Genomic DNA, 111,061 nt, shown 5'->3' with positions numbered 1-111,061 from the left:
CCGAAGCCGCCACCGAGGTGATCGCCGCCTCGGTCGTCAGCGGCTTGATCTCCGAGATGGCGCCGACCGCGGTCGTCTTGCCGACGCCGAAGCCGCCCGCGATGACGATCTTGACCGGGGCCGGCGGGCGGGCCGCCGGTTCAGTGAATGGCTTCGAGTCCACGAATGACCCTTTCGATCATGCCGAGGTCGTGCTTGTTGTGGTTGCCCGGGCGCCGGACGACGACGTACCCCAGCTCGGCGAGGTCGGCCACCAGCACGCGGGCGACGCCGATGTGGAGGCCGAGCATGGCGGCCACCTCGGCGACCGACATCGTGCTCCGGCAGAGGGAAACGATTTCCTGCCGCTCGAACGTGAGCTTCGGGTGCGAGGCCGCGCCCAGGCGGGACGTCATGACCTGCGCCTCGATCTCGAGGGTCTGGTCCACCGGCTGCGCCCGCCCCGAGGTCATCAGGTACGGCCGCAGCAGCGAGATGTCCGGCTCTTCGGCCATCACGCACCCACGGTGTTCTTGAGCTCCTCGATCAGGCCCGGCGTGAGGACTTCGGTGGCGCGGTTGGCGAACATCGCCATCTCGTAGGCGATCGTGCCGAGGCTGGCCTGCTTGTTGGCGAGGACGCCGAGCGAGCAGCCGATGCTGATGGTGCAGACCAGCAGGTAGCCGTGCTCCAGTTCGATGATCACCTTGTCCGGCGAGCCGAGCGGGTGGCTTTCGGAGACGCCGTGCGCGAGGCCGAGCATGGCGGAGGAGATCGCGGCGAGGCGGTCGGCGTTGGAGCGCTCGAGCTCCGAGGACACCGCGATCAGCAAGCCGTCGGCCGAGACCGCGATGGCGGCGATCGCGCCCGCGGTGTGCTGCGCGAAGCGGCTCACCAGCCAGTTGAAGTTCTGGGCTTCGACACTGACGCCAGGTGCGGGGATGCTCATTTCCTGCTCTCTTCTCCTCGTTCCATCACACGACCGGCGACCACGCCTTGGGGCGGGCTGTCTGCCGTAACCGCGTCCGCCTTGGCGAGGCCGGCGGCGAACGCGTCGAACGCCGCTCGCTCGGCCGCCGGGTCCCGCTTGCTGCGGTTGACGACGGCTCGGGCGATCGGCCGCCCCGCGGGCTGCTGGCGCAGGCCGGGGGCGAGCTGGGCACCGGGGACGCGGCGGACCAGGCCGTCCCGGGACTGCGGGGCCGCGGCGGCCGGCGCCACGGCGGGGACCGCGCCACCGGGCATCGCCGACTCCCCGGGAACGCGCACCGGCAGCGACGCGCCATCGCCCGGCAGCAAAGCTGCACTTTCACGTGAAAGTGCAGCGCCCAGGTCAGCACTTTCACGTGAAAGTGCGGGGGCGACGGGTGCGGTCACCACCGTCGGCGGGGCGGACGGCGGGTCGGTGTCCATCGCGCTGACCTCGGCGGCCCGCGCGAAAGCGCTCTGGAAGCCGTCCATGGCGAGCTTGGTCGCGTCCGGGTCGTGGCGCGGCTTGTCGTCGCCGGCCACCGCCGCCGTCGTGCCCGGGTCGGGCAGCTGAGCTCCGCGGACGCGGCGGCGCAGGCCACCCCGGGTCTCGGGCTCCGGCTCGGCGACGGGCGCCGCGGGCGGGTCGGCGGGTTCGGCGTCCGGCCACACCGGTTCGAGCTGGTTGAACCAGCGGAAGCCGTTGCCGTGGCCGAGCAGCGCCGGGATCGCCGGCGCGGGCAGTTCGGCCGGGCGCGCCACCGGCCGCAGTTCGTCCAAAGTGGACACGGAGGTCACCGCGACGGCTTCCGCCGGACGCGGTTTCGGCGTGGGCGCCACCTGCGCCGGGATCGCCGGCACCGGCTCGGTCTTCGGGAGCAGCCCGGTGCGGTGGCTGAACAGCGACGGCGGGACGGTCAGCCGCGCGGTCACGCCGCCGGTGGTCGGCGTCGCGAGCAGCTCGACGCCCAGGTCGTGGCGCCGGGCCAGGCGGCCGACCACGAACAGGCCGAGCACACTCGTCGGCGCCAGCTCGAGGCGTTCGCGCTCGACGAGCCGCTTGTTCTCTTCGGCCATCTTCTCCGCGGTCATGCCGATGCCGTGGTCGACGACGTTCACCAGGCACGAGCCGTCGTTGAGGATCATCGTGTCCACTTCGACCATCGACCCCGGCGGCGAGAACGACGTCGCGTTCTCCAGCAGCTCGGCGAACACCAGCACCAGGTCGGCACCGAGCGCCGAGGACAGCAGGATGTCGGCGACGACGCCGAGCTTGACCCGCTGGTAGTCCTCGATCTCCGCGAGCGCCGAGCGCAGGGCCGTGGACAGCTCGATCGGGCCGGCGATGCGGGTCTCGTCGCGGGTACCGGACACCACGAGCAGGTTGTCCGCGTTCCGGCGGAGGCGGGTGGAGAGGTGGTCGAGCCGGTAGAGGCTGGCCAGCAGCCGGGTGTCCTGCTCGTTGCGCTCGACCTCGTCGATCAGCGCCAGCTGGCGGCCGACGAGGTTCTGCGTGCGCTTGGCGACGTTCGCGAACATCAGGCCGGTGTTGCGCCGGGTGAGCGCCTGCCGCTCGACCAGCTCGGCCGCGGTGGTCTGGACCCGGTTGAACGCGGCGGCCAGCTTGCCGAGCTCGTCGCTCGAAACGACGTCGATGGTGGCCAGCCGCGGGACCTGCTCCTCGGCCTCCTCGGTGTCGGTCACGCGGACGAGCTCGGTGCCGGCGAGGTCGGCGACCGACGTCGCCGCCGTGGTCAGCCGCCGCAGCGGCTGCGCGATCGAGCGGGCGACCGCGACGGCGAGGAAGGCGACCAGCAGGAACAGCGCGGCCGCGCCGATGCCGACCGTCCAGGCCAGCCGGGTGCCGGCGTCGGCGCGGCCGGTCGCCGCGTCGGCGATTTCGCCGGTGACCTTCTCCTGCACCAGTTTCCGCTGCCCGGCCTGGGATTCCGACGCGCTCAGGACGTCGGCGACGTACTGGGTGGTCCCGGCCTCGCTGCGGGGGTTGTCGATCTGGGCGGCGAGGTCGTTGAGCCGGCGGCCCGCTTCGCTCTGCTCGACGTTGACGACCAGCGCGGACTGCGAGCGGTCGGTCTCGTCGTCGGCCTGCTGGACGAACCGGTCGGTGAAGATCGGCGCCTGCTGGGTCGCGTCGTCCAGGATGGACCGGCCGGCTTCGGGCGAAACCGCCGTCACGATCAACGCCATGCCGCGCAACGAGTTCTCCTCGTTCGCGCGCAGCAGCGCCTCCAGCGCGGTCAGCTCCCGCGTGCCTTCGGCGTCACTGGTCAGCTGCGGGACGAGCCGCAGCGAGTCGATCACCGCGCCGATCACCGCGTGGTAGGTGCGGGCGACGCTGTCGAGCGCGACGCCGCGGCGCTGCGCGTTCTGCCGGAGCTCGTTCAGCGAGCCGACCCGGGTCAGCGCGGCGGCCAGCTCGTCCGGCGCGTCGGAGCCCAGTGACGACCGCACGTTCTCGACGGCCGCGTTCACCGCCTTCTGCTGCTGCAGCATCTGGTCGGCGGGCATCGACGGCGTGGCGACGAAAGCGCCGGTCAGCAGCCGCTCGCGCTGCAGCTGCCAGACCAGGCCGCCGAGCTGCTGGGTGTGCCGCGCCACCGTCGCCGACTGCGTCGCGGCCACGGCGCTGCTCGCCTGCGTCAGCACGAACGGCACCGACACCAGCACCACCGCGACCAGCGGTGGCAGGAGCAGCAGGTTCAGCTTGCCGCGAATGCCGAGCCGGGTGAGAAAACCCCCGCTGCCCGTGCGTTCCGCGGTCGCCCCGCCGTGCTTCATCCCGCCACCTTCCCGTCTTGCGTTCTCACTCGACCGCGGCCACCCGGCTCACGTGGCTCCGGTGCTGCTCCCGGACCAGGTCCTCGATCCGGGCGCGCAGCGCGAGGAACCGCGGTTCGCGCTTCACCGCCAGGTCGCGCTCGGCGGGCAGCTCCACCTCGACGTCGGCGGCGATCCGCCCCGGGTCGGAGGCGAGCACGACCACCCGGCCGCCGAGGAACACCGCTTCCTCGACGTCGTGGGTGACCATCAGCACCGTCGTGCCCGTGTCGGCCCACACCTGGCGGATCAGCACCTGCATGTCCTCCTTGGTCTGGACGTCCAAGGCGCCGAAGGGTTCGTCCAGCAGCAGCACATCCGGCTCGCACGCCAGGGCGCGCGCGATCGCGACGCGCTGCTTCTGGCCGCCGGACAGCTGTTTCGGCAGCGACTTGCGCACGGTGGCCAGGCCGGTTTCGGCGAGGTACCAGTCGACCCGCTCGGCGCGCTCGGCCGCGTCGAGCGCGAGCAGCTCCAGTCCGAACGCGACGTTCTTCTCGACGTTGCGCCACGGGTAGAGCGCGCCGGACTGGAAGACGAGCCCGCGGTCCGGTCCGGGGCCGGTCACGGGGACGCCGTCGAGCACGATCTCGCCGTCGGTCGGCCGGTCGAGCCCGGCCACCAGCGACAGCAGGGTCGATTTGCCGGAGCCGCTCGCGCCGACGACGCAGACGAACTCGCCGCGCAGCACCTCGAGGTCCACGCCGTCGAGCGCGCGGGTCACCCGGCCACCGGCGTGGTAGTCCTTGGCGACGTTCCGCAGTTCCAGCGTCATGCCGCCCACTTCCCCACCTGCGTGCGCAGCAGGCGCAGCAGGACGTCGATGACGAGCCCGGCGACCCCGATGACCACCAGGACCGCGAAGATCTTGTCCGTCTGCAGGAACCGCTGCGCGCGGACGATCCGGTAGCCGAGGCCCGCCGAGGAGTTGATCAGCTCGGCGACGACCACGAAGTTCCACGCCGCGGCGGCGTTGACCCGGATCGCGTCGATCATGCCCGGTAGCGAGTGCGGCACGACGACCTTGCGCAGCACCTCGCCCCGGCGCGCGCCGAGCGTGTAGGAGACGTCGAGCAGCGAGGCCGGCACGCCGCGGACGACGTCGGCGGTCATCAGCGTGTTGAAGAAGACCGTCCCGATGAAGAGGATGGCGATCTTCGACGGCTCGCCGAGGCCGAGCCAGATGATCAGCAGCGGGATGAACGCGCTCGCCGGCAGGTAGCGCAGCAGGCCGATCAGCGGTTCGAAGAACGCCTGCCCCGCGGCGAAGGTGCCCATCAGGGTGCCGAGCGGCACCGAGACCAGCACGGCGAGGCCGAAGCCTTCGAGGACGCGCTGGGTGGTCGCCCAGAGGTCGTCGAAGAGCTCGCCGCTGCCCGCCATGTCGAGCCCGGCCTTGAGCACCGCGGCCGGGGACGGCAGGAACGTCGAGTCGACGGCGCCGCTGACGCTGAGCACGACCCACGCGAGGAACGGGATCGCGAACGACAGCACCGCCAGCGTCCAGCGGGCAGTCGCGGAAATGGGCTTGCGCAAGGAGAACAGCGCCGAGCCGGGCTTCGGCGCCGTCCGGCGGGGCAGCGGCGCCCAGGCGGGACGGCCCCGCCCGGACTCCTGCTGTTCGGCGAGCCGCTGCTCGGCTTCCAGTGCCTCGGCGGCCCGTTCGTCGGCCGGGCTCGCCGAGGTGGTGCGCTGGGTCGGACCGGTCACTGCGGCGCGGCCTTGACGAACTGGTCGTCGAACAACCCGTCGAGCGACGGCCGCTGCTGGGCGAGCCCGGTGTTCACGATGAAGTCGATGATCTTGTTCGCCTGGAAGTCTAGGTGCTGCGCGGTGACGCCGGGGGTGAACGCGTCGAGGTTCTGCTGGCGCGTGAAGATCGTGGTGCCGGCGTCGTAGGACTTGTAGTCGGCGTCGGAGACGCCACCGCGCTTGGCCATGATCCCGACGGCCGCGTCCTTGTTGTTCTTGATCCAGGTCAACGTCTCGAACCAGGTGTTGACCAGCGCCTGGACGTCCTTCGGGTGCTCCTTGACCAGCTTCTGCGACGTGACGAGGTGGTCCGGGATGGCGCCGGGGAACTCCGCCGACGTCGAGATCGCGCGGCTGCCGGGGCGCTCCAGCGCCTTCGAGGTGAACGGCGCGAACGCACCCACCGCGTCGACCTGGCCGGCGACGAACGCGGCCGCGGCGGCGTCGGTCGGCAGGTTGACGAGCTGGATGTCCTTTTCGGACAGCTTCGCCGCCTGCAGCGCGAGCAGCAGCAGGTAGTGGTCCACCGTGCCCTGCTCGACCGCGACCTTCTTGCCCTTCAGGTCGGCGATCGCGTTGATCCCGTCCCGCGCGATGATCTTGTCGTTGCCGGTGGAGTTGTCGTTCACCAGCACGATCGACAGCTTGGCGCCGCCGGACGCCGAGGACAGCGTGTCGTTGAGGGTCTGGCTGTTGGCGTCGATGGCGCCGCTGGAAAGGGCGTTGATGCTGTCGGTGTAGTTGTCGAAGTACTTGAGGTCGACGTTCACGCCGTTCTTGGCGAACAGGCCCTGTTCCTGCGCCACCTGCCAGGGGAACCACCCCGGCCAGGCGCTGAACCCGAGCGTGATCTTGCCGCCGCTGCCCGAAGCGGAACTGTCGCTGCACCCGGAGAGCGCGGTGACGCCCGCGAGGGTGAGCAAGGTGAGGAGCACCGTCAGCAGACGGGGTCGAGGACGGGAAATCACAACGAACTCCAGAGTGCGGGGGAAGTGGAGTGGTGCCGTACCTATCGGGGGAATTGCGGTGCTCGGGGCTACAGGTCGTGACGAAGCGGGGGCGGACAGGGCAGAGCTGCGCCACCGCGCACGGTCATCGCTGCTCTCTTCCAGCCGCACCTGATCGGGTCATAGCGAGAGAACGCGAGACAAGGATTACCCACCACGATGTGAAACGCGGCACTGAGCGTGCCAAGCCTGCCCACCCCTTGTCCCTCTCCCGGCGGACACCCTAGCGAGTGACACAAGATCACCACAACGCCCCAACAGTGCATCCGAACGAGTGACCATCAACCTTGTCAACCAGCAACATCAGCCCGGTTGAAGATCAACTTCGGAGAGATTTCTGTCGGCCGCCCGGCCAAGATCGGGTCGTGGACCGGCGTCGGCCGCGTGCAGTTGCACGGGCAGTAGTCCTCCGGCGTTACACCGCAGGACGTTGATCACCGAGCGCTACTTCGCCTCGTTGAACAATCGTCCAGCGTTTTCCGGCCACCGGAACGGGAGTCGAACAGGTGTACGATCACGCCGATACCGCATCGATCTCGGATCCGCGAATGATTCCCCGGTCGTTAACACGATCGAAACACGGTGGCGCATTTCGATCAATTGATAGATTTTGTCAGGTCGTAAACCGTCGTGCTCCCGGCGGTGACCGGTGCGAAGTTCTGCTCGACCCAGGCCTGGATTTCGCCGGCGGTCCCCCGGCCGCCCCCGAAGCCACCGCGCCCGCCCGCGACGTAGTAGTGGACGTCGCCGCTCGCGACGTACCGCTGGAACTGCTCGAGCGTCGGCGCCGGGTCGCTGCCGCTGAAGCCGCCGATCGCGAGCACCGGCCGTCCACTGGCGAGCGCCAGCCCGGCCGACTCCATCGCGCCGCTCTGCGCCGCGGCCCACTTCGTCGTCGTGCCCTTGAGCAGGTCGATCACCGCGGTGTCGGTCTGCCCGCCGCCGAAACCGCGCGCACCGCCACCGAAGCCGCGTCCACTCGCGACGGCCGGCCCGGACGACGGCGTCCCGCCCGAGTGCGCGGTCGCCGCCGTGGCCAGCGTGAAGGCGGACGTACCGAGCAGCGCGCCGCACAGGCCGAGCACGGCCACGACCGGGCCGAGCCGCCGGAGCCGGTCGGCGCCGAACAGCAGCGCGAGCACGGCGGCCGCGCTCAGCACGAGCAGCGCGTAACGCACCCACGGCTGCCAGTCCGGCGTCCGTGCGAGGAGCAGGAAACCCCACACCGCGGTCACGGCGAGCATGACGGCGAGCACCGCGCGGGCGGCGAAGTTCGCCCGGCCGCGCCACAGCTCCCGCGCGGAAATCCCCAGCGTGGCGGCGATCCCGGGCGCCAGCGCGACCGTGTAGTACGGGTGGATGATCCCGCTCATGTAGCTGAACACCAGCGCGGTGACGACCAGCCAGCCACCCCACAGCAGCAGCGCCGCCCGCGTCCGGTCGGTGCGCGGCGCGCGGCGGGTGAACCACAGGCCGGCGACCAGCCCGATGACCGCGGCGGGCAGCAGCCACGACGCTTCGCCGCCGAACTCGCCGCTGAACAGCCGCGTCAGCCCGGTTTCGCCCCCGAAGCCACCGCCGAAGCCGCGCCCGCCCGCGGGCAGTTCCAGCCCGGCGGGCGGCGTGACCGCCCCGCCACCGCCGCCACCGCGGCCTTCGCCGAAGATCCGGCCGAGGCCGTTGTAGCCGAACGCGAGTTCCAGCACGGTGTTGTCGGTCGAGCCGCTGATGTAGGGCCGGTCGGCGGCCGGCCACACCGCGACGACCGCGATCCACCAGCCCGCGGAGACGAGCACGGCACCGGCCGCGGCAGCCAGCTGCCAGATCCGGCGGCCCAGCGACGTCGGCGTCGCGACGGCGTAGGCGAGCACGAACGCGGGCAGCACGAGGAACGCCTGCAGCATCTTGTCGAGGAAGCCGAACCCGATCGCGACCCCGGCGAGCAGCAGCCACACCGTGCTCCCGCGTTCGAGCGCGCGCACGACGCAGTACGCGCCGGCGACGAGCAGCAGCACGAGGAAGGCATCGGGGTTGTCGTAGCGGAACATCAGCGCGGCGACCGGCGTCAGCGCGAGCCCGGCCCCGGCCAGCAACCCGGCACCCGGCCCGGACAGCCGCCGCACGGCGAGGTAGACCAGGCCCACCGAGGCGACGCCGGCGAGCGCGTTCGGCACGAGCAGGCTCCAGCTGGAGAAGCCGAAGAGCCGCCCGGACAACCCCATGACCCACAGCGAGAACGGCGGCTTGTCGACGGTGACGACGTTGCCGGGGTCGAGCGAGCCGAAGAACAGGGCCTTCCAGCTCCACGTCCCGGCCTGCGCGGCCATCGCGTAGAAGTCGTTGGCCCAGCCCGTTTTCGCCAGGTCCCACAGGTAGAGCAGCCCGGTGCCGAGCAGCAGCACGGCCACGGCCGGCTTGACCCACCGGGCTTCACGCGCGGCTTCGGGAGCGGGCTGGGCGAGCGCGGGCGCCGACAGCGTGGTCGTCATGGGCTTCACCGTGTCGGCGCCGCATGTGGTGAAGATGTGCCGAAGCTGTGCGTGCGCTGTGCATCCGCCCCGACTGGGTCACCACCCCGGCCCGCCCGCCGTGCACGCCGCTCTGAGTTCAGTCTCCCGAGGGGCTTCGATAGTCGATCGGCCGCTCGATGCCGTAGTAGCTGATGGGATCCACGGGAATCTCGTCGACCGTGCCGGTGGCCCGGCGGATCCAATGGACACCATGCCTGTCCGAACCTGAGATCTCTACACCTGCGCGCCCCTGCATGATACCGGTGTCAACGTTCATGACGATTTCCCACCTACCGGGCGGCAAGGCCGCGATCACCGCACAACGCTGATTACCGTACTCCGGCTCATCGTCCGACAACCACTCTTCGCCCGTACGAGGCGCCGCACCTTGGATAAAAACGGGGAAGACCACAACATTGAAGAATGGCTCGTTCGAGGTATTCAGCAGCTTCATGGGAAACTGAAGCTGGTCGTCCGCGCGGTGCGAAACGGGCCAAGCCGACAAGTGTGAGACATGCTCACGCCGCTCTCGCTCTGCGCGAGCACCAGCCTCGGCTCTCCCACGCCGCCCATCCCTGATGGCGATCCCGAGAGCGACAACGACCGCCGCGATGGTTCCGATCGCCCCGGCCCACTGCCCAGCGGCCCCCCACCACTCCGGCGTCCTCGGCCGGAAAAGCCAATTCCAAAATCCGTTGATCACCGCATTGAATACGATGTATACCTCGCCGCCGATCAGAACGACCAGCGCAAAGGTTCTCACACTTCGTAGCACACGCTCGGACACCGGCACGCCCTTCATTGATTTCTCGGCTCGGATGCACGCGCCCCAGAATCATACTGAGCGAAACGCCCTCGTGCCCGCGGCGAGCGGTATAGAGTTCGAGGCGAAACCCGTCACGAGGGCGTCGGCGCCGCCGGGAACGTGATCTCGAACTCCGTGCGGCCCGGCCGGCTCTGCACCGCCACCCGGCCGTCGTGCGCGCTGACCACCGCGGCCACGATCGCCAGCCCGAGGCCCGTGCTCCCCGCCGCGCGCGATCGCGAATTGTCGCCGCGGGCGAAGCGCTCGAAGACGTCCGGGAGGATGTCCGGGGGGATGCCGGGGCCGTCGTCGGCGACGCGGAGGCGGACCGTTCCGTCCGAAGTGGACAAAGTGGTTGTCACCGTCGTGCCCGCCGGGGTGTGAGTGCGCGCGTTGGCCAGCACGTTGATCACCACCTGGTGCAGCTGGCCCGCGTCGCCGCGCACGCCGATCGGCTCGCCGGGGACGTCCATCAGCCACTTGTGGTCCGGGCCCGCGACGTGCGCGTCCGCGACCGCGTCGGCCACCAGCCGGCACAGGTCCACCCACTCGTGCACCACCTGGCGGCCGGAGTCCAGGCGCGCGAGCAGCAGCAGGTCCTCGACCAGCGTCGTCATCCGGCGCGACTCCGACTCGACGCGGCTCATCGCGAACGCGACGTCCGGCGGCACCTGCTCGCCGCTGCGGCGGGTGAGCTCGGCGTACCCGCGGATCGCCGCCAGCGGCGTGCGGAGCTCGTGGCTCGCGTCCGCGACGAACTGGCGGACGCGGTTCTCGCTCGCGTGCCGCGCGGTGAGCGCGTTCGCGACGTGCTGCAGCATCCGGTTCAGCGCCGAGCCGACCTTGCCGACCTCGGTGTTCGGGTCGGTGTCGGGTTCCGGGACCCGTTCCGACAGTGCTACTTCACCGCGGTCCAGCGGCAGCTCGGACACCCGCGTCGCGGTCGCGGCCAGCCGGTCGAGCGGCTTCATCGTGCGCCGGATCGTCGCCGCGCCGACCGCGCCCGCGACCAGGATCCCGGCGAGCGCGACGCCGCCGAGGATGAACCCGAGCCGCCACAGCGTTTCGTTGACGTCCCTCAGCGGCAGGCCGATGACCGTGCGCTCGCCGCCGGGCGACGCGGTCGACAGGACGCGGTATTCGCCGAGGCTGCCGCCGAGGTCGACGGTGTGCGGCTTGCCGTCGGCCGCCAGCGTGAGCAGCGTCGTCACCTGGTCGCGGCTGATCGGCTTGAGCGGTGGCCGTCGCTTGCCCTGCCCGGTGGCGGTGGGGACCGCGCCGGCGGTGAAGTCCAGGACGCTCGCCCGGACCAGCCCGGCGCTCACCGTGACCGCGAGGGTGCCGTCGCCCTGCCCGAGCACCCGCAGCGGGTCGGGCGGTGGCGTGTCGCCGTACACCCAGGGCGGGGGCTCGCCGTTGTGCTTGCCGCGGTCGTTCGTCGCGGCCAGCCGTTTGTCCTGCTGGCCGACGAGGAACTCGCTCAGCGCGAACTCCGTGACCACGCCGACGACCAGGCACACCAGCGCGAGCAGCGCGGCGAGCTGGACGATCAGCCGCCGCCGCAGCGACCACGGCCGCCGCGTCCGGAACCGCCGCCGCTCAGCCCGCTGGCTTGAGGACATACCCGGCGCCCCGCATGGTGTGGATCATCGGCTCGCGGTCGGCGTCGATCTTCTTGCGCAGGTAGGAGATGTAGAGCTCGACGATGTTGGCCTGCCCGCCGAAGTCGTAGCTCCAGACGCGGTCCAGGATCTGGGCCTTCGACAGCACGCGCTTGGGGTTGCGCATGAGGTAGCGCAGCAGCTCGAACTCGGTCGCGGTCAGCGGCACCAGGTCGCCGCCGCGGTGCACCTCGCGGCTGTCCTCGTCGAGGGTGAGGTCGCCGACGACCAGCTGCGACCCGCTCGCGCCGGTGACGCCACCCGCGCGGCGCAGCAACGCGCGCAGCCGCAACGCGACCTCTTCGAGGCTGAAGGGCTTGGTGACGTAGTCGTCGCCGCCCGCGGTGAGCCCGGCGATGCGGTCCTCGACCGCGTCCTTCGCCGTCAGGAACAGCACCGGCAGGTTCGGCGCCTCGGACCGCATGCGCCGCAGCACTTCCAGCCCGCTGAAGTCGGGGAGCATGACGTCGAGGACGACGGCGTCGGGGCGGAAGTCGCGCGCGATCCGGACGGCCTCCGTGCCGTCGCCCGCGCTGCGCACCTCCCAGCCCTCCATCCGCAGGGCCATCGACACGAGCTCGGCCAGCGTCGATTCGTCGTCGACCACGAGCACCCGCACCGGACTGCCGTCGGCCCGGCGCAGGTCGGCCTTGCCAGGGCCGGGTGACGTGGCGTTCATAGCGGTCATGGTGCCACCTTCCCGGCTCGCCGTCAGTGTTCGCTGTGCGGTCGCTGTGCGTTCCCTGTGAGAGTTCGCCCGGTCGAGGCACAGCACCCGCTGACGCCCCGCACAGCTCAAACACAGCCTCGGCGGCGAACCTGATCTCCGACCAGTGTGGGCACCACCGGAGGACACGATGACGACCGAGCCGACGCCGAACACGCCACCCCAGGGCGAACCGGGCCCCGCCAACTGGGGCGACCCAGCACAGGCAGCGCCGAAGAAGGGCTGGTCCGGCAAGAAGACGGCGATCGCGGCCGGCATCGCGGTGGTCATCGCGGCCGGCGGCGGCGCGGCGATCTGGGCGGGCACCAGCAGCGCCGACAACACCGCGCAGGGCCCCGGCGGCTTCGGCGGTCCGGGCGGCAACGGCCAGTTCCGCGGCCAGGGCATGCCGGGCGGCGGTTTCGGCGGTGGGCTGGCCGCGGTGCGCGACGCCCTGCACGGCGACTTCGTCGTGGCCGACCCGAACGGCGGCTACACGACCGAGCGCCTGCAGACCGGCGACGTCACCGAGCTGAGCGCGACTTCGGTGACGCTGACCAGCAAGGACGGCTACAAGCAGACGTACACGATCGGCTCGTCGACGCAGAAGACGGGCGACGTGAAGCAGGGCGCGACGAACGTGACGGTGGTGGCGAAGGTCGAGGGCCAGACGGCGACGGCGACAACGCTGGGCCAGGGCTTCGAAGGCCAGCGCCAGCCAGGCCAGCGCCGCGGCGGCGAGTACTCGGGCCGCCCCACGAACTGACCGACCCAGCTCACCCCGAGCGCCCCGATGTGGCGTTGGGTGCGCTCAATGCACCGAACGCCACATTGGGGCGTTTCGGCGCCGACGGCCCTCCTGCCAGGGTTCGCCCCGATGCCGCGTACCCCTCCCGCCGCATCGGGGCGTTCCCGCCCACTCGCCCGCCGCTTGCGGCAAAGTGGCGGGTGTGCCGGACATCCGGGGGTCGCTGAGGCGCCAGTCGCTGCTGGTCGCGCTCGTCTGCGTGGTCTGCGACGCCGCCCTGTTCACCCTGCGCGGCTCGCTCGGCGAATCGGGCTGGCGGGGCTGGGCGGTGCTGCTCGGCGGCATCGCCGTCAACGCCGCGCTCGCCGGCGCCGCCCGCCACTCAGGCTGGGTCGCGCTCGCGCACGCGCTCCTGTTCGCCGGTGCGCCGCTGCTGCTCTGCACCTGCCAGGGGTACGTCATCGGCAACAACGCCGGGATCCTCATCGCCGGCTACCGCGCCGGGGCCTGGCTCCGGCCGAAACCCGCCGTCCTCGCCCTCCTCGCCCTGCTCCTCGGCGTCACCGCCGGCTGCATCGAAGGCGGCGGCCGGACCGCGGCCGACTGGCGGCTGACCGCCATCAGCGTCAGCGTCAGCGGGCTCCTGCCGTGGCTGGTCGGCCGGTACACGACCGCCCGCCGCGCCTACATCGCCGACCTCGAACGCGAAGCCGACGAACGCCGCCAGCACGAGGAAGAGGCCGTCAAGCGGGCCGTCCTCGAGGAGCGCACCACGATCGCGCGCGACCTCCACGACGTCATCTCCCACCACGTCAGCGCCATCGGCGTGCACGCCGGCGCGGCCCGGCTCGGCCTCCCCGAGGGCGCCGAACCGGTGCGCAAGTCCCTCGGCGCCGTCGAATCCGCCAGCCGTTCGGCGATGGCCGACCTGCGCCGGCTCCTCGACCTCCTGCACGCGGAAACCCACGCCGGACAACCCGGCCTGGACAACCTGGACGAGCTGGTCGAGACCGTCCGCGCGGCCGGCCTCCCCACCCGGCTGACCCTGCGCGGCGAGCCCCGCGAACTGCCGGGCTCGCTCGACGTCGCCCTGTACCGGATCGTCCAGGAGGCCCTGACCAACGCGCTGCGCCACGGCGAAGGCCCGGTCGAGGTGGAGCTGAACCACGGCCGCACCGAAGTCGTGCTCACGGTGACGAACGGCCTGCGCCCGGACCGCGGCACGCACGACGAGCACGCGCACCGCGGCCTGGCGGGGATCCGCCAGCGCGTCACCCTGTTCGGCGGCCAGGTCTCCTACGGCGAAGCCGGCGGGCACTGGCAGCTGCGCACGACCTTCCCGGTGGAGAGCACATGATCCGCGTCCTGCTGGCCGACGACCACGCGATGTTCCGCTCCGGGATGCGCGCGCTGCTCGACACCCAGCCCGACTTCACCTGCGTCGGCGAGGCGTCCGACGGCCGCGAAGCCGTCGCCGAGACCGCGCGCCTGCGCCCGGACGTCGCGGTCCTCGACGTCCGGATGCCCCGCCTCGACGGCCTCGCCGCGACCGAAGCGATCCTCGCCGCGCCGGGCAACGACACGCGTGTCCTGGTGCTCACCACGTACGACGCCGACGAGTACGTCTACCGCGCGCTGCGCGCCGGGGCGAGCGGGTTCCTGCTGAAGAGCCTGGCGCCGGAGGAGCTGGTCGCGGCGATGCGGGTGGCCGCGCGCGGGGACGCGCTGATCGACCCGTCGGTGACGCGGCGGCTGGTCGCGAAGTTCACGTCGGTGCTCGAACCCGCGGCCGCCGAACCACCCGAGCTGGCCCGGCTGACGTCCCGCGAACGCGAAGTGCTGCTCCTGCTCGCCAACGCCTGCAGCAACGCCGAGATCGCGCGGCGGCTGCACGTCGGCGAGGAGACGGTGAAGACCCACGTGTCGCGCGTGCTGAGCAAGCTCGGGCTGCCCGACCGCGTGCACGCCGTGGTCTACGCCTACCGCAACAAACTCGTGCCGGACGGGCGACCGGCCTAAGCTGAGCCGATGAGGCGGTGGATCACCTTCGCGATCGGGGTCGTGCTCGTGCTGGTCGGCGCCGTCTGGGTGCTGCAGGGCATCGGCGTGATCACCGGCAGTTTCATGACCGGCCAGAAGCTGTGGTTCCTGATCGGGCTCGCCGCGTTCCTGGTCGGCGTGGTCCTGGTCGCGGCCAACCTGACGCGGCGGCGCAAACCTACTTCGTGAAGATCTCGAAGATCGGATAGCCCGGCGCGATCTCGCGCAGCTTTTCGTCCGAGGCCTTGGCGTCGACGCCGTCGAAGAACACGCCGACCTCGAACTTCCAGCGCTTGAGGTACGCGCGGAGGATGCCCGGCTTCTCGTCGTCGGCCAGCTCCCGGAACGTGAACGCCTCGACGCGCTTGCCGACGCGCAGCGTGCCTTCGCCGGCGAAGCGCAGGTTCCGCACCCACTGCGTCTCGCCGCGCGGGGCGACGAGGTAGCGGACGCCGTCGACGGTCAGCAGGTTGACCGGCACCGACCGCGGCTCGCCGCTCTTGCGGCCGACGACGGTCAGCACCCGGCTGCCCCAGACGCTCACGCCCATCCTGGTCAGCTTCGCGACCAGCTCGTTGAAGGCGTTGGTGGACTTCTTCGGCTCGATGTAGCGGGCGGCGGTCATGGCGTCCTCCGGAAGTTTGGGAGAGCACTGCTCTCGACTAAGAGCAGTGAACACCCGAGCACTGCTCACTGTCAAGAGCACTGCTCTCGATTTTGTGCGCCGCTCTCGTCGTGGCACACTGATCGCATGACCGCGACCCGGACCGCCCGCGAACGCGCCCGTGCCGAACTGACCCAGGAGATCAAGGACGAAGCCCGCCGCCAGCTCGCCGACGTCGGCGCGCACGGGCTGTCGCTGCGCGCGGTGGCGCGTGAGCTGGGGATGGTGTCGTCCGCGTTGTACCGGTACTTCCCGAGCCGGGACCGGCTGCTGACGGACCTGATCATCGACGCCTACAACGCCATCGGCGAGGCCGCGGAGCAGGCGGACCCCGGCAAGGGCGAGCCCCGGGAGCGCTGGCTGGCGATCTGGCACGCGACCCGCGAGTGGGCCCGCGCGCACCCGCACGAGTACGCGCTGATCTACGGCTCGCCGATCCCCGGTTACCAAGCGCCGCAGGACACCGTCGCCCCGGCGGCCCGCGTCGCGCTCGCGCTGGTCAAGGTGCTCACGCACACGGAACTGCGGGCAGTCGGCGAGGTCCCGCCCGAGCTGCGCGCCCAGGCGGAAGCGCTCACGGAGGTCCTCGGGATCGTCGCCGGCCCGGAGACGGTGGCCCGCCTGCTGATGGCGTGGACCCAGCTGTTCGGCGCGATCAGCTTCGACCTGTTCGGCCAGTACGTCGGCAGCGTCGACCCGGCGGACGCGTTCTTCGCCCACTCGGCGCTGCGCATGGCGGAGTTCGTCGGCCTCTAGCCCGGCGCCGCCACGGCCGGGCGCGTTCCGCACCCACCCCGCGCGGCCGAGGTCACCGGCCCCAGCCCGCCCACCGCGGCCGTCCCCCGCCGGACCCGTCCCGCACCCACCCCCGCGCGGCATAGCCCGGCGCAGCTCACCCACCACCAGCCGACACGATCCGCGCTCCGCGCAGCCGGGTTCGCCGGCCTCCAGGCGGTACCGTCACGCCAGAGGTCAACGGAAAGGCGGGGCGACGTGACGGGGTGGGCCGGGAAGGTCGGCAGGATCCGGGTGATCGGGACCGGGGTGATGGGCCGCGGGATCGGCCAGCTCGCCGCGACCGCGGGGGTGACCGTCGAGCTCGCCGACGTCCGGCCCGAGGCCGTCGCGCAGGCGATCGAGTTCGTCGGCGGGATGATCGACAAGCTGGCCGCCAAGGGCAAGCTGACCGAAGACCCGCGGGCGGTGAAGGACCGGCTCGTCGCGGTCGACGCGCCCGCCGCGCCGGCCGACGGGGTCGACCTCGTCGTCGAAGCCGTGCGGGAGAACCTCGAGACCAAGCGGGCGCTGTTCGCCGACCTCGAGCGCGTCTGTCCACAGGAGACGGTGTTCGCGACCAACACCAGTTCGCTGTCGGTCACCGAGATCGCCGCCGGGTTGGCCGAGCCCGGCCGGCTCGTCGGGCTGCACTTCTTCAACCCGGTGCCGCTGATGCGCCTGGTCGAGGTGGTGCCCGGCGCGCGCACGTTCGACTGGCTGCCCGGCCAGGCGCTCGAGCTGGTGCGCGGCTGGGGCCACGAGCCGGTGCTGGCGAAGGACGCGCCCGGCTTCCTGGTCAACCACGCCGGCCGCGGCCTGAACACCGAGGCGCTGCAGATCCTGGCCGAGGCGCTGGCCGAGCCCGCCGACGTCGACCGCGTCGCCCGTGACGTGCTCGGCCTGAAGCTCGGCCCGTTCGAGCTGCTCGACCTCACCGGCCTCGACGTCTCCCACGCCGTCCTGGAAAGCATCTGGAGCGGCTTCCACGGCGACCCGCGGCTGCGGCCGTCGTGGCTGACCCGGCCGCGCGTCGCCGCCGGGCTGTTCGGGCGGAAGAACGGCGAAGGCTTCTACTCCTACGACGACGGCAAACAGCGGGTCGCCGACGAGCCGGCCGCGCCGCCGAAGCCGACGAGCCCGGTGTTCACCGCGGACGAGCACCTCGCCCGCACGCTTACCACGGCGGGCGTGCACGTGGTGTCCGACGCCTACCCGGACGCCGTCCTGCTCGTGCCGCTCTACGGCGAGTCCACAGTGGACGCCGCCACCCGCGCCGGGCTGCCGCTGGACCGGACCACCGGCGTCGACCCGCTCGGCGGCTACGAACGCCGGCTGACGATGTCGGTCCACCCCGGCCTCGACCCGGCGGCGGGCCGCGCCGCCTGGGGCGCGCTGGCGGCGACCGGCCACCCGGTGACCGTCGTGCGCGACGGGCCCGCCCCGATCGCCCAGCGCCTGCTGGCCTCGATCGTCAACACGGCGTGCTTCATCGCGGGCCAGCACCTCGCGACCCCGGCGGACATCGACACGGCGGTCCGCCTCGGCCTCGGCTACCCCCGCGGCCCCCTGGCCTGGGGCGACCTCGTCGGCGGCGACGTGGTGCTGCGCATCCTGCGCGGCCTGGCCTCGACGACGGGCGACCCGCGCTACCGCCCGAGCCCGTGGCTCACCGAGCGCGTCGCACTCGGCCTTCCCCTCACCTCAACCGGAACCACGCCCGCGGAGCTGCTCGGCTAGCGACACCGAAAAGGCGGGCCGCCCCCGGAGTTCCGGGGACGGCCCGCCTTTCACCGATCAGTTCACCAAGGACGGTCGACCGCTCCGCCCGCGAGCGTGAACGTGATGTAGCCGCCCTGGAAGTCGCTGCGGTACACCCCGTTCGTCACGTACTCGTCCGTCGTCGGGTAGCGCAGGTAGGACCGCTCCCACCCGAGCGCCGCCCACTTCTTCCGGATCTCGCCCTTCACGGCGTGCGCACCGGTCGCCACCGAGTAGTAGATCGAGTGCCCGAGGCTGAAGTGGTTGTACCGCCCGACCCCGTCCGGCGTCGCGCCTTCGTCGGTGATCGGGAACCCGAGCCCGCGCTCGTACCCCAGCTCCGCCCACTTCTTGCGGATCTCGCCGAAGATCGCGTGCGCGCCGTCCGCCGCCGTGTAGTAGATCGAGCCGACGTTGCCGCCCTTGACGAAGTGGTTGTACCGGCCGACGCCGTCCGGCGTACCGGCCTCGTCGGTGGTCGGGTACCCGAGCCCGCGCTCGTAGTCCAGCGCCGCCCACTTCTTGCGGATTTCACCGTAGAGCGCGTGCGCGCCCGTCGCCGCCGTGTAGTAGATCGAACCCACGTTGCCGTTGTTGACGAAGTGGCTGTACTGCGCCACCCCGTCCGGCGTGGTCGCGGTGTCCGACGTCGGCGGGCCGAGGACGCTGTGGCCGCCGAACGCGACGTACTTGTCGAGCACCGGGCCGGTCACGTACTTCGTGCCGCCCACGGCGCTCCAGTACAGCCGCCCGTTCGCGTAGACCCGGTAGTGGACCGGGCCGTCGGTGACCTCGGGCGCGGTCGGCGCGCCGAGCTTCGCCTGCAGCGCCGGGTCGGCGTTGTAGCGCTGGTCGATCGGCGTGGCGTAGTTCGCCGTCAGCGTCATGTCGCTCGTGCCGACGGTGATGATCCACTTGTTGTCGACCGGGCCGCCCTGCCAGCCGGTGAACGTCGAAACGCCGTCGATGGCCAGCGACTCGGCCACGACGTCGAACGACGCCCCTTCGGTGACGAGCGCCGTGTTGGCGTTGTTCGCGACCGAGATCTTCAGCACCGCGGGCTGCGTGCCGACCAGCGTGACGCGGTGCCGGCGCGGCCACGCCGTGTACGTCTTGGACGTCGTGACGCCCGCGCTGTCGGTCACCGTCGCGGTGAACTCCATCCGCGAATCCGGGTGCTCGGTGAACGGCGCCGCGAAGCTCGTCCCGGTGCCGCCGTCGCCCGGGTGCGAGTGGCAGGTCGCCTCACTGGGGCAGTGCCGCACCGCCGTGGTCCAGGTGATCGGCAGCGTGCCGTCTTCGGCGTCGGTCGCGGTGGCGCCCAGCGAAACCTGCTGGTCGACCGCGAAGGTCGCGGAATCACCCGGCGTGGTCAACGTGATCACCGGGGTGTGGTTGCCCGGCGCGACCGCGATGCTGGTCGTGTCGGCGGCACCCAGCGGGTCCCGGACGGTCAGCTTCGCGGTGAACGACTCGGTGCCCGCCGCGTAGGGGTGCGACACCTTCGGACCTGCGTCGGTGAGGGTGGCGCCGTCGCCGAAGTTCCAGTCGTACTTCAGCGTGTCGTTGTCGTAGTCGACCGAAGCGGAACCGTCGAACGTCACCGTGCGGGTGTCCGGGTCGGTCACCGACGTGGCCTTGGCGACCGGCGCGGTGTTGCTGGCCGAGTAGCTCAGGCGACGCAGGTTGCCGGTCAGGATGTCCGCGTAGACGATGTCGCCGTTCGGCGCCGCGGCGAACTTCACCGGGCCGCCGATGTCGGTGAAGACCGGCGGGTTCTCCGGTGCCTGCGTGAGCTGGCCCTGCTTGTCGTAGCGCATCGTCCAGATCTTGTGCGTCACGTAGTCGCCGAAGAAGTACGAACCGCGGTACGCCGCCGGGTAGCTGGATCCGTTGTAGACGACCCCGCCGCTGACGCTGTTGCCCTGCATGATGCCGTTGCCGTGCTGGTACTCGAAGATCGGCGGCTGGTTCGCCACGCCGGCGCAGCCCGCGAGGCCGCTGAAGCCCGGCGTCGGGTGGTTGCCTTCCCAGCACGGCCAGCCCTGGTTGGCGCCGCGCTGGACGACGTCGACCTCTTCCCACGCGTTCCAGCCGACGTCCCCGGCGACCGGCAGCCCGAGGTTCTGGTCGATGCTGAACCGGAACGGGTTGCGGAACCCGCGCGCGAACACCTTGCTCGCGGTGGAGCCCGGGTTGGTGGCGTCGTAGTACGGGTTGGTCGGCACCCCGCTGCCATCGGCGGCGAGGTGGAGGATCTTCCCGTACGGCTGGTTGATGTCCTGGGCTCGCAGCGAACCCGGGTCGGCCTGCCGGAAGTCGCCGTTGTCGCCGATGGACAGCCAGAGCGTCCCGTCGGTGGCGGCGACGACCTCGTCGAGGCCGTGCACGTTGAAGATGCCCGGCACCTCGAACAGCGTCTGCTCGCCGGTCAGCCCGCTCGGCACGCCCGCCGCGTCCACGGTGACCGTGAACCGCGCCATCCGCATCACGAAGCCGCTGGTCTGGTTGATCGACCGCGTCAGGTAGATGGTGTGCGACGTGGCGTAGTCCGGTGCGACGGCCAGCCCGACGAGGCCCAGGTCCTCGTTGGTCCGGACCGGCAGCTTCGCCAGCAACTGGCCGGCCGAGCCATCGGCCGACAGCCAGCGGACCGTGCCGTTCTTGCCGGTGACCAGCATCGAGTTGTCCGGCAGGTACCCGAAGTCGGTGAGTGGTTCTTGCCCCAGTCCGGAGCTGGTGTCCCGCAGCACGAACCCCTGCGGGAGCGCAGTCGCCGCCGTCGCCACCCCCGTGGCCACGACGGGCAGCATCGCCCCGGTCAATACTGCCGCCACCAAGGCGTGACGGAGTGCGCGAAGTTTTCGCAAGGCCATTTGGCCCCCCTTCCCAAACGATCACTTATCGTCTGAACAGGGGGGCCAGTTGCACTCGGCAGAATGAATTTATCGGACTGTGACCTACTGTCCGTATTGGCTGATAACGCGTTACGGGACCACCTGCACGACGTCACCGACGTGCAGGGTGTTGAAGAACTTCAGGGACGCGGCGGCCGACAGGTGGATGCAGCCGTGCGAGTACACCGAGAGGCTGCCGGTGTGGAAGGCGTCGCCCGGGTAGAAGAACACCGAGTTCGGCATCTCCGCGTTGTCGAATTCCTTCGACAGGTGCATCTTTTCCTTCGACAGCACGTGGAACGTGCCGGTCGGGGTCGGGTTGCCCTTGCGGCCCGGCAGCATCTTCACCGGCCCGTAGACGACCTTGCCGCCCTGCAGCAGCCACGCCTGGTGCGCCGAGATGTCGACGCAGGCCGCGGTGCCCGGCGCCGCGGCCGCCGCCGCGCACGGGACACCCGGGTTCGCCGCGGGCGCCGGCTTCGGCTTGGGCTTCGGCTTGGTCGTGGTGGGAGCCGGCTTCGACGTCGTGGGCGTCGGCGCCGGGGTCGCGCTCGACGTCGCCGGGGTGGGCGTCGGGGTCGGGGTGGCGCTCGACGTCGTCGGCGTCCCGCCGCCGGTCCCCGCGGCCGCGACGGCCCCGCCGCCCGCGTTCGGCCCGCCGGCCGCACCCCCGCCACCGGAACAGGCAGCCAGCACGAAGGCGGTGGCCAGCGCGGCCGCTCCCGCCAGAAGCCTCTTCACGTCCGGTACCCCCAGTGTCTCGATCATCGCGTTTGGACATCGGTAAAGACGGTGCTCACCCGGTCGAGGTTCGTCGGTGAAGGTCACGATTTGGGTCAACCCGGGGGTTGAGGCCGGAATCCACCCGGGACCGGCCCCCACGCCGACGAAACCGGGCCGCCGTTCGCCGAGGCTGGGAGCACCCGACGAACCGAGGAGCCGCCAGCCATGCCCACCGCAGCGAACGTCCTGCTCTACGCCGCCATCGCCGTGCTCGTCTTCTACCGGGTCGTCTACCGGCAGGTCCGCGGCACGCTGCTCGACCGCAAGTCGCTGGTCACGCTGCCGCTCGTCCTCACGGCGGTGGGTGCCTACCTGACGCTGAAAGCGCTGCCGGGCGCGTCCGCCGGCGAGTTCGGCCTGCTCGCCGCCGACCTGGTGGCGCTCGCCGGGCTGGGCGTCCTGCGCAGCACGACCACGACGCTCACCGAGCGCGCCGGCACGACGTTCCAGAAGGGCTCGCTGGTCACGGTCGGGCTGTGGGCGCTGACCGTCGCGGCCCGGATCGGGCTGGTGGCGCTCGGGACCGCGCTCGGCGTCGCGGGCCCGCTGACCACTGCGTCGATCGCGCTCACCCTCGGCGTCAGCATCGCGGTGCAGAACGCGACGACCTACCTGCGCGTCCAGCGCCGCGGCCTGCCGCTGGCCGACCGGCGCCCGGCGGCCCTCAACCGCTGACGCGCCCCAGCATCCGCGCGTACATCCGGCCCGGGCTGGGCACCGACGCCGGCACCAGGAACCCGGGCAGCGGCGGCAGCCCGCCGACGAACCCGCCGAGCCGCTCGTACAGCTCGGCCGCGCCGGACGGCCGGGCCTCGGGCTCCTTCGCCAGCACTTCGGCGAGCAGGGTGTTGAGCTGCTTCGGCACCCCGCGCACCGGCGGCGGCAGCTCCTTGACCTGCCGTTCGAACACCGCGTACGCCGTGGGCCCGTCGAACAGCCGCCGCCCGGTGAGCATCTCGTGCAGCACGCAGCCGAGCGCGTAGAGGTCGCTGCGCGGTTCGGCGCCACCCCGCTGGATCTGCTCGGGCGCCATGTACGACGGCGTCCCGAGCAGCTGCCCGGCCCGCGTGAACTGCGCCGCGTCGGCTTCCCGCAGCACGGCGAGCCCGAAGTCCATCACCTTCACACCGCCGTCGGGCCCGAGCATCAGGTTGGACGGCTTGAGGTCGCGGTGGCACACCGCGAGCGCGTGGGCGGCGGTCAGCACCGCGCACGCCTGCGCCGCGATCGCCGCGGCCCAGGGCACCGGCAGCGGCCCGTGCTCGGCGAGCAGGTCGGCCACGGTCACGCCTTCGACGAACTGCATGACCTGGAACAACCGGTCGTCGTGGGTGCCGTAGTCGTAGAGCGTCGGCACGCCGGGGTGGTCGAGCGTCGCCAGGATCCGCGCCTCGCGCGCGAACCGGGCTTCCAGCTCTTCGTCGCGGCCCGGCAGCCGGAGCAGCTTGATCGCCACGCGCCGGCCCAGCCTGCGGTCGAACCCGCCGTGCACCGCGCCCATCCCGCCGCGGCCGAGCGGCAGCTCGTCGAGCTCGTAGCGGTCGGCGATCAGCATCCGTTCCCCTAACGGCCCGGCCTGAGCCGTCCTTCGACAAGTCCCGCGAAGCCTAGCCGGACCAGCTCACGACCCGTTTCGGCCGCCTGCCGCAGAACGGCGTCGAACGCGGCGAGGTCGCGGAAGACCCGGCCGTGTTCGCGCTGGACCGCGATCGGGACCCGCGGGACCCGCACGCGCCTGCTGTCGATCCGGGTCGAGGCGGACGCGGCGGGCAGGTCGGCCGCGCGCAGGCAGCCGGCCAGGAAGTCCGCGTCCAGCCGCCCGGGGTCGACGCGGTACACGGTGAGCCCGGCGCCGACCGGTCCGGTCGGTCCACTGTGGACGTACGCGATCCCGGTCACCGACGCCACGACGTCGCCCGCTTCGGCGAGCGGGTGCTCGGCGTCCGCGCGGGCCGCCGCGTGCCGGACCTCGACGACCCCGGCCTTGACCAGCTCGCCGATCGTCGTGAACGCGGGCTCACCGTCGGCCGCTTCGAGCGGCGGCAGCTCGGGGACGAGCTCGGCGAACCGGCCGCGTACGGCCTCGAAGGCCTGCCCGGGATCCTCGTCGCTGGTGCGGCGGTGGGCCGGCGTCAGGTCGACGTCGTCGTCGAGCAGGTCGATGATCCGGGCGCCGGATTCCGGGTGCGCGCGGAACTCCCGCCACATTTCGTCCACTGTGGACAGTTCGTCGCCCGCCTCGCCGAGCAGCACCGTGGACGGCGGGCGTTCGCCGGGGACCGGCCGCCGCAGCAGCCAGAGGTCGGGCCCGGCCGGCGGCAGCGTGACGACCGCGCGGACCGCGCCCGCGCGCAGGAGGTTGCCGCGGATGCGCTTGCCGCTGCGCCGCCCGGCCGCCGCGCCCGGCATCAGGATCGCCACCGCGCCACCGGGTTCGACGTGGGCGAGGCAGTGCTGGACCCAGGCGAGCTCGGGTTCGCCGCGCGGCGGGAGGCCGTACTCCCAGCGTTCGTCGCCGACGAGTTCGTCGTGGCCCCAGGCGCGTTCGTTGAACGGCGGGTCGCACAGCACGGCTTCCGCGGTCCGGCCGGCGAAGGCGTCTTCGCGCAGCGCGTCGACCGGGTGGACCTCGGCCTCGATGCCGCGCAGCTTCAGCCGCAGCCCCGCGATCGACGCCGTCATCGCGTCGCTGTCCTGCCCCAGCACGGCTTTCGCGCCGCTGGCCAGCGCGAGCGCGCCGAAGCCGCAGGCGGGGTCGAGGATCGTCGAGACCGGGCCGACGAGCCGCGCCATCAGTTCGGCGATCGGCTCCGGCGTGGCCGACAGCCGCCGCGAATGCGCCTCGAAGTACCGGCGGCACAGCAGTTCGAACGCTTCGACCGGGCCCGCGCGGTGCGTCATCTCGCTGAGCAGCGTGAGCAGCTCGGGGTCGTCGAGCTCGCGGTCGAAGGTGTCGACGAGGCCGGCCTGGAAGGCGAAGAAGACGCCGGCACGGCTCACGCGTTCGGCGAGGTCGAGGTCGTCGCCGAGGGCGCGCAGGCGCTGCCAGGCGCGTTCGCCCTCGCTCAGCTCGAACGGCTTGCCGCGGGCGGCGAACCAGGCGGCGACGGCGGACAGGCCGAACAGCGGGCTGGACGCCGTGCCGCCGACCGGCTGCGGGAAGTCCGGGTAGCGGCGGCGCCAGTTGCTCACCGCGGCCCGGCCGACCCCGGCGAGCCGCGCGATGTCGGCCGCGCTGACCGTGGCGTCGTCGTCCATGGCGAGGACTCTATCGGAGGATGCTCCATTCAGCCGACATGGTTGTGAACTCAGTCAACCAATGCTTACATGGGGAACATGACACACGATCGGTACGTCCTGCGGTACGCCGCGGGGTCGGACGTCGGGCAGCGTCGCCGGATCAACGAAGACGCGGTGTACGCGAGTTCCCGCCTGCTGGCCGTCGCCGACGGCATCGGCGGCCAGCCGCACGGCGAGGTCGCCAGCGCGACGGCGGTGGACGTGCTGCGCGAGCTCGACGTCGACCTCCGGCGGGTGGACCTCACCGGGGTCGACCTGGCCGCGACGCTGACCGGCGTGGTCAAGTCGATCGACGACCGCCTGCACGAAGTGGCGGCGCAGGAGCCGGAAACCACCGGCATGGGCACGACGTTGACGGCCCTGATGTTCGACGGCATCGAGTTCGCGGCGGCCCACATCGGCGACTCCCGGGGGTATCTGCTGCGCGACGGCGAGCTGCGCCGCCTGACCCGCGACCACACCCTCGTACAGGCATTGGTCGAAGACGGCCGGGTCGCGGCCGAGGACGCGGACTCCCACCCCCGGCGTTCGTTGCTGATGAAGGCGTTGCAGACAGCGGGTTCCGGCGACCCGGACATCTGGACGTTCCCCGCCGCCGAGGGCGACCGCTACCTGCTCTGTTCGGACGGCCTGAGCGGCCCGGTCAGCGAACCGAAGCTGCGAGAAGTCCTGTCGGCGCCGACCGACCCGGCGGAAGCGATCCCGGAGCTGATCCGCCTGGCCAACGAGGGCGGCGGACCGGACAACATCACGTGCGTGGTGGCCGACGTCACGCGCTGACCCACCTTCGAGACGCGGGAAGGGCATCCGGTATCGTCTCCTGCGGAGGATTGGCCGAGCGGCCTAAGGCGCACGCTTGGAAAGCGTGTTGGGTTCACGCCCTCGCAGGTTCGAATCCTGTATCCTCCGCCGTTTGATCAGGCGAAACGCCGGGCCGCGCGCCCGGCGTTTCGTCGTTTCCGCCCCCGTGCCCCGAAAACCGGTGGCCTGCCCCGGATCCGCACCCCTGACGTCCGGCGAGTTCGACCGCGCCTTCACGGAAGCCCGCCTCGCCGAAGTCCGCCGCCTCCTCGACGAGCCATGGCTCGAAGAACTGGCGGGCCACCCCGGCGACGCCCTCGACGCAGCCTGCGGAACCGGGCGCTACTCGACCATCCTCGCCGCGCGCGGGCATCGGGTGATCGGCGTGGACAGTTCGCCCGGCATGCTCGCGCGTGCCCGGGAACGGGTGCCCGGCGCCGACTTCCGGCTCGGCGACCTCACCGATCTTCCCGTCGACGACGCCTCGGTCGATCTCGTCACCTGCGGCCTCGCGCTGACCCACGTCGCCGACCTCGGTCCCGTGCTCGCGGAGTTCGCCCGCGTCCTGCGGCCGGGCGGGCACGCCATCCTGTGCGACGTCCACCCCGAGTCCGTCACCCGCGGCTCGATCCCGTCGCTGCGCGGCCCCGACGGCCGCCCCGGCCGCCTCGCCTCGCACCGCCACCTCGTCGGCGACTACCTGCGCGCCGCACTCGCGGCCGGGTTCACCCCGCTTCGGTGCGAAGAACCTCGCCCGCAGGCGAAGGCCCCGGCCCCCGCGACGACCGAGCCGGGCCCGTGGGAGCTCTGGCCGTGGAGCCTCGCCGCCCTGGTGCCGGACGCGGCCCGCGCGGCGGCGCGGGACGTGCCGGCACTGCTCGTCTGGGATTTCCAGCTGCGCGACAGGTAACTCTCCGATCGGCGTCAAGGCGCAGTACTCACCGCTAGGACAGCCATAAGGCAGACCCGTGATCGACCCGGCCCCGGACGTCCCACGTCCGGGGCGTTGCTGATTCCCGACCCCGACCACTCGGCAAAGTCGGATGATCACGCCGGGTAGTTGGATCATGCGGCTCAACGGCGCCGACCTCCATCTCGCACAGCTCGACCGACGGGTTTACCGAACGAGTGAGAAGGGTGAACCAGTGATGACCACGCAGCCCGCCCCGACCCCCAACCGGGAGCCGGACCGCGCTACGCCGCTTCCGTCCTCTTGGCAGTCGGGCTACTCGGCGTTCACGTCGACTTCGGGCCGTTCCACTTGAGCCCGAACGGCCCGACCACGGCGATCCACGCGCCGTCAACGCTGCTCACCGGAGATTTTCGGCGCCCGAAATGTGAAACCTCTTCGGTGCTGCGCTTTTCCGCTCGGGCACGTGGAGTCACGAGCAGGGCTGGGCGAAACGGGTTACTCCGCTCGCGCTAGTCTCAGCCCCACCTCGCCCGCCCCCTGTCGAGAAAGGCCAGCAGTGGTACGAAAACCGCTCTGACCTGGGGTGGCGCTGGCCAGCGACTTCAGTGCGCGGTACTGGTGCCGGGACGACCCCCGCACAGACCGTGATCGGCCCGGCCCCGGACGTCCCACGTCCGGGGCCTTGCTGATTCCGGACCCGCGATCACTCGGCAAAGTCAGATGATCACGCTGAGTCGTTGGATCTGTTTCAATGGAACCGTCCCGCACTTCACCAGAGATTTTCGAGGAGTAGAGGCCCGATGGCCGGAGTCGAAGAGATCCGCGCTGGCATCGCGCTCGCCAACGAAAAGGCGTCCGCGAGCATCGCCGCTCTGCAACAGGCAGCGCAGTCTCTCGAAGAAGCCCAGCAGTCGCTCGCACAAGCGACGCAGGGCAGCAGCCAGCACGAAGTGAGCCAGGCGCACGGACTGCTGGCGGAAGCCCTGCAAGGCATCAACGGTCTGCAGAGCACCGTCCAAGCAAGCATTTCCTCAGCTGACTCCTACTCGGCGCGTCTCTAGCCGGATGACGCTCGCCGAACTCCACCAGCTGCTGACCTCGGTCGTGGCTGGGCTCGCCGATGCGCGCGCCCACTCCGAGCGGGCCACGAGCCTGCTCGGGGAAGCCCGGCAGGCGCTCGTGGACGCCCAGGCCAAGGCCGATCCCTGGCTCCCTTCGCAGTACGCCCAGGCGGGCGAGGGGCTGGATCAGCTCCTCGTCCGGCTGGCCGCTGCCGAAGACCTGGTGAGCGGATACCGGTCGCGCCTGTAATCCTGCTAGGGACACTTTTTCTTGGGGACGCAGATGGCCAACAAGTCAGCCGAGCAACGCAACCGCGTCGAAACCGCACTCGACCGGGTCCGCCATCAGATCGGGTTGGTGCTGGGCGCGGCGGCCGGGGCGCGTCAAGCCGCCGAAGCCGACCTCGCCAAGCTCGAACTGGAACGGGACATCGTCCACGTCGGCATGAACCACGCCGGCGCCGAGCAGCAGAACGAATGGTCCCGCCACCCCGCCGCGCACGAAGTGTTCGGCGCGCTCGGCAGTGTGCGAAGCGCTTTCTACACCGACTGGAGCCAGGGGCCCGCGACGCTGCGGGACCTGGTCGCCCACAACGCACCCGGTGCGGCCGGCCTGCCGCCGGGCGACTGGCTCGGCACCGTCGGGCACAACCCCGGCCTGACGTCGCCGGGGCTGTGGCGCGTCGGTTCGGCCACGGCCGCCGGCAACGACCCGACTCGCACCTTCGACGTCGCCGTCCCGTTGCTCGACGAGTCGCACCTGGCGATCTCGTCGGCGCCCAAGACGCGGCCGGCGATCGACGGGATCGTGCAGAACCTGCTGGTCCGCGTGCTCTCGACGTTCGAGCCCGGCTCGGTGCGCGTGCACCTGTGGGACATCGGGCAGCTGACCGCGATCCTGCCCGACCTCTACCCGCTCAGCCACACCAGCGCGCTTTCGCTGTACGACCCCGGGCGCCTCGAGGACCTCCTCGACGAGCTGGCCGGCCACATCCGCCGGATCCACGCCAACAGCATGTCCGCCGGGTACACGTCGTTGCGGGAGATGCGGCAGAAGACGGAGCAGCGGGGCGAGCCGTTCCGGATCGTCGTGCTGTACGGCAACGGCGAAACCCTCGAACCCGAACGCGCGCGCGACCTCAAGCGCGTCGCGAGCGGCGCGCTGGCCGCCGGGATCTGCCTGATCATGGTCGACGTGCCGACCGCCGTGAGCGCGCCGGTCGAGACGCTGAGCCTCACCGACGACCGCCACGCGATCAGCAGCATGACCGGCACCGACCTCCTCGTCGACCTCGATCCGCCGATGCCGTCCGGGCAGGTCATCCGCGCCATCGACAAGATCGCGAAGGCGCTGATCGCCAAGCAGGGCGGCCCGCGTTCGTTCGACGACCTGTTGCCGGCGGAACTGGGCCACGAGACCTCCGCGCGAGAACTCCGTGCCCCGGTCGGGTTCTTCGAAGGCGAGCCGGTCGAGGTCGTGATCGGCGACGCGAGCCCGCACGTCCTGATCGGCGGCCCGTCCGGTTCGGGCAAGACCAACTTCCTGTACGCGCTGCTCGGCGGCATGGCCGCGCGGTACACCCCGGACGAGCTGGCGCTGTACCTGCTGGACTTCAAGGAAGGCGTCTCGTTCGCCGGGCTGGCGCCGGGGCGCAAGGACGCGAGCTGGCTGCCGCACGCGCGGCTCGTCGGCGTCAACGTCAACACCGACCGCGAGTTCGGCCTGGCGCTGCTGCGCTTCCTGGCCGACGAACTGCGCCGCCGGTCCGCGGCCGCGAAGGAGCACGAGGTCACGAACCTCGCCGACCTCCGCGAAGCCGACCCCGGCGGGCACTGGCCGCGGATCGTCGCGGTGATCGACGAGTTCCAGTACCTGTTCGCGGGCCGCGACCAGGTGACGGCGACGGCGACGCAGCTGCTGGAGGACATCGCGCGACGCGGGCGGTCGCAAGGCATCCACCTGGTGCTGGCCAGCCAGGACGTCGCGGGCATCGAGGCGTTCTGGGGCAAGCCGGCGGTGTTCGAGCAGTGCACGCTGCGGATCGCGATGCCGAAGGCGCGGCGCGTGCTGGCCGAGACGAACAACGCGGCGGTGTCGGCGCCGAAGTGGCACGCGGTGATCAACCACGACTCCGGCGTCGCACACGGCAACCAGCTGGCCCACGTGCCGGACGCGAGCAGCAAGAACGTGTTCGTGCGGCTCCAGCACCGGTTGTGGGAGCAGTACGCGGGCCACTTCCCGCGCCCCCGCCTGTTCGACGGCGCGCACCAGCCGATCCTGGAACAGTTCCCGGCGTACCTGGACCTCAAGCCGAACTCGAAGCCGCGCGCCCTGCTCGGCCAGTCGATCGACGTGACCGAAACGGCGTGCGGCGTGGACCTCCCGCGCGCGCCGGGCCGCAACGTCGCGGTGCTCGGCTCGGCCACCGCGGAGGCACTGTCCATCATGGACTCTTCCGCGCGTTCGCTGTCCCGGCAGTACGAAAACGGCGAGGTCGAGTTCGTGCTGAGCTGCCCGATCGAGGCGTGCGCCCCGGCCGCGTGGGAGCTGACCGAGCGACTGCGCGAAGACGGCCACGCGGCTTCGCTGGTGGACGACCTGACCGGCGTCCTGGAATCGATGACGGGCTCGATCTCCGGCGGCGCGAAGGTGCTGCTCCTGTACGGGGTGGACGCGGCGCTGCCGGCACTGGAGACGAAGGCGGTCGGCCAGCTGAAGAGCGGGCTGGACCACCTTCGCGTGATCCTGAAGCAGGGCCCCGGCCACGGCATCCACACGATCGGCTGGTGGCGCAGCATCGCCCGGCTCAAGGACACGCTGGGCTTCGGCGGCACCGACGACATCGGCACGTGGGCGGCTCTCGACGTCCAGGGCAACGAGCTGTCCCCGTTCGCGGCGGGCCAGGTGGTGCACTGGTCACCGCGCCCGGGCCGCGCGTTGTTCTTCGACCGCACGACCCACGGCGCCCCCGAAGTGATCATCCCGTTCCAGCGTCCGGAGAACGCCCAATGACCGACGACGGCGCCACCGCGGCCATGCGGTACAAGGAGATCATCGCCCTCTCCCGGGGCTCGGCGGAGAACCTGCGCGAGTGGGAACTCGCCCGCGAAGCGGCCCTGACCGCGGAAATCGAGGAAGCCCGGACGGCCATCGAGGTGGCCACCGAGCGCGAGAACCGCGCGGCCGAACGCGCGACCCGCTGGTGGAAGATGGCCCTGCACAACATCCAGGGCCTGATGTGGCTCGACCCGGGCGACGAACCACGTCCGGTCACGACCGCACGGGCGGCGTACCTGGAGCGGTACCTCGAGGAGGTCAAGCCGAGCTACCAGGAGCTGGTGCAGGCGGTACTGGCGTTGGGCTGGCGCGCCAAGCGGGCGGCGTCGAAGCAGCGGGGAGAGCAGCCCCCGCCGGCCTAGACGTCGAAGACGGTGTCGTAGGGCTCGTAGTCCTCCACGGGTTTCCCGATGGTTGCCCCGCGAATGGCAGCGGTGATGGCCCGGCTGAGCGTGGCGGCGTCCAGCCGCATGGCTTCGGGTGCCAGCCGCACTTCGCTGACTACTCCGTCCGGCCCGGCGACGACGGTGACGCACCGCTCCGGCGCGACGGCGCTCAGGAGGCGCTGGTTGTCGGCCTTGCGGTCTTCGATCTGCCTGAGCTGCCACCGCATTTCCTCGATCAGTTGTGCGTTGTCCATGACCTCCCCTGGTGCGGCGCGTAGACGAACTCGTAGTACTTCCCGAAGTGGTGCTCGATCAGGCCGTAGCCCCTGCTGTTCGCGACCCCGTACAAGTCCGGCCTGCTCAACCCCAGCTCGACCATCCGGATGGTCACCCGCTCCCGGCCGTCGAGGCGCGCGGCCAGCTCCGCGATCTGTTGTTCGCGAGGCCGCCGGCCCCGCGTGACCCGGACGATCGTGATCGTCAGGACGAGGGCCATGAGGCCACCGCACAAGAACACGATCAGCAGGGCGAGCAGCGGCGCGGCCAGCTCGGTCATCGCCCCACCTCGCCGCTGCGGAGACTCCACGCGACCTTCGCCGTCGCCTCGGCGACCGCCGGCCAGGCGTCCTCCGACTCCGCGACCACCGAAAGGATCACCACGGACCGGCCGTCCGGCAGCGGGATCTGGTACTCGGCCTTGGTCTGGGTGCGCACGTCCGCTTCGGGAAAGCGGAACTCGCCCCCGCTGAACGCGACGATCGCCGGGCCGATCGGCAGGCGCACCGGCTGCACCACCGCGTACTTGTGGCGGCTCCGGTACTGCTCGGCCATCGCCGCCACCAGCGCATCGGGGCTGCCGGGCGCCGGCTCGGGCCACTGGACGACGCCCAGCGTCAGGGTCGCGACGTCACCCTTGCGCCGGCCGACCGCGAACTTGCCGAACACGCGGATGCCATTGGCCTGCATGGCCGGTACGAGAGCCATGAGGTAGCTGCCGAACTCCTCGACCGTGGTTCCGGCGCCGTCCGCCAGGTTTCCGGCGATGGTCCAGGCGTGGCCGCGGTTCATCTTGTCGTCGGTGCCCACCGGCATCCCGGCGAACCCGGGCGGCAGGTCGATTTCCAGCGGCATCAGTTCCACACCTCGTCTTCCGCCCGCGCACGGCGACGTTCCGGTGCGTTGTCCGCCTCGACCCCGGCGTGGGCGGCGTTCCAGTACGCCAAGCCCGCCGGTGAAAGCCCGACCACGGCCAGCTGGTTCGCGTCCTTCGGCTTCCAGTAGTTGATGAAGTCGCCGATCGGGCCTTCGAACCCCTTGCCCATGGCATCGGCGGCGAGCTCACCGCCGACCTGTTCGCCGACCAGGCCCCATCCCCCGAACGTGACCACCTTGGCCGCCGAGTCCGGCACCACCAGTCCGGCGATGGACGTGACGGCACCGAGAGCGTCGAACGTGAGGGTTTCGGGAGCCACGTCGGCACCGGCGACCTTCGCCAGCGAATGGCCTTCCAGCGCCGCGACGCCGAAGCCCGCGGCCACCGCGCCCACGATCACGCCCGCGGGATCGGGCACGAAGTCGCTGGCCACACCGAGAATGTTGCCCACATCCCCGGTCACGTCCGAGAGCTTCGACAGCAGCTCAGCGTGGTCCTGGACGAAGTCCCACGCCTGCTCCGCCCCGTCGGCGAGGGTGTTCGACAAGTCGACGAGTGCCCCGCCGACCGCGTCGCTCAGCTTGTCGAGCACGTCCGGCTCGTCCGGCGCGAGCTCCTTCGCCGTCCGCAGCGCCGCCGCGACCCGGGCCGCCGCCTCCGTGTGCTCTTGCTGGAGTCGCTTCGCGGCGTCCTGGACGTTCTGGCAGCCGTCGATCGCCGTCTGGAGCTGCTGACCCGCGTTGTCCAAGAGCCGCTGCGCGATCCGCAGCGACGGCTCGTCCGGGAACGTCCGGTTCGCCAGCGCCAGGTCCGGGTTCGCGCGTGCCTGCTCCGCCGCCCGGGCCGCCGCCTCCGCGCGGGCCTCCAGGTCAGACGCGCGTTTCTGCAGGTCACCGAGGTGCCGCGCCCACTCTTCCAGCGCGTCGGCCGCGTCGCTCATCGAGCGAGCCGCGCCCTCGAGGTACTGCGGCAGCGGGCCCAGACGCCGGACGAACGCCTCGCTCGCCGCACCCTGCCAGACGCCCTGCTTGCGGACGATCCGACGGAGCGAGTCGTCGGCCTCGGTCAGGTCGGTGCTCACCGCCCGGTACTTGGCCGCCAGGTCGGTGACGCCGTCGAGGTCACCCGGCGCCGGGTCGAAGCCCAGGGCCGGGAAGTCGCGGGCGCTCACCGGCCGAGGCCGTTCAGGAGGTCGGTGATGCCGCCGGTCGCGCCGCCACCGGGCGGACCTTCGCCGCCCGGAGGCGCCAAGTCGCCGATCGGCACACCGCCCCCGAGCACGGCAGAGCCGTACCTCCCCAGCTCGCCGCCGAACTCGGCTTCGATCCTCTCGTACCGCTCCTTCGCCCGCTCCAGCCGCTCGGTGACCCCCGAAGCCGCCTCCCCGAGCCGCCCGATGCCGAACCCCCAAGCGTCCTCGAACTCGATCCCCGCCTGGCCCAGTTCGGCCGTCCCCAACGACCCGAACGCCCCACCGCCCCCGAGCTTCCGGTTCGCGTCGGCCATCCGCCCCGCCACCGTGCCGAGATCGTCGATGAGCCTGCCCAGCTCACCCACCTTCACCGCGTACCCGTCCACGCCACCCTCCCCTGAGGTCCCGTCACCAGTAAAGACGGCAGCGCGCGCGATGCGGTTTCCTCGTCACCCGAAGGTGTCAAAACACAAAAGGCCACCTCCGGGCGATGCGCCCGAAGGTGGCCTCCTGCAAGGAGAACTACTTGGCGAAGATCTGATCCAGGTAGTCGAGCAGGTCGTTCAGCGCGTCCAGGACCGCGTTGCCCGCGCCCGGCCGGAACCGGATCACCTGCGGGTCGTGGTCGCTGGCCTGGTCGGCGAACTCCGCGTTGATGTGGACGACGTCGTAGTCCACCCCGCGCGGTGCCTTCGACGCCAGGATGTGGTCCAGCACCTGCGACTGGCCCTCGAACACGTAGCTGTACCGCTCGGCTTCCGGCACCGAAGCGATCAGGTCCTTCAGCGCGCCACCGGCGGTGAGCGTCTGGACCGCCGGCGAGAACGGGTAGTCGTTCAGGTCGCCCGCCACCACGATGTTCGCGCTGCGATCGGCCGCCAGCAACGAATCGACGAACCCGCGCAGCACCGTCGCCTGCTTCGCGCGCTGCACCTCGGAACTGCGCACCGGCGGCTGGAAACGGCCGTGCGTCGGCTGGTCGCCGCCCTTGGAGTTGAAGTGGTTGGCGATGACGAAGACCGTGCGGCCCTTGAAGACGAACTCGCCCGCCAGCGGCTTGCGGCTGGTCGTCCAGGCTTCGTTCGCCGGGTCGACGCGGCCCGGCGACGCCGTCAGGTGCGTCTTCCCGTGCTCGCGGACGACGCCCACCGCGGTCGTCGGTGTCCCACCCGGACGGTCCACAAAGGACACGCGCGCCGGGTTGAACAGGAACGCCACGCGGATGTTGCCGCCCGGCTGGCCGCCGTCCTGGTCGTTCACCGGGTCGATCGAGCGCCACTGGTAGCGCGGGCCGCCCTTGGCGACGATGGCGTCGGTGAACTTCTGGAGCGTCTGGTCCGCCGCGACGGTGCCGTCGTCGGTCGCGCCCGTGTTGTCCTGGATCTCTTCCAGGTTCACGATGTCCGGCGTCGCCAGGTGCGTCACGATCGCCTCGCCGAGCCGGTCGTACTTCGCCTGCGGGTCACCCGGGGCCAGGTTCTCGACGTTGTACGTCGCGACCGCGAGCTCGCCCGTCCGCTGCTTGCGCGTGGTCTCGCCCTGCAGCCCGTTGTCCTTTTCGGTCCCGAGCACACTGGCGAACAGCGTGTAGCCGCCGAAGTTGCTGTACTCGACGGGACCCGACGTCGTGCCGGTCAGCACGTCGCCGACGTTGAGCTTCGGGAACGGCCGCTGGTCGAACGGGATCAGCGACGACACCTTCAGGACGCCGCTGTTGAGCTGGTCGTAGCCCAGGTAGACGCTGCCGCCGCGGACGGACCGGTGCTGGTCCGGCTTGGACGTCACGTACAGCTCGTTGAAGGAGTTCGACGGGCCGACGACGCGGGCGTCGCTGACCGAAACGACCTCGCTCTCGTGCGACTCCCAGAAGTCGAGCGCGTACTTCGCCGGCTCCAGGGGAAGCGGCTCGATGTTCCCGCCGGGCGACGGCGCGTACGCCGTCGGCACGGTGTCCGGGTTCAGCACGGTCGGCGCCGGCAGGGCGTTCCCGTGCGAGTCGACCGTCCACTGTGCACTGCCCAGCTCGGTGAGCGACTGGTAGTTCGACGTCGCCGGCGCGTCCGGGTAGAACTCGCGGACGGTGCCGGTCGCGGTGACCGCGTCGCCGACCGCGACGGCCGGGCTGGTCGAACCGGTGAAGACGAACAGGCCCTCGCTGGTGCGCGGGTCGGTGTCCGGGTTCGGGTCGGTGAGCCAGAAACCGCGCGACGAACCGAACGCCCGGGTCGCGGTGACCACGCCGGTGACGCCGCTGACCTTCTGGTCCTTGAGCGGCGAAAGGCGCGTGGTGCCCTGGATGTCGTGGATCTTGGCCGGGGTGCCCGGTTCGCCCGGGTTGCCGCCGCCGGTCGTTTCGCCCTTGGTGTTCGTCGGGGACGGGTCGCCGACGGTGAAGTCGGCCGCGTTGTCGTCGGTGTCCACGAGGGACGCGCCGCGCGCGACGGACGTCGAGTTGGCCGGCGCCGCCGTCGGGTTGCCTTCGCGCACGGTCGCCGCGCCGAAGCCGACGACGTCCTTGACCCGGGCGTCGGCCGCGCAGTCCGCGGCGGTCTTGCAGGTCAGCGCGGTGGTGCCGGAGACGAGGGCGATCGTGCCCGCGGTCGCGGACATCGCGATCGTGCCGGTCGCGTCCGGTGTGGGCAGCGCGACGGTGCCGCCGGTGCCCTTGCCCTCGGCCACGAGGTAGCGCCCGCCCGGGGCGACGCTGCCGGTCAGCGGCGTGACCTGCCACGTGCTCGACGGGCTGGCCGAAGCGGGCAGGTACTGCACGCTGAAGCCGTCGACGCTCGTGGCCGCCGCACCGCGGTTGGCGAGCTCGACGAAGTCGTTGGTCAACGTGGCGCCGGAGTTGCCACCACCGCCGTAGACCTCGGCGATGACCGCGTCCGCGCTGGGTGCGGCGAGCGCGGCCGGCGCGGCCACGCCGCCGAGCACCAGGCCCGACGCGACGGCCACCGTGAAGGCGGCCTTGGATCTGTGGGTCTTGATCACCCTGAGTCCCCTTTGTGCTTGAACAGTCGTGGCATAGTCCCCCGGGCAAGTGAGGAGGAGGAAGACAAAGATGCAACGATTCGTAACAACTACTTTCGTCGTCACTCGTTCGGCAGAGCAGGTTTCGTGATCACGCTGGTACTCGGCGGAGACGTCAACATCCAGGGCCGGGCCACCCCGGCGACGGCGTTCGAGCGGCTGAGCCCGCTGCTCCAGGGCGCGGACCTCCGGTTCGTGAACCTCGAGGGGCCCGTCGACGCGCAGGCCGTCGAAGCGCTGGCGTCGGCCGGTATCGACGTCGTCTCGTGCGCCAACGACCTCACCGCGATGGCGAGCCTCCCGGTCCTCGACCGAGCCGGGATCGCGCACTGCGGCGCCGGCGCGAACATCGACGCCGCGCACGCGCCCGCGGTGCTCGACCGGCCGGGCGAGAAGGTCGCGTTCCTCGCGTACACCTCGCTCCGCTCCCGCGGGCAAAGCGCGCTGCCGGACTTCCCGGGGTGCGCGCAAGCGTTTGCGACCACGGCCTACCAGCCCGATCCACGCGTTGCCGAGATCCCGGGCCGCCCGCCGCTCGTCCGCACGACGCCGGTGCCCGAGCACCTGGAGCGGCTCGTCGCCGACGTCGAACGGGCCAAAGCGGACAGTGCCCACGTCGTCGTCTCGATGCACTGGGGCCTGCCGGGGCCCGAGCTGACCGAGTACCAGGTCGCGTACGGGCGCGCCGCCGTCGACGCCGGCGCCGACCTGGTCGTGGGCCACGGGCCGCACACCATCCAGGCCGTCGAGGTCCACCGCGGCCGGCCGATCCTCTACAGCCTCGGCAACCTCGTCTTCGACTGGCCGGCGATGCGCGGGCGGCACGTCGACGGGCTGCTGGCCGGCTGCATGTTCGGCGAAGAAGCGCGGCTCGAGCTCATCCCGGTCCGGCGGAACGCGGACAACGAGTGCGAACCGCTTTCCGGGGACGACGCCGGCAAGGTGCTGCGGTACTTCGCGGACGTCTCGGCGTTGCGTTCGACCAAGGTGTCCGTCCGGGATGGAATCGCCTCGGTGTCCGGATTGGGTGTTGGTGCGTAACGGATCGCGCGCGGTCTGTAATAGCGCGGCGCACAGCTGTCACCCATCCGGCGCATCTGCCTTAAATGAAGCTCAAGGGCCGGAACAACCTGCGTGAAGCGGCGGTACGGTCTGCGTGAGCCGCCGGAAAAGTGGCAAAGACCACTCCCCGACAGCTCGCGATCGGCACGGAAACGTGGGGGAGGGAGAACGATCATGTGGGGGCTGGTTGTTCTCAGCTGCGTGTTCGTGCTGGTGCTGGGGATAGCCGCGGTCGTGGACCTTCGGGACCACGACCGCGGCGAGCACCGGGTCTAGCGCACCGCTTGCCTCGCCTTGTAGCGGCCGAGGAGCGTGCGGGCGCCGGCCAACGCGACCCGCCCGGCTCCCTTCGCGCTCGCGGCCAGCACCGTCGTCCAGTCGAAGTAGTCGCGCCACAGCACGATCCGGCCGCCTTCGACCTCGAACGTGCCGCACACCCAGAACTCCGCTTCCCACGCGCCGCGGCGCAGCACGTCGGTGCGTTCGGTGAGCACGACGTTGCCGTCCGCGGCGATGTGGTGCGTGCGCGCCTCGAACCCGGAGCCGAACCGGGCCAGCAGCCTCAGCTGCTTCTCGACCGCCGCGACGCCGCGAGCGGGCGGCAACGGCACGTTCTGGTACACGATGTCGCTCGCCGCGAACGTCAGCGCGCGGTCGATGTCGAGGTCTTCCAGGGCCTTGAGGAAACCGGTCACCACGGCCTGGGGTTCATCGGTCATGACCTCAGGCTAAAGGTCAGAACGGCCGGTCGCCCGCGATGGCGACGCGCTCCGCGATCCGGACGTGCGGGTGGTAGTCGTTGACCGCGTAGTGCTGCGTGGCGCGGTTGTCCCAGAACGCCACGGAGTTCGGCCGCCAGCTGAACCGGACCTGGAACTCGGGCGTGTGGGCCTGCAGGAACAGGTACCGCAGCAGGCGGTCGCTCTCGTCGCGGTCCATGCCGACGATGTGCGTGGTGAACGCCTGGTTGACGAACAGCGTGCGCCGCCCGGTCTCCGGGTGCGTCCGGACCACCGGGTGCTCGACCGGCGGGAACTCGTCCTGCCAGCGGGCGAGGAGCGCCGGATCGGAGAACCGGTCGAAGCCGGGGAGGTAGTCGTGGACGGCGGTGAGCCCGTCGATGCGGGCGCGGACGTCCGCGGGCAGGTTGTCGTAGGCGGCGGCCATGTCGGCCCACAGCGTGTCCCCGCCGACCGGCGGCACCTCGATCAGCCGCAGCACCGAGCCGAGCGCCGGGCTGGGCCGCCAGGTGACGTCGACGTGCCAGATGTTCTCGTAGCCGGGCATGGCCGCGGTGCGCTCGAAGCGCGTGACGGCGTCGTCGTCGCCCTTCGGGATGAACGGGTTGGTCTCCAGCTCGCCCCAGTTCGCGGCGAACGCGCGCTGCTGCGCCGGCGTGATGTCCTGGTCGCGGAAGAAGAGCACCTTCCACTCGAGCAAGGCGCGGTTGAGCTCTTCGCGCAGCTGGGGGGTGACCGGCTCGCGCAGGTCGACGCCGTCGATCTCCGCGCCGATCACCCGGCCCAGCGGCCGGATCCGGAAGAGTTCGCACGGTTCGCTTTCGACGCGGTGCAGGACGCGCGGGCCTTCGACGATGCCGCCGTCGGGCGTGACGGCCTCGCGCAGCTGAATCCGGGCAGGGATGTCTACGGACATGGTTGTGCTCCAAGGGTTTTCGGGAGTGTTCGGACGCCGGGCTCGCGTCAGGCCGGAGGCGAGCCCAGGCGGCCGCGGCGCAGCAGGAGCTCCGCGACGCCCTCTCCGATCGACCGCTTCGAGGCGCGGTCGGGCCACCGGACGGTCCTGCGTTCCGAGGTGGCGGGCATGTCCTCATGGTCCGCGCCGTCCCGCCCCGCGGTCAAGACGTCCACTTGTTGGAACGTGCCGAACGGCGCAGGTCACCGCGATGCGGGCCGCGCGGGCGCATGAGGCAAGATCTTCCACGATCGGGTGAGCGCCCTTGACGACGGAGGTCCCCATGCCGGAAGGCAGAGGCTCGCGGATCGGCAGTGAGACCCTGGAGCTCCGCTCCGTGACCGGGGCCTTCACCCCGAAGCGGCCGGACCGGCTGCGCGACGCGGCCGACCGGCTGGACCAGGCCACGGCCGCCGACGACAAGGCGGCTGGCCGGTTCGCCGAAGCCCGCGTCGACTCGACGCCGTTCGGCATTTCGCCCCAGGCCCGCGAGCTGGCGGCCCGCTGGGCGGCCGCGCTGGCCGCGCGCGAGGCCGACGCCCGCGTCCTCGGCGACGCGACGTCCGACCTGGCCGGCCGCCTGCGCATGGCGGCGGAGAGCACCCGGAGCACCGGCTTCCGGGGGCGGATCGCGGTGGCCCCGTGACCTCCCTCACCGAGGTCTTCGAACACCCGGCGCTGACGACGGCGGCGTCAGCGCTGTCTTCGCTGCGGCTGGCGGCGGGCCGCATCGGCGTCCCGGACCCGGTCGCGGCCCTGCGCCACCTGGACTGCGCCCCGGCCGCGATCCGCACGTCGGCGTCGACGGTCGACGAGGGTTCGCTGGTGGTGACCGCGGCCCAGGAGGAGTTCCGCGCCGGCGTCGACCGCGCGGAAACCGGCGGCAGCGCCGAGACGTTCGGCACGTGGGCGGACACAGTGGACGGTCAGTACGGCGCCGCCGCCCGCGCGGCCGCCGAGACGGCCGCACTGGGCGCCCGGATCGCGTCCCGCTTGGACGAACTGGCGGAGTCGGCGGCGTCGGAGGTTTCGTCGATCGCCACGGCCGTCTCGCCCTCGGTGCACGCGGTGCTGACGGGCGACCGCTCGGCCGAGGTGGTGAGCGACGTCAGCACCGCGTGCACGGCGGTGCTGCGGACGGTTTCCTCGAAGGTGGCGTCGCTGTCTTCGCTGGCGGAGGAACTGGAGCCGTTGACGACTCCCGCTGTCCAGCTCAGCTGAAGTGTTCGCGAGCCCATTCTTCGAAGGGCCGCGCGGGATGCCCGGTCACGGTGGCGACGTCGAGCGAGACGGGTTCCGGATCGTCGACGAGTGATGCCCAGTGGGCCAGTGCCGCTGTTGCGAATTCCTCGCCGAGTTGTTGAGCCAGCTGCGTTTTCGCTTGTTCTTCCGGTTGTTCTTCCCATCGGACTGGTGTTTTCAGTGCCTCGCCGATGATCTTGGCCTGGTCCGCCTGGCTCAGGGCTTCCGGGCCGGTGACGAGGTAGATCTGCCGGCGGTGGTCTTCGGTGAGGGCTTTGACGGCCATGTCGGCGACGTCGCGTTCGTGGACGAGTGAGCGTTTGGCTTGACCGTACGGGCCTTTTACGACGCCGCTTCGGGCCTGCTGCGCCCAGCCGAGGGTGTTGGTGGCGAGGCCGGTGACGCGGAGGAAGGTCCAGTCGTCGGTGACGGCTCGGATGGCGGCCTCGACGTCTCCCCAGACACCGCCGTCTTCCGCGGACATGGCGGAGAGGTAGACGATTTTCTTGCCCTTGAAGGGTTTTACGGCTTGTTCGATGCCTTCGGCGGAGAAAAAGGGCCAGAGGAGGTAGACGGCGTCAACGTTGTCGGCGGCTTCGCCGGGATCCCTGATGTCGCCTACGGCGACGTCGACGCCTTTCGGCGCCTTGGTGGGGTCGCGGACGAGGACACGAACGTCGGCGCGGGTCAGCCCGGCGACGACGTGCCGCCCGGAGTGACCGGTGGCTCCGGTGACGAGAACCTTCATGAAGTGCTCCTTGATCAGCTTGTCCCGACCACGGTCACACTTCAAGTTCCCTTCAAGTCAAGCTACTTCACCACGAAGATCAGCACGTAGCAGCGGTTCTGGTGCGCCGCACCGCAGCAGATGACGCGCTTGTCGAGCACGTCCCGGCTGAAGAGGTCGAGCTGCTGCGCCCAGACTTGCGGCAACACGCGCACGTCCGCCCCCGCCTTGTACGCCCGGTACCCGACGAGCCGGCTGGACTTGAAGCCCGCACTTCGCGCTCTCGACGTCGTAAGCGTGACGGGACCGTAGGGTTCCGCCGGGCGGTTCGCCCGTTTCTGCATTTCGACGACCAGCTGCCAGGCAAGGGCGTCGGCCGATTCGACCTGGGGCAACGGTCCGAACTGCCGCTTCGCCCGCAGCGCGTTCAACGCCCGGACCAGCCGCAGTGATACGCCGAGATCGACATCGGAAGGACTGGCCATCAGCGGTCTCCTGACAGGTCGCGACGGAAAGGAGCCACCACGCTAGGTCGGGCGATTGCCGTATGGCGAACTCCCGACCAAGGTTGTCCCATGAGCCGCGAGAGCGCCCTCGAGACGCTGGGCGAGACCATGCGCCACCTCCGGACCGCGAACGGCACGAGCTTGACGGCCGCCGCCCTCGCGGCCGGGGTCAGCAAAGGCCATCTGAGCAACGTCGAACGCGGTCGTGACTCGCCGAGCTGGGACCTGATCGATTTCTACGAGGCGTCCTACGGCGGCGACGGCCAGCTGTGGTCGACGTACGTGGAAACGGTGGCGGGGCCCCGACGGCGTCAACAGCGGACAGCGCACCCGGCCTACCCGATCGCCGGTGACGAATCGGCTTTCGTCGCCGACGTCACAGTTCCCGACGGAACCGTCATGCCGCCGGGTTTCCGGTTCGAGAAGGTGTGGCGCCTCCGCAACACCGGCACGGTCCCGTGGATCGGGCGTCATCTGCGCCGCCTCGGCGCACCGGGCGGGCTCGGCATCCCCAGTTCGCCGGTCCGGGTGCGGATAGCCGACACGATGCCGGGTGAAACCGTCGACATCCGCGTGCCGCTCAAGTCCCACATCCTGCCGGGAACCGCGGAAATCCACTGGAAGATGGTCGACGAGGACGGCTTCGAATTCTTCCCGGACCGCTACTACCAGGGCATCTTCATGATCATCGTGGTCGAGGCCCGGGCCCCTGCCCCGATCCTCCAGCGGCTCGTCCCCGACTGATCCGCCGAACGCAACGGACCCCCGGCCAGCTGGGCTGACCGGGGGTCCGGATGAGAGCGGTGGCGGTGGGATTTGAACCCACGGACGGGGATTAGCCGTCACACGATTTCGAGTCGTGCTCCTTCGGCCGCTCGGACACGCCACCGCCGAGAACAATACCGGAGGGTCCGGCCTCGGCTCACGAGGGGTCGCCCGGGTTGCCCGCACGCCACCTGACCTGGGCTTCCCGGAGCGCGCCGCGGGCTCGCGCGCGCAGGTCGTGGGCCGCCTCGCGGGCCTGGGCGCCGCGGCGTTGGGCCATGCCCTGGGCCTGGAGCCTGCGGTTGCCCGTCGCCGAGCCGAACTTCTGACGTGCGCTGCCGACCGCCTGCTGGATCTTGTGCTTCACCGTCATGGAACCTGAGTACCCAGAAACGTCAGCGCCGCATCGCGAAGTACGTCTCCAGCAGACCCGCGCACTCGTCGACCAGCACGCCGCCGTGGACTTCCGGGCGGTGGTTGAGACGTCGGTCACGGACGACGTCCCACAGCGAGCCCACCGCGCCGGTCTTGGGCTCCCACGCGCCGAACACCAGCCGGGAGATGCGCGCCAGCACCAGGGCGCCCGCGCACATCGTGCACGGCTCCAGCGTCACCGCCAGGGTGCAGCCCTCCAGGCGCCAGCCGTCGCCCACCACGCCGGCCGCCGCGCGCAGGGCCAGGATCTCCGCGTGGGCCGTCGGGTCGCCGAGCTCCGTGCGCGCGTTGCGGGCCGCCGCCAACGGGAGGCCGTCGGGGCCGAACACGACCGCCCCGATCGGGACGTCCGCGCCGGGGGCGCGCGCGGCCTCCAGCGCCGCCTCCACGGCCTCGGTGTCGGACGGGCGTCTCAGAGCTCGTCCAGGAGCTTGGCGAACTCGCTGCCGAACCCGCAGCGCTGCGCGACCATCTGCAGCTGCTCGTCCGGGTAGAGGTCGACCTCGCCGACGATGACCTCCAGTTCCGGCCCCGGCAGCCCGAGGTCCGCCAACACCCCCAGGTCACCCTCGGGCCAGACGGAGTCGTCCTCCTCGTCCGGTGGATCGACGCGCAGGACGTCGAGGACGTCCGCCGCGATGTCGTAGTCCAATGCCGCCGCCGCGTCCGAAAGCAGCAACGACGGTCCACGCGGGCTCGGCCGGACGATCACGAAGAACTCGTCATCGACCGCCAGCAGCCCGAAGGCCGCACCGGTGGAACGTAGTTTGCCCAGTTCAGTGATCGCCGCGTCCAGTTCGGTCAGGGCCCCCGGGTCGAGCGCGCTGCACCGCCACCGACCGTCTTCCCGGACCACGGCCACCGCGAACCCCGTGACCGGCTCTTCCACCGCCATGCGCACACCGTATTCCGCTGCCCGACCGAACGCACGCACGGTGCGCCCGAAGCGCCGCATGGGGCACTATCGGGACCATGACCGGCCCCACTGACCTGCCCACCCTGCCCGGCACGCCGTTCGCCGGCCTCCTCGACGACGCGCGCGCGTTGCAAGACCGCACGGTCGCGCTCCGCCGCGCCGTGCACCGCAGGCCGGAACAGGGCCTCCACCTCCCGCACACGCAGGCGGCGATCCGGGACGCGCTGGCCGACCTGCCGCTGGAGATCACCGAGGGCAAGGCCACGACGTCGCTGACGGCCGTCGTGCGGGGCGGGCGGCCCGGTCCGGCGGTGCTGCTGCGCGGCGACATGGACGCGCTGCCGCTGACCGAGGAGACCGGGCTCGACTTCGCCTCGGAGGACGAGGAGTCGATGCACGCGTGCGGGCACGACACGCACGTCGCGATGCTCGCGTCCGCGGCGCGGCTGCTCGCCGGGCGGAAGGATCAGCTGGCCGGCTCGGTCGTGTTCATGTTCCAGCCGGGCGAGGAGGGCCACCACGGCGCCCGCTTCATGATCCACGAGGGCGTGCTGGACGCCGCCGGGACGCGGGCCGAGCGCGCGTTCGGCGTGCACATCCTCGCCAACGCGCCCAGCGGGCGGCTGCAGCTGCGGCCCGGCCCGCTGATGGCGTCGGCGGACTCGTTCACCGTGCGCGTCACCGGCAAGGGCGGCCACGGCTCCGCACCGCAGCACACGATCGATCCGGTGCCGGCGGCCGCGGCGATGGTCGGCGCGCTGCACACGATGATCACGCGCCGGGTGAGCGTGTTCGACCCCGCGGTGCTCTCGGTGACCCGGATCCAGGCCGGCACGACGTCGAACATCATCCCGGAGACCGCCGAGCTCGAAGGCACCATCCGCACGCTGTCCGAGCAGACGCGCGCGCTGGTCCGCGCCGAGCTGCCCAAGGTGTGCGAGCAGGTCGGCGCCGCGTACGGCTGCCGCGTGCTCGCCGACGTCGAGCCGGGCTACCCGGTGACCGTCAACGACGACCGGATCGCCGCCGAGGTGCTGCGGCTCGGCGCGACCGTACTGGGCCCGGAGAACGTCGAGCTGCTCGCCGACCCGCTGATGGGCGCCGAGGACTTTTCCTACGTCCTGCAGCGCGTTCCCGGCGCGTACGCGTTCCTCGGCGCGTGCCCGCCCGGCGTCGACCCGGCCGAAGCGGCGGCGAACCACTCCAACCGCGTCGTCTTCGACGAGGACGCCATGCCGAGCGGCGTCGCGATGCTGGCTGCTTTCGCGCTGGACTCCCTCCGCTAAGGCCCGGTCCGCGACGGGCGGCCGTCTTCCAGGTGGCCGGCGAAGCGGCGACGCCACCCCGGGGCCTCGAAAGCGACGTCGTACCAGCCGTCGCGCGTCGGCACGGGGAAGTCGCGCGAGGCACCCGGCGGGACCACGACGTCGTTCAGCGTGACCGGCGCCGGCCCGCTGTTGGTCACCGTCACCCGCAGCGCCGGCGTGCTCACGAAGGTGACGGCGGCATCAAGACCGGGCCCGCCCGAGGCCTCGACGACGAAGCCGTTCGGGCCGTGGATCGCGATGTCGTACGACCCGGCGTGCGGGATCCGGCCGGTGACCTCCCCGTTCGGGGGGACGTCGAAACGCTGTGGCGGCCCGCCCACGTGGTAGGCGTACGCGGCCAGCTGCAGCGCCTGCGTGCCGTGGTTGGCCAGGTGCAGCTTCAGCGCGCTCGGCTCGACGTCGGCCCAGGCGACCGGCTGGTACGGCAGCGGGCGCGCCTTGGCCGTGCCGGGCTCCTGCACGAGCGCGCCCGGCCGGACCCCGGGCTTCGGCAGGCGTGCCTGCGTCCGGTCGGCTTCGGCGCGCAACGCGTCGGCGTCCGGCAGCAGCGGGATCGTCGTGTCGTGCGCGCGGAAGTCGAAACAGCTGGTCAGGTCGCCGCAGATCGCGCGACGCCACGCCGAGATGTTCGGCTCGCGCACCCCCGTCCACGTCTCGAGGAAGCGCAGCACCGACGTGTGGTCGAAGACCTGCGAGTTCACCCAGCCACCGCGGCTCCAGGGTGAGACGACGGTCATCGGCACCCGCGGCCCCAGCCCGATCGGCGCGGGCGCCCCGGACGCGGCGCCCCGCTCCGGCCGGTTTCCCGGCAGGTACTCGCCGGGGGTTCCGGGAGGCGGCGCCGGCGGGACCACGTGGTCGAAGAAGCCGTCGTTTTCGTCGTAGTTGATGAAGACCACGGTGGATTCCCAGAGATCCGGCTTGTCCCACAACCCTTTCAGCATCCGCTGGATGTAGGCGGCGCCGTCGACCGGCCGGGCGGCGGGGTGCTCGCAGTAGCCGTACGGCGCCACGACCCAGGACACCGCGGGCAGCGTGCCCGCGGCGCAGTCGGCGAGGAACTCGGCCAGCACGTGGTCGACGTCCCGGCCCCGGCCCGAGTCGGGCTTGAGCTTCTTGCGCAGGTTCGCGCGCTCGGCCAACCGCCGCTTCACGGGGTCCATCGAGTACAGCGCGTCGTGGTAGTTCTGGAACAGCCACAGCGGGTTGTCGCCGTAGTCGCCGACGAAGTGCTCGGGGACGCCGCGCTCCTCGTCGTTCGCGTAGATCCGCCACGAGACGCCCGCCGACTCCAGCCGTTCGGGGTAGGTCGTCCAGCGGAACGAGGGCTCGTAGTCCGGCGCGTTGCGCGTCGCGGGGCCGCCGGCGACGCCGTCCGGGTCGATCGTGCCGGTCCAGTGGAACAGCCGGTTCGGGTGCGTCGGGCCCTGGAGCGAGCAGAAGTAGTTGTCGCACAGCGTGAACGCGCTCGCCAAGGCGTGCTGGAACGGGATGTCGTCGCGCGTGAAGTACCCCATCGTCATGGGACTCTTCGCGGTGATCCAGCCGTCGTACGCGCCGCCGTTCCACGCGCGGTGCGTGCTGTTCCAGTCGTGCGGCAGCTCGCCGAGGTCCTGACCGTCCACAACGGACGTGTCGATCCGGAACGGCAGCACCGGGTCGCCGGCACCCCGCTGGCGGAAGACGTCGCGAAGCGCCGCGCGGTCGCCGAAGCCGCGTACGCCCGCCATGGTGCCGTAGTAGTGGTCGAACGACCGGTTCTCCTGCATCAGCACCACGACGTGGCGGACGTCGTCGATCGTGCCCTTCCGCGACGCGGGCGCGCACGCGGCGGACAGCGCGCCGGCCACGGTGACCGCGGCCGCGCCGCCCAGCACCGTGCGCCGCCGGATCCGGCCCATGTCCACCTCCTCGTCCCCTGGTCAGCGGCCTGACCGGAGTACCTTTCGCGCCGAGAGAGGTGAAGCCATGCTCAACTCAGCGGAATTGGTCGCCTTCGCACCGTCGAGCGACCTCGAGCGCTCGCGCGCCTTCTACACGGATGTCGCCGGGCTCGAGTTCATCGAGCAAACCCCCTTCGCGTGCGTGTTCCGGAGTGGCCGGACGATGGTGCGCGTCACCGCCGTGGCCGAGTTCACGCCGCAGCCGTTCACGGTGCTCGGCTGGGCGGTCGCCGACATCCGGGCGACCGTGGCCGAGCTGCGTGGCCGCGGTGTCGAGTTCCTGACGTTCGACACGCTGCCACAGGACACCGACAAAATCTGGACCACGCCGGGCGGCCGGATCGCGTGGTTCCGCGATCCCGACGGCAACGTGCTGTCGCTGACGGAGTTCACTGGCAATTAAACAACAGTGTTGCTTTAATGGCGGCATGACCGAAGCCGACGCCCTCGCCCAGCTCGCCGAGCAGGAGGAACGCCTCCAGTTCACGAAGTTCGACAACGAGACGGCGCTCGCCCTCGGCCAGCAGCTGCTGACGGCCGCGCGCGACCGCGGCCTGCCGGTGACGATCTCCGTCCGCCGCAACGGCCAGCGCCTCTTCCACGCGGCGCTCCCGGGCACGTCGGCCGACAACGACGCCTGGATCGACCGCAAGAGCCGGGTGGTCGACCGCTACGGCCACAGCTCCTTCCTGGTCGGCACCCAGTTCCGCGCGAAGGGCGGCTCGTTCGAAGAGGACAGCCGCCTGGACCCGGACGAGTACGCCGCCCACGGCGGGGTGTTCCCGGTGCTGGTCCGCGACGTCGGCCCGGTCGGGACGGTCGGCGTCTCGGGACTCCCGCAGGCCGAGGACCACGCGTTCGTCGTCGAGCAGCTGGAGTTGTTCCTGGCCTGAGTGCCGAGGAAACGAAAAGGACTGGCACCCACTTGCTACCGTCGATCCCATGAAGCGCGCCTTGACGACGACGCCGGAAAGTGTCCCGGCGCGCTGAACCACGCATTCCAGCCCGGGGCGGTCGCCCCGGGTTTCGCCTTGTGGTGCACCGCCTCGTCGTTCACGAGGAGCCCACGATGCACGACCACCGCAAGCTCGGCCGCGAACTCGGCCTGTTCGGTTCCGACCCGCTGATCGGCGCCGGCCTGCCCTATTGGCTGCCCGACGGCGCCGTGGTCCGGCACAGCCTGGAGGAATACGTCCGCGACCTCGAACGGCGCGCGGGCTACCGGCACGTCCATTCACCCGTGCTCGGCAAACGCGAGCTGTACGAGATTTCCGGGCACTGGGACCACTACCGCGACGACATGTACCCGCCGATGGACGTCGGCGGCGAGCAGCTCGTGCTGCGGCCGAGCCTGTGCCCGCACCACGCGCTGATCTACCGTTCGCGCGGCCGCAGCTACCGCGAACTGCCGCTGCGGATCGCGGAGCTCGGCGGGATGTACCGCAGCGAACTGTCCGGTGTGCTCGGCGGGCTGGGGCGCGTGCGCGCGATCCAGCTCAACGACGCGCACATCTTCTGCGCTCTCGACCAGGTCGAAGTAGAGGCGGGCGCGGCGCTGGCGCTGATCCGGCAGGCCTACGACGCGCTCGGCATCAGCCCCGCGCGTTACCGGCTTTCGCTGCCCGGCGAGGGCGGCAAGTACGTGGCCGGGAACTGGGACCGCGCCTCGGAAATCCTGCGTTCCGTGCTCGAGCGGAGCGGGCTCGCGTACGACGAGGCCGAAGGCGAAGCGGCCTTCTACGGGCCCAAGATCGACGTCCAGATCGCCGACAGCGCGGGCCGCGAATCGACCCTCTCCACCGTCCAGGTCGATTTCCACCAGCCCGCGCGGTTCGGCCTCGAATACGTCGGTGCGGACGCGGCGAAACACCGTCCGGTCATGGTGCACCGGAGCATCATCGGCAGTGTCGAACGCGCGGTGGCGCAGCTGATCGAAGTGCACGGCGGCGCCTTCCCGGCCTGGCTCGCGCCGGTGCAGCTCCGGCTGCTCCCGCTGTCCGAAGCCGAAGTGCCGTACGCGCGGGAAGTCCTCGACCGCTGCGGCGACTTGCGGGCCGAAATCGCGGCCGGAGGCAGCCTCGGCGCGCGCATCCGGGACGGCCGGCTGGCGCCGTTCCAGGCCGTGCTCGGTCCGGACGAGGTGGCCGCCGGACGGCTTTCCCTGCGGCTGCGCGACGGAAGCCGGCTCGACGCGCAGCCGGCCGGGGACGCGCTGGCCTGGCTCAGGGCCGAGAGCTCGCCGCCGTCAGCCAGTCGAGGGCCGGGGTCAGGCTTTCCGGTGCCGCCCAGCCGTTGATCACGGCGAGCAGCTCCAGGTAGCGCTCACGGCGTGGGTCGTTGACGGTTTCGAGCCACTCCCGCAGCTCACGCGGGTCGCGGCCGAGGCCGTCGACGATCGACGTCGCTTCCGGCGCGTCCGGGGCGATCCCCGCTTCCAGTGCCGGCGCGACGGCGGCGCGCACCTCGGCGGCCAGGTCGCGGCGCAGGCCGACTTCGTGCCGGTCCGCGAGCCGGCGCAGGGCCGCGCGGAACTCCGCGTCCCGCGTCAGCTCGGCCAGCGCGATCCACGCGTCGAGCTGTTCGGGGCTCGGGTCTTCCGGCAGTTCCGGGGTCAGCGTCCTGGCGATCCCGGCCAGCTCGGGACGGTCGCCCAGCGCCTCGGCGAGGAAGTCGCCGACCAGGTGCCGGCGCTCCACTTCGGACAGTCGGGCCAGTTCGTGCAAGAGTCTCGTCTCCTCCGTGGTCGATCCGCGGCCGGCGATCGCCGTCAGCACCGCTTGGCGCAGCCGCAGCACGCGGATCTCCGCGTCCAGCGCCGCCGCGTGCCGGGCCGCGATGTCGGCGACCGCGACTTCCCCGTCGGCGATCCGGCGGATCGTGGCGAGGTCGAGGCCCAGCTCGCGCAGGGTGCGCACGAGGCCGAGCCGAGCGAGGGCGGCATCGTCGTACTGGCGCTGACCTGCGGCGTTGCGCCCGGACGGCGGCACGAGGCCGCGATCCGAATAGAACCGGACGGCCTTGATCGTCAACCCCGTCCGCCGGGCCAGCTCGCCGATCGAATACCGCATGCCACCCAGCCTGGCAGCTCCCCTCGAGGGAGCCGCAAGCCTGTTTCACCCCATCGTGTCGATCACGTGTTCGACTATCCGCGGTAACGTGGATCACATGAGCGAACGAGCACCGCCGGCCCTCAGGTTTCTTCCCGGATCCGGGTGACCAGCTGGGTCGGGTTCACGAACCGCAACGCGACGAGGAGGAGCAGGAGCATGGAAGCCGTGTAGATGGTCGCCATCGCGTCCACGGACTGGTTGGCGCGGATGCCCGCGGCGAACACGGAGTTGTACAGCGCGACCACGAGGGTCGTCGAGTCCGGGCCGGCGGTGAGGAACGTCAGCTCGAACATCCCGACGGTGCGCACCAGCACCAGGATCGACGCGGCCAGGATGCCCGGCAGCAGCAGCGGGCCCAGGATGCGGGTGAACACCGACGTCGTCCGCGCGCCGGACATGCGCGCCGCGGCTTCGATCTTCGGGTCGATCTGTTCGATGAACGGCGTCATGGTCAGCACGACGAACGGCACGGACGGCACCAGGTTCGCCAGGATGACGCCGGTGGTCGTGCCGGCGAGGTGGACCTTGTACAGCACCGTGGCCAGCGGGATGCCGTAGGTGATCGGCGGGATGAGGATCGGCAGCACGAACAGCAGCATCACCAGGCGCTTGCCGGGAAAGGACCGGCGAGCCAGCGCGTAGGCGGCCGGAACGCCGACCGCCACCGACACGGCGATCACCACGAGCGCGACGACCGCCGTCGTCAGGAGGACGTCCGAGAGGCCGAACTCGCGCCACGCGTCGGCGTACCAATGAGTGGTGAAGCCGTCCGGGAGCCAGCTGCCGAACCACTGCGTGCCGAACGAGTCGACGACCACCGAGAGCACCAGGCCGGCGAGGTTGACGAAGAAGAACGCGACGACGGCCCAGACGACCCAACGTCCGGGACGCGCGACCCAACCGGTCATCCCTTGCCTCCGGTCGCTCCGCGGTAGAGCGTGGCGCGCCACGCCATGACCAGGCCGATCACGATCAGCATGACCACCGCCATGAGCATCGCGACGGCCGAGCCCATCGAGTAGTCGTACTCCTCGAACGCGGCGTGGTAGGCGGCGATCGAGATGACGCGGGTCTCGTTCGCCGGGTCGCCGACCAGCTGCGCCGAGGGGAACACCGAGAACGCCATGACGAACGACAAGCAGAAGGTGATCGCCAAGCCGGGAGCCAGCAGGGGCAGCGTGATGCGCCGGAAGCGCTGGATGCCGTTCGCGCCCAGCGTCGCGGCCGCCTTCTCCAGGGAAGGGTCGATGCCGGAGAGGTAGGACAACGTCAGCAGGAAGGAGAACGGGAAGCCGGTGATCACGAGCGACAGCAGCACGCCGGTGTAGTTGTGGATCAGCGGCAGCGGCTGGTCGGTGATGCCCAGGACGGTGAGCACCTTGTTCAGCCAGCCCGCCGGGCCGCCGTACATGATCAGGCCCTGCGCGGTGAGCACCGTGCCGAGCGTGATCGGCACGACCAGGATCGTCGTCAGGAGGCGCTTGCCGCGGACGCGGCCGCGCAGCACGTACGCGATCGGGATGCTGGCGAGGACGTTGATGAACGTCGCGGGCAGCGCGAGGCCGAGCGTCGTCCAGATGGTGTCGCGCAGGTAGGGGTCGCCGAAGAAGCGGGCGTAGTTCGCGAAGACGCCGCCCCGGCGTGGGGCGAAGGACAATTGGAGGCCGTAGAGAAAGGGGTACAGGAACAGGCAGGCGATGACGAGCAGGCCGGGCACCAGCAGGAGCAGGGTGCGGTCGATGCCGCGTTCGGCCAGGCGGTGGCGCAGGGCCGGGCGGGCCGCCGTCGCGGCGGTCACGGTGCGAACACCAGGACCCGCTCGGCCGGGACGCCGATCTTCGCCGTGTCGCCGGGAGCGAGCCGCTTGTCCGTCCGGAAGTAGACCGGCGTCCCGGTCGGCAGCCGGGCGGAGACCGACAGCTCGCGGCCGTGGTACTCGACGATCTCGATCGTGACGTCGAGGGCGTTCTCCGCGCCGTCGCCGACGACGAAGTCCTCGGGGCGGATCGCGACCTTCGCGGGGCCTTCCGCGAGCGAATCGCGGTTCGCGCCGGTCAGGCGGACGCCGTCGCCTTCGACGGTGACCGAGGGGCCGGCGGCGGCGGTGACCGTCACGTCCAGGAGGTTGCGGTAGCCCATGAAGGAGGCAACGTAGCTGTTCACCGGCTGCGCGTAGACCTCCTCGGGGGTGCCGATCTGCTGGACCGTGCCCTCGCGCAGCACCACCAGGCGGTCGGCCAGCGACAGGGCCTCCTCCTGGTCGTGGGTGACGTAGACGGTGGTCAGCCCGAGCGTCTGGTGGAGGCGGCGGATCTCCATCCGCATCTCGAGGCGGAGCTTGGCGTCCAGGTTGGACAGCGGTTCGTCCATCAGGACCACCGGGGGCCCCAGCACGACGGCTCGGGCGATGGCGACGCGCTGTTGCTGGCCGCCGGAGAGCTGCGCCGGGAACTTCGCCGCGTGCTCGGTGAGCTGGACGAGGCGGAGGGCGTCGTCGACCCGGCGGCGGGCTTCGGCGCGGGCGACCTTGCGCATCTTGAGGCCGAAGCCGACGTTGGCGCGGACGGACAGGTGCGGGAACAGCGCGTAGTTCTGGAACACCATCCCGAACCCGCGCTGCTCGGGCGGGCGGCCGTCGATGCGGGCGTCGTCGAGCCAGATGCTGCCGCCGGTGAGCGGGAGCAGGCCGGCCAGGCAGTTGAGCGCGGTCGACTTGCCGCAGCCGGACGGGCCGAGCAGGGCCACGAACTCGCCGCGCGTGATGGCGAGGTCGAGGTCGCGCAGGGCGTTCGCCGTGCCGAAGCTGCGGGAGACCCCGTCGAGGCGCAGCTGCTCGAACGTCACTTCTTGCCGACCTTCGAGCCGCCGATCAGCTGGTTCCACTTGTCGAACGCCTTGACCTGCTGGTCGGCGGGCAGCGACGTCTCCTTGGGGTACTGCGCGATCCACTGCTCGTACTCCGGGCGCCCGAACTGCTTGATCGTGTCCTGGCTCTTCTGCGGCGCCATCCGGAGGGTGACGTCCTTGACCGCCGGGCCGGGGTAGAAGTAGCCGTCGTCGTAGGCGATCGCCTGCTGGTCCGGCTTGAGCATCCACGCGATCAGCTGCAGGATCGCCGATTCCTGGTCGGGCGAAAGGCCCTTCGGCATCAGGGCGTACTGGGCGTCGGTGACCCAGTGCATCGGCTGCATGATCGCGGTCTTGACCGTGTTGGGCACCGTGCCGAGCTTGCGCGGGTTGATGTCCCAGCCGGTGGTGGACGTGATCATGTCGACCGAGCCCGAGGCGAGGTTCTTCATCGTCTCGGTCGTGCCCGAGGGGTAGTACTTCACGTACTTGCCCAGCTCCTGCAGGAACGCCCAGGTCTTGTCCCAGCCCTTGTCCGGGTCCTTCGGGTCCTTGTCACCGAGCAGGTAGGGCAGGCCCATCAGGAACGTCCGGCCCGGACCGGAGTTGGCCGGCTGCGCGTACTGGAACTTCTCGGGGTGCGCCTTGGCCCAGTCGAGCAGCTGCTGCGGGGACGCCGGAGCGGCGGGCACCGCGCCGGGGTTGAACTCCAGGAGCGGGCCCGAGGGGTAGTAGACGACCTCGACGCCGTAGCCGTTGGCCAGCTCCTGCATCTTGGCCGCGGGCTCGAGGTAGTTCTGCATCAGGTTCGGGAAGCGGCCGGAGAAGTCCGGGAGGACCTTGGCCAGGGTGCCGTTCGCGATGCCGGCGGAGAGGCCGTCGGTACCGCTGAGAACGAGGTGGGTCTGGGCGACGCCGCCGTCCTGTTCGGCCTTCAGCTTGCCCGCCATGCTCGGGGCGGGCGCGGTCGAGTACGTGACCTTCGCGAGCACTTCGGGGTGGGCGGCCTTGAAGTTCTCGATCATCTGCTTGGTGAGCTGCAGGTTCCCCGCGACGTCGAGGATGTTCAGCTCGACCGGCTTGCTCGGCTTGTCCGGCACGGACTGGGGGTCCGCGGCCTGGCCGCCGCCGTCGCCGCCGGGGGCGCCGCAGGCCGCCAGCGCGGCCGCAACGCCCGCTGCCAGCACCACTCGTCGGAATCGGAAGCCGGTGCGACGGTGCATGGCTGCTCCCTGGGTCCGTGTTAATGTTGTACGCCGCATCGTATATCAGATAGGACATGTCAGTGGCGAGTGCGTTCGAGGAGCAGAAGCGACGACTCTCGGGCGTGGTGGCCATCCCGGTCACGCCGTTCGACACCGAAGGCGCCGTCGACGACGGGACGTACGCGAAGCTGGTGGACCGGCTGATCACCGGCGGCATCGAGGTCGTGACGCCGAACGGGAACACCGGCGAGTTCTACGCGCTCGACGCCGCCGAAGCCCGGCGGTGCCTGGAAGTGACCGTCGAGGCCACGGCGGGGCGGGCGAGCGTGCTCGCCGGGATCGGCCACGACGTCGCTTCGGCGACGCGGGCCGCCGCGCACGCGCGGGACGCCGGGGCCGACATGATCATGATCCACCAGCCGGTGCACCCGTACATCTCCGGTGACGGCTGGGTCGACTACCACGCGGCGATCGCCGGCGCGGTGCCGGAACTCGGCGTCGTGCTCTACGTCCGCAACCCCGTGATCGCCGGCGAGCAGCTGCGCGCGCTGGGCGAGACGGCGCCGAACGTCATCGGCGTCAAGTACGCGGTGCCCGACCCGGTCCGGTTCGGCTCGGTGGCGCGCGACGCGGGGTTCGGCCGGTTCGTTTGGATCGCCGGGCTGGCGGAGCTGTCCGCGCCCGGTTACTTCGCCGTCGGGGCGACCGGCTTCACGTCCGGGCTGGTGAACGTCGACCCGGCGACGTCGCTGGCGATGTTCCGCGCACTGTCCACAGGGGACTACCCGGCGGCGATGACCGTCTGGGAACGGATCCGGCCCTTCGAAGAGCTCCGCGCCGCGGACGGGAACGCCAACAACGTCAGTGTGGTCAAGGACGCGCTCGCCCAGCTGGGCCTGTGCCGCCCCGACGTCCGGCCGCCGAGCCGGTTGCTGACCGCGGGCGAACGCGAGCAGCTCTTCGGCATGCTCTCGTCGTGGGGGCTTTCGTGAAGGGGTGGCGGCCCATCGGCGCGCCGGAGCACGATGACACCGAACCCGGCTCGCCGACGAGCCACCTGATGACCGGAACCGCGACGGAAGAAAACAAGCTGTAGCAACCCAACTGGGCGCCTCGAGTGTCGCTTTTGGCGGCTACGGGCGGCTGCTCGCCGGCTGATCAGCCGGCACGGTTGCGTACGAGCGGGTTTCCGACCCGGACTCGGCTCCTGTCCCCGGCCGGAGCGATCCGGGCGGGAAGTTCTCGGGTGTGTGGTGGGTCACCTTCATCCCGATGTGGCTGACTGTACACCGATCCGGCAGGTTTCGGGGAATTGCCACCAGGGCGGCGGAGTGGGAGGCTGGGGGCAGGACGCGGTATCCACCGCGTCGAGGCCCCAGTGCCCTTTTCCCGGACCGGACCCGGACCCCGTCGGGGCCGGAAACCGTTGCTGGACAAGCCTTTACGACTTACCCAGAGCGGTGATCCCGATGACTTCCACCCGAAATCCGGAGCTTCCGGCCACAACCGGAAGCGACTTCGCCGAGCTGTCCCGGCTCATCAAGGACGCCGGGCTGCTCCGACGGCGGCGGCGGTACTACGCGGTGCGGATCGGGCTCAACCTCGCCGCGTTCGGCGGCGGCTGGGTCGCCTTCGCCTTCCTCGGCGACTCGTGGTGGCAGCTCTTCCTCGCCGCGTTCTTCGCGATGATGTTCGCGCAGCTGTCGTTCATCGGCCACGACGCCGGGCACAAGCAGATCTTCCGCAGCCGCAAGGCGAACGACGCCACCGGGCTCGTCCACGGCGGACTGACCGGGCTGAGCTACGGCTGGTGGATCGGGACGCACTCGCGCCACCACGCCAACCCCAACAACGAAGACGAAGACCCGGACGTCGACATCGCCGCGCTCGCGTTCAGCAAGGCGCAGAGCTCCCGCAAGCGCGGCTTCCTGCGCTGGATGGCGAAGTACCAGGCGTTCCTGTTCTTCCCGCTGCTGCTGCTCGAAGGCCTCAACCTGCACGTGTCGAGCGTGAAAGCCGTGTGGCGCAAGGACGTCCGCCAGCACAAGCTCGAATCCGCGCTGCTGATCGCGCACCTGGTGGCCTACCTCGCCGCGGTGTTCATCGTGCTCTCGCCGTTGACCGGGATCATCTTCATCCTGGTGCACCAGTTCCTGTGGGGGCTGTACATGGGCTGCTCGTTCGCGCCCAACCACAAGGGCATGGAGATGGTTTCGGCCGGGCACAAGCTGGACTTCCTGCGCAAACAGGTGCTGACCTCGCGCAACGTCCGCGGCGGCCCGGTGGTGGACTTCGCCCTCGGCGGGCTGAACTACCAGATCGAGCACCACCTGTTCCCGAGCATGGCCCGGCCGAACCTCAAGCACGCGCAGGTGATCGTCCGGGACTTCTGCGCCCGGCAAGGGATTTCGTACGCCCAGTGCGGCTGGGCCCGCTCCTACTGGTACGTGTTGCAGCACCTGCACGAGGCGGGTGAGCCGCTGCGGCGGCCGGCGAAGGTGGCGGCGTGACCGCCCCGGAGACGGCACCCGAGGTGCCCCGCGCCGGTGTCCGGTGCCCGAACTGCCCGCACCCGCTCGGCACGCACGACGCGATCGCCCGCCGCTACTGCGCCGCGACCACGGCCGGTCAGGGAACCGACCGCGGCTGCGTGTGCGGCTCGGCGCAGGACCACGTCAAAGAGGCGACCCGCTAGAGCGCGTCCGGCAGCCCGAACGCCGGGAACACCGACGGCACGAACGTCGTCACCTCGGTGACCCGGTCGCCGCCGATCGACAGCGCGTTGAGGCCGAACGCGCGGAACCGGCCGTCGTGACGCAGGTACGTCGCGACGGCCGGGCCGCCGTTCGCGCGGGTGGGCAGCATGCGCAGCTCCATCGTCGCGGCGCCGTGCAGCACCGGGGCCCAGCCCTCGAGGACCGTCGCCAGCCCGCCGTACCAGGTCGGGTCCGGACCGGGGTGGCCGCCGGCGCCCGGCTGGTGGCTGCACCGGACGTCGTCGCTCAGCACGGCCGCGATGGCCGTGTCGTCCGCCGCCGTGATCGCCGCGATGTAGCGGGAAACGACCGCCCGCTCTTCGCCGCTCGACTCGACGCGCCACTCCGTGCGCCGCGAAGGCAGCTGCTCCTTCAGCTCGGCCCGCGCCCGCTGAAGCGAGCTGTTCACCGAAGCCGGGGTCGTCTCCAACGCGGCCGCGGTCTCCTTCGCCGACCAGCCGACGACGTCGCGGAGGATCAGCACCGCGCGCTGCCGCGGCGAGAGGTACTGGACGGCGGCGAGGAACGCCAGCTCGACCGTCTCCCGCGCGATCGCCACGTCCAGGAGGTCGTCCGGCGCCGGCTGCAGCCACGGGACGGCCGCCGCCGGCCGGGGCGCCAGGTGCGAGCCGGAAGCCACCGGCAGGTCCACCGAAGGAACCACGCGTGGTGTGCGGCCGAGGAAGTCGAGGCACGCGTTCGTGGCGATCTTGTACAGCCAGGCGCGCACGCTCGCGCGGCCCGCGTACTGCTCACGGCCGCGCCACGCGCGCAGGAACGTCTCCTGCACCAGGTCCTCGGCCTCGTCCAGGGAGCCCAGGAACCGGTAGCAGTGCGCCCGCAGCTCGCGCCGGTGCTGCTCGGTCAATGCGGCGAACTCGGTCTCGTCCATCGTGTCGGTAACCATGCCCGGTGTGACGGCGCCCGGCACGGAAAATCACCTCTTCGCAGGTCACGCGCACTGTGGCCGAAGTTACCCGCGCGTTAAAGACGAGTAAGCGAGCGGCGGGAACCCGTCAGGACCGCATTCAGGGGGGACGCCCGGGGGCGCGGCCGGCGGTGTCCTGACGGGGTCCGATCCGCCGCGATGCCCGGAGGCACCCGTGACGCTCAGCGAGCTCCTTCCCAGCCTCGGCTGCGAAGCCGCCGATCACCTCGAGCCAGGAGTCTGGCCGCGAAGCACCCGACTCGGCGAAGACGGCGAGCTCCTCTTCGCCGGCGCGCGAGTCAGCCACCTCGCCGCCCGCTTCGGGACGCCCGCCTACCTCCTCGACGAGCAGCAGGTTCGCGACACCGCCCGCGAGTACCGCGAAGCGCTCCCGGACGTCGAAGTCGCGTACGCGAGCAAGGCGCTCTGCACGCGTGCCGTGCTGCGTTGGGTCGCCGAAGCGGGGCTGTCGCTCGACACCTGCTCCGCCGGGGAGATCGCCGTCGCCCGGTCCGTCGGCTTCCCCGCCGAGCGGATGCTGCTGCACGGCAACGCGAAGACTCCCGAAGACCTGAAGGCCGCGCTCGGCTACGGCGTGCGGCGGATCGTGGTCGACTCGCTCGACGAGATCGAGCAGCTCGGCGCGCTCGCCCACGGCGGCCAGCAGGTGATGATCCGGGTGACGCCGGGCGTCGCGGCCGGTGCGCACGCCGCCATCAGCACCGGCGCCGAAGGGCAGAAGTTCGGGTTTTCGCTGCTCGACGGCGTTCCCGACAACGTCGATGCCGCCGCGGCAGCACTGCGGGCGCAGCCCGGGTTGCGGCTGGTCGGGCTGCACTGCCACATCGGTTCGCAGGTCTCGCGGGTCGACCGGTACGAAGCCGCCGCGCGGCGGATGGCCGAGGTGCTCGTCCGGTTCCGCGACACCCACGGCGTCACGCTGCGGGAGCTCGACCTCGGCGGCGGGCACGCGGTCCCGTACGTCGGCGGCGAGCCCGCGTTCGACCTCGGCGGCTACTCGCGGCGCCTGCGCGTGGCACTCGCCTACGAGTGCGCGACGCACGACTTCCCCTTGCCCCGCTTGACGATCGAACCGGGCCGGGCGATCGTCGGGCCGGCCGGGATCACGGTGTACCGCGTGTGCGCGGTCAAGCGCGGCAGCCGCACGTTCGTCGCGGTCGACGGCGGCATGAGCGACAACGCGCGCCCGTCGCTCTACGGCGCCCGGTACACGACGCGCCTGGTCGGCCGGCGCTCCACCGCGAAGCGCGTCCCGATGACCGTCGTCGGACGGCACTGCGAAGCCGGCGACGTCCTCGCCGACGGCATCGCGCTGCCCGCCGACCTGCGCGCGGGCGATCTGCTGGCCGTGCCGTGCACCGGCGCCTACCACCACTCGCTGGCGTCGAACTACAACCAGGTCGGGCGCCCGCCGCTGGTCGGGGTGAAGAACGGCGTCGCGACGCTGCTGGTGCGCCGCGAGACCGAGGAGGACCTCAGCCGCCGCGACCTCGGTTAGCCGCTTCGAGCCCGGCGAGCAGCACGCCGAGCGCGTACCGGAAGTCGTCCTCGACCGTCGAGCCGGCCCGTTCGCGCAGGCCGCGGGCCATCAGCGGGAACGGGAACGCCGCGGACGCGATCACCGCGGCCTCCTCCGCCGGCGGCAACCGCGTCTGGTCCTCGACGGCCCGGCCGAGCACGAAGTGCACCAGCACCCCGGACGCGCGGGTCGCCTCGCCGAGCGGGAAGCCCGCGTCGTGCAGGACGCCGGTCGCGCGCTCGGCGAGTTCACCGAGCGCGCGGGCCGCCCGGAGGTCCGCGCCGAGCGCGACGCGGGCGCCGTCGCGGTGCGCGAGCAACGCCGTGTGCAGCGCGAAGCCCGCTTCTTCGAGCCACGCGAGCCACGGCCCGGACGCCGGCAGCCCGGCGACGACCGGCGCGACGATCGCGTCCGCCATGTGGTCGAGCAGTGCGCGTTTGCCGCTGAAGTGCCAGTACAACGCGGGTGCCTTGACGCCGAGCTCGGTGGCCAGCCGCCGCACGGTCAGCTTGTCCAGGCCCTCGTCTTCCAGCAGCTTCAGCGCGACGCGGACGGCGTCGGCGACTTCCAGCGGCATGCTCCTCCTTGACGCCTTAACTAGTTAAGGACATCCTAGCCCTTAACTAGTTAAGGAGAAAGCATGGATGCCGACGTGATCGTCGTGGGCGCGGGTCCGGTGGGCCTGTTCCTCGCGGCGGAGCTCAAGCTGGCGGGCGTCGAGCCCCTGGTCCTCGAGCGCCTGAAGACCCCGTCCGAAGAACCGAAGGCACGCGGCCTCGGCGCGCTGGCGACGGAAGCGCTGTGGCGCCGCGGGCTCGGCGAACAGCTCGCGAAGGCCGACGTCGAAGGCACCAAGGACCTCGCCCGTGACCACGGAAGCACCCGCGGCCACTTCGCGAACATCTTCAAGATCGTCCCGCGCGAAGACCGCCCGCGGACCAACATCTGGCAGCCGGAGCTGGAACGCGTCCTCGCCGGCCACGCCGCGGGTGTCCGGGTGCTGCGCGGGCACGGGGTCACCGCGGTCGAGTCCGATGTGGACGGCGTCACGGTCACCGCGGAAAAGGCCTGGCGCGCCAAGTACGTCGTCGGGTGCGACGGCGGCCGCAGCACCGTCCGCAAGCTGGCCGGCTTCGAGTTCCCCGGCACGCCCGCGCTGCTGCGCACGATCGCCGGGCAGGTGCGCTTCGCCGGCGAAGTCCCGCCGGCCGGGCGCTACCCCGGCGGGGCGTTCCTGCACGGCGGCAGCATGGTCGGGACCACCGAGCCCGCGGCGAACCCGGAGCCCGTCACCACGGCCGACTTCGCCGCGAGCGTCCGGCGGATCACCGGCGCGGACGTCGTCGTCGAGGAGTTCCGCGAGGAACGGCGGTTCGGCGACCAGGCCCGCCAGGTGCCCGGCTACCGCCGCGGCCGCGTCTTCCTCGCCGGCGACGCCGCCCACGTGCACTCGCCGAGCGGCGGCCAGGGCCTCAACCTAGGCCTGCTCGACGCGGCCAACCTCGGCTGGAAGCTCGGCGCCGTCCTGCGCGGCGAAAAGCCCGAGACGTTCCTCGACACGTACACGCGCGAACGGCACCCGGCCGGCGAAGCGGTGCTGCGCAACACGCGCGCGCAGTCGGCGTTGCTGGCGCCCGGTCCGCACGTCGACGCGCTGCGGGAGATCGTCGCGGAGGTCATGGACCTGCCCGAGGCGAACAGGTACTTCGCGGACCTGCTGTCCGGCGTCCGCGACCGGTACGACTTCCCTTACCCCGCCCCGAAGCCGGCCGGCGAGCACTGCCCGGACGTCGAAATCGTCGATACCGACGGCCACGAATCGCGACTGCACGAGCACACCCGCACCGGCCGCGGCCTCCTGCTGACCAGCGACCACGTCACCGAACCACGCGTCGACGTCGTGTCCGCCACGAACACCGGGCCGCTGCTGCTCCGGCCGGACGGCGTCATCGCGTGGGCCGGCGAAGGTTCACCGGCCACCGCCCTCGACACCTGGTTCTAGCCCGGTTCGATGACGTCGCCGCCGCGCCGCACCACCCCGCGTGGCAGGCGGCGCCCGGCGAAGAAGTCGCGGCAGGCGCGGTGCACCGCGAACATCAGCGGCACCCCCAGCACGATCGACACCACGCCGATCACCGCCACGCCGCCGATGCCGAACACCGTCGTCTCGCCCGCGTCCGGCCGCGCGTACTCGACCAGCGCGAACCCCAGCACGGCCAGGAAGAACACCCCGCCGAGGAACGGCAGCAGCCCGCGCAGCAAGAAGTTGCGGGCACTCGCGAAGAGCGTCCGGCGGAACACCCAGACGCAGGCGAGCGCCGTCATCGTGTACTCGATCGCGATGGTCAGCCCGACCGCGTCGACCGAGTCCGCCAGCACGTTGTCGCTGACCAGCGCGAGCAGCACGTACACCGCGAGCGAGACCAGCCCGAACGTCCAGGTCGCCACCGACGGCGTCCGGAACCGCGGGTGCACGCGCCCGAAGACGCGGGGCAGCGCGCCGTGGCTGGCCATCGACAACGTCGTGCGCGCCGCCGGCATGATCGTCGCCTGGCTGGTGGCGGCGCCGCTGGTCAGCACCGAGACGATCAGGAGCACGCCCAGCACCTTGCCCGCGGTGCCGTCGCCGAACACCGCGCCGCCGAGCCCCGCGAGGACGTCTTCGGAATTCGCTTCGTTGCCCAGCCCGACGCCCTCGCTCCCGACGCCCGCGAAGGCCAGCGCGGCGACCGTGACGAGCAGGTAGTTCAGCACCAGCAGCACCGTCGAGAGCACCGCCGCGCGGCCCGGCGCGTGCCGCGGGTCCGCCGACTCTTCGTTGACCGACAGCGAGCTTTCCCAGCCCCAGTAGATGAACACGGCGAGCAGCACCGCCGAAACCGCCGTGCCGGCGCCGACCCCGCCCGGCCACAGCCAGTCGAGGCGCGGCACCGACGCCTGTGGCCCGGCCGTGCCCGCGAAGACGCGGACCAGCGCCACGACCGAGAAGAGCACGAGGACGACGAGCTCCACGCCCAGCAGGATCCACTGCGCCCGCGCGGAGACCTCGATGCCGCGGTAGCAGAGCCAGCACAGCGCCAGGAGCCACCCGGCGCCGATCGCCGTCGTGAGCCAGCGGTTGTCCGCCGCGCCGGACGCGCCGAACAGCAGCAGCGTGTACCGGCCGGTGAGCGCGGACTGGCTGCTCATCACCAGCAGCTGCGCGACCGTCACGACCCAGCCGGTGAACCACCCCGCGTGCGGGCCGAACGCGCGCGCCGCCCACGTGAAGTTGGTCCCGCAGTCGGGTTCCGCGGTGTTCAGCTCGCGGAACGCGAGCGCCACGAAGAGCACCGGCACGAAGGACAGCAGGACGAACGCGGCCGCCTTGAACCCGGTACCGGCCAAGACGATCAGTCCGAGCGTCGCCGCGATCGAGTACGCCGGAGCGGTCGACGACATCCCGATGACCATCGACGACACCATGCCCAGGGCGCCGCCGCGCAGCCCCTTCCCGGGGACGGCGGGAGCGACGCCGAGCGCCACGGCCTCCGACATGCGTTGGTCCTCCTGGGGCAAAGCGAGACGACAGAGCCGCCAGACGGTACCCGGCGGGGCGCGCCGAGCGCGTGCGGCTGTGCGCGGGCGCACAAAACCGCCTCGGAAAGCCTCGTGATTTTCGTCCCCCGCCACCGATTCCTCGGCAGACGGCGACGTGCACGCCGGATCACGCGAAGCTGGCGCGGGGGTCTCGCTTTCTGGTCAGGTCTCGATACGCTGCGCACTTGACAAATCACATGCCGAAACACAGGGAGGGACGGCATGGGTGAAGATTCACGTGCGCGCGGACTGGACAACACGGACAGATCATTGATCGCCCTGCTCCAGCAGGACGGCCGCGCGTCGTTCACCGCGCTCGCGAAGGCGGTCGGGCTTTCGGAGGGGGCCGTCCGCCAGCGCGTGCAGCGGCTGTTGCGCGACGACCTCATGCAGATCGTGGCGGTGACCGATCCGGTCAACGTCGATCTGACGAGGCAGGCGATGGTCGGGATCAGCGTCGACGGCGCCGATCCGCGCGAGGTGGCGAACAAACTCGCCGAACTGCCGAACGTGCACTACGTCGTGTTGTGCGCCGGGCGGTACGACCTGCTGGCCGAGCTCGTCTGCCGCGACGACGACCACATGCTCGAGGTGCTCGGCGAGGAGATCCGGCAGATCCCGGGCGTTTCCGGGACCGAACTGTTCGTGTACCTCAAGCTGGCCAAGCAGAACTACTCGTGGGGCCGGCTCACGGCGTAGCGGTCGTGAGTGAGAAACAGGGTCAGAACACTGTTTCTCACTCACGAGGCACTAGACGAACCGCCGGTGCCCGGCCCGGGCGGGAGCCCCGGCTTCGGCGAGCCCGCTCAGCACCGCCGGCAGCGGTTCCCGGTGCAGCACGCCGAGGCGCTGCGTGGCGCGCGTGAGCGCGACGTACAACTCGGCCGCGCCGCGCGGGCCTTCGGCCAGGATCCGCTCCGGTTCGACGACGAGGACGGCGTCGAACTCCAGGCCCTTGGTGGCCGACGGCGTCACCGCGCCGGGCACGCCCGGCGGCCCGATCACCACGGCCGTGCCCGCACGGCCGTCCTCGTCGCGGGCGAATTCGCCGATGGCGGCCGGCAGTTCGCCGTCCGCAACTTGTCTGGACCAGGGCCGGATCCCGCTCGCCCGCACCGATTCCGGCGGCCGCGCGTCCGGGGCGAACCGCGCGAGCAGGGCACCGGCGACGGTCATGATCTCCGCCGGTGTGCGGTAGTTCACGGTCAGTTCGCGGTACTGCCAGCGGTCGCCGACGTAGGGCGCGAGCACCGGGCCCCACGCCGTCGCGCCGGCCGCCGACCGGCGCTGGGCGAGGTCGCCGACGATCGTGAACGAGCGGCTCGGGCAGCGCCGCATCAGCACCCGCCAGTCCATTTCGGACAGTTCCTGCGCCTCGTCGACGACGACGTGCCCGTACGTCCAGTCCCGGTCCGCCGCCGCGCGTTCGGCGAGGTCGCGGGGGTCGCGCTCGACGAACCGCTCGGCCAGGTCCTCGCCGAAGAGCAGGTTCTCGGCGCTCAGCAGGACGTCTTCGTCCATCTCCTCGCGGTCCAGCTTGAGGACGTCCAGGACGCCGGCGGAGTACTCGGCCTCTTCCGCCGCCTGCCGCCGCCGGGCCGCGCGGTCGGCGGCCTCGTCGCGGCCGAGCAGGTCGACGAGCTCGTCGAGCAGCGGCACGTCCGAGACCGTCCAGGCGCCGCCGTCCGCGCGGAACAACGCGGGGTCGGCACCGGCGGCCGCGAGCCGGCGCGGGGACATGTACAGCGGCGCCAGCAGCGTCTCCGGCGTCAGCTCCGGCCACAGCGCGCCGAGCGCGGCGCCGAGCTCTTCGTGCTCGGCCAGCTCTTCGCGGACGTCGGCGCGGAGATCGGCCCACGCACCGCGGTCCTCCCGGGTCAGCCAGCCTTCACCGATCTTCGCCACCGCGCGCTCGGTGAGGATCGTGACGACGTGTTCGCGGAACACCGCGCGGGCTTCGTTGTGCGGCAGGCCCGACCGGCGCGCTTCGAGCCGGGCCTCGGCCGCGACGTCCGCGTCGAGGTCGACGGTGACGTCGGCCAGCTCGACCGGAACCGGTTCGTCCGGCACCCGCTGCCGGTCGGCGACCGCCGCCGCGAGGACGCCGGCCATCTTCGAAGATCCCTTGAGCCGCGCCACCTCCGGCGCGTCTTCGGCGGTGACGCGCAGACCGGGGACGAGGTCGCCGGTGGTCATGAAGACGGCGTCCGATTCGCCGAGCGACGGCAGCACGCGGCCGATGTGGTCGAGGAACAGCGGGCTGGGCCCGACGACCAGTACGCCGGTGCGCGACATCCGCTCGCGCCGGGTGTAGAGCAGGTAGGCGACGCGGTGCAGCGCGACGGCGGTCTTCCCGGTGCCCGGGCCGCCTTCGACCACCAGGACGCCCGCGTGGCCGAGCCGGATGATCTCGTCCTGCTCGGCCTGGATCGTCGCGACGATGTCCCGCATGCCCTCGCCGCGGGGTGCGGTGACGGCGGCCAGGAGCGCCGCGTCGCCGCGTTCGCCGGCACCGGGACGGCCGAACACCTCGTCGGTGAACCCGGTCACCCGGCGGCCGAGGGAATGGAACCGGCGACGGCGGTGCATGTTTTCCGGCGTCGCCGCGGTGGCGACGTAGAACGGGCGCGCGGCCGGCGCCCGCCAATCCAGGAGAAGGGGTTCGTAGTCGTTTTCGCCGTCGAAGAGACCGATCCGGCCGATGTACCCGCGTTCGCCCGAAAGGGCGTCCAACCGGCCGAAGCAAAGGCCGTTGTCGACGACGTTCAGCCGGGCGGCTTCCCGGGCCCGGACGCGCACGTCGGCGTCCCGCTCCACCAGTGCGATCCCGGTTTCCCCCAGCGCGGTCCGGTAACGGGCCCGCGCCTGCTCGCGTTCGCGGTCGAGCCGCGCGTACAGCCCGGCGATGTACGCGCGCTCGTCCCGCAATTCCTCGTCGTACCCCTGATTTGACAATTTCCCCTCACAGCGGTTAGACTGGCTCCAGGTTCGGCGGGTTCTCCTTGTTGTTTCGGAGAGCACGCCGATTTTTTATTGTCCACCCGCCGTCAAGGGGTTCAGCCCAGCATGAATTCGCGCGGGTTCAGCGGCCGGTCGACCACCCGCACGTCCCCCAGCAGCCCGGCGAAACTCCGGTCGACCTTCCCGTCGTAGGACGAGGCGCCGACCAGCCACGAGCCGCCCGGGGCGGCGAGCCCGATCGCCGGCGTCGACGGGTTCCGCACCACCGGGCAGCCATCGACGTACACGACCGTGCGGCGGCCGTCGTTGACCACGGCGACGTGCCACCACTTCTCCACCGCCAGCTCGTGACCCCAGTTCGTCGCGGTGCGGTCCTGGTTGAGCGGGTACACCGCCCACTGCAGCTCCCCACCGTCCGAAAGGGACAGTGTGGCGGCCGATTCCTTCGGGTCGTCGCCGGTCTTGCCCGCCGCCGCGCCGCTGCCCTGGCGGGCGAACAGGCCGCACCAGCCGTGGTGGCCGTCCTTGAAGTCCGCCGGCAGCCGGAAGAACGCCTCGACGGTGTAGCCGCGCTCGAACTTGAGCTTGTTCATCGGCGCCCGGTCGACGGTGCGCAGGTACGCGCCCCGGCTCGGGTCGCGGCCGCCGTCGAAGCTCAGGCTCGCCCGCGACGGCTGCCGCGGCGAGAACTCGCTCGAGTACTTCAGCTGGTCCGGCCCGCTGCCGGGCGCGGTGACGCGCGTGAGGTCGTTGCCGTGCCCGGTCTGGTCGCGCACGACGACGTCGGCCGGCACCGGCTTGCCGTCCTGCCCGCCCTCGAAGCGCCAGTAGGCGACGGTTCCCGGCACCAGGAGCTGCTTAGCCGGGCGCCCGGGCGGGACCGGCACCGGGGCGAAGCCCTTGAAACGCTCGGCGAAGTCGATCTCGAGGCTGAAGTAGTCGGCCGGCCCGCTGCGCTCGGCCTCGATCCGCTGCAGCTCGCTCAGGTGGTCCTGCGCGGCGAGCCACGGCGAGAACGTCCGGACGTCGACCACGCCGCGGGCGAGGTCGAACTGGTAGAGCCGGACCATCGCGCTGCCGCCGTAGTAGCGGTCCTGGTAGTTGGCGATATGCACGTGGACGTCGTGGCCGGCGGCGTTCTTGCGGACCGTGCGGCCGGTCGGCCAGTAGTGGCCGTTGAGCGTCAGGAAGATCTGGTCGTTGCCGTCGACGAGCTCCTTCCAGACGAGCTCGCCGAACGTCGAGAACTGGGCCTGGTGGTCGTCGTCGGCCCAGACGAGTTCGTGGACGGTGAGGATGGCGGGCAGCGTCGGGTGCTGCGCGAGGACCTGCTTCGCCCAGTTCAGGCCACCCGCGGAGGGCCGCCAGTCGAGGGCGAGCAGCAGCCATTCGCGGCCGCCGCCGCGGAAGACGTGGTAGCTGTTGTAGCCGTCCTCGGTGGCGCCGCGGAACGTCGGCGAGTTGCGCTGGCGCTGCGGGCCGAAGGCGTCGAGGTACGGCGACGGGCCGCGCTGGTCGTCCTTCGAACCGTCGATGTCGTGGTTGCCCGCGAGGGTGCTGTACGGGAACCGGCGGCGGTCGAGCGCCTGGAACGACCTGCTGATCCTGGCGAACTCGTCGGCGCGGCCGTTCTGGGTGAGATCGCCGAGGTGGGCGAGGAAGACAACGTTGTCAGCCGATTCGTCGAGGACGTACCGCAGCGAGGCGTCCAGCGGGGCCGCGTCGCCGCGGTCCTCGTCGAACAGGTACTGCGTGTCCGGCATGACCACGAGCGTGAAGCGCGGATCTTCGGCGTCGGGGCGGTGCCGGCCCTGGGCTTGGGCGGCCGGTGCGCCGAGGACGCCCGGCAGGGTCGCCGCGGCGGCGACGGCCGGTGCGCCGAGGAGGAAGGTCCGGCGAGAAGTGTCAGTCACGGGCCGGAAGCTACGGGCGCCGGCCGACCGCCCCGGCAACTGCTGCCGAACGCGGGATGAACAGCGGTACTGTTCGCCCATGAGCGGCCCGCGGGTGTTCCGGATGATCCAGCCCGTCGACGACGTCGAGGTCGCCGTCGCGTTCTACGCCGCCGTCCTCGGCCAGCCGGGTGAGCGGATCGCGCTCAACCGCCACTACTTCCGCTGCGGCGACGTCGTGCTCGCCTGCGTCGAGGCGCCGCCCGAGCACCGCGAGCCGCGCCCGGGCAAGGACCCGCGCATCGTCTACCTCGCGGTCGACGACGTCGACGAGACGTACGAGCGCGTGCAAGCCGCCCGGCCGCGCTGGATCGACGACGCCGTCGAGACGCAGTTCTGGGGCGAGCGGTCGTTCTACGCCGACGACCCGTTCGGCAACCCGCTCTGCTTCGTCCAGGAGGACACGCGCTACTCGGGCGGGCCCGTCGGCTGATCGTCGCCGCGCTGGTGCAGCCGGAACGGCATGACGAACCAGAGGATCCCGAAGATCAGCAGGCACAGCACGGCCATCACGCCCATCGCGATCCCGCCGTAGACGACCTTCGCGATCAGCGCGACCGTCGACGTGATCGCCAGGGCCAGGCAGACCAGCCCGACCAGGACGAGCCGGTTGCCGACGGTCAGGATCCGCTCCCGGCTCCCCGTGCGGAACAGCAGCCGGTGCCAGGCCGCGGGCGCGGTCAGCAGCGCCGTCGCCGCCACGGCGAGCGCCACCGCGGACAGGTGCAGCGACTTCTCGAAGCCGCTGGCGTCGTGGAAGCGGTCGGTGAACACGACCGAAAGCAGGAACCCGAACAGGATCTGCACGCCGGCCTGCGCGACCCGCAGCTCCTGCAGCAGCTCGCCGACGTTGCGCGTCAGCTGCTCGTTGCGGGTCTCGCCGGTGTGTTCGGGCACTCGAAAACCTTAACCGCGCCCGCGATCTCCCACCGGATGGGAAGAACGTGACTTTCCCCCACAATCCGGTCACTCGTTCGTGTGAAGATCATGGTGGCCACCGGCCGCGCTGGTTAGAGAGGGATCATGCGTCTTCTCCCGGCCCTTGCCGCCGCGGCCGCCCTCACCGCGTTCTTCCCCTCCGTCGCGTCCGCCTCCACGTCGCCCGTGCACGTCGCGACCGCGCACGGCACGTTCACCGCGTATGCCCCCAGCGCACACGCGGTGACGTACCGGCCCGATCTCGTGCCCGTCGGCGCCCGGGCGCACGTGTTCAGCCTCTCGGCGGCGCACGCCGGCACGTCGACCACGCTCGTCGTCACCGGCCTGCGTCCGGGCCGCGCTTACGGCGCCCACGCGCACGCTCAGCCGTGCGGCGCCACCGGTGACGCCGCCGGCCCGCACTTCCAGCACGTGCCGGACCCGGTGAAGCCGTCGACCGACCCCGCGTACGCCAACCCACGCAACGAAATCTGGCTCGACTTCACCGCCGACCGGCTCGGCACCGGCTTCGCCCGGTCCACTGTGGACTGGACGTTCGACGCGCGGCGGCCCCGCTCGGTGGTCGTGCACGAGACGCACACGCACACCGATCCCGGCCACGCGGGCACGGCTGGTGCCCGGCTCGCCTGCCTGGACGTGGACTTCTAGTCACCACCCCCAGGAGCGCTCGGGCACCACGCGGATGCGCACGGAGTACTCGGCGTCGAAGGCTTCCGGTGTCTCGAAACCGATCGCCGCGTAGTGGGAGCGGTACTTGTCGAGGTACCCCGGCGCCTCGGAGGCCTTCGCCTCGTCGACGGTCGCTTTCCCGTTGACCACGAGGATCGCGCCGCCGTGCTCGTCGCCGTTGAGGTGGAAGCTCACCTCGGGGTTCGCCGCGATGTGCCGGATCTTCGCGGTGTCCGGCTTGCTGAACACGACGACGTCGTCGCCGTCGAGCACGAACCACACCGGTCGTGGTGCGGGCCGCCCCTTCGGCGTGACGGTGGTCAGCCACGCGATGTTCTCGCCCGCCCGGTCGGCGAGCTTCGGTTCTGCCATTGTCGGTGCCCCCTGGCTCCTCGGTCCTGTGACCCAGGTAACCACGAGGCACCGACAATTCTTCCCGCTAGCGCGAGGCGACCCGGCGCGCGTACCGCGTCCCGGCCGCCAGCAGCACCAGCCCGGCGCCGAGGAAGGCGCCGACCCGGGCGAGGCCGTCGAGCGCCGAAAGGTCGAACAGCACCAGCTTGAGCACCGCGGCGCCGACCAGGACCAACCCCGTCACGCGCAGCCCGACGACGTCGATCCCGCGCAGCAGCAGGAGGAGCGCGGCGACCGTCCAGGACACCGTGATCAGCGCGTGGCCGAGCAGGAAGCCCGAGCGGCCGGGGACCGCGAGCAGCGACCCGCACAGCACCACCCCGGCGGCGCCGTACAGCGCCGCGACACCGGCGAGGAGCCACACCGGCAGGTCGTCGGCCGGGCCGCGGAACACCGCCAGGCGCGCCGCCGCCCACGGCAGCGCGACCGACACGGCGAGGATGAGCGCGGCAACCGCGAGCGACCCGGCCAGTTCGGCGGCCGAGCGGCCGCGCGGGACGATCAGCAGCGCGGGCGTGACGTCGAAGAACACGCCGATCAGCCCGCCGATCGCGGCGAAGCCGAGCGCGGCGCCGAGCGCGAACCGGTTGCGCCCGGCGACCGCGGCCACGACCAGCAGCAGCGCCTCGCCGAGCAGGACTCCGGCGCGGGCCGCGCCGTCGAACTGCGTGACGGTCGCCTGCAGGATCGCGAGCAGGCCGGCCAGCCCGGCCAGGTGCCCGGCGACGCCCGGCCAGAAGCGGCGCGCGGCCCAGACGGCGACCAGGAGGACGCCGGCGCCCGCCGTGATCGGCACGGCCTGCGCCTTCGGCAGCAGCACGGCGGCGATGAGCGTGGGGAGCACGGCCGTCGCCAGCACCGAAAGCGCGGCGGGGTCGTTCTCGCGGCGGCGCAGCACGATCAGCGCGAGCACGATCCCGGCGACACCGGCGCCCCCGGCCGCGGCGGTGTTGGCCCAGCCGCCGCCCTGCCCGAGCACCGCCGTGCTGATCACGGAGGCGAACAGCGGCGGGACGCCGGCGGCGAGCGTCAGCGACGACCAGTCGCGGCGCAGCTGCACCGGCGTCGTCGCGAGCTGGACCATGAGCAGGAAGGTGACCAGTTCGGCGGTGAAGCCGCGGGTGATCATCGGCGCGCAGACGACGCAGCCGACGACGACGGCGGAAGCCAGCAGCGGCGATTCCCAGCGCACGGCCACGAGCAGCCCGCCGACGGTGATCGCCAGCCCGGCCGCGAGCCCGGCGAGCACCGGCAGGAACTCGTAGAGCGACGTCGCGGCGACGGCGTCCAGGTAGAGCGTCGCGATCCCGGTGGCGGCGAGGGCGAAGGCCCCGGTCCGGCCGGCGGGCTTGCGGTGCAGCCACACACCGGTGCTGGTCAGCGCCAGCCCGAAGGCGGCGCCGACGAGCACCCGCGGCAGCGGCCCGAGCCAGCCCCGCTGGACGGCCAGCACCAGCAGCAGGACGACGCCGAGCAGCGTGACGGCCCCGCCGACCCAGGCGAGCACCCGGCTCCCGGCGCCTTCCTTGCCGAGCTTTTCGCCGAGCGTCTGCCGGGGAACGGGCTGGTAGGGCGGCTGCGGAGGGGGCGGGAAGTACTGCTGCGGCGGCGGCTGCCACTGGTACTGCGGCCACGGCGGCATCGGCTGGGGCTGCGGTTGCGGCTGCGGCGGGGGTTGCGGCGCGGCTTGCGGTTGGGGCTGCGGAGCCGGTTCGGGCTTCGGCTGCTCGGTGCGCGCGGTCCGCAGTTCGGCGCCCACCAGGGCGAGGCGACGCCCCAGGTCGTCGATCTCGCCGGCGAGCCGGAGGAGCACATCCGCTTCGGTGGTCATACCGGACAGGGTCACGCACCGGCGCCCACCTGCGGATCCGTAGCACTACTCAAACCCGGGTCACGTCCTGGTCGCGGCCCGCACCTCGTCCATGGTGGTCATGATCGAAACGGTCTCGGCCAGCGGCATGTGGGGGCTCTCGACCTCACCGTTCGCCAGCCGGAGCGCGACCTCGTCGGCCTGGTACCGCAGGCCACGCCCCTCGTCGACGTACTCGAAGCGGCTCCGGTCGCCTTCGCGCGGGATGAGCGTGAAGGAGGCGGGCGCGTAGAAGGCGCCCTCGATCTCGATGCGCGCCTCGGTCCCGACGATCGACGCGGTGGTCGGCGACACCGCGCCGAGCGTGCAGCTGAGCACGGCCTGCGCACCGCCGGCGTAGCCGAACAGCATGGACATCTGGGCGTCGACGCCGGTGAAGGCGGGCGTCGCCATGGCCGCGACGCGCTCGGGTGCACCGAGCACCATCGAGGCGAAGGAGACGGGGTAGATCCCGAGGTCGAGCAGGGCGCCACCGCCGAGTTCGGGGGCGAACAGCCGGAACCCGGGGTCCTCGGCGAACCACTGCCCGTGGTCGGCGAAGACGGTGACGACGTCCCCGAGCCGCGGCAGCAGCTCACGGATGTGCCGGACGTGCGGGAGGAACCGCGTCCACATGGCCTCCATGAGGAAGAGGTTCTTGTCCCGCGCCAGCTCGACGAGGTCCCGCGCTTCGGCGGCGTCCATGGTGAAGGGCTTCTCGACGAGCACGGGCTTGCCGGCTTCGAGCGCGAGCCGCGCGTTGCCGTGGTGCAGGGGGTGCGGCGTGGCGACGTAGACGACATCGATGTCAGGATCGCCGGCGAGAGCTTCGTAGCTGCTGTACCGCGTGGGGATGTTCCTCGGTTCGGCGAAGCGCTCGGCGCTCTCGGCCGTCCGGGACCCGACCGCGGCGACGACGCCGGAGGTGGTCAGCCGCAGGTCGTCGGCGAAGGCCTTGGCGATGCCACCGGTACCCATGATTCCCCAGCGCAGGGGCTTGTCGTTCATGACCGCGAGCCTAGGCGTCCTGGTCGGACATCGTCGTGTCGAAGACCTCGCCCCAGCGTCCTTCGTGGTCGGGGATCTCGGTGTCCGTCGACGTCACGAGCCGCCAGGTCGGCGGCCACGCGCGCTTCGCCGCCGTCTCGGTGACGTCGAGGCGGGCGTAAGGGAAGACGTCGGTCCCCTGGTGGAAAACGCACCCGCCGAACAACGCGTCGTCGCGGAAATCGGTGCGGCGGAACGTCGACGGACCCAGGAATTCGACGTCGGTGAACACGGCGCTGTCGAGAAACACGGTGCCGGCCAGGCTCGCGAGGTCGTGGAACTTCGCGTCGTCGAAGACGGTGGCGTCGTCGAACCGGGCCCCGCCGAAGACCGCACGCCCCTGGAAATCGGCGCCTCGGAACATGGCCCCGGCCTCGAACGCCGTCCCGGTGAAATCGACCGCGCCGAACTCGGCACCGTTGAAGACGGCGAGCTTGGCGAACCGGGCGCCGTCGAAGCTCGAGCAGTCCACGAACGCGCCACCGAACTCGGCGTGGTCCTCGAACCGGGTTCCCTGGAACAAGGCCGTGGATTCGATCCGGGCACAGCGAAAGCTCGCCCGGCCCCGGAACGTCGCCCGGTCGAAGGTCGCCTGCCGCACGACGCAGCCGGCGAAGTCGAAATCGTGCAGGACCGCGCCGGTGAGATCGATGTCGAGGCCGGGCCAGGCCGCGGCGCCTTGGAGGTGACTGTTCAGGACGCGCTGGACGGTCGACCGGACGTGCTGCTCCTGCTCGTCGGGCACACCGGGGTTGCGCAGATAGGCGCAGAACACGTGCACCACGGTCTGGCGCTGCCCGGGGTTGCTCTGCCCGAGCCGTTCGAGCGCGTAGACCCCGGCCAGCCGCACCGGAGCCGTGTCCGCGCCGAGCAGTTCGGCCGATTTGGTGTACAGCTCGGTGATCCGCCGCTCGACGGCGTCCCGGTTGTTGTCGGCGGCGACTTCCCGCTGCTGCTCCAGCGTCCGTTCCAAGGTCCGTTCACGCTGCAGGTGGTCGGCTTCGGTGGACCGCTGCCGCCGCCAGGCCAGGAACAGCGCGAACACCCCACCCCCACCGACGGCGATGCTCAACCCGACCCGGACGGCGTCGAGCCGCGCCCCGGCCAGGGTGCCGCTGACGTTCACCCACCAGATCAACGCGACCACCGCACCCCCGGTGAGCAGGCCGAGGAGGAGCGCGACCAGGAGAACGGTCCGCCCCGGCAACGGTCGCACCGGCTCGGGCGCGGCGGGTTCGGCCATGGTGGGCATGGTGCCGCACCGCCCTGGTCCGCGGGACGGGAAAACTGCGCAGCCACCTCGGTCGGTGCCCCTGGTCGACGTGATCGACACCACAAGCGACAATGGAGGACGTGACCGCCACCCTGAGCAAGCCCGCCCTGAAGATCGGCCCCTACCAGGTCGATCCCCCAGTCGTGCTCGCTCCCATGGCCGGCATCACCAACGTCGCCTTCCGGCAGCTCTGCGCCGAGTACGGCGCCGGCATCTACGTCTGCGAAATGATCACCGCCCGCGCCGTCGTCGAACGGCACCCCGGCACCATGCACATGATGACCTTCGGGGCCGACGAAAAGCCCAGGTCCATGCAGCTCTACGGCGTCGACCCCAAGACCATGGCCGAAGCCGTCCGGATCATCGTCGGCGAAGGGCTCGCCGACCACGTCGACTCCAACTTCGGCTGCCCGGTCGCGAAGGTGACGCGCAAGGGCGGCGGGGCCGCGCTGCCGTTCAAGCGGAAGCTGTTCGAGGCCATCGTGCGCGAGTCCGTGCGCGCGGCTGGTGACGTGCCGTTCACGGTCAAGTTCCGCATCGGCATCGACGACGACCACCGCACTTTCCTCGACGCCGGCCGCATCGCCGAGGCCGAGGGCGCCGCCGCCGTCAGCCTCCACGCGCGCACCGCCGCCCAGCGCTACTCCGGCCAGGCCGACTGGACGAAGATCGCCGAGCTGAAGGAAGCCGTCACCAGCATCCCAGTGCTGGGCAACGGCGACATCTTCAGCGCCGCCGACGCCCTGCGCATGGTCGACGAAACCGGGTGCGACGGCGTCGTCGTCGGCCGGGGCTGCCTCGGCCGCCCGTGGCTGTTCGGCGAGCTCGAAGCCGCCTTCGCCGGCCGCCCGCTGCCGACCCCGCCGAACCTGGGCGAGGTGGCGCGCGTCCTGCGCCGGCACGCCGAGCTCCTCATCTCCCACGACGGCGAGACCAAGGCCCTGCGCGACCTGCGCAAGCACATGGCCTGGTACTTCATGAACTTCCCGGTCGGCGCCGAACTCCGCCGCGGCTTCGCGATGGTGTCCGGCCTGTCCGAGCTGGACGACCTCATCGGCCGCCTCGACCACGACGCCCCGTTCCCCGCCAACGCCGACGGCCCCCGCGGCCGCCAGGGCAGCCCGGGCAAGGTCACGCTCCCGCACGGCTGGCTCGACGACCCGGACGACGACTGCGTCCCGGAAGCGGAAGACATGCACTCAGGCGGCTGAGGCTCACCCCGAACAGCAGCACCCCCAGCGGCACGTGCACGACCTTGACGTGCGCGATCCCCAACGCCACCTGAGCGAGCACGAGCCCGAGAAAGACCACGGCGAACAGGATCGGCCGCGGCGAGCCACCTCCCGGCTTCCACGCCAGAACCGCCGCCACCACCTGCACCACCGCGACGCCGAACACGGTGTACGCGGCGGCGCTGTGCAGCGGGTGCCCGCTCCGGGTGGTCAGCAAGAGGCCGGCGGTGACGGCCGAGAGGAAGACCGCGAAGGTCTCCGAAGCACGCAAGAACGTTCCCATGCGAACCCGACGACGCAGCCCCGTGGAACGTGAGGCCGGATCAGCGTTCCGTCTGCTTGGCGACCGCGCCGATCGCCACCGCGGCGGCACCGCCCATGATCGCGTAGACCAGCGACCTGCGGTACTCGGCCAAGTCCGGCTCCGGTTTCAGCCGCCCGAGGTTGCCGAGGACGCCGAGCGCCGAAAAACCCACGACCACGAGGGCGACCGAGGTGTCCAGGCTCGGCGCGCTGTTGCTCCGCAGGTGCACCTGGAGCCAGGCCGCCATCGCGTCCGGGTACCAGTCGTAGGCGTCGAGACGTTCCCGATGAGCATGAGCACCGCGAGGGCCGACCCCACGGCGATCGCCCCCATCACCACGCCCTTGCGGCCGCTGCCCGCGATCGCCGTGCTCCGCAGCTGGTCGACGAACAGCTGCCCGACCGTGGCGACGGCGAGCAACGCGAGCACCACCTGGACCACCACGACCACCACCGCGCCCAGTGCGTCCCAGAAACCCTGCGGCACCAGCCCCAAGAGCAGCCCGAGCCCGCCGAACACCGCGATCGCGCCGACCACCCACGCCAGCGCCACCGCGAGCGGCTTCACCCACTTCTTCGCGGCGTGACGCCAGAGGACGAGCACTCCGACGAAGACGATCGCCGGAACCACCCACCACCAGCTCGTGAACAGGAAGACCACGAAGTCGCGGACGGCCCGCCCGATGCCACCGAAGAAGCCGAACACGGCGATCAGCACCGTGGCCACGAAGGCACCGACCTTGAAGATGACGAAACCGACGCAGCCGAGCAGGTGCGGCAGGACGGCGGTGAGGGCGGCGACCACGACGCCGATCGCGAACAGATCGGGCCGCCAATGCCGGAGCGAGACGAGCAGCAACGCACCGAGGTAGCCGAGGAGCGCGTAGCCGAGCCAGGTCAGCAGACCGGGCACGCCGGACAACGTCGCGTCGAGCCACCGGCTCGCGGTCGCCGGCTCGGTCAGCCATTCCCAATCTTCGCGCTGGGCGAGCGCCGTCGCCCCCTTCGGCAAGCTGGCGAGGAGGAAGACCGCGCCGACGATCAGCGCCAGCACCAGGCGTGCGAGCTGCGTTCCCACCTGTCGCCCCGCGGTGGCTGACGGGCGTTGGGTCGTGACAACCATGGCCCCCGAGTCGCCCCGGGGACACGACCTGTTACCGCGCCTTCCGCGAAAGTTGTCCACGACCGGGCCCGTGACATCTGTCAGGCCGAAGTCGTGGCGGACGACATCCGTCCCCGGACCCTCGCCGCGACAAGCTTTTCGCATGACGAAGAACGGTTCCCCGCTCCAGACCCTCGCCGTCGAGATCGCCGTCCCGATCGGCGTCTACTACGGGCTCCACGCGCTCGGCGCGAGCGTCTTCCTCTCGCTCGCCCTCAGCGGTGTCGTCCCGCTCGCCCGGACGCTCCACCAGTTCGCCAAGGACCGCACCCTCAACGGCCTCGCGCTCGTCGTCCTGGTCACGAACGTCGTCGGCATGCTGCTGACCTTCGTCTCCGGCGACGCCCGCATGATGATCGCGAAGGATTCGCTCGGCAGCGGCATCACCGGGCTCGTCATCCTCGTCTCCGCGTGCACCGCGGCGCCGATCATGACCAAGACGATCCAGCCGTTCCTCACCCGCGGCAAGGCGGAGAACGAAGCCGCGTGGGAACGCCTCAGCGGCACGCCGAAGTTCTCGCGGATCATGCGTCTCACCAGCGTCATCTGGGGTATCGGGTTCGTCCTCGAGTCCGCCGCCCGCGTCATCGGCGCCTTCACGCTGCCGATCGAAACCATGGTGTGGCTGAGCACCGTCATCTTCGTGGGCGCGTTCGCGGTGATGATGGTCGCCGGCGGCAAGGTCGCCGAGCAGGCGGGCAAGCTGATCGCCGCCGAGGCGAAGGCGGACGCCCGGCCGCTCGTCGCCGCTTGACCTGCGACGATGCCAGGGTGTACAGGTGTGTACATGTACAGCAAGCGGCAGCAGCTGGTCGGCGACCTCACCGGCCTGATCCGCTCCGGGCGCCTCGCCAACGGCGAACGCCTCCCCGGTGAGCACCAGCTCGCCCTGCAGTACCAGGTCAGCCGCGGCACGGTCCGCAGCGCGCTGTCCGAGCTGCAGCAGCTCGACCTCATCTCCACCCAGGCCGGCGTCGGGTCGTTCGTCACCTTCGACGGCGTCCAGCTCGACCAGCGGATCGGCTGGGCCCGCGCCCTCGCCGACGCCGGCGCGCCCGTCACCACCGAACTCCTCGGCATCGAAACCGTCCGGGACCAGGCGCTCCACGAGGAGTTCGGGCCGGAGACCTACGTCGCCGTCCGGCGGCTGCGGCAGGAGCACGACCGCGGGGTTTCCCTGGAAACCGCCACCGTGCCCGCCGTCGGGCCGCTCGCCGAACTCCCCGAAACCGGCCTGCGCGACGGCTCCCTCACCAAGACCCTCGAAGCCGCCGGCCTGGTCTCCGTCGGCGGCGACCAGTGGATCAGCACCGAACGCCTGGACGCCTGCGCCGCCGAACTCCTCGGCCGCAGCATCGGCGAACTCTTCCTCCGCGCCGAGCGCACCTCGGTCGACGCCGAGGGCAGGCTGGTCGAGCGGGTGGTCAGCCTGCTGGACCCGGACCGCTTCCAGTTCCACCTCACCTTCGGACACCGGTGAGCGCGCGGGACCGGGCGCTCGGCGCGTTCACCGGCCTGGCGGTCGGCGACGCGCTCGGCATGCCGACGCAGTCGATGTCCCGCGCCGCGATCGCCGCCACCTACGGGCCGGTCACCGGCCTGCTGACCGCCGTCGCCGAGCAGCCGATCGCGCCCTCGATGCCCGCCGGGTCGATCACCGACGACACCGAGCAGGCCGTCCTGCTGGCCCGGCTGCTCATCGACGGCCGCGGCACCGTCGAGCCGCACGTCTTCGCCGACGCCCTGCTCATCTGGGAAGCGGACATGGTCCGCCGCGGCTCCGCCGACCTGCTCGGCCCGTCGACGAAACGCGCGCTTTCCCGGCTGCAGAACGGCGTTCCGGCCGAGGAAGCCGGCCGCACCGGCACCACCAACGGCGCCGCCATGCGGGTCACGCCGGTCGGCATCGCCACGCCTTCGGAGGACCTGCACCGCCTGGTCGACGCCGTCGTCGCGACCGCGCGGGTCACGCACAACACCAGCCTCGGCATCGCGGCCGCCGCCGCGGTCGCCGCCGCCGTTTCCGCCGGGATCGACGGCGCGAGCCTGCCCGAAGCGCTCGACGCGGGTGAGCGCGCCGCCGTCGTCGGCGGGGAGCGCGGGCACTGGGCGCCCGGCGGGGAGATCGCCGCCCGGATCGGCTGGGCCCGCGGCTGGGTGCGGGGCATGGCGCCGGCCGCCGTCGCCGACGCGGTCGCCAGGGTGATCGGCACGTCGGTCGCGTCGCAGGAGTCCGTCGTGGCCGCGTTCGCGCTGGCCGAGGCCATGGGCGACGACCCGCCGGCGGCGCTGCGGCTGGCCGCCGGGCTGGGCGGCGACACCGACACCGTGGCCGCGATCTGCGGGGCGATGCTCGGGGCCGCGCACGGGGTCGACGCCTTCCGGCCCGACGTCGTCGAGACCGTGCTCAGCGTGAACCGGCTGGAATTCGGCCCGCTGGTCGACGAGCTCCTCAAGCTGCGCCGTCGATGACCGGGCGGCTGGTGCACACCGGGCAGGTCGTCCTCGACCTGGTCATGGCGGTGCCGGCCCTGCCCCCGCCGGGCGGCGACGTCCTGGCGACGTCGACGAACCTCTTGCCCGGCGGCGGGTTCAACGTGATGGCCGCGGCCGCGCGGTCCGGCGCGCGGGTGCTCTACGCGGGCACCCACGGCACCGGTGCGCTGGGCGACCTCGCACGCGCCGCGCTGGCCGCCGAGGGTGTCGAACTGGCCCACGAACCGACGCCGGAGCTGGACACCGGCGTCGTCGTCGCGCTGGTCGACGCGAGCAGCGAGCGCACCTTCGCGACCGGCACCGGCGCCGAAGGACGGCTGCGACCCGATCTGCTCGACCAAGTCCTCCCAAATGATGACGACGTGGTGTACGTGACTGGCTACAGTCTGTTGCACGAGATCAATCGCAGGGCTCTCGTCGAGTGGCTGCCCCGGCTGCCCGGCTCGAGGGTCCTGTTCGACCCCGGCCCGCTGGTGGCCGAAATCGACCCTGGAGAACTCCATGACGTACTGTCCATTGTAGACATTCTGAGCTGCAACGCCCGCGAAGCCGGCGTGCTGGGCGAGCTGCCACCGGTCGCCGTCGTCCGCGAGGGCGCGAAGGGCTGCCGCGTGCACGAACACGGCCGGACCACCGAGGTCCCCGGCTTCGCGGTCGACGCGGTGGACACCAACGGCGCCGGCGACACGCATTGCGGCGTACTGGCCGCGGAGCTGCTGCGCGGCAGTACCCTCCTCGACGCCGCCGTGCGCGCCAACGCGGCGGCCGCGCTTTCGGTGACCCGGCCCGGCCCGGCGACGGCGCCGAGCCGGACGGAGATCGACCACTGGGTGGAGGCCACGACATGAGCGGTTCCCGCAGGCTCGAGGTGGAGACCAACGGCCTCGACGTAATCGACGACGCCGAGCGGCGCGGCAGGCCACGGCAGCTGTTCTGGCCGTGGTTCGGCGCGAACGTGTCGGTGCTGGGGCTGAGCTACGGCTCGTTCACCCTCGGCTTCGGCATCTCGTTCTGGCAGGCGCTGGTCGCCGGCGTCGTCGGCATCCTGTTCTCGTTCCTGCTGTGCGGGTTCATCGCGATCGCCGGTAAGCGCGGGTCGGCCCCGACGATGCTGCTCTCGCGCGCGGCCTTCGGCGTCCGCGGCAACCGGCTGCCGTCGGCGATCTCGTGGCTGCTGACGGTCGGCTGGGAAACCGTGCTGACGGCGCTGGCGACACTGGCCACGGCGACGGTGTTCGACCGCCTCGGCTGGGGCGGCGGCACGGTGACGAAGGTGGTCGCGCTGGTGGTCGTCGCGGCGCTGACCGTCGCCGCCGGCGTGCTGGGCTTCGACGCGATCATGAAGCTGCAGACGTGGATCACGTGGATCACCGGCGTGCTCACGGTCGTCTACGTGGTGCTCGTGGCCGGCGACGTGCACTGGCCGGCGGTCAGCGCGCTGCCGTCCGGCTCGGCGCAGCAGTGGGTGGGCGCGCTGGTGTTCCTGATGACCGGCTTCGGCCTCGGCTGGGTCAACGCGGCCGCGGACTACTCGCGCTACCTCCCGCGCTCGGCGTCGGGCCGCGGGGTGGTCGGCTGGACGACGTTCGGCGCGTCGGTGGCGCCGCTGGTGCTGCTGGTGTTCGGGCTGCTGCTGGCCGGCTCGTCGCCGGACCTGAACAAGGCGATCGCGGCGGACCCGATCGGCGCGCTGACGACGTTGCTGCCGCTGTGGTTCCTGGTGCCGTTCGCGATCGTCGCGGTGCTCGGGCTGGTCGGCGGCGCGGTGCTGGACATCTACTCGTCGGGCCTGGCGCTGCTTTCGGCCGGGCTGCGCGTGCCCCGCCCGGTGGCGGCGCTCGTCGACGGCGTGCTGATGGTGCTGGGCACGGTCTACATCGTGTTCTTCGGCGGCGAGTTCCTCGGCCAGTTCCAGGGTTTCCTGGTCACGCTGGGCGTCCCGGTGGCGGCCTGGTGCGGCGTGATGCTCGCGGACGTCCTGCTGCGCCGCCGCGACTACGCCGAGCGGGAGCTGTTCGACCCGGCGGGCCGCTACGGCGACGTCCGCGTCGAGCCGATCGCAGTGATCCTGGTGGCGACGACGCTCGGCTGGGGCTTGGTGACGAACTCGTCCGCGGACTGGCTGAAGTGGCAGGGCTACCTCCTGGAGCCCCTCGGCCTCGGCGGCCGCGACGGCGCATGGGCGTTCGCGAACCTCGGCGTCCTGGTGGCACTGGCGCTGGGCTTCCTGGCCACATTGCTGACGCGGCAGCGGGTCCGCGCCCAGGAGGCGGCATGAGAGCGGTCCTGGCGGTCATCGACCTGCAGAACGTCTTCGCCGACCCGGCGAGCCCGTGGTTCACCCCACGCTTCGCCGAGGTCGTCCCCCCTATCCGCCGGCTGGTGACAGCGTTCGGCAACGACGTCGTGTTCACGCGGTTCGTCGCACCCGCGAGCCCGGAAGGAGCCTGGAAGCAGTACTACGCGCAGTGGCCCTTCGCCCGGCAGCCCCCGGACGCCCAGCTGTACCAGGTCGTCGACGCGTTCCAGCCACCATCCACAGTGGACGCGACCACCTTCGGCAAGTGGACGCCTCGCCTAGCAACCCGCGTCGGCGGTGCCCGGTTGGTTCTGGCAGGCGTCTCGACGGACTGCTGCGTCCTGTCGACAGCCCTGGCCGCAGCGGACGCAGGCGTCGCGGTCACCGTGGTGTCCGACGCATGCGCTGGCGTGGACGACGAAAGCCACGCGAAAACCCTCGACATCTTGCGGCTCTACAGCCCCTTGGTGACGGTGGCCACAACGGAGGAGGTGCTCGGCTAGGCTCGGCTCGGTGAGTCTCGAAGCCTCGGCGATCGCGTTGACGACAGCGGTGGTCAAGGCCGCCGCGAAGATCTGGCTCGGCGACCGCCCGATCGCCGCCGACGCGAGCGTGAAGGTGTTCGACCTGCTGGAGAAGCAGGTCACCGGCCTCAACGACCGCCGCAAGCTCCGGCTGCTGTTCACCAACCTGGAGTCGCGCGTCGCGGATCGGCTGCTGCCGTTCGTCGACGTCGAGTTCCGCGCGCTGGCCGAAAACGAGCGGGCCGCGGCGGTGGACGCCGTGCGCGAGACGTTCGACCGCGCCGCTCTGACCGACGACGACCTGTTCGCGACCGACCTCGACGCGGCGTTCCTCTACCGCTACCTGCGCCGGACCGTCTCCGGCGTCACCACGCTGCTCCCGGCCGACGGAACCGAGCTGTACAAGCGGGTGCTTCGGGAGTGCTGCGCGTACCTGGTGCAGGTGACGAGCACCCTGCCCCGCTTCCAGCCCGGCGCGCTGGTGACGGTGCTCCGCCGCGAGACGGAGATCCTGGAGGCGGTCCGGAACGTCCTGGCGGCGTTGCCCGAACGCCGTCACCCGGACGACTTCGCGGCCGACTTCCGTCGCCAGGTGGTCACGGCGCTCGACCGCATGGCCCTCTACGGCGCGGGCCTGACCGACGCGACCCGGCTGTACCCGCTTTCGGTCGCCTACCTGAGCCTGAGCGTCACCTCCGACGACGACGCCGCGGCCGGCGACCGGATCGAGCACGTCCTGCCGCGGACGTCCCGGATCCTCCTGCGCGGCGAAGCGGGCTCCGGCAAGACGACGCTCCTGCAGTGGCTGGCCGTGCAGTGCGCGAGCCGCCGCCTGCGAGACGTCGACGGCTGGGAGGACCTGGAGCCGTTCCTCCTCCGGCTGCGGCGCTTCAGCCACGCCCCGCTGCCGGCGCCGGAGCGCTTCCTCGACGAGATCGGCAGGCACATCGCCGACGAAATGCCGGCCGGCTGGGTACAGCGGCACCTGCGCGAGGGCCGGGGCGTCCTGCTGGTCGACGGCCTCGACGAGGTCCCCGACGACCGCCGCCGCGAGGTGCGCGACTGGCTCCGCGAACTCGTGGTGGCGTTCCCGCGCGCCCGCTTCGTGGTGACCACCCGCCCGGCCGCGGTGGCCTCCGCCTGGCTCCACGGCGAGGGTTTCACCGAAGTCCGCCTCCAGCCGATGACCCGCCGCGACGTCCGCACGTTCGTGACCCGCTGGCACTCGGCGTTCCCCGGCGAAACCCTCGACGACGAACGCGACACCCTGCTCGCGGCCATCGGCACCCGCAGCGCGTTGCGCCGGCTCGCCGAGAACCCGTTGCTGTGCGCACTCTTGTGCGCCCTGCACCACGAAGGCAGCGGGCACCTGCCGGACAACCGCATGGAGCTCTACGACGTCGCCCTGCGCATGCTCCTCGACAGCCGCGACGCCGAGCGGCGGATCGAAGCGACCGTCCGGCTTTCGCTGACCGAAAAACTGGTGCTGCTCCGCCACCTCGCGTACTGGCTGGTCCGCAACGGCCACACCGACGCCACGACCGGCGACACCGAACGCCGGCTCGCCGCGAAACTCCGCTCGATGGGCCAGATCGACGTCACCCCGCGCACGGTGTTCCGCCACCTCCTGGACCGCGGCGGCGTGCTGCGCGAACCGGTGCCGGGCCGGATCGACTTCGTGCACCGCACGTTCCAGGAGTACCTCGCCGCCCAAGCCGCGGTCGAAGAGGACGACATCGGCATCCTGACCGCGAACGCGCACCTGGACGAGTGGCGCGAAGTCGTGGTCCTGGCCGCGGGTCACGCTCATCCCGCGCAACGCGAAGTCCTGCTGGAGGGAATCCTCGACTGGGCCGCGGATGAGAAGCAGCGGCTGAAGCTCGACCTGGTCGCGTTGGCGTGCCTGGAAACCTCGCCGGAAATGAGCGAGCGGCTGCGCAACGAGATCGAGGACCGCGCCAGCAGCCTGATCCCGCCGAAGTCGTTCGTCGAAGCGGCGGCGCTGGCGTCGGCCGGTGAGTTCGTGCTGGACCTGCTGCGCGACTGCGATCCCGACAAGCCGCTCTCGGCGGCGGCGACCGTGCGCACAGCGGCGCTGATCGGCGGACCCCAGGCCCTCGAACTGCTGGCCCGGTACGGATCTCACCCGGATCCGGTCGTCGCGATGGAACTGGTCGCGGCGCGGGGGCAGTTCGACCCCGCCGAGTTCGCGGAACGCGTGCTCGCCGACTCCCCGCTGCTGGACGGGTTCCTCACCGTCACCGACCCCGGGATGCTGGCCGGCCTGGACCGGCTGCGCCGGCTCGTCCGGCTGACCTGCTTGTTCAGCGATGGGTACGGCCGGCTCGACTTCGTGCGTGACCTCCGCCGGCTGGAATCACTCGAGGTCGAGGACACCGCCGGGTACGACCTGCCGTCGCTGGCGGGTACCGGGCTGACCCGGCTGGCCCTGACCGGCCCGGCGTTGCCACGCTCGCTCGACCTGGCACCGCTCACCCAGGTGCGCCAGCTGACTTCGTTCGAGACCCGCGTCGAGACCCACGGCTGGGCCGCGCTGGCCGAGCTGCCGGATCTCCGGCACCTGCAGCTGAGCTGGATCGACGATCCCGGACGGCTGGCCGAGCTGACACCGCTGACCGGCCTGGCCTCGCTTTCGCTGAGCCACGCGTTCCGGTTCACCGATCTGACTCCGCTGGCGTTCCTCGAAGAGCCGGTGTCACTCAGCTTCCAAGATTGCCAAGCTCTCGAAGACCTGAGCCTGCTCGGGCGCTGGGCGGACGGGTTGCAGCGGCTGCGGCTGATCGCTTGCAGCGCCCTGGAACCGGCGCCGATCGCGGGGCTGACCGGACTGCGGCTCCTCGACCTCACCGGCGTGAACCTGGCCGACGCTTCGCTGCTTTCGGGACTCGAGCAACTGAGGGATCTCCGGATCCGCGCCGAGACCACCGTGCTCGACCTGGCGCCGCTGGCCGGTCTCCGGCACCTCGAAAGGCTGACCGTGCGGGGTACCGGCGTGCTGGACCTGCGCCCGCTGGCCGGGCGCACCGGGCTGCACGTCCTGACCGGCAACCACATCGAGGTGCTCGGGTTCGACCGGCTGGGCGCGGACTGCGCCCTGCTGCCGCTCCAGGACCGTTGACCTCCGGTTCATCCCGGCGAAGTAGATTCGGCTCCGTGATCGACCACATCAGCATCCCCACCGAGGCCGGAACCTTCGACGCCATCGCCGCCGGACCCGAAGACGGGCGGCCCGTGTTGCTGCTGCACGGCTTTCCCGAAGCCGCGGTCGAGTGGGAGCACCAGGTCGCCACCCTCGGGGTGCTCGGGTTCCGGGCCGTCGCGCCGGACCAGCGGGGCTACTCGCCCGGCGTGCGGCCGGAGCAGGCGACCGAGTACTCGATCGACCACCTCGTCGAGGACGTCGTCACGATCACGAAGGCGCTCGGCTGGGAGCGGTTCGACCTCGTCGGGCACGACTGGGGTGGCGCCGTCGCGTGGTGGACCGCCGACGCGCACCCCGATCGGTTGCGGAGCCTCGCCGTCATCTCCACGCCGCACCCCGCCGCTCTCGCCGAGGCCATGAAGACCGATGAGGACCAGCACCTGCGGACGCGGTACATGACCGAGTGGCGGCAGACGCGCGTCACCGAGCGGCGGATGCTCGAGAACGACGGCCGGGCGCTGCGGGACATGTTCGAGCGGCGGGTGGCGCCGTCCAAGGTCGACGACTACGTCCAGCGGCTGTCCGAGCCGGGCGCGCTCACCGCGGCGCTCAACTGGTACCGGGCGGGGCGGCCGGGCGGGAAGATCGGGAAGATCGCCGTGCCCACTCTGTACGTCTGGAGCACCGAGGACGTCTCCTTCGGGTCGACCGCCGCGCTCGACACCGCGAACTGGGTCACCGGGCCGTACCGGTTCGAGATGCTCGAAGACGTCACGCACTGGGTTCCGGAGGAGGCGCCGGAGGCCGTCACCACGCTGCTCGTCGAGCACCTCCACGCGCGGTAACCGCCCGTCACCCCGCCGGGCGGATCACGGGTAACCCACCCACCTCGCGGTACGGCCGGTTCGGCGCGTTCGTGTTCACTGGGGCGCGTGGATACCGCGACCGAACCCGAGACCGAGCAGGTCGTCTTCGTCACCGAAGACGGCGTGCCCACCGGCGAAACCGGCCCGAAGCTGGCCAGTCACCACGAGCACACCCGGTTGCACCTGGCCTTCTCGTGCTACGTCCTGCGGCGAAGCGACAACGCCCTGCTGATCACCCAGCGCGCGCTCGACAAGAAGGTCTGGCCGGGGGTCTGGACCAACAGCGTCTGCGGCCACCCCGCACCCGGTGAGTCCCTCGAAGACGCCGTCCGCCGGCGCGCGGGTTACGAGATCGGGCTGCCCTCGCTGTCCGGGCTGCGCTGCGTGCTGCCGAACTACCGCTACCGGACGCCGCCGTTCCAGGGGATCGTCGAGAACGAGTTCTGCCCGGTGTTCGCCGCGTGGACCGACGACGAGCCGGCGCCGAACCCGGCCGAGGTCGGCGACTGGCGCTGGATTGCCTGGAGCGATTACACGGAGCTACTGAACGACGTCACGGCGGATGTGAGTTACTGGGCCAAAGATCAGTTCGCCCAGCTCAAGAGCATCGAGCCGTTCTCGAGCCTCTGACCGGACCACTCCGCAGAGTCACCGGCACTGTCCCGTTTGAGCGAAATTCACCTTCGTCCGCACCGACGCCTCAAGGGTGGCCTCCGCCGCGACGACAACCAAGGGGTGGTGGAGGTGGGCATGGTCGCCGAGGGCGAAGGCACGCTGAGCCGGACCGGCCGCCCACGGCCGCCGGACCTGCTCCGCCTGCACGAAGCCGTCGCGAGCCTCTTCGCGACCCAAGGCGATTGGCGCCGGGCCTACCAGCACCTGCGGTCCGCGCTGGACATCGCCCGCGACGGCAGCCTGCGCGACGCCCTGACGTCGAGCTACAACCGCCGTTACCTCGACGAGCGGCTCTACGGACCGTTCACCGACCGTCGCCCACTCGGTATTGCGCTCGTCGATCTCGACCGCTTCAAGCGCGTGAACGACACGTACGGTCACCTCGTCGGCGACCGCGTCCTCCGTCGGGTGGCCGATCTGCTGCAGGAGGAACTGCCGCCGGACGGCTTCTGCGCCCGCTACGGCGGCGAGGAGTTCGTGCTCTGGCTGCCCGGCGTCGACGCGGGGCACGCGATCGGCATCGTCGACGCGGCCCGCGTGCGCGTCGCCCGTCACCCCTGGTCAGAACTCCAGCCCGGGTTGCACGTGACGATCAGCGCCGGACTGGCGCACGAGGCCGGCGCGCCGTCGTCACCCGAACGCCAGCTGCGCAGCGCCGACCGCCTGCTTTATGCGGCGAAACGCGCGGGCCGCAACAAAGTGGCCTATCACGACGCGCAAAGCACGCAGTTAATAACCCACTCTGAGTAACGTAAACACCGCATTACTCCGGATTGCCGATCAGTGGCTTCACCCGTTTGTCGACGCCCACCGCCCGTTCGTCGACTCAAGGTGAAGAAATTTCCGGGAGGGTGTCGTCACGAACGGGGGGTATCCGTACGATAACGAAAACCTCCGGAGGAACGATCACCTCCTGCGGGGGAGGACGTCCTAGTCGAGATCGTGCGGAAGGAGACCGAGTGCCGGACGAGCACGACAGCCCGGGAACCGGTCGCCGCACCGATGGTCCGGCGCGGCCGCGGACGGGTAGACGCAGGTCGATGGAAGACCAGGGCGGCATCAGCGTCTCGGACGTCGTGGCCAAGACCACCGGGGTGCGGCCGACGCCGCCCCGCGAGCCGGACCAGCCGGGCCGCCGCGCGGCCGAGCCGCCGTCCCGGGCGCGGGCACCGCAGCCGCCCGCCGAAGACCCAGTACCCACGGACGCGAATCGTCAACCCCGCCCCCCGCGCCCCCGCCAGCCCCGCCGCACGGCAGCGGCGGCCCCGGCCCCCGAGGCGCCGCTCCAGCGCCGCCCCCCGGCGGCCAACCCGGGCCCCCAGCAGACGTCGGCGGCTCCGCAGCCCCCTCGCCGCCCGCGACGCCCGGGCGCGGAGGCGACCCCGCCAGCCGAAGGCGGAGCCCCCCGACGAGCCCTCGACGGCCGCCGCGCGGTGACCCCCGACGACACGGCTCGGCGCAGCCCGGCCGCGGATCGGCGTGGCCCTGAGGACGCAACCACGCGCCACACGCCCGCAGCTGACGGATCAGCCGGTCGGCGCGCGGCCGCACCCGACGACGCCGGTCCCCGCCACACGCCCGCAGCTGACGGACCCGGTCGGCGCGCGGCCGCCCCCGACGACACAGGTCCCCGCCACGCTCCCGCAGCCGACGGCCCCATCGGCCGACGCGCGGCCGGCCCCGAGGACGCCGGGCCTCGACGCAGCCCCGCTGACAGCCCCGCGCCGCGACGCTCGGCTGCCCCCGAAGACGCACCTACGCGCCACACGCCCGCAGCCGACGGCCGACGCGCGGTTGCCCCCGACGACTCAGGTCCGCGGCACGCTCCCGCAGCCGACGGCCCCACCGGCCGACGCGCGGCCGCGCCCGACGACGCCGGCCCCCGCCACGCTCCCGCAGCCGACGGCCCCACCGGCCGACGCGCGGCCGCCCCCGACGACTCAGCTCCCCGTCACGCTCCCGCAGCCGACGGCCGACGCGCGGCCGGCCCCGACGACGCGGCTCTGCGCCACGACGGGCCCGCGGCCCGGCGTGCGGCTGCGCCCGAAGACTCAGGCCCCCGTCGCCCGATGGCGGCCGATGGCCCCGCCGGTCGGCGTGCGGCCGAGGGACCCGCGCCTCGTCGTGGTGCCGCGCCCGACGGGCCCGCGCCGCACCGTGCTCCCGACAGCGCTGCGATGCGGCGTCCGGCGACCGCGCGGCCGGTCGGCCCGCCCGGAACCCCGGACAGCCCGGCACCTCGCCGGGCACCGGCCCTCGACGAGAACACCGGCCGCGCGGCCACGCCCGACGGGCCCGCGGTTCGCCGTCCCGCCGCCGCACGGCCCGCCGCCACCCCGGACAGCCCCGCCGCTGCCCGCGAAACCGCTGCGCCCGAAGCCGGCGGCCGTCCGGCGGCCAACGGGGCCAACGGGATCTCCGCCGTACCTCCGCGGTCCGCTCTCGATCCCCTCACCATGACCGACGAGATGGAAGCGATCGACGAGGCGACCCAGTACCGCCGCAAGATCGACCACACCCTCGCCCGGTTCTCCGCCGCGCACGACGAGATGAACGCCGAAGAAGAGAAGCGGCGGGTGCGGCGTGAGCGGCTCTCGCCCGCTTCGATCCTCGAGAGCACCCGCACCGCCCTTCAGCGGGTGGTCACCACCACGCCGCAGGGTGAAGACGAAGCCGTCTCCGAGGAACAGGCCGCGCAGACCCGGCTCCAGGAGAAGAAGGCCCGGAAGATCGAGCGCTCGGTGCGGTTCGGGCGGATCGCCGCCGCGGTCGTCGCCGGGCTCGTCTTCCTCGGGATCGGGGGTGCGTGGGGCGCCCAGACGTACTTCGACGCAAAGTTCACCCAGGTCTCCGCGCTCGACGAGAACTCCGCCGACATCCAGGACGCCGACGCGCAGGCCAACGACGAGAACTTCCTGATGGTCGGCTCCGACACCCGGGACGGCGCCTCCGCCGAGGAGGGCGTCGGCACCGCCGACAGCAATCCGGGCGCGCGCTCCGACACCGTGATGGTGGCGCACATCCCCGCGGACCGGAAGCGGGTCGTGGTCACGTCCTTCCCGCGTGACCTCGAGATCGACCGGCCCGAGTGCCAGCGCTGGGATCCCGCGCAGAGCAAGACGACCGACGAGAAGGTCCCCGAGCAGAAGATCGCGAAGCTGAACACCGCCTACGCGGTCGGCGGCCCGCCCTGCACCACCAAGGTGATCCAGCAGCTCACCGGTCTGCGGATCAACCACTTCGTCGGCATCGACTTCAACGGCTTCAAGGAGATGGTCGACGCCGTGCACGGCGTCACCGTGCACAACGAGACCCCGATCGACGACACGACCCTCGGCAAGGTGCTGATGGAGACCGGCGACGTGACGATCTCGGGCGACCAGGCGCTGAACTTCGTGCGCGCCCGGCACGTCAAGGGCGACCCGACGTCGGACTACGGCCGGATCAAGCGGCAGCAGGAGTTCATCGGCGCGCTGCTGCGGAAGGTCATGTCGTCGGACGTCGTGCTCGACCCCGGCAAGCTCAGCGACTTCATCACCGCCTTCGCGAAGGCCACCTTCGGCGACAACCTCGGCGTCAAGCAGATGATGACGCTGGCGCAGTCGATGAAGGGCCTCGACTCGTCGAAGATCACCTTCCTGACCGTGCCGACGGTCGGCCTGCCCAACAGCCGCGGCAACGAGGTCCTCGTCCGCAGCAAGACGAAGTCGCTCTTCGACGCGCTGCGCAACAACACCCCGCTGCCGGACGCGAACGCGCCGGTCCCGCCGAGCGAGCAGGCTCCGCCGACCAGCACGTCGAAGTCGAAGACGGGCAGCTCCAAGAGCACCACGACGAGCAAGAAGAGCAGCACCACGGGCTGATCCGCGAGGATCGTTAGACCGGGTTCACGTGCGGTTCACCCGGCGATGCGGTGTTTGGTCACGGTTGGCCGTAGGGTTGGGCCATGCGTGAGGCTTACCATGTCGAACTCGAACAGCTCGCCGTCAACCTGGCCGCCATGTCGGTCCAGGTCGCCGACGCCATGGAGCGGGCCACGAGGGCACTGCTGGAGGTCGATCTCAGTCTCGCCGAGCAGGTGATCAGCGACGACGCCAAGGTCGACGACGCACGCGCCCAGTGCGAAGAGCAGGCGTACGCCCTGCTGGCCCTGCAGGCGCCTGTGGCGACCGATCTGCGCACCGTCCTCGCGGCGATCCACGCCGCAGAAAGCCTGGAGCGGATGGGCGATCTGGCGCTGCACGTGGCGAAGGCCGCGCGGCGCCGCCACCCCGACCCGGTGCTGCCCGACGCCGTGCGCCCGTACTTCGCCGAGATGGGCGAGGTCGCGGTGAAGCTGGCCCGCTCGACCGAGCAGGTCATCAAGACGAAGGACGTCGAAGCGGCGAAGACGCTCGAGTCCGACGACGACCAGGTCGACGACATCCACCGCCACCTCTTCACGGTCCTGATGGACCGCGAGTGGCCGCACGGCGTCGCCGCGGCGGTCGACGTGACGCTGCTGGGCCGCTTCTACGAACGCTACGCCGACCACGCGGTGTCGGTCGCGAAGCGGATGATCTTCGTGGTCACCGGCAAGATGCCGGGCTACGGCTCGGACGACGACATCTGAGCCGCACCAACGAGAAAGGCCCCCGGCCGGCGCCGGGGGCCTTTTTTTGCGAAGACACCGCATTGCTCCACTTTGGACAAAAGAAAGGCCTTTCTCGCCGACCCCGAGCACCGGCGAGAAAGGCCTTCCCCGACAACGACTACTCAGCCGAAGCGGCCGGAAATGTAATCCTCCGTGGCCTTTTCGTCCGGGTTGGAGAAGATCTTCTCCGTGTCGTTGAGCTCCACCAGCCGGCCCGGCTGCCCGACGCCGGCGAGGTTGAAGAACGCCGTCTGGTCGGAAACCCGCGCTGCCTGCTGCATGTTGTGCGTGACGATGACGATCGTGTAGTCCTTCTTCAGCTCCCCGATCAGGTCCTCGATCGCGAGCGTCGAGATCGGGTCCAGCGCCGAGCACGGCTCGTCCATCAGCAGGACGTCCGGCTGGACCGCGATCGCGCGGGCGATGCACAGCCGCTGCTGCTGACCGCCCGAGAGGCCGCCGCCCGGTTTGTTGAGGCGGTCCTTGACCTCGTTCCAGAGGTTCGCGCCGCGCAGGGCGCGCTCGGCGATGTCGTCGAGGGTCTTCTTGCCCTTGGTGCCACCGAGTTTCAGGCCCGCGACGACGTTGTCCTTGATGGACATCGTCGGGAACGGGTTGGGGCGCTGGAAAACCATGCCGATCGTGCGGCGGACCTGGACCGGGTCGACCGCCGACGCGTAGATGTCCTCGCCGTCGAGCAGCACCTGGCCGTCGACGCGGGCGCCGGGGATCACTTCGTGCATGCGGTTGAGCGTGCGCAGCACCGTCGACTTGCCGCAGCCCGACGGGCCGATGAACGCGGTGACGTTGCGCGGTGGCACGGAGAGGGTGACACCGTCCACGGCGTGGAACTTGCCGTAGTAGATGTCGACGTCCTTGACATCGAGTCGTTTGGCCATCAGGAACAGCTCACTTCTTCTTCGGGGCGACGAGGCGCGCGAACACGGTGGCGAGGAGGTTGATCAGCGCGATGATGATCACCAGGGTCAGTGCGGCGCCCCAGATCCGGTCGAAGCCGACCGAGCCGGGATCCATCGAGTTGGTGACGCGCTCGTTGTTCATCAGCAGCGGGAGCGCCGCCTGCTCGCCGCTGAAGATGTCCCAGTTCGTGTAGGCGGAGTAGCCGACCAGGACCAGCAGCGGCGCCGTCTCGCCCATCACGCGGGCCAGCGCCATCATGACGCCGCCGACGATGCCGGACATGGCCGTCGGGAGCACGATCTTCATGATCGTCTTCCACTTCGGCACGCCCAGCGCGTAGGAGGCCTCACGCAGGTCGTCCGGGACGATCCGCAGCATCTCTTCCGACGAGCGGACGACCACCGGGATCATCAGCAGCACCAGGGCCAGCGACACGGCGAAACCGCTGCGCGGCAGGCCGAACGTGGTGATCCAGAGCGCGTAGATGAACAGCGCCGCGACGATCGAGGGGACACCGGAGAGGATGTCCACCATGAACGTGGTGGCCTTGGCGAGCTTGCCGCGGCCGTACTCGACGAGGTAGATCGCGACGAGCATGCCGATCGGCACCGCGATGACCGCACAGACCAGACCCTGCAGCAGGCTGCCGATGATGGCGTGCAGCACACCGCCGCCGACCTCGTCGGACAGGAAGTTGCCCAGGTCCTGCGACCACCAGTTGGAGTACGGGATGCGCTTGATGCCGTTCGCGATGACCGTGTACAGCACCCAGACCAGCGGGACGACGGCGATCAGGAACGACAGCCAGACCAGCGTGGTCGCGACGCCGTTCTTGACCTTGCGGGCCAGGCTGACCTGCTGGAACGCGGGGGTCGTGGCCGGGGCTTCGAGCGTGCTGGTCATGCTCGGTCTCCCTTCTTGCCGATGACGGACCGGGCCGCGAAGTTCACCAGGAAGGTGAGCACGAACAGCACCAGGCCGGCCGCGATGTACGCGCCCGCCGAGACCTCGTTGTTGAACTCGCTGTAGTTGGCGGCGATCTTCGAGGCGAAGGTGGCGCCGCCGTCGAAGAGGCTCCAGTCGAAGTTCTTGCCCTGCGGGATCAGCAGGATCACGGCCAGCGCGATCGTCTCACCCAGTGCCCGGCCGAGGCCGAGCATGGACGCGCCCACGTACCCGGCCTTGCCGAACGGGAGCACCGTGGTGCGGATGACCTCCCAGCGGGTGGCACCGAGCGCGAGCGCGCCCTCCATGTGCGGGGTGGGCGTGCGCTCGAAGACCTCACGCGAGAGCGAGGTGATGATCGGCAGGATCATCACGGCCAGCACGATGCCGGCGGTGAAGATCGTGCCGCGCACGCTCGGCGCGACGTTGCCGGGGGCCAGCAGCGGGAACCACGAGAACGTGTCGTTGATCCACTGGGAGAACGGCTCGATCGCCGGGGCGAAGACGAGGATGCCCCAGAGACCGAAGATGATCGACGGCACGGCGGCGAGCAGGTCGATGACGTACGCGAACGGCCGCGCGAGCCGCTTCGGCGCGTACTGGGTCAGGAACAGGGCGATGCCCAGGGAGACCGGCATCGCGATGATCAGGGCCACGACCGAGGTCGCCACGGTGACCTCGAGCAGGTCGAGGATGCCGAACGACATGTTCGCCGGGTCGCTGGTCGACCAGCCGTGGTTGGTGAGGAAGTTGGCCTTGTTGGCCTGCAGCGCCGGGATCGCCTGGATGAGCAGGAAGAGCCCGATCAGGCCGATCAGGGCGACGACGAAGATCCCGGCCCCGGTGGTCAGGTTCTGGAAGATGCGGTCACCGGGCCGCACCTTCTTCGCTTTCTCGCCCGCGGGCGGCTGCGGCGCCGCCGGCGGGGCTGGTTGCTCCGAAATCGGGACCTCCGGGGGCGTCGTGGCGGACGACGAACGCCCACCGGGGTCGCCGGTGGGCGTTCGCGTCGAGGATGACTCGCTCATCAGCTACTTCTGACCAGCCTCTATCACTCGGATGTCAGTCGCAATGCCGGTTCAGGAGATCGCCTTGACGGCGGCCAGGACCTTGGTCTGCAGCGACTGCGGGATCGGCACGTAGCCCTTGGCGGACAGCGGCTGCTGACCGTCGGTGGCGGCCACCGTCAGGAACGCCTTGACGGCCTTCGCGACATCCGGGTTCGCGTACTTCGAGCAGACGATCTCGTAGGTCGTCAGCAGCAGCGGGTAGGCACCCGCGGTGTTGCTGGCGTAGATGCCGTTGAGGTCGAGCGCGAGGTCGTTCGAGCCGTCCTTGAGGAACTTCGCCGCGTCCAGTGACTTCGCCACGTTCGCCGCGTTGAGCTCGACACCGCCGGAGCCGCTGTCGATGAGGGCCGGGGTCAGGCCGTCCTTGGCGAACGCGCCCTCGACGTAGGTGATGCCGCCGTCGGAGGCCTTCACCGCGGTCGCGACACCGTTGGAGCCCTGCGCACCGTTGCCGACGCCACCGTTGAACTTCTTGCCGGCGCCCTTGGTCCAGTCCGCCTTCGCGGCCGCGCCGAGGTACTTCTGGAAGTTGTCGGTGGTGCCCGACTCGTCGGCGCGGGAGACGACCTGGATGGCCTTGTCCGGCAGGTTCAGGCTCTCGTTGCCCTTGACCGCCTTGATGGCCGGGTCGTTCCACTTGGTGATGCCACCGCTGAAGATCTTGGCGGTCACCGACGGGGTCAGCGTCAGCTTGTCCACACCGGACAGCTTGTAGGCGACCGCGATCGGGCCGACGACCAGCGGGATGTTCCAGGCGTCGCTGGCGCAGCGGGCCTTGGCGGCCGCGGCGTCGGCGTCCTTGATCGGCGAGTCCGAGCCGCCGAAGTCGATCTGGTTGGCGTTGAACTGCTTGACGCCGGCGCCCGAGCCACTCGGGTTGTAGTTGACCTGCTGGCCCGCGCACTTCTTGCTGTACTGCTGCGTGAAGATGTCGATGGCGTTCTTCTGCGCCGACGAACCTTCCGCGGAGAGCGGGCTCTTGCCACCGCACTCCACGGCGGCGGTGCCGGTCGCAGCGGGCGCCGAAGCCGAGTTCGAGCTGCCGCTGTTGGTCGCCGCGGGGTCGGAACCACAGGCGGCGAGCACGAGGGCGGCGCTCGCGACGATGCCCACCGCGCTCAGGGGCCGCATGATCTTCACTGCTGTTTCCTCCATCAGGAGCTTGACCGGGTCGTCGCGGCGTGCTGCCGCGCCGGATCCGGACATTAGGCAGCGCCGGTGGACGGTCACCCCTGTCCAGGTGAACGAAAAGTGAACAAGGCTCCGGATGTGAGCAGTGCTACTACCCCGATAGGGTGCCGTGTCCGCGCCGTGACCTGCGCGTTCGCACACCGTGACGGGGTGCTCGCACCCCGTCCACCGTGGTCACCGACCGTACTGGACGTCGGTTTCGTGACGGGAAAACCCGAGCTTCGTGTAGACCGCGAGCGCCGGGGCGTTGTCGCCTTCGACGTACAGGATGATCTGGCCCAGTCCCCGGCCCGCGAGGTACCGCAGCCCGGCGAGGGTCAGCGCCCGGCCGAGCCCGCCGCCCTGCGCCGCCGGGTCGACGCCGACGACGTAGACCTCGCCGACGCGCTCGCCGCCGAACCGGCCCGGGGTGGCCTCGTGCACCTTCGTCCAGTGGAAGCCGATGACTTCGCCGCGCTCTTCCGCGAGGAAGAACCCCTCGGGGTCGAACCACGGCCGGCGCTCGTCGGCGCGGATGTCGTCGGCGGTCAGCGCGCCCTGCTCGGGGTGCCAGTCGAAGGCCCGCGCGTTCACCCGGACCGCGGCGTCCTCGTCCTGCCCCGGCACGAACGTCCGCAGCGAGACGCCGTCGCGCAGCACCGGCTCGGGCCAGTCCGCGCCCTCGACGTCGGTGTGCAGGATCAGCAGCTCGCGCTTGCGCTCCAGGCCGGTCTTCAGCGCCAGCTTCCGCGCGGCGGGGTGGTCGCCGTGCGCCCAGATCCGGAAGCCGACCGCGGCACGCTCGTCGAGCGCCTGAAGCAGCTTCGCGCCGTAGCCGCGGTTGCGATGGGCCGGGTGCACGAAGAGCTCCGCGACCTGGTGCCCGAAGGAGTCACCGGTGGTGTCGACGTGGGCGTAGCCGACGACGTCGCCGTCGATGCAGGCGACGAGGTGTTCACCGCCGTCGAACTCGCCGGGCAGCGGCCCGCCGGGCGCCACCTCGGGCCGCCCGTCGGCCTCGCGGACGGCCAGCAGCAGCCCGCGGACGTCCTCGAGCTGCTTTTCGTCCAGTTCCTGCCGCCACTCGCCTTCACCACTCACCCTGCGACCGTACCCGCGGGAGAGGCAACGCGACGGTTCTCGCCGCGTCCTGAGAAGTGTGGTGGTGTCAGTGCGCGAGTTCGGGGGTCTCCGCCGGCGCCTCGGCCGGGACCGGCTGGCGGGGCACGCCGGCCTTGGCCGGCCGCTCGAACTTGTAGCCGACGTTGCGCACGGTGCCGATCATCTGCTCGTGCTCCGGACCGAGCTTGGCGCGCAGCCGTCGGACGTGGACGTCGACCGTGCGCGTGCCGCCGAAGAAGTCGTAGCCCCAGACCTCCTGCAGCAGCTGGGCGCGGGTGAACACCCGGCCGGCGTGCTGGGCGAGGTACTTGAGCAGCTCGAACTCCTTGTAGGTGAGCTCGAGGGTGCGCTTGCGCAGGCGCGCGGTGTAGGTCGCCTCGTCGATGACCAGCTCGCCGACCCGCAGCTCGGCGTCGACCTGCGCGGAACCGCCGTCGCGCGTGGTGACCAGCCGCAGCCGGGCGTCGACCTCGGCCGGGCCCGCGGTCGGAAGCAGGATGTCGTCGGTGCGCCACTCGGCGCTGACAGCCACCAGGCCGCCCTCGCCGACGACGGCGATGATCGGCGTGGCCGCCTCGTCTTCACCCGCGCCCTTGAGCAGCCGGCAGAGGCTCTTCGCCGAGGCCAGGTCGCTGCGGGCGTCGAGGACGATGACGTCCCGGTGGCCCGCGTCGAGCAGGGCCGTCACCTCGGGCGGGCGGACGCGTACGGTGTGCGGCAGCAGGTCCAGCGCGGGAAGCACCGCAGTGGCGTCGGCTTCCGCAGTCAGCACCAGAAGGTCCAGGCTCATGAGCCGCACCGCCTCCACAAATCGTCGCCGCTCGGTGGCGTTGTTCGGTGCTAAGTGAGAATAGCGGCTCGAACGCCCGGCACCTAACCCTTGCTGGATCGATCACACCTGGAGAAACCCCGGTGGACCCGACGAACAGGAGTACGGACGCGATGGTGAGCAGGCCCGTGACCCGGGACGACCGACCCGGACCGACGCCGGACGCGCGGCGCCGCGGACGCCGGGCCCGGCGCTGGGTGATCGCACTGGTCGTCCTGGTGCTGTTGCTGGTCGGCGCCGATTTCGGGGCCGCCGCGTACGCCGAGCACATGATCTCGCAGAAGGCCCGCACGCAGCTGCAGCTGACCGACGACCCGTCGGTGACGATCCACGGCTTCCCGTTCCTCACGCAGGCGCTCGGCGGTGACTACAGTCACATCAGCGTGTCCGCCGCCGGCATCCCGGTCGCGGACAAGCTCCAGGACGTCGCGGTGAACGCCGAGCTGGAGAACGTCTCGGCGCCGCTGTCCGACCTCACCTCGGGCAACACGAAGGCGATCACCATCGGCGAGCTGACCGGCGCGGTCACCATCAAGGCCGCCGACCTGGCCCGTCTCTCGCCGCTGGACAAGATCAAGGACCTGCGGATCGAGCCGTCGAGCACCGACTACGTCGAGAACGGCGACGCCGGCCAGAGCGAGCCGGCGCCGACCACCACGACCGGGGCCGACGGCCAGCCCGTCGACGAGTCGAGCACCGGTGTCCGCATTTCGGGACACCTTCAGTTCGCGGGCAAGGATCTGGAAATCTTCTGCTTCGCGATGATCGAAGCCGACGCGAAGGGCGGGACGATCAACTTCATCCCCAAGCGGCTGCAGTTCGGGAACGACCAGGAGACCACGGTCGTCCCCGCGGCGGTGCAGAAGGCGCTGCTGCCGAACTTCAAGGCGTCGATCAGCACGAAGGACCTGCCGCTGTCGGTCACCCCGACCGGCGTGCGGGTGCAGAGCGGATCGGTCACGATCAAGGGCGAAGCGACCAATGTGTCCTTCGCGGACCTGAGCAAGTAGAGGAGCGGTGCGGTGACGGGACTGTGGGTGCTCGCGGCGACGCTGGTGGCCGCCGCGGCCGTCGGTGTCCTGCTGAAGGCCCGCAACGGGCGCGTGCGCGAGGCGAAGCCCGCCGTGCGTGAGCTGCCCGGTCCCGTCGCCGCCGCCCTCGACCCGGCGTCCGCCGTGACGCTGGTCCAGATCTCCACCACCTTCTGCGCGCCCTGCCGGCACGCGAAGGCCGTGCTCGCCCCGCTCGCCGAGCGGACCGACGGCCTGCACCACGTCGAACTCGACGTCACGAACCAGCCGGAGGTCGCGCAGTCGCTGTCCGTGCTGCGGACGCCGACCACGATCGCGCTGACCCCGGACGGCCGGGAGCTGCTGCGCGTCGGCGGCGTCCCGAAAGGACCCGAGCTGCTGGCCGCATTGCAGCCGCATCTCACGACTCGGACGCCCTGACCAGGGACCTTCCCATGAATTGGGATTTCTCCCAGAGTGTGAACGTGGTTCCCACCCTGAGGGAGAGCTGGGTACGCTCGCACCCGTGACCAGGCTGAGCACGTTCCTCACGCAGCGACGCGCAGTAGACCTCTGCCGCGTCCGCAGCAGCCTGTGTCGCGCGTCGTCCGACCGGCGCTGAACCACGCCCGTCCCCGCCAGCCCTGATGCCGCTGACGCGTGCCGTTCGCACGTAATCTCCCTGCTCCAGCTGGAGGATCCATGTCCGCCGGACCGGCCGTCGACCCGCGAGGCCCGCGGTTCGCCGCCATCCTGACCACGATCGTGCTCGCGGTCGTCCTGGTCACCGAGTGGTGGCCGCTGCTGGCGGTCCAGACCGTCGTGTTCGCCATCGGCGCCTTCGTCGGGCTCAAGCCGGCGCCCTACTCGATCGTGTACCGCACGCTCGTGGCCCCGCGCCTCGGCCCGACCGACGAGCGCGAGGACGCGGCGCCGCTGCGGTTCGCGCAGGCCGTCGGGTTCGTGTTCGCGCTGGTCGGCACGATCGGCTTCGCCACCGGGCTCACCCCGCTCGGCATCGTCGCGACGGCGTTCGCGCTGTTCGCCGCCTTCCTCAACGCCGCCTTCGACTTCTGCCTCGGCTGCGAAATGTTCTTGCTCATCAAGCGCTTCACCCCCGCCCGCGCGTCCTGAAAGTTCAACCCCAGAAAGAGAGTCCGTTCCATGAGCCGTGAAGACGTCCTGGTCACCACTCAGTGGGCCGAGGAGAACCTGGACACCCCCGGCGTCGTGTTCGCCGAGGTCGACGAGGACACCACCGCCTACGACGCCGGCCACATCCGGGGCGCGGTGAAGTTCGACTGGCGGAACGACCTGCAGGACGGGGTGCGCCGCGACTTCGTCTCCAAGGAGGGCTTCGAGAAGCTCCTGTCGGAGAAGGGGATCGGGAACGACGACCTCGTCGTCCTCTACGGCGGCAACAACAACTGGTTCGCCGCGTACGCGTACTGGTACTTCAAGCTGTACGGCCACGAGAAGGTCGCGCTGCTCGACGGCGGCCGCAAGAAGTGGGAGCTCGACGGCCGCGAGCTGAACTCCGACGAGGTCAAGCGCGCCGCGACCGAGTACAAGGCGCAGGACCAGGACCTGACCCTGCGCGCCTTCCGCGACGAGGTCGTCCAGTCGATCGGCGCGAAGAACTTCGTCGATGTGCGGTCCCCGGACGAGTTCTCCGGCAAGCTGCTCGCCCCGGCGCACCTGCCGCAGGAGCAGTCCCAGGTTCCCGGTCACATCCCCGGCGCGCTGAACGTGCCGTGGGCGAAGGTCGCCAACGAGGACGGCACCTTCAAGACCGAGGAAGAGATCAAGGAGCTGTACAAGGACGAGGGCATCGACGAGGGCAAGGGCACCATCGCCTACTGCCGCATCGGCGAGCGCTCCTCGATCGCGTGGTTCGCGCTCCACGAGCTGCTGGGCTACGAGGACGTCAAGAACTACGACGGTTCATGGACGGAATACGGCTCGCTCGTCGGCGTGCCGGTCGAGTTGGGAGCTAAGTGATGGCGGTTGACGACAGCTGCGGCGCACCGGCCCAGGTGGCCACGCCGGCGGACTACGACACGCGCGGCCAGGTCGTGCTGGCCGGCAAGGTGACGGGCGAGAACGGGCCGGTCGGCGGCGCGTTCGTCCGCCTCCTCGACGGCGGCGGCGACTTCACCGGCGAGGTGGTCTCCTCGGCCGACGGCGACTTCCGCTTCTACGCGGCGCCGGGCGACTGGACGGTCCGTGCTCTGCACCGCACCGGCAACGGCGAAGCGTCGGTCTCGGCCGACGGCCCCGGCGTGCACCAGCTGGCGATCTCGGTCGCCTGAGTTCGTTCGTCGTGAGGGGCACCCTCATGGGCTTCGAGTCCATGAGGGTGCCCCTCATGGCTTTTCGGCCGTGGCGGTGGCCGGGCTGGTCCTGCTGTCGGTGACCGTGCTCACCGCGGCGACCCTGCGCCGGGCCGCGTGGGGCCGGTCGGACTATCCTCCGAGGCGTGGAAATCCTGTTTACGACCCTGCTGGTGCTGGCGGGCATCGCGATCACCTGGTTCGCCGTGTACGTCGTCTACCGGCTCTACGCGGACCAGCGCTGACCCATGACGGCCAGCGGCGACGAAGCCATCGCGGCAGCGGAGGTGCGCGCGGAGAGCACCCGGGCGCGCAACCTCCCGCTGTGGGACGACCTGCCCATCCCCAACGACACCGCGAACCTGCGCGAAGGGGCCAACCTCAACGACGCCTGCCTCGCGCTGCTGCCGCTCGTCGGCGTGTGGCGCGGTGAAGGCGAGGTCGACTACCCGACCATCGACGGCCCGCGCAAGTTCGCGCAGCAGCTCACGATCTCGCACGACGGCCGTCCGTTCCTGATCCACGAGGCCCGGGCCTGGCTGCTCGACGACGACGGCAACGTCGTCCGCCCCGCCGCCCGCGAGTCCGGGTTCTGGCGGCCGCAGGAGGACGACACCATCGAGCTGCTGCTCACGCACAACACCGGCATCGTCGAGCTGTACTACGGCAAGCCGCGCAACCAGACGTCCTGGGAGCTCGGCACCGACGCGGTGGTCCGCACGGCCACGGCGAAGGACGTCACGGCCGCCCAGCGGCTGTACGGCCTGATCGACGGCTCCCTCGGCTACGTCGAGGAGCGCGCGATGGTCGGCCAGGAGATGCAGCCCCACAGCTCCGCCCTGCTGCACCGCGTCGTCGGCTGACGCCGGTGCGCTGGCGGCGGTGCGGCGAGGACGCCGCCCTGCTCGACTGCGACTCCCTCGAGCAGCTGCGGGCCGCGCACGCGACCGTCCTGGCCGCCCGCCCCGCGGGGGTCGTCGACCTCGTCCCGGGCGCGCGCAGCCTGCTGGTCGTGGGGGACGTCGCCGCGGTGCGGGCACTGCTCGACGGCGCCGACCTGACCCACCCGCCCGCCGGCGAGCCGCGCGAAGTCACCCTCGACGTCCGCTACGACGGCGAAGACCTCGAGCTGATCGCGTCGGACGCCGGGATCTCCGCGGACGCCGTCGTCGAGCTGCACACCGGGGCCGTCTACACGGTCGCGTTCACCGGGTTCGCGCCCGGCTTCGGCTACCTGACCGGCCTGCCGGAACCCCTGCGCCAGCCGCGGCTGGAGTCGCCGCGGACCCGCGTCCCGGCCGGCTCGGTCGGGCTGGCGGGCGAGTTCACCGGCGTCTACCCGCGTGAATCACCGGGTGGCTGGCGGCTGCTCGGGCACACGCCGGCGACGCTGTTCGACCCGCACGCGGACCCGCCGGCGTTGTTCGCGCCGGGCGACCGCGTCCGCTTCCGGAGCGTCCGATGAGGAGCCTGGAAGTCCTGGACCCGGGCCGGTACGCGCTGGTCGAGGACCTCGGCCGGCCCGGCTACGCCCACCTCGGCGTCGCCCCTTCGGGGGCCCTCGATACGGCGTCGCTGCGGCTCGCGAACCGCCTGGTGGGCAACGCCGAAGCCGCCGCGGGGATCGAAGCCCTGCTCGGCGGCCTCTCGGTGCGGTTCACGGCCCCGGCGACCCTCGCCGTCACCGGCCCGGCGGTCCCGGTTTCCGTCGACGGCCGGGCTTTCGGCTCCCACACGCCCGTTCCGGTCCGCGCCGGGCAGACGTTGGCGATCGGCACCCCGACGACCGGGCTGCGCTGCTACCTCGCGGTGTCCGGCGGCATCGCCGTCGAACCGGTGCTGGGCAGCCGATCCCGGGACGTCCTGTCCGGTATCGGGCCCGAACCGCTGCACGCCGGCGACGTGCTCCCGCTCGGCTCGCCCACGGGAATCCCGGCGGGCGCGGACGTCGTCGTCCCCGTGCCCGCGCCGGGCGAGCTGGTCGTGCCCGTGACGCTGGGCCCGCGCGACGACTGGCTCGACGACGCCGCCGGCGGGCTCTCGGCGTGGTGGACGGTCACGGCCGAGTCGAACCGCGTCGGCCTGCGCCTCGACGGGACCCCGCTGCGCCGCGCGATCGACGGCGAGCTGCCCAGCGAAGGCGTCCTCACGGGCGCGATCCAGGTGCCGCCGAACGGACGGCCGGTGGTGTTCCTCGCCGACCACCCGACCACCGGCGGCTACCCCGTCGCGGCCGTCGTCCGCGCGACGGCGCTGAGCGCGCTCGCGCAGACCCGGCCGGGCACCCGCGTCCGCTTCCGGATGTCCTGAAAGTCCGGTACCGCCAGGCAGGTGAGACCGGAGTCACCCGGTGCACCCGTCCGGGTAGGGGCTGGAACCATGTCGCGCCGTCACCCGTCCTGATAGCTGTGGAACAGGTGACGATCAGCGGTGGCACGGGTTTCCTCGACGTGAACACGCAGGCGCGCGCGGAGCTCCCGCAATCGCTGCGGATCGCACTCGCGACCGGGCAGCTGCGCCGCCCGCTGGCCACCACGCTCGGGCCCGTCCTCGACCTGCTCGTCGACGGCGACTACCGCGTGAGCGGCCCGGAACGGCTCGCCGCCGACCAGGAGCTGACGCCGACCGACGTCTGGCCGCCGTCCGACGAGGCCCGCGTCGGGTACTACCGGACCGCCATCCGCACCGGGCACCGGCCGGTCGCGGTGGTGCTGGCCGTCGGCGAACGCGAGCTGATCGTCGACGGCCACCACAAGATCGCCGCGTACCGGGCCGAAGCCGTCGCGCCGGCGGTCGTGCGGATCACTCAGGCGTACTCGCCCTCGTAAGCCGCCACGAGCTCGGTGTACACGGCCGAGGAGTCGGGCAGGCGCTCGCCGTCCAGCGTGTGCACGCGGGTCAGCTTCCGCACGCTGGAAGCCATGAAGACGCCGTCGCCCTCGACGAGGTCGCGGACCGCCAGCGGCTCCACCTTGGTCGTCCAGCCCGCCTTTTCGGCGCCGCGGAACAGCGCGGCCTGGGTGGTGCCCGGCAGGATGCCGATGCTCGACGGCGGCGTGTAGAGCGTCCGGCCCTTCGCCAGCACGACGGTCGACGTCGGCCCTTCGAAGATCGAGCCGTCGGCGGCGGTGAAAATCACATCTTCGGCACCGCGGCGGCCCGCTTCGCGCACCGCGGCCATGTTCATCGCGTACGACAACGGCTTCGCGCCGAGCAGCAGCCAGGGCGCGCGCTCGGCGAGGTCCGGCGGGAAACCGCGGTCGAGGGTGACCGCGGAGACGCCGTCCGCGCGGGCCTTCAAGATCGACGGCGGCACCTCGGCACCGAGCGCGAACCCGGTCGGCCGCGCGGCGGGGTCGCCGTCGGATCCCCTGGTGTACACCAGTTTCAGCGTCATTTCGGGCCCGCCGGTCCACCTTTCGAGCACGGCCGAAACAACCCGCTCCCAGGCGTCGAGGTCGGGCTCCGGCAGGTCGAGCATGGCCGCCGACCGGGCCAGCCGCTCGAGGTGCGGGCGCAGTTCGCGGGGCCGGCCGCCGACGACGAGGATGGTCTCGAAGACGCCGTCGCCGCGCAGCAGACCGAGGTCGTCGACCTTGATCTGGGCGGCTTCGGGGTCGGCCGGGGTTCCGTCGAGGAAGACGAGCACGCGCATGCGGCCACGGTACTCACCTAGGCTGGGCGGTATGCCGTACCGCTCGCCGCTGCTGGACGTGCCCGGATCCATTCCTCCGCCTGACGATCACCCCGAAGCCGGCGTCCCCTGGCACTGGGGAGACCCCTTCGCGGAGCAGCGCACGGCCTCGCGCGGCGTGGTCGTGATCGACCGCTCGCACCGCGAGTTCCTCACCGTCACCGGTGAAGAGCGGCTCTCGTGGCTGCACCTGGTCATCTCGCAGCACGTGACCGGGCTCGCCGAGGGCTCCGGCACCGAGGCGCTGGTGCTGGACAGCCAGGGCCGCGTCGAGACGCACATGGTGGTCGCGCACGTCGACGGCACCGTGTACCTCGACACCGACCCGGGCCCGCGCGTCACCAGCGCGCTCCCCAAGGGCGGCCCCCAGACGCTGCTCGAGTACCTCGAAGCGATGAAGTTCTGGTCCAAGGTGGACATCCGCGACGCGACCGGCGAGTTCGCGCTGCTCACCGTGCTCGGCCCGGACGCCGAGCGCGTGCTGAGCGCGGTCGGCGCCGAGGTCGGACCGGAGCCGTACGCGGTCGCGGCGCTGCCGGGGGGCGGCTTCGTCCGGCGGATGCCGTGGCCGGGCCGCTCCAGCGTGGACCTGGCGGTGCCGCGCGCGGCGCTGCTCGACTGGTGGAAGCGGCTGACGGACGCGGGCGCGCGGGCGGCGGGCAGCTGGGTGTTCGACGCCCTGCGCGTCGAGTCGCTGCGGCCCCGGCTGGGCGTGGACACCGACGACCGCACGATCCCGCACGAGGTGGGCTGGGTCGGCTCGGCCGCGCACGTCGCGAAGGGCTGCTACCGCGGCCAGGAGACGGTGTCGAAGGTCCACAACGTGGGACGCCCGCCGCGGAACCTGCTGCTGCTCCACCTGGACGGCTCGCCCGAGGTCACACCGGAGCCCGGCGACCCGCTGCTGCTCGACGGCCGGACGGTCGGCCGGATCGGCACGGTCATCCAGCACCACGAGCTCGGCCCGATCGCGTTGGCGCTGGTCAAGCGCTCGACGCCGGTCGGCGCGGAGCTGCTGGCGGGTGCGGAGGACAACCTCGTCCAGGCGGCGATCGACCCGGACTCGGTGCCGTCGGAGCTCCCGGCCCCGGGACGGGCGGCGGCGGCGCAACTCCGTGGCTGAACGAAAGCCCCTGACAGCGAGATCACGCTCAACCGGGATAAACTGCGCTGTGATCGAAGTGCGGCCCGGCGGCAGGCGGCGGATCGACCGCGTGCTCGGCCCGGGGTACCTCAGCGGCTTGGGCGAACTGCCGTTGAAGGTGCTGCGCGAGCGGCGTGACGAAGCCGCGCAGGAAGAGACGGACCTGTCCTACCTGCGCCGGCTCCTGCACGCGCGGATCGACATCGTGCGCGCAGAGCAGACGCGGCGCAGTTCCGGCGGCGAGGCCAGCATCGTCGACCAGCTGGCGACGATCCTGGCCGACAACGCGCTGGGCCCGGCCGCGGGTTCGGGCCGCCACCAGCAGCTGGAGCCGTCCCGCGCGGGCGAGCACCGCCGGCACGCGGAAGCCCTGATCGGCGACACGGACCTGACCGACGTCGGGTCCCTCTCGGACGACAAGCTCGCCTCCGCTTTGGACACCTACGCGAGCGAAGAGCTGTCGGTGTCGTCCTTCCGGCGCGAGGTCCAGGGCGTGATGGACACGCTGAACGCGGAAATCGCGAAGCGCTACCAACAGGGATCGGCCACTGTGGACGAGCTGCTGGAGAGCGAGCGCGGACGCGGCGAGGCCCCGTGACCAACCCCGTCCTCGCCGAAGTCGTCCGATCCGGATTCGTCGAGAGCGTCCACCGCGGCGCGCTCGTGGTGACCGGCCCCGAGGGCGAAGCCCGCCTGGCACTGGGCGACGTGACCTCGCCGGTGTTCCCGCGCTCGTCGAACAAGCCGCTGCAGGCGGTCGGCATGCTGCGCGCGGGCCTGGGCTTCGACGGCGAGGACCTGGCACTGGCGTGCGCCTCGCACTCCGGCGAGCCGGGCCACGTGAAGCGGGTCCTCGAGCTGCTGGAAGCGGCCGGCCTGCACGAAGACGACCTGGCGTGCCCACCGGACTTCCCGCTGCACGTCCCGAGCATGCGCGACGCGGCCGAGCCCCGCCGCGTGATGATGAACTGCTCCGGCAAGCACACGGCGATGCTGACGACGTGCCTCCGCGCGGGCTGGCCGACGTCGGGTTACGAAGCCCCGGACCACCCGCTTCAGCAGGAGATCGCGGCGGCGGTGGCGGAGCTGACGGCCGAGCCGATCGCCCACACGGGTGTCGACGGCTGCGGAGCCCCGCTGTTCGCGTTCTCGCTGACGGGTCTGGCCCGCGCGTTCGGCCGGGTGGCCTCGGCCCCGGACGGTCCTGCGCGTCAGGTTGCGACGGCGATGCGCGCGCACCCGTGGCTGGTCGGCGGCACCGGCCGCGAGGACACGGACCTGATGTCCGCGGTGGACGGTCTGGTGTCCAAGGCCGGCGCGGAGGGCGTCCAGGCGTTCGCGTTGCCGGACGGGTTCGCGGTGGCGATCAAGATCGACGACGGCACCAAGCGAGCGTGCGCCCCGCTGGCGGTGGCGGCCCTGCGCTACCTGGGGGTCGACGTTTCCGGGCTGCCGGAGCCGCCCACCGGGACGATCCTGGGCGGCGGCCGCCCGGTGGGCGAGATCCGGGTCCCGGAACTGCGCGGCTGACGCCCGCCGGTAGCGGCAGCGACCGAGGGCGGCGCGGCTGCGGTGGGCAGCGTCGCTGCGGTGGGCGGCGTCGCCGCGGCCGGTCCCGCGGCGCGCGCCCGGGTCAGTTCGAGTGTTCGCGGGCGGCCAGGTCGCCCCAGAACTCGCGCAGGTCCGAGAACAGCTCGGCCAGCTCCTCCACGTTTCCCGAGCGCAGCGCGTCCAGGATGTCGTGGACCTCGTCCGCCGTGTTGTCGGCTTCCAGGACCGCGTCCGCGAAGAGCTGGACCAGGCCGCCGTAGTCGAGCTCGATCACCGAATCGGGGTGGAAGTTGTCCAGCCAGCGGCGGGTTTCGAAGAGGACCCGGCCCGGTCCGGAGTCGCCGAAGGTCTGTTCCAGCAGCTCACCGGCCTCGCGGGCGCGGTGCTGGGCGTCGGCGAGCGTCGCGCGCCAGGAGAGTTCGCGCTTCGGGTCGTCGCGGCCGGTACCCAGGATCAGGCGGCGGTCGTCCGGGTCGATCAGCACGAACCAGGGCAGCGGGACCGTCCACGTCGTCGACAGCGTGTGGGCCGCCGACGTGCTCAGGTCCACCATCGCCGACTTGGTGCGGGCGCGGATCGTCTCCTGGGTGAAGCCGCCTTCGTCGAGGACGACGTTCTTCAGCGCCGGGTGCGCGTCGCCCAGGAAGGTGACCAGCGCGGCCGCCGAACGGGCGCGCAGCTCCAGCGGGCAGACGAGCGGGCCGGCTTCGGCCTTGCCGCCCGGGACGTCCGCCGGGTCGAGGACCAGGACGTCGGTCAGCAGGCTCGGCGCGGGACGGCCGTCGACGAGCTCGGCGGGCAGCAGCCGCCGCGGCGCGGCGACCTGTGACTTGAGCCACATGGCCTGCTCGCGGACCCCCGCGTCCGTCCGCCGCAGCTTGGCCGCCGCGACGGCCGCGCGCAGCCGATCGTCCGGCGGGTCGCCCAGCGCGGGCAGGGGTTCGTACACCCGGAGGTAGGCCACGAAGGGACGGAGCACGAGTAGATCGTGGCACGTCTACCTGCACCGATCGTCAGCGACCGGCCGGTAACCGGTGTCCGGCTGACACTGTCACCACCGGCACACCGTGCCACGTCGCATCGAACCCCCCGGACACGGTACGGTGTGAGCAGGAAAGAATTGTCGAGACGATGCGGGGCCGCCGATTCCCCCGGCCGCCCCGCCCCTGTGCGAGGGGGTCGAGCCATGGGGCGCGGCCGGGCTAAGGCCAAGCAGACGAAGGTGGCGCGCGAGCTCAAGTACAGCTCGCACGAGACCGACTTCGATGCTTTGCAGCGCGAGCTGTCGAGTAACTCCTCCAGCGGTCATTACGAGGAGTCCGACAGCGATGATCAAGACCCGTACGACGACGGGTACGACGAGTACCGTCGTTGAGCACGCGTAACCGCGCGAGGGCGAAGCCGGACACAATCCGGCACCGCCCTCGCGCGCTGTGTGCTGCCCAAGAACGGGCCTGCGAAGCGATGAAGGAGTGAGCCGGTGGTAAGTCGGATTGGTGTCGTCGGAGCGGGACTCATGGGTTCCGGCATCGCCGAGGTGCACGCCAGGGCCGGGTTGGACGTGGTGGTCACCGAGGTGAACCAGCCGGCGCTCGACGCGGGCAAGGCCCGCATCGAGAAGTCGCTCCAGCGCGGCGTCAAGAGCGGCAAGCTGTCCGCCGAGGACGCCGACGCGGCTCTGGGCCGGGTGCGGTTCACGACCGACATCGCCGAGTTCGCCGACCGCGAGCTGGTCGTCGAGGCGATCCTCGAGCAGGAGCAGGCGAAGGTCGACGTCTTCCGCCAGCTCGACAAGATCGTCGAGGCCGAGGACGCGGTGTTCGCGTCCAACACGTCGTCGATCCCGATCATGAAGCTGGGCATGGCGACGAGCCGGCCGCAGCAGGTGGTCGGCATCCACTTCTTCAACCCGGTGCCGGTGCTGCCGCTGGTGGAGCTGGTCCCCTCGCTGCTGACGAGCGACGAGACCGCCCGTCGCGCGGAGGAACACGCGACGACGGCGCTGGGCAAGACCGTGATCCGCTCGCAGGACCGCGCCGGCTTCATCGTGAACTCGCTGCTGGTGCCGTACCTGCTCTCGGCGATCCGCATGATCGAGTCGGGCTTCGCCTCGGCCGAGGACATCGACCGCGGCATGGAGCTGGGCACCGCCCACCCGATGGGCCCGCTGCGGCTGTCCGACCTGATCGGGCTGGACACGATCAAGGCCATCGCGGACTCGATGTACGCGGAGTTCAAGGAGCCGCTGTACTCGTCGCCGCCGCTGCTGCTGCGCATGGTGGACGCGGGCCTGCTCGGCAAGAAGACCGGCCGCGGCTTCTACTCCTACGGCTGATCGAAGGTCACGGGCGCGTCGAAAGCCGCGCGCCGGGCCGCCCGCCGCAGGACGGCGAGGATGGCCGGCCCGAGCAGCACGATCGCGACGGCGTTGGTGATCGCGCGCCCGGTGTCCCAGCCGAGCGTCGAGGTCAGCACGGTGTAGACGGCGAACCGGTGCAGGTTCTCCGGTAGCGGCGCCCCCGGCACGAAGCCGAGCTGCGTGCTGTCCCCGGCGAGGAACGGCCACGACCACAGGCTCATGAGCAGCCCGAAGAAGTAGGCCGCGAACACGCCGTACGCGACGAGCATCGCGATTTCGGCTTTACCACGCGCCCGCGGCAGCAACCCGGCCCCGAGCCCGATGAGCGACGACGCGAGCATCTGGAACGGCAACCACGGCCCGACCCCGGCGGTGAGCAACGCGCTGGTGAACAGCGACGTCGAGCCCAGAACGAACCCGAACCCGGGCCCGAACACGCGGCCGGCGAGCACGAGCAGGAAGAACACCAGCTCGATGCCCCCGGTGCCGGCACCGAGAGGTCGCAGGCCGGCGTTGACAGCGGAGAGCACGCCGAGGAGCGCGAGCGCTTTGGCGTCGATGCCGCCGCGGGACAGCTCGGCGAGGACGACGAGGATCAGCACCGGCAGGGTCGCCATGAAGACGAACGGCGCATCCGCGGTGTGGGCGGCGGCGGTGGGCCGGGGGTTGGCGAAGAGGGGCCAGCAGAACATGGCCAGCCCGAGGAGGCTCGCGGTGGTGAGGACCAGCGCGGGCCTGGGGGTGAGCCGGATGGTGCGGGGCTTCGGCGGGAGGAAGCCGGTCATGGCGCCGCCTTCGCTGCCGCTTCGGGGGCTCGGGTCACTCGGAGCGGTTCTGCGTTGGTGGCCGCCCGGGCTCGGCCGCGGGTTGGTGCTGCGCCGGGCGCGTTTGGGTGGCCCGCCGCGCTGAATTGTGCGGGGGCCTGGCGCAGGCCACCTCTCGGCGCAGCGGATGGCGCGGTCGGCTCCGCAGTCCGCGCGACGGCACCGGGCCATGTTGCCGCGCCGGGCCCGCTCGGACGACCCGCGCTCGGTGCACCGGGTGGTGCGGGCCGCGCTTCGGCAGCCCGCGCCACAGCACCCCG

General features: G+C 71.3%; 111 protein-coding genes and 2 tRNA genes (1 of these 113 running past the window's edge). 57 read left to right on the top strand and 56 right to left on the bottom strand.

Translation table 11 applies throughout. From position 1 onward, the window contains the following. The 11 genes from AB0B33_RS34780 to AB0B33_RS34730 form a co-directional block, all read right to left on the bottom strand. On the bottom strand, window positions 1–163 hold the beginning of the coding sequence (locus AB0B33_RS34780) for an ATP/GTP-binding protein (RefSeq protein ID WP_247017129.1). Its footprint begins 437 nt before the window's first position; only the first 163 of its 600 coding nucleotides appear in the window; its start codon is at window positions 161–163; its stop codon lies off the left edge, out of view. Further along, complete coding sequence (locus AB0B33_RS34775; protein WP_247025460.1) at window positions 141–494, bottom strand: DUF742 domain-containing protein; 354 nt, start codon at window positions 492–494, stop codon at window positions 141–143. The genes AB0B33_RS34780 and AB0B33_RS34775 overlap by 23 nt, the downstream gene beginning before the upstream one ends. Beyond that, on the bottom strand, window positions 494–928 hold the full coding sequence (locus AB0B33_RS34770) for a roadblock/LC7 domain-containing protein (protein WP_086861817.1): 435 nt from the start codon (window positions 926–928) through the stop codon (window positions 494–496). The genes AB0B33_RS34775 and AB0B33_RS34770 overlap by 1 nt, the downstream gene beginning before the upstream one ends. Then, on the bottom strand, window positions 925–3,747 hold the full coding sequence (locus AB0B33_RS34765) for a nitrate- and nitrite sensing domain-containing protein (RefSeq protein ID WP_360779715.1): 2,823 nt from the start codon (window positions 3,745–3,747) through the stop codon (window positions 925–927). Before AB0B33_RS34765 ends, AB0B33_RS34770 begins: the two co-directional genes overlap by 4 nt. Window positions 3,748–3,772: 25 nt before the next feature. Further along, on the bottom strand, window positions 3,773–4,561 hold the full coding sequence (locus AB0B33_RS34760) for an ABC transporter ATP-binding protein (RefSeq protein ID WP_247017125.1): 789 nt from the start codon (window positions 4,559–4,561) through the stop codon (window positions 3,773–3,775). Next, window positions 4,558–5,496 (bottom strand): ABC transporter permease, encoded by a 939-nt coding sequence (locus AB0B33_RS34755; RefSeq protein WP_360779710.1) that lies wholly within the window; start codon window positions 5,494–5,496, stop codon window positions 4,558–4,560. The genes AB0B33_RS34760 and AB0B33_RS34755 overlap by 4 nt, the downstream gene beginning before the upstream one ends. Continuing rightward, window positions 5,493–6,506 carry an ABC transporter substrate-binding protein gene (locus tag AB0B33_RS34750; protein ID WP_315863239.1) on the bottom strand — a complete coding sequence of 338 codons (1,014 nt, stop codon included), beginning with the start codon at window positions 6,504–6,506 and terminating at the stop codon, window positions 5,493–5,495. Before AB0B33_RS34750 ends, AB0B33_RS34755 begins: the two co-directional genes overlap by 4 nt. Before the next feature lie 635 nt (window positions 6,507–7,141). Next, the gene (locus AB0B33_RS34745; RefSeq protein ID WP_360779707.1) at window positions 7,142–9,034 is read right to left on the bottom strand and encodes a glycosyltransferase family 39 protein; all 1,893 of its coding nucleotides are present in this window, start codon (window positions 9,032–9,034) and stop codon (window positions 7,142–7,144) included. Window positions 9,035–9,152: 118 nt separating this feature from the next. Then, window positions 9,153–9,842, bottom strand: a complete 690-nt coding sequence (locus AB0B33_RS34740; RefSeq protein ID WP_360779704.1) for a hypothetical protein — start codon at window positions 9,840–9,842, stop codon at window positions 9,153–9,155. Between the two features lie 110 nt (window positions 9,843–9,952). After that, complete coding sequence (locus AB0B33_RS34735; protein ID WP_360779701.1) at window positions 9,953–11,482, bottom strand: HAMP domain-containing sensor histidine kinase; 1,530 nt, start codon at window positions 11,480–11,482, stop codon at window positions 9,953–9,955. After that, on the bottom strand, window positions 11,460–12,209 hold the full coding sequence (locus tag AB0B33_RS34730) for a response regulator transcription factor (RefSeq protein ID WP_281506212.1): 750 nt from the start codon (window positions 12,207–12,209) through the stop codon (window positions 11,460–11,462). Before AB0B33_RS34730 ends, AB0B33_RS34735 begins: the two co-directional genes overlap by 23 nt. A 169-nt stretch (window positions 12,210–12,378) precedes the next feature. Between AB0B33_RS34730 and AB0B33_RS34725 the strand changes: the two genes are divergently transcribed. The 4 genes from AB0B33_RS34725 (at window position 12,379) to AB0B33_RS34710 (ending at window position 15,204) form a co-directional block, all read left to right on the top strand. Then, the gene (locus AB0B33_RS34725; protein WP_360779698.1) at window positions 12,379–12,993 is read left to right on the top strand and encodes a hypothetical protein; all 615 of its coding nucleotides are present in this window, start codon (window positions 12,379–12,381) and stop codon (window positions 12,991–12,993) included. Window positions 12,994–13,177: 184 nt separating this feature from the next. Then, on the top strand, window positions 13,178–14,332 hold the full coding sequence (locus AB0B33_RS34720; RefSeq protein WP_360779695.1) for a histidine kinase: 1,155 nt from the start codon (window positions 13,178–13,180) through the stop codon (window positions 14,330–14,332). Continuing rightward, window positions 14,329–14,994, top strand: coding sequence for a response regulator transcription factor (locus AB0B33_RS34715; protein ID WP_247017111.1), 666 nt, complete (start codon window positions 14,329–14,331; stop codon window positions 14,992–14,994). Before AB0B33_RS34720 ends, AB0B33_RS34715 begins: the two co-directional genes overlap by 4 nt. 9 nt (window positions 14,995–15,003) lie before the next feature. Then, entirely contained in the window at window positions 15,004–15,204 is a 201-nt protein-coding gene (locus AB0B33_RS34710) for a hypothetical protein (protein WP_247017109.1), read from the top strand. Here the strand turns inward: AB0B33_RS34710 and AB0B33_RS34705 are convergent. After that, a complete protein-coding gene (locus tag AB0B33_RS34705; RefSeq protein WP_247017107.1) occupies window positions 15,194–15,640 on the bottom strand; it encodes a nitroreductase family deazaflavin-dependent oxidoreductase in 447 nt (148 codons plus the stop codon). The genes AB0B33_RS34710 and AB0B33_RS34705 overlap by 11 nt on opposite strands. Window positions 15,641–15,766: 126 nt before the next feature. On the opposite strand from AB0B33_RS34705, the gene AB0B33_RS34700 reads away from it, so the two are divergent. Next, window positions 15,767–16,435 (top strand): TetR/AcrR family transcriptional regulator, encoded by a 669-nt coding sequence (locus AB0B33_RS34700; protein WP_247017105.1) that lies wholly within the window; start codon window positions 15,767–15,769, stop codon window positions 16,433–16,435. Between the two features lie 237 nt (window positions 16,436–16,672). After that, window positions 16,673–18,193, top strand: a complete 1,521-nt coding sequence (locus tag AB0B33_RS34695; RefSeq protein ID WP_360779690.1) for a 3-hydroxyacyl-CoA dehydrogenase — start codon at window positions 16,673–16,675, stop codon at window positions 18,191–18,193. A gap of 62 nt (window positions 18,194–18,255) precedes the next feature. Here the strand turns inward: AB0B33_RS34695 and AB0B33_RS34690 are convergent, their stop codons facing one another. After that, entirely contained in the window at window positions 18,256–21,090 is a 2,835-nt protein-coding gene (locus AB0B33_RS34690) for a PQQ-dependent sugar dehydrogenase (RefSeq protein ID WP_360779687.1), read from the bottom strand. 111 nt (window positions 21,091–21,201) lie between these two features. Continuing rightward, the gene (locus tag AB0B33_RS34685; RefSeq protein ID WP_360779684.1) at window positions 21,202–21,852 is read right to left on the bottom strand and encodes a L,D-transpeptidase; all 651 of its coding nucleotides are present in this window, start codon (window positions 21,850–21,852) and stop codon (window positions 21,202–21,204) included. A 207-nt stretch (window positions 21,853–22,059) separates the two neighbouring features. Here AB0B33_RS34685 and AB0B33_RS34680 point away from each other — a divergent pair, with 207 nt between their 5' ends. Continuing rightward, on the top strand, window positions 22,060–22,569 hold the full coding sequence (locus AB0B33_RS34680) for a hypothetical protein (protein WP_360779681.1): 510 nt from the start codon (window positions 22,060–22,062) through the stop codon (window positions 22,567–22,569). Here AB0B33_RS34680 and AB0B33_RS34675 read toward each other — a convergent pair. Continuing rightward, window positions 22,559–23,449, bottom strand: coding sequence for a serine/threonine-protein kinase (locus AB0B33_RS34675; RefSeq protein ID WP_247017095.1), 891 nt, complete (start codon window positions 23,447–23,449; stop codon window positions 22,559–22,561). The genes AB0B33_RS34680 and AB0B33_RS34675 overlap by 11 nt on opposite strands. Before the next feature lie 8 nt (window positions 23,450–23,457). Next, on the bottom strand, window positions 23,458–25,152 hold the full coding sequence (locus tag AB0B33_RS34670; protein ID WP_360779678.1) for an N-6 DNA methylase: 1,695 nt from the start codon (window positions 25,150–25,152) through the stop codon (window positions 23,458–23,460). Between the two features lie 78 nt (window positions 25,153–25,230). On the opposite strand from AB0B33_RS34670, the gene AB0B33_RS34665 reads away from it, so the two are divergent. The 7 genes from AB0B33_RS34665 to AB0B33_RS34635 all read left to right on the top strand — a co-directional run bounded on the left by AB0B33_RS34665 (window position 25,231) and on the right by AB0B33_RS34635 (window position 31,389). Beyond that, window positions 25,231–25,974 carry a protein phosphatase 2C domain-containing protein gene (locus tag AB0B33_RS34665; RefSeq protein WP_247017091.1) on the top strand — a complete coding sequence of 248 codons (744 nt, stop codon included), beginning with the start codon at window positions 25,231–25,233 and terminating at the stop codon, window positions 25,972–25,974. A gap of 44 nt (window positions 25,975–26,018) precedes the next feature. Beyond that, window positions 26,019–26,103, top strand: a tRNA-Ser gene (locus AB0B33_RS34660). A gap of 4 nt (window positions 26,104–26,107) precedes the next feature. Beyond that, on the top strand, window positions 26,108–26,905 hold the full coding sequence (locus tag AB0B33_RS34655; protein ID WP_360779674.1) for a class I SAM-dependent methyltransferase: 798 nt from the start codon (window positions 26,108–26,110) through the stop codon (window positions 26,903–26,905). A gap of 803 nt (window positions 26,906–27,708) precedes the next feature. After that, a complete protein-coding gene (locus AB0B33_RS34650) occupies window positions 27,709–27,969 on the top strand; it encodes a hypothetical protein (RefSeq protein ID WP_003056176.1) in 261 nt (86 codons plus the stop codon). Between the two features lie 4 nt (window positions 27,970–27,973). Next, on the top strand, window positions 27,974–28,219 hold the full coding sequence (locus AB0B33_RS34645) for a hypothetical protein (protein ID WP_247017087.1): 246 nt from the start codon (window positions 27,974–27,976) through the stop codon (window positions 28,217–28,219). Window positions 28,220–28,252: 33 nt separating this feature from the next. Next, complete coding sequence (locus AB0B33_RS34640; RefSeq protein ID WP_360779670.1) at window positions 28,253–30,982, top strand: FtsK/SpoIIIE domain-containing protein; 2,730 nt, start codon at window positions 28,253–28,255, stop codon at window positions 30,980–30,982. Beyond that, window positions 30,979–31,389 (top strand): hypothetical protein, encoded by a 411-nt coding sequence (locus AB0B33_RS34635; protein WP_247017083.1) that lies wholly within the window; start codon window positions 30,979–30,981, stop codon window positions 31,387–31,389. The genes AB0B33_RS34640 and AB0B33_RS34635 overlap by 4 nt, the downstream gene beginning before the upstream one ends. Here the strand turns inward: AB0B33_RS34635 and AB0B33_RS34630 are convergent. From AB0B33_RS34630 to AB0B33_RS34605, 6 genes are all read right to left on the bottom strand, one after another. Next, window positions 31,386–31,667, bottom strand: coding sequence for a YbaB/EbfC family DNA-binding protein (locus AB0B33_RS34630; protein WP_360779667.1), 282 nt, complete (start codon window positions 31,665–31,667; stop codon window positions 31,386–31,388). The genes AB0B33_RS34635 and AB0B33_RS34630 overlap by 4 nt on opposite strands. After that, window positions 31,649–31,969 (bottom strand): hypothetical protein, encoded by a 321-nt coding sequence (locus AB0B33_RS34625; protein ID WP_360779664.1) that lies wholly within the window; start codon window positions 31,967–31,969, stop codon window positions 31,649–31,651. Before AB0B33_RS34625 ends, AB0B33_RS34630 begins: the two co-directional genes overlap by 19 nt. Next, window positions 31,966–32,544 (bottom strand): hypothetical protein, encoded by a 579-nt coding sequence (locus tag AB0B33_RS34620; protein ID WP_360779661.1) that lies wholly within the window; start codon window positions 32,542–32,544, stop codon window positions 31,966–31,968. The genes AB0B33_RS34625 and AB0B33_RS34620 overlap by 4 nt, the downstream gene beginning before the upstream one ends. Then, window positions 32,544–33,737, bottom strand: coding sequence for a putative T7SS-secreted protein (locus AB0B33_RS34615; RefSeq protein ID WP_360779659.1), 1,194 nt, complete (start codon window positions 33,735–33,737; stop codon window positions 32,544–32,546). Before AB0B33_RS34615 ends, AB0B33_RS34620 begins: the two co-directional genes overlap by 1 nt. Then, a complete protein-coding gene (locus AB0B33_RS34610; RefSeq protein ID WP_360779657.1) occupies window positions 33,734–34,144 on the bottom strand; it encodes a hypothetical protein in 411 nt (136 codons plus the stop codon). Before AB0B33_RS34610 ends, AB0B33_RS34615 begins: the two co-directional genes overlap by 4 nt. A gap of 136 nt (window positions 34,145–34,280) precedes the next feature. After that, the gene (locus tag AB0B33_RS34605) at window positions 34,281–36,749 is read right to left on the bottom strand and encodes an endonuclease/exonuclease/phosphatase family protein (RefSeq protein WP_360779654.1); all 2,469 of its coding nucleotides are present in this window, start codon (window positions 36,747–36,749) and stop codon (window positions 34,281–34,283) included. 126 nt (window positions 36,750–36,875) lie between these two features. Between AB0B33_RS34605 and AB0B33_RS34600 the strand changes: the two genes are divergently transcribed. Further along, a complete protein-coding gene (locus tag AB0B33_RS34600) occupies window positions 36,876–37,829 on the top strand; it encodes a CapA family protein (RefSeq protein ID WP_360779651.1) in 954 nt (317 codons plus the stop codon). A 293-nt stretch (window positions 37,830–38,122) separates the two neighbouring features. Here the strand turns inward: AB0B33_RS34600 and AB0B33_RS34595 are convergent, their stop codons facing one another. Then, the gene (locus AB0B33_RS34595) at window positions 38,123–38,569 is read right to left on the bottom strand and encodes a limonene-1,2-epoxide hydrolase family protein (protein WP_360779648.1); all 447 of its coding nucleotides are present in this window, start codon (window positions 38,567–38,569) and stop codon (window positions 38,123–38,125) included. A gap of 16 nt (window positions 38,570–38,585) precedes the next feature. Next, window positions 38,586–39,506, bottom strand: coding sequence for a TauD/TfdA family dioxygenase (locus AB0B33_RS34590; RefSeq protein ID WP_360779646.1), 921 nt, complete (start codon window positions 39,504–39,506; stop codon window positions 38,586–38,588). Between the two features lie 322 nt (window positions 39,507–39,828). On the opposite strand from AB0B33_RS34590, the gene AB0B33_RS34585 reads away from it, so the two are divergent. After that, complete coding sequence (locus tag AB0B33_RS34585) at window positions 39,829–40,191, top strand: hypothetical protein (protein WP_360779643.1); 363 nt, start codon at window positions 39,829–39,831, stop codon at window positions 40,189–40,191. Then, a complete protein-coding gene (locus AB0B33_RS34580) occupies window positions 40,188–40,766 on the top strand; it encodes a hypothetical protein (protein ID WP_360779641.1) in 579 nt (192 codons plus the stop codon). The genes AB0B33_RS34585 and AB0B33_RS34580 overlap by 4 nt, the downstream gene beginning before the upstream one ends. Here the strand turns inward: AB0B33_RS34580 and AB0B33_RS34575 are convergent. Both AB0B33_RS34575 and AB0B33_RS34570 read right to left on the bottom strand, forming a co-directional pair. Continuing rightward, window positions 40,759–41,535: an NAD(P)H-binding protein gene (locus AB0B33_RS34575; RefSeq protein ID WP_360779639.1), complete on the bottom strand. Its 777-nt coding sequence runs from the start codon at window positions 41,533–41,535 to the stop codon at window positions 40,759–40,761. The two genes, AB0B33_RS34580 and AB0B33_RS34575, sit on opposite strands and share 8 nt — an antisense overlap. Before the next feature lie 62 nt (window positions 41,536–41,597). Then, window positions 41,598–41,999 (bottom strand): hypothetical protein, encoded by a 402-nt coding sequence (locus tag AB0B33_RS34570; RefSeq protein ID WP_360779637.1) that lies wholly within the window; start codon window positions 41,997–41,999, stop codon window positions 41,598–41,600. Window positions 42,000–42,089: 90 nt separating this feature from the next. Here AB0B33_RS34570 and AB0B33_RS34565 point away from each other — a divergent pair, with 90 nt between their 5' ends. Then, window positions 42,090–42,764 carry an NBR1-Ig-like domain-containing protein gene (locus AB0B33_RS34565; RefSeq protein WP_360779635.1) on the top strand — a complete coding sequence of 225 codons (675 nt, stop codon included), beginning with the start codon at window positions 42,090–42,092 and terminating at the stop codon, window positions 42,762–42,764. Window positions 42,765–42,821: 57 nt separating this feature from the next. Here the strand turns inward: AB0B33_RS34565 and AB0B33_RS34560 are convergent. The 4 genes from AB0B33_RS34560 to AB0B33_RS34545 form a co-directional block, all read right to left on the bottom strand. Then, window positions 42,822–42,909: transfer RNA gene (locus AB0B33_RS34560), tRNA-Ser, on the bottom strand. A gap of 33 nt (window positions 42,910–42,942) precedes the next feature. After that, a complete protein-coding gene (locus tag AB0B33_RS34555) occupies window positions 42,943–43,158 on the bottom strand; it encodes a CsbD family protein (RefSeq protein WP_360779632.1) in 216 nt (71 codons plus the stop codon). Between the two features lie 22 nt (window positions 43,159–43,180). Continuing rightward, window positions 43,181–43,609, bottom strand: coding sequence for a nucleoside deaminase (locus tag AB0B33_RS34550; RefSeq protein ID WP_247017045.1), 429 nt, complete (start codon window positions 43,607–43,609; stop codon window positions 43,181–43,183). A 23-nt stretch (window positions 43,610–43,632) separates the two neighbouring features. Further along, window positions 43,633–44,115 (bottom strand): tRNA adenosine deaminase-associated protein, encoded by a 483-nt coding sequence (locus tag AB0B33_RS34545; protein ID WP_247017043.1) that lies wholly within the window; start codon window positions 44,113–44,115, stop codon window positions 43,633–43,635. A 77-nt stretch (window positions 44,116–44,192) separates the two neighbouring features. Between AB0B33_RS34545 and AB0B33_RS34540 the strand changes: the two genes are divergently transcribed. Continuing rightward, window positions 44,193–45,422 carry a M20 family metallopeptidase gene (locus AB0B33_RS34540; RefSeq protein ID WP_360779627.1) on the top strand — a complete coding sequence of 410 codons (1,230 nt, stop codon included), beginning with the start codon at window positions 44,193–44,195 and terminating at the stop codon, window positions 45,420–45,422. Here AB0B33_RS34540 and AB0B33_RS34535 read toward each other — a convergent pair. Further along, the gene (locus AB0B33_RS34535; protein WP_360779625.1) at window positions 45,419–47,365 is read right to left on the bottom strand and encodes a phosphocholine-specific phospholipase C; all 1,947 of its coding nucleotides are present in this window, start codon (window positions 47,363–47,365) and stop codon (window positions 45,419–45,421) included. The genes AB0B33_RS34540 and AB0B33_RS34535 overlap by 4 nt on opposite strands. Before the next feature lie 85 nt (window positions 47,366–47,450). Between AB0B33_RS34535 and AB0B33_RS34530 the strand changes: the two genes are divergently transcribed. The 3 genes from AB0B33_RS34530 (at window position 47,451) to thrS (ending at window position 49,703) form a co-directional block, all read left to right on the top strand. After that, window positions 47,451–47,810 (top strand): VOC family protein, encoded by a 360-nt coding sequence (locus AB0B33_RS34530; protein ID WP_360779622.1) that lies wholly within the window; start codon window positions 47,451–47,453, stop codon window positions 47,808–47,810. A gap of 25 nt (window positions 47,811–47,835) precedes the next feature. Next, a complete protein-coding gene (locus tag AB0B33_RS34525; protein ID WP_360779620.1) occupies window positions 47,836–48,300 on the top strand; it encodes a heme-degrading domain-containing protein in 465 nt (154 codons plus the stop codon). A 143-nt stretch (window positions 48,301–48,443) separates the two neighbouring features. Beyond that, a complete protein-coding gene (gene thrS / locus AB0B33_RS34520) occupies window positions 48,444–49,703 on the top strand; it encodes a threonine--tRNA ligase (protein ID WP_360779617.1) in 1,260 nt (419 codons plus the stop codon). Here the strand turns inward: thrS and AB0B33_RS34515 are convergent. The 5 genes from AB0B33_RS34515 to AB0B33_RS34495 all read right to left on the bottom strand — a co-directional run bounded on the left by AB0B33_RS34515 (window position 49,630) and on the right by AB0B33_RS34495 (window position 54,587). Beyond that, window positions 49,630–50,475, bottom strand: coding sequence for a MerR family transcriptional regulator (locus AB0B33_RS34515; RefSeq protein ID WP_360779614.1), 846 nt, complete (start codon window positions 50,473–50,475; stop codon window positions 49,630–49,632). The genes thrS and AB0B33_RS34515 overlap by 74 nt on opposite strands. A 122-nt stretch (window positions 50,476–50,597) precedes the next feature. Next, entirely contained in the window at window positions 50,598–51,425 is an 828-nt protein-coding gene (locus AB0B33_RS34510; protein ID WP_360779612.1) for an ABC transporter permease subunit, read from the bottom strand. Beyond that, window positions 51,422–52,315, bottom strand: a complete 894-nt coding sequence (locus AB0B33_RS34505) for a sugar ABC transporter permease (protein ID WP_360779609.1) — start codon at window positions 52,313–52,315, stop codon at window positions 51,422–51,424. The genes AB0B33_RS34510 and AB0B33_RS34505 overlap by 4 nt, the downstream gene beginning before the upstream one ends. Next, complete coding sequence (locus AB0B33_RS34500) at window positions 52,312–53,361, bottom strand: ABC transporter ATP-binding protein (RefSeq protein WP_360779606.1); 1,050 nt, start codon at window positions 53,359–53,361, stop codon at window positions 52,312–52,314. The genes AB0B33_RS34505 and AB0B33_RS34500 overlap by 4 nt, the downstream gene beginning before the upstream one ends. Further along, window positions 53,358–54,587, bottom strand: coding sequence for an extracellular solute-binding protein (locus AB0B33_RS34495; RefSeq protein WP_360779603.1), 1,230 nt, complete (start codon window positions 54,585–54,587; stop codon window positions 53,358–53,360). Before AB0B33_RS34495 ends, AB0B33_RS34500 begins: the two co-directional genes overlap by 4 nt. A 56-nt stretch (window positions 54,588–54,643) precedes the next feature. Here AB0B33_RS34495 and AB0B33_RS34490 point away from each other — a divergent pair, with 56 nt between their 5' ends. The 3 genes from AB0B33_RS34490 to AB0B33_RS34480 all read left to right on the top strand — a co-directional run bounded on the left by AB0B33_RS34490 (window position 54,644) and on the right by AB0B33_RS34480 (window position 57,264). Further along, window positions 54,644–55,561 carry a dihydrodipicolinate synthase family protein gene (locus AB0B33_RS34490; protein WP_360779601.1) on the top strand — a complete coding sequence of 306 codons (918 nt, stop codon included), beginning with the start codon at window positions 54,644–54,646 and terminating at the stop codon, window positions 55,559–55,561. A 477-nt stretch (window positions 55,562–56,038) separates the two neighbouring features. Beyond that, on the top strand, window positions 56,039–57,079 hold the full coding sequence (locus tag AB0B33_RS34485; protein WP_360779598.1) for an acyl-CoA desaturase: 1,041 nt from the start codon (window positions 56,039–56,041) through the stop codon (window positions 57,077–57,079). Then, a complete protein-coding gene (locus tag AB0B33_RS34480; RefSeq protein WP_360779595.1) occupies window positions 57,076–57,264 on the top strand; it encodes an RGCVC family protein in 189 nt (62 codons plus the stop codon). Before AB0B33_RS34485 ends, AB0B33_RS34480 begins: the two co-directional genes overlap by 4 nt. On the opposite strand, the gene AB0B33_RS34475 is transcribed toward AB0B33_RS34480, so the two are convergent. Continuing rightward, window positions 57,261–58,217 (bottom strand): RNA polymerase subunit sigma-70, encoded by a 957-nt coding sequence (locus AB0B33_RS34475; protein WP_360779592.1) that lies wholly within the window; start codon window positions 58,215–58,217, stop codon window positions 57,261–57,263. The genes AB0B33_RS34480 and AB0B33_RS34475 overlap by 4 nt on opposite strands. A 211-nt stretch (window positions 58,218–58,428) precedes the next feature. On the opposite strand from AB0B33_RS34475, the gene lysA reads away from it, so the two are divergent. Then, window positions 58,429–59,772 carry a diaminopimelate decarboxylase gene (gene lysA, locus AB0B33_RS34470; RefSeq protein ID WP_360779589.1) on the top strand — a complete coding sequence of 448 codons (1,344 nt, stop codon included), beginning with the start codon at window positions 58,429–58,431 and terminating at the stop codon, window positions 59,770–59,772. On the opposite strand, the gene AB0B33_RS34465 is transcribed toward lysA, so the two are convergent. Further along, complete coding sequence (locus tag AB0B33_RS34465) at window positions 59,750–60,370, bottom strand: TetR/AcrR family transcriptional regulator C-terminal domain-containing protein (RefSeq protein ID WP_360779587.1); 621 nt, start codon at window positions 60,368–60,370, stop codon at window positions 59,750–59,752. The two genes, lysA and AB0B33_RS34465, sit on opposite strands and share 23 nt — an antisense overlap. Window positions 60,371–60,433: 63 nt before the next feature. Between AB0B33_RS34465 and AB0B33_RS34460 the strand changes: the two genes are divergently transcribed. Beyond that, window positions 60,434–61,795, top strand: coding sequence for an FAD-dependent monooxygenase (locus AB0B33_RS34460; RefSeq protein ID WP_360779584.1), 1,362 nt, complete (start codon window positions 60,434–60,436; stop codon window positions 61,793–61,795). Here AB0B33_RS34460 and AB0B33_RS34455 read toward each other — a convergent pair. Next, window positions 61,792–63,330 (bottom strand): APC family permease, encoded by a 1,539-nt coding sequence (locus tag AB0B33_RS34455; RefSeq protein WP_360779581.1) that lies wholly within the window; start codon window positions 63,328–63,330, stop codon window positions 61,792–61,794. The two genes, AB0B33_RS34460 and AB0B33_RS34455, sit on opposite strands and share 4 nt — an antisense overlap. A 264-nt stretch (window positions 63,331–63,594) precedes the next feature. Here AB0B33_RS34455 and AB0B33_RS34450 point away from each other — a divergent pair, with 264 nt between their 5' ends. After that, on the top strand, window positions 63,595–64,071 hold the full coding sequence (locus AB0B33_RS34450) for an Lrp/AsnC family transcriptional regulator (protein WP_247017004.1): 477 nt from the start codon (window positions 63,595–63,597) through the stop codon (window positions 64,069–64,071). Window positions 64,072–64,122: 51 nt separating this feature from the next. Here AB0B33_RS34450 and helR read toward each other — a convergent pair whose 3' ends face one another. Beyond that, window positions 64,123–66,327, bottom strand: a complete 2,205-nt coding sequence (helR, locus tag AB0B33_RS34445; protein WP_360779578.1) for an RNA polymerase recycling motor ATPase HelR — start codon at window positions 66,325–66,327, stop codon at window positions 64,123–64,125. Between the two features lie 101 nt (window positions 66,328–66,428). Further along, the gene (locus AB0B33_RS34440) at window positions 66,429–68,246 is read right to left on the bottom strand and encodes a LamG-like jellyroll fold domain-containing protein (RefSeq protein WP_360779575.1); all 1,818 of its coding nucleotides are present in this window, start codon (window positions 68,244–68,246) and stop codon (window positions 66,429–66,431) included. 79 nt (window positions 68,247–68,325) lie between these two features. On the opposite strand from AB0B33_RS34440, the gene AB0B33_RS34435 reads away from it, so the two are divergent. After that, complete coding sequence (locus AB0B33_RS34435) at window positions 68,326–68,718, top strand: VOC family protein (RefSeq protein WP_247016998.1); 393 nt, start codon at window positions 68,326–68,328, stop codon at window positions 68,716–68,718. Here AB0B33_RS34435 and AB0B33_RS34430 read toward each other — a convergent pair. Beyond that, the gene (locus tag AB0B33_RS34430) at window positions 68,694–69,182 is read right to left on the bottom strand and encodes a DUF6328 family protein (protein WP_360779572.1); all 489 of its coding nucleotides are present in this window, start codon (window positions 69,180–69,182) and stop codon (window positions 68,694–68,696) included. The two genes, AB0B33_RS34435 and AB0B33_RS34430, sit on opposite strands and share 25 nt — an antisense overlap. Before the next feature lie 126 nt (window positions 69,183–69,308). Here AB0B33_RS34430 and AB0B33_RS34425 point away from each other — a divergent pair, with 126 nt between their 5' ends. Continuing rightward, a complete protein-coding gene (locus AB0B33_RS34425; RefSeq protein ID WP_360779570.1) occupies window positions 69,309–69,872 on the top strand; it encodes a superoxide dismutase in 564 nt (187 codons plus the stop codon). On the opposite strand, the gene AB0B33_RS34420 is transcribed toward AB0B33_RS34425, so the two are convergent. The 4 genes from AB0B33_RS34420 to AB0B33_RS34405 form a co-directional block, all read right to left on the bottom strand. After that, complete coding sequence (locus AB0B33_RS34420) at window positions 69,873–70,265, bottom strand: TIGR03667 family PPOX class F420-dependent oxidoreductase (RefSeq protein WP_247016992.1); 393 nt, start codon at window positions 70,263–70,265, stop codon at window positions 69,873–69,875. Window positions 70,266–70,332: 67 nt separating this feature from the next. Further along, on the bottom strand, window positions 70,333–72,138 hold the full coding sequence (locus AB0B33_RS34415) for a DUF2339 domain-containing protein (RefSeq protein WP_360779566.1): 1,806 nt from the start codon (window positions 72,136–72,138) through the stop codon (window positions 70,333–70,335). A 60-nt stretch (window positions 72,139–72,198) separates the two neighbouring features. After that, window positions 72,199–73,164 (bottom strand): Gfo/Idh/MocA family oxidoreductase, encoded by a 966-nt coding sequence (locus AB0B33_RS34410; RefSeq protein WP_360779563.1) that lies wholly within the window; start codon window positions 73,162–73,164, stop codon window positions 72,199–72,201. A gap of 10 nt (window positions 73,165–73,174) precedes the next feature. Then, window positions 73,175–74,446, bottom strand: a complete 1,272-nt coding sequence (locus tag AB0B33_RS34405; RefSeq protein ID WP_360779560.1) for a pentapeptide repeat-containing protein — start codon at window positions 74,444–74,446, stop codon at window positions 73,175–73,177. 101 nt (window positions 74,447–74,547) lie between these two features. On the opposite strand from AB0B33_RS34405, the gene dusB reads away from it, so the two are divergent. Then, a complete protein-coding gene (gene dusB, locus AB0B33_RS34400; protein WP_360779558.1) occupies window positions 74,548–75,687 on the top strand; it encodes a tRNA dihydrouridine synthase DusB in 1,140 nt (379 codons plus the stop codon). A 451-nt stretch (window positions 75,688–76,138) separates the two neighbouring features. Here dusB and AB0B33_RS34395 read toward each other — a convergent pair whose 3' ends face one another. After that, window positions 76,139–77,089, bottom strand: a complete 951-nt coding sequence (locus AB0B33_RS34395) for a hypothetical protein (RefSeq protein WP_360779555.1) — start codon at window positions 77,087–77,089, stop codon at window positions 76,139–76,141. A 187-nt stretch (window positions 77,090–77,276) separates the two neighbouring features. On the opposite strand from AB0B33_RS34395, the gene AB0B33_RS34390 reads away from it, so the two are divergent. The 12 genes from AB0B33_RS34390 (at window position 77,277) to phoU (ending at window position 91,808) form a co-directional block, all read left to right on the top strand. Then, window positions 77,277–77,927 carry a VC0807 family protein gene (locus AB0B33_RS34390; RefSeq protein ID WP_360779552.1) on the top strand — a complete coding sequence of 217 codons (651 nt, stop codon included), beginning with the start codon at window positions 77,277–77,279 and terminating at the stop codon, window positions 77,925–77,927. A 33-nt stretch (window positions 77,928–77,960) separates the two neighbouring features. Beyond that, window positions 77,961–78,653: a GntR family transcriptional regulator gene (locus AB0B33_RS34385; protein ID WP_360779550.1), complete on the top strand. Its 693-nt coding sequence runs from the start codon at window positions 77,961–77,963 to the stop codon at window positions 78,651–78,653. Further along, window positions 78,650–79,645, top strand: coding sequence for an ADP-ribosylglycohydrolase family protein (locus tag AB0B33_RS34380; RefSeq protein WP_360779547.1), 996 nt, complete (start codon window positions 78,650–78,652; stop codon window positions 79,643–79,645). Before AB0B33_RS34385 ends, AB0B33_RS34380 begins: the two co-directional genes overlap by 4 nt. Then, window positions 79,642–80,517, top strand: a complete 876-nt coding sequence (locus tag AB0B33_RS34375) for a PfkB family carbohydrate kinase (RefSeq protein WP_360779545.1) — start codon at window positions 79,642–79,644, stop codon at window positions 80,515–80,517. Before AB0B33_RS34380 ends, AB0B33_RS34375 begins: the two co-directional genes overlap by 4 nt. After that, the gene (locus AB0B33_RS34370) at window positions 80,514–81,947 is read left to right on the top strand and encodes a cytosine permease (protein ID WP_360779543.1); all 1,434 of its coding nucleotides are present in this window, start codon (window positions 80,514–80,516) and stop codon (window positions 81,945–81,947) included. Before AB0B33_RS34375 ends, AB0B33_RS34370 begins: the two co-directional genes overlap by 4 nt. Next, window positions 81,944–82,471 carry an isochorismatase family protein gene (locus AB0B33_RS34365; protein ID WP_360779540.1) on the top strand — a complete coding sequence of 176 codons (528 nt, stop codon included), beginning with the start codon at window positions 81,944–81,946 and terminating at the stop codon, window positions 82,469–82,471. The genes AB0B33_RS34370 and AB0B33_RS34365 overlap by 4 nt, the downstream gene beginning before the upstream one ends. Window positions 82,472–82,481: 10 nt before the next feature. Next, window positions 82,482–85,631: an NACHT domain-containing protein gene (locus AB0B33_RS34360; RefSeq protein ID WP_360779537.1), complete on the top strand. Its 3,150-nt coding sequence runs from the start codon at window positions 82,482–82,484 to the stop codon at window positions 85,629–85,631. Window positions 85,632–85,666: 35 nt separating this feature from the next. Next, window positions 85,667–86,500 (top strand): alpha/beta hydrolase, encoded by an 834-nt coding sequence (locus AB0B33_RS34355; protein WP_247016967.1) that lies wholly within the window; start codon window positions 85,667–85,669, stop codon window positions 86,498–86,500. 87 nt (window positions 86,501–86,587) lie between these two features. Beyond that, window positions 86,588–87,151 (top strand): isopentenyl-diphosphate Delta-isomerase, encoded by a 564-nt coding sequence (gene idi / locus AB0B33_RS34350; protein WP_360779534.1) that lies wholly within the window; start codon window positions 86,588–86,590, stop codon window positions 87,149–87,151. Between the two features lie 120 nt (window positions 87,152–87,271). Further along, a complete protein-coding gene (locus tag AB0B33_RS34345; protein WP_360779531.1) occupies window positions 87,272–87,946 on the top strand; it encodes a GGDEF domain-containing protein in 675 nt (224 codons plus the stop codon). A gap of 1,706 nt (window positions 87,947–89,652) precedes the next feature. After that, window positions 89,653–91,059 (top strand): LCP family protein, encoded by a 1,407-nt coding sequence (locus AB0B33_RS34340; protein WP_360779756.1) that lies wholly within the window; start codon window positions 89,653–89,655, stop codon window positions 91,057–91,059. A gap of 83 nt (window positions 91,060–91,142) precedes the next feature. Then, window positions 91,143–91,808, top strand: a complete 666-nt coding sequence (gene phoU, locus AB0B33_RS34335) for a phosphate signaling complex protein PhoU (protein WP_247016962.1) — start codon at window positions 91,143–91,145, stop codon at window positions 91,806–91,808. 143 nt (window positions 91,809–91,951) lie between these two features. On the opposite strand, the gene pstB is transcribed toward phoU, so the two are convergent. The 6 genes from pstB to AB0B33_RS34305 form a co-directional block, all read right to left on the bottom strand. Next, complete coding sequence (gene pstB / locus AB0B33_RS34330; protein WP_247016960.1) at window positions 91,952–92,728, bottom strand: phosphate ABC transporter ATP-binding protein PstB; 777 nt, start codon at window positions 92,726–92,728, stop codon at window positions 91,952–91,954. A 10-nt stretch (window positions 92,729–92,738) separates the two neighbouring features. Continuing rightward, window positions 92,739–93,653, bottom strand: coding sequence for a phosphate ABC transporter permease PstA (pstA, locus tag AB0B33_RS34325; RefSeq protein ID WP_360779526.1), 915 nt, complete (start codon window positions 93,651–93,653; stop codon window positions 92,739–92,741). Continuing rightward, window positions 93,650–94,576 (bottom strand): phosphate ABC transporter permease subunit PstC, encoded by a 927-nt coding sequence (pstC, locus tag AB0B33_RS34320; RefSeq protein ID WP_360779753.1) that lies wholly within the window; start codon window positions 94,574–94,576, stop codon window positions 93,650–93,652. Before pstC ends, pstA begins: the two co-directional genes overlap by 4 nt. A 198-nt stretch (window positions 94,577–94,774) precedes the next feature. Beyond that, window positions 94,775–95,905: a phosphate ABC transporter substrate-binding protein PstS gene (gene pstS / locus AB0B33_RS34315; RefSeq protein WP_247016955.1), complete on the bottom strand. Its 1,131-nt coding sequence runs from the start codon at window positions 95,903–95,905 to the stop codon at window positions 94,775–94,777. Between the two features lie 225 nt (window positions 95,906–96,130). After that, on the bottom strand, window positions 96,131–97,036 hold the full coding sequence (mshD, locus tag AB0B33_RS34310) for a mycothiol synthase (RefSeq protein ID WP_360779523.1): 906 nt from the start codon (window positions 97,034–97,036) through the stop codon (window positions 96,131–96,133). Between the two features lie 67 nt (window positions 97,037–97,103). Next, entirely contained in the window at window positions 97,104–97,847 is a 744-nt protein-coding gene (locus AB0B33_RS34305) for a response regulator transcription factor (RefSeq protein ID WP_247016950.1), read from the bottom strand. 152 nt (window positions 97,848–97,999) lie between these two features. Between AB0B33_RS34305 and AB0B33_RS34300 the strand changes: the two genes are divergently transcribed. The 9 genes from AB0B33_RS34300 (at window position 98,000) to AB0B33_RS34260 (ending at window position 104,057) form a co-directional block, all read left to right on the top strand. Beyond that, complete coding sequence (locus tag AB0B33_RS34300) at window positions 98,000–98,896, top strand: DUF2993 domain-containing protein (protein WP_247016948.1); 897 nt, start codon at window positions 98,000–98,002, stop codon at window positions 98,894–98,896. A 12-nt stretch (window positions 98,897–98,908) separates the two neighbouring features. Then, window positions 98,909–99,337, top strand: coding sequence for a thioredoxin family protein (locus tag AB0B33_RS34295; RefSeq protein ID WP_360779519.1), 429 nt, complete (start codon window positions 98,909–98,911; stop codon window positions 99,335–99,337). Window positions 99,338–99,598: 261 nt separating this feature from the next. Continuing rightward, window positions 99,599–100,030, top strand: a complete 432-nt coding sequence (locus AB0B33_RS34290; RefSeq protein WP_247016944.1) for a DUF4395 domain-containing protein — start codon at window positions 99,599–99,601, stop codon at window positions 100,028–100,030. 30 nt (window positions 100,031–100,060) lie between these two features. After that, entirely contained in the window at window positions 100,061–100,897 is an 837-nt protein-coding gene (locus tag AB0B33_RS34285; protein WP_247016942.1) for a sulfurtransferase, read from the top strand. Then, the gene (locus tag AB0B33_RS34280; protein WP_247016940.1) at window positions 100,897–101,208 is read left to right on the top strand and encodes a DUF1416 domain-containing protein; all 312 of its coding nucleotides are present in this window, start codon (window positions 100,897–100,899) and stop codon (window positions 101,206–101,208) included. The genes AB0B33_RS34285 and AB0B33_RS34280 overlap by 1 nt, the downstream gene beginning before the upstream one ends. 269 nt (window positions 101,209–101,477) lie before the next feature. Next, the gene (locus AB0B33_RS34275) at window positions 101,478–102,092 is read left to right on the top strand and encodes an FABP family protein (protein ID WP_360779513.1); all 615 of its coding nucleotides are present in this window, start codon (window positions 101,478–101,480) and stop codon (window positions 102,090–102,092) included. A 5-nt stretch (window positions 102,093–102,097) separates the two neighbouring features. Beyond that, window positions 102,098–102,694 (top strand): allophanate hydrolase subunit 1, encoded by a 597-nt coding sequence (locus AB0B33_RS34270; protein WP_360779511.1) that lies wholly within the window; start codon window positions 102,098–102,100, stop codon window positions 102,692–102,694. Beyond that, a complete protein-coding gene (locus AB0B33_RS34265; RefSeq protein WP_360779508.1) occupies window positions 102,691–103,539 on the top strand; it encodes a biotin-dependent carboxyltransferase family protein in 849 nt (282 codons plus the stop codon). The genes AB0B33_RS34270 and AB0B33_RS34265 overlap by 4 nt, the downstream gene beginning before the upstream one ends. Before the next feature lie 98 nt (window positions 103,540–103,637). Then, window positions 103,638–104,057, top strand: a complete 420-nt coding sequence (locus AB0B33_RS34260; RefSeq protein WP_247016932.1) for a hypothetical protein — start codon at window positions 103,638–103,640, stop codon at window positions 104,055–104,057. Here the strand turns inward: AB0B33_RS34260 and AB0B33_RS34255 are convergent. Further along, window positions 104,036–104,884, bottom strand: coding sequence for an aminodeoxychorismate lyase (locus AB0B33_RS34255; RefSeq protein WP_360779503.1), 849 nt, complete (start codon window positions 104,882–104,884; stop codon window positions 104,036–104,038). The two genes, AB0B33_RS34260 and AB0B33_RS34255, sit on opposite strands and share 22 nt — an antisense overlap. 31 nt (window positions 104,885–104,915) lie before the next feature. Between AB0B33_RS34255 and AB0B33_RS34250 the strand changes: the two genes are divergently transcribed. Genes AB0B33_RS34250 through AB0B33_RS34240 form a run of 3 tightly spaced genes read left to right on the top strand, consistent with a single transcriptional unit; the run spans window position 104,916 to window position 107,597 of the window. Further along, window positions 104,916–106,046, top strand: a complete 1,131-nt coding sequence (locus AB0B33_RS34250) for a folate-binding protein (protein ID WP_360779500.1) — start codon at window positions 104,916–104,918, stop codon at window positions 106,044–106,046. A gap of 49 nt (window positions 106,047–106,095) precedes the next feature. Next, the gene (locus tag AB0B33_RS34245; RefSeq protein ID WP_247016926.1) at window positions 106,096–106,665 is read left to right on the top strand and encodes an aerial mycelium formation protein; all 570 of its coding nucleotides are present in this window, start codon (window positions 106,096–106,098) and stop codon (window positions 106,663–106,665) included. Further along, window positions 106,662–107,597 carry an asparaginase gene (locus tag AB0B33_RS34240; protein WP_360779497.1) on the top strand — a complete coding sequence of 312 codons (936 nt, stop codon included), beginning with the start codon at window positions 106,662–106,664 and terminating at the stop codon, window positions 107,595–107,597. Before AB0B33_RS34245 ends, AB0B33_RS34240 begins: the two co-directional genes overlap by 4 nt. A 103-nt stretch (window positions 107,598–107,700) precedes the next feature. Here the strand turns inward: AB0B33_RS34240 and AB0B33_RS34235 are convergent, their stop codons facing one another. Beyond that, a complete protein-coding gene (locus AB0B33_RS34235) occupies window positions 107,701–108,597 on the bottom strand; it encodes a hypothetical protein (RefSeq protein ID WP_360779494.1) in 897 nt (298 codons plus the stop codon). A 207-nt stretch (window positions 108,598–108,804) separates the two neighbouring features. On the opposite strand from AB0B33_RS34235, the gene AB0B33_RS34230 reads away from it, so the two are divergent. Continuing rightward, a complete protein-coding gene (locus tag AB0B33_RS34230) occupies window positions 108,805–108,993 on the top strand; it encodes a DUF3073 domain-containing protein (RefSeq protein ID WP_247016920.1) in 189 nt (62 codons plus the stop codon). A gap of 105 nt (window positions 108,994–109,098) precedes the next feature. Next, window positions 109,099–109,953: a 3-hydroxybutyryl-CoA dehydrogenase gene (locus AB0B33_RS34225; RefSeq protein WP_281506208.1), complete on the top strand. Its 855-nt coding sequence runs from the start codon at window positions 109,099–109,101 to the stop codon at window positions 109,951–109,953. On the opposite strand, the gene AB0B33_RS34220 is transcribed toward AB0B33_RS34225, so the two are convergent. After that, window positions 109,944–110,762 carry an ECF transporter S component gene (locus tag AB0B33_RS34220; RefSeq protein WP_360779491.1) on the bottom strand — a complete coding sequence of 273 codons (819 nt, stop codon included), beginning with the start codon at window positions 110,760–110,762 and terminating at the stop codon, window positions 109,944–109,946. The genes AB0B33_RS34225 and AB0B33_RS34220 overlap by 10 nt on opposite strands. Between the last annotated feature and the right edge of the window lie 299 nt (window positions 110,763–111,061).

This window comes from Amycolatopsis sp. NPDC049159 (assembly GCF_040648295.1).
Classification (GTDB): Bacteria; Actinomycetota; Actinomycetes; order Mycobacteriales; family Pseudonocardiaceae; genus Amycolatopsis; species Amycolatopsis pretoriensis_A.
The sequence above is the reverse complement of the archived record's forward strand: the minus strand, read 5'-3'. Positions and strand labels throughout refer to the sequence as shown.

What these genes read in the sequence shown, in the direction of transcription:
- AB0B33_RS34735 (WP_360779701.1), bottom strand. Translation starts at nt 11,482, where the DNA reads ATGTCCTCAAGCCAGCGGGCTGAGCGGCGGCGGTTCCGGACGCGGCGG.
- AB0B33_RS34285 (WP_247016942.1), top strand. Translation starts at nt 100,061, where the DNA reads ATGAGCCGTGAAGACGTCCTGGTCACCACTCAGTGGGCCGAGGAGAAC.
- AB0B33_RS34415 (WP_360779566.1), bottom strand. Translation starts at nt 72,138, where the DNA reads ATGACCACCGAAGCGGATGTGCTCCTCCGGCTCGCCGGCGAGATCGAC.
- AB0B33_RS34250 (WP_360779500.1), top strand. Translation starts at nt 104,916, where the DNA reads ATGCCGTACCGCTCGCCGCTGCTGGACGTGCCCGGATCCATTCCTCCG.
- AB0B33_RS34765 (WP_360779715.1), bottom strand. Translation starts at nt 3,747, where the DNA reads ATGAAGCACGGCGGGGCGACCGCGGAACGCACGGGCAGCGGGGGTTTT.
- AB0B33_RS34565 (WP_360779635.1), top strand. Translation starts at nt 42,090, where the DNA reads ATGAGCCGCGAGAGCGCCCTCGAGACGCTGGGCGAGACCATGCGCCAC.
- AB0B33_RS34670 (WP_360779678.1), bottom strand. Translation starts at nt 25,152, where the DNA reads ATGGACGACGACGCCACGGTCAGCGCGGCCGACATCGCGCGGCTCGCC.
- AB0B33_RS34680 (WP_360779681.1), top strand. Translation starts at nt 22,060, where the DNA reads ATGCCCACCGCAGCGAACGTCCTGCTCTACGCCGCCATCGCCGTGCTC.
- AB0B33_RS34625 (WP_360779664.1), bottom strand. Translation starts at nt 31,969, where the DNA reads ATGACCGAGCTGGCCGCGCCGCTGCTCGCCCTGCTGATCGTGTTCTTG.
- AB0B33_RS34455 (WP_360779581.1), bottom strand. Translation starts at nt 63,330, where the DNA reads ATGTCGGAGGCCGTGGCGCTCGGCGTCGCTCCCGCCGTCCCCGGGAAG.
- pstA (WP_360779526.1), bottom strand. Translation starts at nt 93,653, where the DNA reads ATGACCAGCACGCTCGAAGCCCCGGCCACGACCCCCGCGTTCCAGCAG.
- AB0B33_RS34410 (WP_360779563.1), bottom strand. Translation starts at nt 73,164, where the DNA reads ATGAACGACAAGCCCCTGCGCTGGGGAATCATGGGTACCGGTGGCATC.
- AB0B33_RS34690 (WP_360779687.1), bottom strand. Translation starts at nt 21,090, where the DNA reads ATGGCCTTGCGAAAACTTCGCGCACTCCGTCACGCCTTGGTGGCGGCA.
- AB0B33_RS34525 (WP_360779620.1), top strand. Translation starts at nt 47,836, where the DNA reads ATGACCGAAGCCGACGCCCTCGCCCAGCTCGCCGAGCAGGAGGAACGC.
- AB0B33_RS34745 (WP_360779707.1), bottom strand. Translation starts at nt 9,034, where the DNA reads ATGACGACCACGCTGTCGGCGCCCGCGCTCGCCCAGCCCGCTCCCGAA.
- AB0B33_RS34630 (WP_360779667.1), bottom strand. Translation starts at nt 31,667, where the DNA reads ATGGACAACGCACAACTGATCGAGGAAATGCGGTGGCAGCTCAGGCAG.
- AB0B33_RS34300 (WP_247016948.1), top strand. Translation starts at nt 98,000, where the DNA reads ATGGTGAGCAGGCCCGTGACCCGGGACGACCGACCCGGACCGACGCCG.
- AB0B33_RS34280 (WP_247016940.1), top strand. Translation starts at nt 100,897, where the DNA reads ATGGCGGTTGACGACAGCTGCGGCGCACCGGCCCAGGTGGCCACGCCG.
- AB0B33_RS34675 (WP_247017095.1), bottom strand. Translation starts at nt 23,449, where the DNA reads ATGCTGATCGCCGACCGCTACGAGCTCGACGAGCTGCCGCTCGGCCGC.
- AB0B33_RS34535 (WP_360779625.1), bottom strand. Translation starts at nt 47,365, where the DNA reads ATGGGCCGGATCCGGCGGCGCACGGTGCTGGGCGGCGCGGCCGCGGTC.
- AB0B33_RS34770 (WP_086861817.1), bottom strand. Translation starts at nt 928, where the DNA reads ATGAGCATCCCCGCACCTGGCGTCAGTGTCGAAGCCCAGAACTTCAAC.
- AB0B33_RS34365 (WP_360779540.1), top strand. Translation starts at nt 81,944, where the DNA reads ATGAGAGCGGTCCTGGCGGTCATCGACCTGCAGAACGTCTTCGCCGAC.
- AB0B33_RS34710 (WP_247017109.1), top strand. Translation starts at nt 15,004, where the DNA reads ATGAGGCGGTGGATCACCTTCGCGATCGGGGTCGTGCTCGTGCTGGTC.
- AB0B33_RS34725 (WP_360779698.1), top strand. Translation starts at nt 12,379, where the DNA reads ATGACGACCGAGCCGACGCCGAACACGCCACCCCAGGGCGAACCGGGC.
- AB0B33_RS34715 (WP_247017111.1), top strand. Translation starts at nt 14,329, where the DNA reads ATGATCCGCGTCCTGCTGGCCGACGACCACGCGATGTTCCGCTCCGGG.
- AB0B33_RS34255 (WP_360779503.1), bottom strand. Translation starts at nt 104,884, where the DNA reads ATGCGCGTGCTCGTCTTCCTCGACGGAACCCCGGCCGACCCCGAAGCC.
- AB0B33_RS34405 (WP_360779560.1), bottom strand. Translation starts at nt 74,446, where the DNA reads ATGGCCGAACCCGCCGCGCCCGAGCCGGTGCGACCGTTGCCGGGGCGG.
- AB0B33_RS34435 (WP_247016998.1), top strand. Translation starts at nt 68,326, where the DNA reads ATGAGCGGCCCGCGGGTGTTCCGGATGATCCAGCCCGTCGACGACGTC.
- AB0B33_RS34640 (WP_360779670.1), top strand. Translation starts at nt 28,253, where the DNA reads ATGGCCAACAAGTCAGCCGAGCAACGCAACCGCGTCGAAACCGCACTC.
- AB0B33_RS34510 (WP_360779612.1), bottom strand. Translation starts at nt 51,425, where the DNA reads ATGACCGGTTGGGTCGCGCGTCCCGGACGTTGGGTCGTCTGGGCCGTC.
- AB0B33_RS34540 (WP_360779627.1), top strand. Translation starts at nt 44,193, where the DNA reads ATGACCGGCCCCACTGACCTGCCCACCCTGCCCGGCACGCCGTTCGCC.
- AB0B33_RS34545 (WP_247017043.1), bottom strand. Translation starts at nt 44,115, where the DNA reads ATGGCGGTGGAAGAGCCGGTCACGGGGTTCGCGGTGGCCGTGGTCCGG.
- AB0B33_RS34645 (WP_247017087.1), top strand. Translation starts at nt 27,974, where the DNA reads ATGACGCTCGCCGAACTCCACCAGCTGCTGACCTCGGTCGTGGCTGGG.
- AB0B33_RS34590 (WP_360779646.1), bottom strand. Translation starts at nt 39,506, where the DNA reads ATGTCCGTAGACATCCCTGCCCGGATTCAGCTGCGCGAGGCCGTCACG.
- AB0B33_RS34585 (WP_360779643.1), top strand. Translation starts at nt 39,829, where the DNA reads ATGCCGGAAGGCAGAGGCTCGCGGATCGGCAGTGAGACCCTGGAGCTC.
- AB0B33_RS34665 (WP_247017091.1), top strand. Translation starts at nt 25,231, where the DNA reads ATGACACACGATCGGTACGTCCTGCGGTACGCCGCGGGGTCGGACGTC.
- AB0B33_RS34425 (WP_360779570.1), top strand. Translation starts at nt 69,309, where the DNA reads ATGCGTCTTCTCCCGGCCCTTGCCGCCGCGGCCGCCCTCACCGCGTTC.
- AB0B33_RS34265 (WP_360779508.1), top strand. Translation starts at nt 102,691, where the DNA reads ATGAGGAGCCTGGAAGTCCTGGACCCGGGCCGGTACGCGCTGGTCGAG.
- AB0B33_RS34490 (WP_360779601.1), top strand. Translation starts at nt 54,644, where the DNA reads ATGTCAGTGGCGAGTGCGTTCGAGGAGCAGAAGCGACGACTCTCGGGC.
- AB0B33_RS34760 (WP_247017125.1), bottom strand. Translation starts at nt 4,561, where the DNA reads ATGACGCTGGAACTGCGGAACGTCGCCAAGGACTACCACGCCGGTGGC.
- AB0B33_RS34650 (WP_003056176.1), top strand. Translation starts at nt 27,709, where the DNA reads ATGGCCGGAGTCGAAGAGATCCGCGCTGGCATCGCGCTCGCCAACGAA.
- AB0B33_RS34420 (WP_247016992.1), bottom strand. Translation starts at nt 70,265, where the DNA reads ATGGCAGAACCGAAGCTCGCCGACCGGGCGGGCGAGAACATCGCGTGG.
- AB0B33_RS34575 (WP_360779639.1), bottom strand. Translation starts at nt 41,535, where the DNA reads ATGAAGGTTCTCGTCACCGGAGCCACCGGTCACTCCGGGCGGCACGTC.
- AB0B33_RS34450 (WP_247017004.1), top strand. Translation starts at nt 63,595, where the DNA reads ATGGGTGAAGATTCACGTGCGCGCGGACTGGACAACACGGACAGATCA.
- AB0B33_RS34775 (WP_247025460.1), bottom strand. Translation starts at nt 494, where the DNA reads ATGGCCGAAGAGCCGGACATCTCGCTGCTGCGGCCGTACCTGATGACC.
- AB0B33_RS34485 (WP_360779598.1), top strand. Translation starts at nt 56,039, where the DNA reads ATGACTTCCACCCGAAATCCGGAGCTTCCGGCCACAACCGGAAGCGAC.
- AB0B33_RS34495 (WP_360779603.1), bottom strand. Translation starts at nt 54,587, where the DNA reads ATGCACCGTCGCACCGGCTTCCGATTCCGACGAGTGGTGCTGGCAGCG.
- AB0B33_RS34620 (WP_360779661.1), bottom strand. Translation starts at nt 32,544, where the DNA reads ATGCCGCTGGAAATCGACCTGCCGCCCGGGTTCGCCGGGATGCCGGTG.
- pstB (WP_247016960.1), bottom strand. Translation starts at nt 92,728, where the DNA reads ATGGCCAAACGACTCGATGTCAAGGACGTCGACATCTACTACGGCAAG.
- AB0B33_RS34475 (WP_360779592.1), bottom strand. Translation starts at nt 58,217, where the DNA reads ATGGACGAGACCGAGTTCGCCGCATTGACCGAGCAGCACCGGCGCGAG.
- AB0B33_RS34230 (WP_247016920.1), top strand. Translation starts at nt 108,805, where the DNA reads ATGGGGCGCGGCCGGGCTAAGGCCAAGCAGACGAAGGTGGCGCGCGAG.
- AB0B33_RS34635 (WP_247017083.1), top strand. Translation starts at nt 30,979, where the DNA reads ATGACCGACGACGGCGCCACCGCGGCCATGCGGTACAAGGAGATCATC.
- AB0B33_RS34345 (WP_360779531.1), top strand. Translation starts at nt 87,272, where the DNA reads ATGGTCGCCGAGGGCGAAGGCACGCTGAGCCGGACCGGCCGCCCACGG.
- AB0B33_RS34705 (WP_247017107.1), bottom strand. Translation starts at nt 15,640, where the DNA reads ATGACCGCCGCCCGCTACATCGAGCCGAAGAAGTCCACCAACGCCTTC.
- AB0B33_RS34515 (WP_360779614.1), bottom strand. Translation starts at nt 50,475, where the DNA reads ATGCGGTATTCGATCGGCGAGCTGGCCCGGCGGACGGGGTTGACGATC.
- AB0B33_RS34570 (WP_360779637.1), bottom strand. Translation starts at nt 41,999, where the DNA reads ATGGCCAGTCCTTCCGATGTCGATCTCGGCGTATCACTGCGGCTGGTC.
- AB0B33_RS34385 (WP_360779550.1), top strand. Translation starts at nt 77,961, where the DNA reads ATGTACAGCAAGCGGCAGCAGCTGGTCGGCGACCTCACCGGCCTGATC.
- AB0B33_RS34730 (WP_281506212.1), bottom strand. Translation starts at nt 12,209, where the DNA reads ATGACCGCTATGAACGCCACGTCACCCGGCCCTGGCAAGGCCGACCTG.
- AB0B33_RS34275 (WP_360779513.1), top strand. Translation starts at nt 101,478, where the DNA reads ATGACGGCCAGCGGCGACGAAGCCATCGCGGCAGCGGAGGTGCGCGCG.
- AB0B33_RS34595 (WP_360779648.1), bottom strand. Translation starts at nt 38,569, where the DNA reads ATGACCGATGAACCCCAGGCCGTGGTGACCGGTTTCCTCAAGGCCCTG.
- AB0B33_RS34465 (WP_360779587.1), bottom strand. Translation starts at nt 60,370, where the DNA reads ATGCCGCTGGAAGTCGCCGACGCCGTCCGCGTCGCGCTGAAGCTGCTG.
- AB0B33_RS34305 (WP_247016950.1), bottom strand. Translation starts at nt 97,847, where the DNA reads ATGAGCCTGGACCTTCTGGTGCTGACTGCGGAAGCCGACGCCACTGCG.
- AB0B33_RS34390 (WP_360779552.1), top strand. Translation starts at nt 77,277, where the DNA reads ATGACGAAGAACGGTTCCCCGCTCCAGACCCTCGCCGTCGAGATCGCC.
- phoU (WP_247016962.1), top strand. Translation starts at nt 91,143, where the DNA reads ATGCGTGAGGCTTACCATGTCGAACTCGAACAGCTCGCCGTCAACCTG.
- dusB (WP_360779558.1), top strand. Translation starts at nt 74,548, where the DNA reads ATGGAGGACGTGACCGCCACCCTGAGCAAGCCCGCCCTGAAGATCGGC.
- AB0B33_RS34555 (WP_360779632.1), bottom strand. Translation starts at nt 43,158, where the DNA reads ATGACGGTGAAGCACAAGATCCAGCAGGCGGTCGGCAGCGCACGTCAG.
- AB0B33_RS34370 (WP_360779543.1), top strand. Translation starts at nt 80,514, where the DNA reads ATGAGCGGTTCCCGCAGGCTCGAGGTGGAGACCAACGGCCTCGACGTA.
- AB0B33_RS34460 (WP_360779584.1), top strand. Translation starts at nt 60,434, where the DNA reads ATGGATGCCGACGTGATCGTCGTGGGCGCGGGTCCGGTGGGCCTGTTC.
- AB0B33_RS34220 (WP_360779491.1), bottom strand. Translation starts at nt 110,762, where the DNA reads ATGACCGGCTTCCTCCCGCCGAAGCCCCGCACCATCCGGCTCACCCCC.
- AB0B33_RS34700 (WP_247017105.1), top strand. Translation starts at nt 15,767, where the DNA reads ATGACCGCGACCCGGACCGCCCGCGAACGCGCCCGTGCCGAACTGACC.
- AB0B33_RS34290 (WP_247016944.1), top strand. Translation starts at nt 99,599, where the DNA reads ATGTCCGCCGGACCGGCCGTCGACCCGCGAGGCCCGCGGTTCGCCGCC.
- AB0B33_RS34375 (WP_360779545.1), top strand. Translation starts at nt 79,642, where the DNA reads ATGACCGGGCGGCTGGTGCACACCGGGCAGGTCGTCCTCGACCTGGTC.
- AB0B33_RS34340 (WP_360779756.1), top strand. Translation starts at nt 89,653, where the DNA reads ATGACCGACGAGATGGAAGCGATCGACGAGGCGACCCAGTACCGCCGC.